111 protein-coding genes (1 of these 111 cut by a window edge) are annotated in these 109,174 nt (G+C 70.0%); 60 read left to right on the top strand and 51 right to left on the bottom strand.

The genetic code is table 11. The features are described 5' to 3' along the window. Positions 1–878 carry the 3' portion of an L-serine ammonia-lyase gene (locus AC1DYN_RS05740; protein WP_477958152.1) on the top strand. The gene continues 514 nt to the left of window position 1, outside the view, so 878 of the gene's 1,392 nt are visible here — the last part of the coding sequence; the start codon falls outside the window, past its left edge; the stop codon is at positions 876–878. A 34-nt stretch (positions 879–912) separates the two neighbouring features. On the opposite strand, the gene AC1DYN_RS05735 is transcribed toward AC1DYN_RS05740, so the two are convergent. The 7 genes from AC1DYN_RS05735 to AC1DYN_RS05705 form a co-directional block, all read right to left on the bottom strand. Then, complete coding sequence (locus AC1DYN_RS05735; RefSeq protein WP_477958151.1) at positions 913–1,689, bottom strand: glycosyltransferase family 2 protein; 777 nt, start codon at positions 1,687–1,689, stop codon at positions 913–915. Continuing rightward, on the bottom strand, positions 1,686–2,414 hold the full coding sequence (locus AC1DYN_RS05730; RefSeq protein WP_477958150.1) for a lysophospholipid acyltransferase family protein: 729 nt from the start codon (positions 2,412–2,414) through the stop codon (positions 1,686–1,688). Before AC1DYN_RS05730 ends, AC1DYN_RS05735 begins: the two co-directional genes overlap by 4 nt. Continuing rightward, positions 2,411–3,442: a chorismate transformation FkbO/Hyg5 family protein gene (locus tag AC1DYN_RS05725; RefSeq protein ID WP_477958149.1), complete on the bottom strand. Its 1,032-nt coding sequence runs from the start codon at positions 3,440–3,442 to the stop codon at positions 2,411–2,413. The genes AC1DYN_RS05730 and AC1DYN_RS05725 overlap by 4 nt, the downstream gene beginning before the upstream one ends. A 108-nt stretch (positions 3,443–3,550) precedes the next feature. Continuing rightward, a complete protein-coding gene (locus tag AC1DYN_RS05720; protein ID WP_477958148.1) occupies positions 3,551–4,612 on the bottom strand; it encodes a patatin-like phospholipase family protein in 1,062 nt (353 codons plus the stop codon). Continuing rightward, on the bottom strand, positions 4,609–4,752 hold the full coding sequence (locus AC1DYN_RS05715; RefSeq protein ID WP_477958147.1) for a hypothetical protein: 144 nt from the start codon (positions 4,750–4,752) through the stop codon (positions 4,609–4,611). The genes AC1DYN_RS05720 and AC1DYN_RS05715 overlap by 4 nt, the downstream gene beginning before the upstream one ends. Next, the gene (locus AC1DYN_RS05710) at positions 4,752–5,294 is read right to left on the bottom strand and encodes a superoxide dismutase family protein (RefSeq protein ID WP_477958146.1); all 543 of its coding nucleotides are present in this window, start codon (positions 5,292–5,294) and stop codon (positions 4,752–4,754) included. The genes AC1DYN_RS05715 and AC1DYN_RS05710 overlap by 1 nt, the downstream gene beginning before the upstream one ends. A gap of 58 nt (positions 5,295–5,352) precedes the next feature. Continuing rightward, positions 5,353–7,701, bottom strand: coding sequence for a Tex family protein (locus AC1DYN_RS05705; protein WP_477958145.1), 2,349 nt, complete (start codon positions 7,699–7,701; stop codon positions 5,353–5,355). Between the two features lie 122 nt (positions 7,702–7,823). Between AC1DYN_RS05705 and AC1DYN_RS05700 the strand changes: the two genes are divergently transcribed. From AC1DYN_RS05700 to AC1DYN_RS05675, 6 genes are all read left to right on the top strand, one after another. Then, on the top strand, positions 7,824–8,213 hold the full coding sequence (locus AC1DYN_RS05700) for a hypothetical protein (RefSeq protein WP_477958144.1): 390 nt from the start codon (positions 7,824–7,826) through the stop codon (positions 8,211–8,213). 78 nt (positions 8,214–8,291) lie between these two features. Next, on the top strand, positions 8,292–10,367 hold the full coding sequence (locus AC1DYN_RS05695) for a TonB-dependent receptor (RefSeq protein WP_477958143.1): 2,076 nt from the start codon (positions 8,292–8,294) through the stop codon (positions 10,365–10,367). A 210-nt stretch (positions 10,368–10,577) separates the two neighbouring features. Beyond that, positions 10,578–11,708: an ABC transporter substrate-binding protein gene (locus tag AC1DYN_RS05690; RefSeq protein ID WP_477958142.1), complete on the top strand. Its 1,131-nt coding sequence runs from the start codon at positions 10,578–10,580 to the stop codon at positions 11,706–11,708. Positions 11,709–11,718: 10 nt separating this feature from the next. After that, positions 11,719–12,837 (top strand): ABC transporter substrate-binding protein, encoded by a 1,119-nt coding sequence (locus AC1DYN_RS05685; RefSeq protein WP_477958141.1) that lies wholly within the window; start codon positions 11,719–11,721, stop codon positions 12,835–12,837. Positions 12,838–12,860: 23 nt separating this feature from the next. Beyond that, positions 12,861–13,910 carry a hypothetical protein gene (locus AC1DYN_RS05680; RefSeq protein WP_477958140.1) on the top strand — a complete coding sequence of 350 codons (1,050 nt, stop codon included), beginning with the start codon at positions 12,861–12,863 and terminating at the stop codon, positions 13,908–13,910. Between the two features lie 141 nt (positions 13,911–14,051). Beyond that, the gene (locus tag AC1DYN_RS05675; protein WP_477958139.1) at positions 14,052–14,336 is read left to right on the top strand and encodes a DUF4148 domain-containing protein; all 285 of its coding nucleotides are present in this window, start codon (positions 14,052–14,054) and stop codon (positions 14,334–14,336) included. 6 nt (positions 14,337–14,342) lie between these two features. Here the strand turns inward: AC1DYN_RS05675 and AC1DYN_RS05670 are convergent, their stop codons facing one another. Together AC1DYN_RS05670 and AC1DYN_RS05665 are read right to left on the bottom strand one after the other, a co-directional pair. Continuing rightward, on the bottom strand, positions 14,343–15,602 hold the full coding sequence (locus AC1DYN_RS05670; protein WP_477958138.1) for a TIGR03862 family flavoprotein: 1,260 nt from the start codon (positions 15,600–15,602) through the stop codon (positions 14,343–14,345). A gap of 52 nt (positions 15,603–15,654) precedes the next feature. Next, positions 15,655–16,407: a glucose 1-dehydrogenase gene (locus AC1DYN_RS05665; protein WP_477958137.1), complete on the bottom strand. Its 753-nt coding sequence runs from the start codon at positions 16,405–16,407 to the stop codon at positions 15,655–15,657. A 109-nt stretch (positions 16,408–16,516) separates the two neighbouring features. Here AC1DYN_RS05665 and AC1DYN_RS05660 point away from each other — a divergent pair, with 109 nt between their 5' ends. Both AC1DYN_RS05660 and AC1DYN_RS05655 read left to right on the top strand, forming a co-directional pair. Beyond that, positions 16,517–17,407 carry a LysR family transcriptional regulator gene (locus AC1DYN_RS05660; protein ID WP_477958136.1) on the top strand — a complete coding sequence of 297 codons (891 nt, stop codon included), beginning with the start codon at positions 16,517–16,519 and terminating at the stop codon, positions 17,405–17,407. Between the two features lie 51 nt (positions 17,408–17,458). Continuing rightward, on the top strand, positions 17,459–18,925 hold the full coding sequence (locus tag AC1DYN_RS05655) for a C13 family peptidase (RefSeq protein WP_477958135.1): 1,467 nt from the start codon (positions 17,459–17,461) through the stop codon (positions 18,923–18,925). On the opposite strand, the gene uraD is transcribed toward AC1DYN_RS05655, so the two are convergent. Then, complete coding sequence (gene uraD / locus AC1DYN_RS05650; protein ID WP_477958134.1) at positions 18,890–19,408, bottom strand: 2-oxo-4-hydroxy-4-carboxy-5-ureidoimidazoline decarboxylase; 519 nt, start codon at positions 19,406–19,408, stop codon at positions 18,890–18,892. The two genes, AC1DYN_RS05655 and uraD, sit on opposite strands and share 36 nt — an antisense overlap. Continuing rightward, the gene (locus AC1DYN_RS05645; protein WP_477958133.1) at positions 19,405–20,367 is read right to left on the bottom strand and encodes a Bug family tripartite tricarboxylate transporter substrate binding protein; all 963 of its coding nucleotides are present in this window, start codon (positions 20,365–20,367) and stop codon (positions 19,405–19,407) included. Before AC1DYN_RS05645 ends, uraD begins: the two co-directional genes overlap by 4 nt. Positions 20,368–20,482: 115 nt before the next feature. On the opposite strand from AC1DYN_RS05645, the gene AC1DYN_RS05640 reads away from it, so the two are divergent. Next, entirely contained in the window at positions 20,483–21,433 is a 951-nt protein-coding gene (locus tag AC1DYN_RS05640) for a LysR family transcriptional regulator (protein WP_477958132.1), read from the top strand. Between the two features lie 33 nt (positions 21,434–21,466). Here the strand turns inward: AC1DYN_RS05640 and AC1DYN_RS05635 are convergent, their stop codons facing one another. Next, a complete protein-coding gene (locus tag AC1DYN_RS05635; protein ID WP_477958131.1) occupies positions 21,467–22,822 on the bottom strand; it encodes an MFS transporter in 1,356 nt (451 codons plus the stop codon). A 171-nt stretch (positions 22,823–22,993) separates the two neighbouring features. Here AC1DYN_RS05635 and cyoA point away from each other — a divergent pair, with 171 nt between their 5' ends. From cyoA to AC1DYN_RS05565, 14 genes are all read left to right on the top strand, one after another. Further along, positions 22,994–24,052, top strand: a complete 1,059-nt coding sequence (gene cyoA, locus AC1DYN_RS05630; protein WP_477958130.1) for a ubiquinol oxidase subunit II — start codon at positions 22,994–22,996, stop codon at positions 24,050–24,052. Between the two features lie 10 nt (positions 24,053–24,062). Continuing rightward, positions 24,063–26,066 (top strand): cytochrome o ubiquinol oxidase subunit I, encoded by a 2,004-nt coding sequence (gene cyoB, locus AC1DYN_RS05625; RefSeq protein WP_477958129.1) that lies wholly within the window; start codon positions 24,063–24,065, stop codon positions 26,064–26,066. Next, positions 26,059–26,688, top strand: coding sequence for a cytochrome o ubiquinol oxidase subunit III (gene cyoC / locus AC1DYN_RS05620; RefSeq protein ID WP_477958128.1), 630 nt, complete (start codon positions 26,059–26,061; stop codon positions 26,686–26,688). Before cyoB ends, cyoC begins: the two co-directional genes overlap by 8 nt. After that, positions 26,685–27,077, top strand: coding sequence for a cytochrome o ubiquinol oxidase subunit IV (cyoD, locus tag AC1DYN_RS05615; protein ID WP_477958127.1), 393 nt, complete (start codon positions 26,685–26,687; stop codon positions 27,075–27,077). The genes cyoC and cyoD overlap by 4 nt, the downstream gene beginning before the upstream one ends. Next, positions 27,074–27,793, top strand: a complete 720-nt coding sequence (locus AC1DYN_RS05610) for an SURF1 family protein (RefSeq protein WP_477958126.1) — start codon at positions 27,074–27,076, stop codon at positions 27,791–27,793. The genes cyoD and AC1DYN_RS05610 overlap by 4 nt, the downstream gene beginning before the upstream one ends. Further along, on the top strand, positions 27,777–29,180 hold the full coding sequence (locus tag AC1DYN_RS05605; protein ID WP_477958125.1) for an ATP-binding protein: 1,404 nt from the start codon (positions 27,777–27,779) through the stop codon (positions 29,178–29,180). The genes AC1DYN_RS05610 and AC1DYN_RS05605 overlap by 17 nt, the downstream gene beginning before the upstream one ends. Further along, positions 29,164–29,706 carry a response regulator transcription factor gene (locus AC1DYN_RS05600; RefSeq protein WP_477958124.1) on the top strand — a complete coding sequence of 181 codons (543 nt, stop codon included), beginning with the start codon at positions 29,164–29,166 and terminating at the stop codon, positions 29,704–29,706. The genes AC1DYN_RS05605 and AC1DYN_RS05600 overlap by 17 nt, the downstream gene beginning before the upstream one ends. A 267-nt stretch (positions 29,707–29,973) precedes the next feature. Then, the gene (locus AC1DYN_RS05595; RefSeq protein ID WP_477958123.1) at positions 29,974–31,197 is read left to right on the top strand and encodes an MFS transporter; all 1,224 of its coding nucleotides are present in this window, start codon (positions 29,974–29,976) and stop codon (positions 31,195–31,197) included. Then, positions 31,194–31,316, top strand: coding sequence for a hypothetical protein (locus tag AC1DYN_RS05590; protein ID WP_477958122.1), 123 nt, complete (start codon positions 31,194–31,196; stop codon positions 31,314–31,316). Before AC1DYN_RS05595 ends, AC1DYN_RS05590 begins: the two co-directional genes overlap by 4 nt. Positions 31,317–31,329: 13 nt before the next feature. After that, positions 31,330–32,136: an SDR family oxidoreductase gene (locus AC1DYN_RS05585; protein WP_477958121.1), complete on the top strand. Its 807-nt coding sequence runs from the start codon at positions 31,330–31,332 to the stop codon at positions 32,134–32,136. Continuing rightward, positions 32,133–32,723 carry a class I SAM-dependent methyltransferase gene (locus tag AC1DYN_RS05580; protein WP_477958120.1) on the top strand — a complete coding sequence of 197 codons (591 nt, stop codon included), beginning with the start codon at positions 32,133–32,135 and terminating at the stop codon, positions 32,721–32,723. The genes AC1DYN_RS05585 and AC1DYN_RS05580 overlap by 4 nt, the downstream gene beginning before the upstream one ends. Before the next feature lie 25 nt (positions 32,724–32,748). Further along, entirely contained in the window at positions 32,749–33,630 is an 882-nt protein-coding gene (gene dapA, locus AC1DYN_RS05575) for a 4-hydroxy-tetrahydrodipicolinate synthase (RefSeq protein WP_477958119.1), read from the top strand. 85 nt (positions 33,631–33,715) lie between these two features. Then, positions 33,716–34,885, top strand: coding sequence for an NlpB/DapX family lipoprotein (gene bamC / locus AC1DYN_RS05570; RefSeq protein ID WP_477958118.1), 1,170 nt, complete (start codon positions 33,716–33,718; stop codon positions 34,883–34,885). A gap of 25 nt (positions 34,886–34,910) precedes the next feature. Then, the gene (locus tag AC1DYN_RS05565) at positions 34,911–35,687 is read left to right on the top strand and encodes an MBL fold metallo-hydrolase (protein WP_477958163.1); all 777 of its coding nucleotides are present in this window, start codon (positions 34,911–34,913) and stop codon (positions 35,685–35,687) included. A 460-nt stretch (positions 35,688–36,147) separates the two neighbouring features. Here AC1DYN_RS05565 and AC1DYN_RS05560 read toward each other — a convergent pair whose 3' ends face one another. Both AC1DYN_RS05560 and AC1DYN_RS05555 read right to left on the bottom strand, forming a co-directional pair. Further along, on the bottom strand, positions 36,148–36,660 hold the full coding sequence (locus AC1DYN_RS05560) for a hypothetical protein (protein ID WP_477958117.1): 513 nt from the start codon (positions 36,658–36,660) through the stop codon (positions 36,148–36,150). 21 nt (positions 36,661–36,681) lie between these two features. Then, the gene (locus AC1DYN_RS05555) at positions 36,682–37,848 is read right to left on the bottom strand and encodes a JmjC domain-containing protein (RefSeq protein ID WP_477958116.1); all 1,167 of its coding nucleotides are present in this window, start codon (positions 37,846–37,848) and stop codon (positions 36,682–36,684) included. 25 nt (positions 37,849–37,873) lie between these two features. On the opposite strand from AC1DYN_RS05555, the gene AC1DYN_RS05550 reads away from it, so the two are divergent. Continuing rightward, positions 37,874–38,395: an FKBP-type peptidyl-prolyl cis-trans isomerase gene (locus AC1DYN_RS05550; RefSeq protein ID WP_477958115.1), complete on the top strand. Its 522-nt coding sequence runs from the start codon at positions 37,874–37,876 to the stop codon at positions 38,393–38,395. Here the strand turns inward: AC1DYN_RS05550 and AC1DYN_RS05545 are convergent. From AC1DYN_RS05545 to lepB, 7 genes are all read right to left on the bottom strand, one after another. Beyond that, complete coding sequence (locus tag AC1DYN_RS05545; RefSeq protein ID WP_477958114.1) at positions 38,381–41,473, bottom strand: efflux RND transporter permease subunit; 3,093 nt, start codon at positions 41,471–41,473, stop codon at positions 38,381–38,383. The two genes, AC1DYN_RS05550 and AC1DYN_RS05545, sit on opposite strands and share 15 nt — an antisense overlap. After that, complete coding sequence (locus tag AC1DYN_RS05540) at positions 41,470–42,696, bottom strand: efflux RND transporter periplasmic adaptor subunit (RefSeq protein ID WP_477958113.1); 1,227 nt, start codon at positions 42,694–42,696, stop codon at positions 41,470–41,472. The genes AC1DYN_RS05545 and AC1DYN_RS05540 overlap by 4 nt, the downstream gene beginning before the upstream one ends. A 16-nt stretch (positions 42,697–42,712) precedes the next feature. After that, positions 42,713–44,200, bottom strand: coding sequence for an MFS transporter (locus AC1DYN_RS05535; protein WP_477958112.1), 1,488 nt, complete (start codon positions 44,198–44,200; stop codon positions 42,713–42,715). Beyond that, positions 44,193–44,663 (bottom strand): MarR family winged helix-turn-helix transcriptional regulator, encoded by a 471-nt coding sequence (locus AC1DYN_RS05530; protein ID WP_477958111.1) that lies wholly within the window; start codon positions 44,661–44,663, stop codon positions 44,193–44,195. The genes AC1DYN_RS05535 and AC1DYN_RS05530 overlap by 8 nt, the downstream gene beginning before the upstream one ends. A 171-nt stretch (positions 44,664–44,834) precedes the next feature. Beyond that, positions 44,835–45,284 (bottom strand): dUTP diphosphatase, encoded by a 450-nt coding sequence (dut, locus tag AC1DYN_RS05525; protein WP_477958110.1) that lies wholly within the window; start codon positions 45,282–45,284, stop codon positions 44,835–44,837. Further along, on the bottom strand, positions 45,281–46,510 hold the full coding sequence (coaBC, locus tag AC1DYN_RS05520; protein ID WP_477958109.1) for a bifunctional phosphopantothenoylcysteine decarboxylase/phosphopantothenate--cysteine ligase CoaBC: 1,230 nt from the start codon (positions 46,508–46,510) through the stop codon (positions 45,281–45,283). Before coaBC ends, dut begins: the two co-directional genes overlap by 4 nt. Next, on the bottom strand, positions 46,510–47,319 hold the full coding sequence (gene lepB / locus AC1DYN_RS05515; protein ID WP_477958108.1) for a signal peptidase I: 810 nt from the start codon (positions 47,317–47,319) through the stop codon (positions 46,510–46,512). The genes coaBC and lepB overlap by 1 nt, the downstream gene beginning before the upstream one ends. A 175-nt stretch (positions 47,320–47,494) precedes the next feature. Here lepB and egtD point away from each other — a divergent pair, with 175 nt between their 5' ends. Further along, positions 47,495–48,505 (top strand): L-histidine N(alpha)-methyltransferase, encoded by a 1,011-nt coding sequence (gene egtD / locus AC1DYN_RS05510; RefSeq protein ID WP_477958107.1) that lies wholly within the window; start codon positions 47,495–47,497, stop codon positions 48,503–48,505. Positions 48,506–48,515: 10 nt separating this feature from the next. On the opposite strand, the gene AC1DYN_RS05505 is transcribed toward egtD, so the two are convergent. From AC1DYN_RS05505 to AC1DYN_RS05495, 3 genes are read right to left on the bottom strand one after another with little or no spacing between them, the layout of a single operon-like run. Continuing rightward, positions 48,516–48,911, bottom strand: coding sequence for a c-type cytochrome (locus AC1DYN_RS05505; protein WP_477958106.1), 396 nt, complete (start codon positions 48,909–48,911; stop codon positions 48,516–48,518). Continuing rightward, positions 48,908–49,240: a cupredoxin domain-containing protein gene (locus AC1DYN_RS05500; RefSeq protein WP_477958105.1), complete on the bottom strand. Its 333-nt coding sequence runs from the start codon at positions 49,238–49,240 to the stop codon at positions 48,908–48,910. Before AC1DYN_RS05500 ends, AC1DYN_RS05505 begins: the two co-directional genes overlap by 4 nt. A gap of 14 nt (positions 49,241–49,254) precedes the next feature. After that, on the bottom strand, positions 49,255–50,292 hold the full coding sequence (locus AC1DYN_RS05495; RefSeq protein WP_477958104.1) for a cytochrome-c peroxidase: 1,038 nt from the start codon (positions 50,290–50,292) through the stop codon (positions 49,255–49,257). Between the two features lie 253 nt (positions 50,293–50,545). Between AC1DYN_RS05495 and AC1DYN_RS05490 the strand changes: the two genes are divergently transcribed. From AC1DYN_RS05490 to AC1DYN_RS05465, 6 genes are all read left to right on the top strand, one after another. Continuing rightward, on the top strand, positions 50,546–52,585 hold the full coding sequence (locus AC1DYN_RS05490; RefSeq protein ID WP_477958103.1) for a methyl-accepting chemotaxis protein: 2,040 nt from the start codon (positions 50,546–50,548) through the stop codon (positions 52,583–52,585). 3 nt (positions 52,586–52,588) lie between these two features. After that, positions 52,589–53,770 carry a sensor histidine kinase gene (locus AC1DYN_RS05485; RefSeq protein WP_477958102.1) on the top strand — a complete coding sequence of 394 codons (1,182 nt, stop codon included), beginning with the start codon at positions 52,589–52,591 and terminating at the stop codon, positions 53,768–53,770. 232 nt (positions 53,771–54,002) lie between these two features. After that, on the top strand, positions 54,003–54,491 hold the full coding sequence (locus AC1DYN_RS05480; protein ID WP_477958101.1) for a YfiR family protein: 489 nt from the start codon (positions 54,003–54,005) through the stop codon (positions 54,489–54,491). After that, complete coding sequence (locus AC1DYN_RS05475) at positions 54,491–56,671, top strand: ATP-binding protein (protein WP_477958100.1); 2,181 nt, start codon at positions 54,491–54,493, stop codon at positions 56,669–56,671. Before AC1DYN_RS05480 ends, AC1DYN_RS05475 begins: the two co-directional genes overlap by 1 nt. Positions 56,672–56,928: 257 nt before the next feature. Beyond that, complete coding sequence (locus AC1DYN_RS05470; RefSeq protein WP_477958099.1) at positions 56,929–57,438, top strand: hypothetical protein; 510 nt, start codon at positions 56,929–56,931, stop codon at positions 57,436–57,438. A 91-nt stretch (positions 57,439–57,529) separates the two neighbouring features. Then, positions 57,530–58,171 carry a LuxR C-terminal-related transcriptional regulator gene (locus AC1DYN_RS05465; RefSeq protein ID WP_477958098.1) on the top strand — a complete coding sequence of 214 codons (642 nt, stop codon included), beginning with the start codon at positions 57,530–57,532 and terminating at the stop codon, positions 58,169–58,171. Between the two features lie 6 nt (positions 58,172–58,177). Here the strand turns inward: AC1DYN_RS05465 and AC1DYN_RS05460 are convergent, their stop codons facing one another. From AC1DYN_RS05460 to AC1DYN_RS05445, 4 genes are all read right to left on the bottom strand, one after another. Then, positions 58,178–59,902 carry a response regulator gene (locus AC1DYN_RS05460; RefSeq protein ID WP_477958097.1) on the bottom strand — a complete coding sequence of 575 codons (1,725 nt, stop codon included), beginning with the start codon at positions 59,900–59,902 and terminating at the stop codon, positions 58,178–58,180. After that, positions 59,899–60,357 carry a response regulator gene (locus AC1DYN_RS05455; protein ID WP_477958096.1) on the bottom strand — a complete coding sequence of 153 codons (459 nt, stop codon included), beginning with the start codon at positions 60,355–60,357 and terminating at the stop codon, positions 59,899–59,901. Before AC1DYN_RS05455 ends, AC1DYN_RS05460 begins: the two co-directional genes overlap by 4 nt. A 126-nt stretch (positions 60,358–60,483) precedes the next feature. Continuing rightward, positions 60,484–61,767 (bottom strand): DUF4397 domain-containing protein, encoded by a 1,284-nt coding sequence (locus tag AC1DYN_RS05450; protein ID WP_477958095.1) that lies wholly within the window; start codon positions 61,765–61,767, stop codon positions 60,484–60,486. Between the two features lie 28 nt (positions 61,768–61,795). Further along, positions 61,796–62,809 (bottom strand): tRNA dihydrouridine synthase, encoded by a 1,014-nt coding sequence (locus AC1DYN_RS05445; RefSeq protein WP_477958094.1) that lies wholly within the window; start codon positions 62,807–62,809, stop codon positions 61,796–61,798. A 181-nt stretch (positions 62,810–62,990) separates the two neighbouring features. Here AC1DYN_RS05445 and AC1DYN_RS05440 point away from each other — a divergent pair, with 181 nt between their 5' ends. Then, positions 62,991–64,889 (top strand): ATP-binding protein, encoded by a 1,899-nt coding sequence (locus AC1DYN_RS05440; protein ID WP_477958093.1) that lies wholly within the window; start codon positions 62,991–62,993, stop codon positions 64,887–64,889. On the opposite strand, the gene AC1DYN_RS05435 is transcribed toward AC1DYN_RS05440, so the two are convergent. Continuing rightward, positions 64,801–65,472: an N-acyl amino acid synthase FeeM domain-containing protein gene (locus AC1DYN_RS05435; protein WP_477958092.1), complete on the bottom strand. Its 672-nt coding sequence runs from the start codon at positions 65,470–65,472 to the stop codon at positions 64,801–64,803. The two genes, AC1DYN_RS05440 and AC1DYN_RS05435, sit on opposite strands and share 89 nt — an antisense overlap. Before the next feature lie 228 nt (positions 65,473–65,700). Between AC1DYN_RS05435 and AC1DYN_RS05430 the strand changes: the two genes are divergently transcribed. Beyond that, the gene (locus AC1DYN_RS05430) at positions 65,701–66,123 is read left to right on the top strand and encodes an FKBP-type peptidyl-prolyl cis-trans isomerase (protein ID WP_477958091.1); all 423 of its coding nucleotides are present in this window, start codon (positions 65,701–65,703) and stop codon (positions 66,121–66,123) included. Positions 66,124–66,153: 30 nt separating this feature from the next. Here the strand turns inward: AC1DYN_RS05430 and AC1DYN_RS05425 are convergent, their stop codons facing one another. The 5 genes from AC1DYN_RS05425 to AC1DYN_RS05405 form a co-directional block, all read right to left on the bottom strand. Beyond that, a complete protein-coding gene (locus tag AC1DYN_RS05425; protein ID WP_477958090.1) occupies positions 66,154–66,363 on the bottom strand; it encodes a hypothetical protein in 210 nt (69 codons plus the stop codon). A 312-nt stretch (positions 66,364–66,675) separates the two neighbouring features. Further along, positions 66,676–66,942: a hypothetical protein gene (locus AC1DYN_RS05420; protein WP_477958089.1), complete on the bottom strand. Its 267-nt coding sequence runs from the start codon at positions 66,940–66,942 to the stop codon at positions 66,676–66,678. Between the two features lie 67 nt (positions 66,943–67,009). Beyond that, positions 67,010–67,309 (bottom strand): flagellar basal body protein, encoded by a 300-nt coding sequence (locus AC1DYN_RS05415; RefSeq protein ID WP_477958088.1) that lies wholly within the window; start codon positions 67,307–67,309, stop codon positions 67,010–67,012. Positions 67,310–67,372: 63 nt separating this feature from the next. Beyond that, positions 67,373–67,729, bottom strand: coding sequence for a GFA family protein (locus tag AC1DYN_RS05410; RefSeq protein ID WP_477958087.1), 357 nt, complete (start codon positions 67,727–67,729; stop codon positions 67,373–67,375). Then, the gene (locus AC1DYN_RS05405) at positions 67,726–68,703 is read right to left on the bottom strand and encodes a threo-3-hydroxy-L-aspartate ammonia-lyase (protein WP_477958086.1); all 978 of its coding nucleotides are present in this window, start codon (positions 68,701–68,703) and stop codon (positions 67,726–67,728) included. Before AC1DYN_RS05405 ends, AC1DYN_RS05410 begins: the two co-directional genes overlap by 4 nt. A gap of 163 nt (positions 68,704–68,866) precedes the next feature. Between AC1DYN_RS05405 and AC1DYN_RS05400 the strand changes: the two genes are divergently transcribed. From AC1DYN_RS05400 to AC1DYN_RS05365, 8 genes are all read left to right on the top strand, one after another. Then, the gene (locus AC1DYN_RS05400; RefSeq protein ID WP_477958085.1) at positions 68,867–69,454 is read left to right on the top strand and encodes a LysE family translocator; all 588 of its coding nucleotides are present in this window, start codon (positions 68,867–68,869) and stop codon (positions 69,452–69,454) included. A gap of 20 nt (positions 69,455–69,474) precedes the next feature. After that, positions 69,475–70,914, top strand: coding sequence for an aminotransferase-like domain-containing protein (locus AC1DYN_RS05395; RefSeq protein WP_477958084.1), 1,440 nt, complete (start codon positions 69,475–69,477; stop codon positions 70,912–70,914). 324 nt (positions 70,915–71,238) lie between these two features. After that, complete coding sequence (gene dbpA, locus AC1DYN_RS05390) at positions 71,239–72,639, top strand: ATP-dependent RNA helicase DbpA (protein ID WP_477958083.1); 1,401 nt, start codon at positions 71,239–71,241, stop codon at positions 72,637–72,639. After that, positions 72,636–72,944: a 2Fe-2S iron-sulfur cluster-binding protein gene (locus AC1DYN_RS05385; protein WP_477958082.1), complete on the top strand. Its 309-nt coding sequence runs from the start codon at positions 72,636–72,638 to the stop codon at positions 72,942–72,944. Before dbpA ends, AC1DYN_RS05385 begins: the two co-directional genes overlap by 4 nt. Then, positions 72,941–73,426, top strand: coding sequence for a DUF2127 domain-containing protein (locus tag AC1DYN_RS05380; protein WP_477958081.1), 486 nt, complete (start codon positions 72,941–72,943; stop codon positions 73,424–73,426). Before AC1DYN_RS05385 ends, AC1DYN_RS05380 begins: the two co-directional genes overlap by 4 nt. Before the next feature lie 119 nt (positions 73,427–73,545). Then, positions 73,546–73,746, top strand: coding sequence for a hypothetical protein (locus tag AC1DYN_RS05375; RefSeq protein ID WP_477958080.1), 201 nt, complete (start codon positions 73,546–73,548; stop codon positions 73,744–73,746). Positions 73,747–73,794: 48 nt separating this feature from the next. Then, positions 73,795–75,021: an MFS transporter gene (locus AC1DYN_RS05370; RefSeq protein ID WP_477958079.1), complete on the top strand. Its 1,227-nt coding sequence runs from the start codon at positions 73,795–73,797 to the stop codon at positions 75,019–75,021. 53 nt (positions 75,022–75,074) lie between these two features. Continuing rightward, positions 75,075–75,989, top strand: coding sequence for a peptidylprolyl isomerase (locus AC1DYN_RS05365; protein WP_477958078.1), 915 nt, complete (start codon positions 75,075–75,077; stop codon positions 75,987–75,989). A gap of 11 nt (positions 75,990–76,000) precedes the next feature. On the opposite strand, the gene AC1DYN_RS05360 is transcribed toward AC1DYN_RS05365, so the two are convergent. Together AC1DYN_RS05360 and AC1DYN_RS05355 are read right to left on the bottom strand one after the other, a co-directional pair. Beyond that, positions 76,001–77,881, bottom strand: coding sequence for an ABC transporter ATP-binding protein (locus tag AC1DYN_RS05360; RefSeq protein WP_477958077.1), 1,881 nt, complete (start codon positions 77,879–77,881; stop codon positions 76,001–76,003). Positions 77,882–79,017: 1,136 nt separating this feature from the next. Then, positions 79,018–79,488 (bottom strand): BON domain-containing protein, encoded by a 471-nt coding sequence (locus AC1DYN_RS05355; protein WP_477958076.1) that lies wholly within the window; start codon positions 79,486–79,488, stop codon positions 79,018–79,020. 243 nt (positions 79,489–79,731) lie between these two features. On the opposite strand from AC1DYN_RS05355, the gene AC1DYN_RS05350 reads away from it, so the two are divergent. Then, a complete protein-coding gene (locus AC1DYN_RS05350) occupies positions 79,732–81,030 on the top strand; it encodes a PQQ-dependent sugar dehydrogenase (RefSeq protein WP_477958075.1) in 1,299 nt (432 codons plus the stop codon). Positions 81,031–81,123: 93 nt separating this feature from the next. Here the strand turns inward: AC1DYN_RS05350 and AC1DYN_RS05345 are convergent, their stop codons facing one another. Further along, positions 81,124–81,339: a helix-turn-helix domain-containing protein gene (locus AC1DYN_RS05345; protein WP_477958074.1), complete on the bottom strand. Its 216-nt coding sequence runs from the start codon at positions 81,337–81,339 to the stop codon at positions 81,124–81,126. Position 81,340: 1 nt separating this feature from the next. Then, complete coding sequence (locus tag AC1DYN_RS05340; protein ID WP_477958073.1) at positions 81,341–81,868, bottom strand: DUF2975 domain-containing protein; 528 nt, start codon at positions 81,866–81,868, stop codon at positions 81,341–81,343. Positions 81,869–81,977: 109 nt separating this feature from the next. Here AC1DYN_RS05340 and AC1DYN_RS05335 point away from each other — a divergent pair, with 109 nt between their 5' ends. From AC1DYN_RS05335 to AC1DYN_RS05325, 3 genes are all read left to right on the top strand, one after another. Continuing rightward, positions 81,978–83,159: a toxin-antitoxin system YwqK family antitoxin gene (locus AC1DYN_RS05335; RefSeq protein ID WP_477958072.1), complete on the top strand. Its 1,182-nt coding sequence runs from the start codon at positions 81,978–81,980 to the stop codon at positions 83,157–83,159. Continuing rightward, positions 83,156–83,740, top strand: coding sequence for a YqhG/Tai3 family protein (locus AC1DYN_RS05330; RefSeq protein ID WP_477958071.1), 585 nt, complete (start codon positions 83,156–83,158; stop codon positions 83,738–83,740). The genes AC1DYN_RS05335 and AC1DYN_RS05330 overlap by 4 nt, the downstream gene beginning before the upstream one ends. Positions 83,741–83,801: 61 nt before the next feature. Further along, entirely contained in the window at positions 83,802–84,026 is a 225-nt protein-coding gene (locus AC1DYN_RS05325) for a DUF1161 domain-containing protein (protein WP_477958070.1), read from the top strand. A gap of 4 nt (positions 84,027–84,030) precedes the next feature. Here the strand turns inward: AC1DYN_RS05325 and AC1DYN_RS05320 are convergent, their stop codons facing one another. The 3 genes from AC1DYN_RS05320 to AC1DYN_RS05310 are packed head-to-tail and all read right to left on the bottom strand — an operon-like array spanning position 84,031 to position 88,597. Beyond that, a complete protein-coding gene (locus tag AC1DYN_RS05320) occupies positions 84,031–84,645 on the bottom strand; it encodes a nucleoside/nucleotide kinase family protein (protein ID WP_477958069.1) in 615 nt (204 codons plus the stop codon). 20 nt (positions 84,646–84,665) lie between these two features. Continuing rightward, on the bottom strand, positions 84,666–85,658 hold the full coding sequence (locus AC1DYN_RS05315; RefSeq protein ID WP_477958068.1) for a Bug family tripartite tricarboxylate transporter substrate binding protein: 993 nt from the start codon (positions 85,656–85,658) through the stop codon (positions 84,666–84,668). After that, positions 85,655–88,597, bottom strand: a complete 2,943-nt coding sequence (locus tag AC1DYN_RS05310) for an ATP-binding protein (protein ID WP_477958067.1) — start codon at positions 88,595–88,597, stop codon at positions 85,655–85,657. Before AC1DYN_RS05310 ends, AC1DYN_RS05315 begins: the two co-directional genes overlap by 4 nt. An 89-nt stretch (positions 88,598–88,686) precedes the next feature. Here AC1DYN_RS05310 and AC1DYN_RS05305 point away from each other — a divergent pair, with 89 nt between their 5' ends. Together AC1DYN_RS05305 and AC1DYN_RS05300 are read left to right on the top strand one after the other, a co-directional pair. Further along, complete coding sequence (locus tag AC1DYN_RS05305) at positions 88,687–89,325, top strand: pseudouridine synthase (RefSeq protein ID WP_477958066.1); 639 nt, start codon at positions 88,687–88,689, stop codon at positions 89,323–89,325. Positions 89,326–89,333: 8 nt separating this feature from the next. After that, the gene (locus tag AC1DYN_RS05300) at positions 89,334–89,918 is read left to right on the top strand and encodes a flavin reductase family protein (RefSeq protein ID WP_477958065.1); all 585 of its coding nucleotides are present in this window, start codon (positions 89,334–89,336) and stop codon (positions 89,916–89,918) included. Here AC1DYN_RS05300 and AC1DYN_RS05295 read toward each other — a convergent pair. After that, positions 89,909–90,439: a 2'-5' RNA ligase family protein gene (locus tag AC1DYN_RS05295; protein WP_477958064.1), complete on the bottom strand. Its 531-nt coding sequence runs from the start codon at positions 90,437–90,439 to the stop codon at positions 89,909–89,911. The genes AC1DYN_RS05300 and AC1DYN_RS05295 overlap by 10 nt on opposite strands. A gap of 73 nt (positions 90,440–90,512) precedes the next feature. Here AC1DYN_RS05295 and AC1DYN_RS05290 point away from each other — a divergent pair, with 73 nt between their 5' ends. The 5 genes from AC1DYN_RS05290 to AC1DYN_RS05270 all read left to right on the top strand — a co-directional run bounded on the left by AC1DYN_RS05290 (position 90,513) and on the right by AC1DYN_RS05270 (position 97,533). Further along, on the top strand, positions 90,513–90,956 hold the full coding sequence (locus tag AC1DYN_RS05290) for a YybH family protein (protein WP_477958063.1): 444 nt from the start codon (positions 90,513–90,515) through the stop codon (positions 90,954–90,956). Between the two features lie 34 nt (positions 90,957–90,990). After that, on the top strand, positions 90,991–92,217 hold the full coding sequence (locus AC1DYN_RS05285; RefSeq protein WP_477958062.1) for an MFS transporter: 1,227 nt from the start codon (positions 90,991–90,993) through the stop codon (positions 92,215–92,217). A gap of 42 nt (positions 92,218–92,259) precedes the next feature. Beyond that, positions 92,260–92,481, top strand: coding sequence for a hypothetical protein (locus AC1DYN_RS05280; protein ID WP_477958061.1), 222 nt, complete (start codon positions 92,260–92,262; stop codon positions 92,479–92,481). 132 nt (positions 92,482–92,613) lie between these two features. Next, positions 92,614–95,769, top strand: coding sequence for an NAD(P)-binding protein (locus AC1DYN_RS05275; protein ID WP_477958060.1), 3,156 nt, complete (start codon positions 92,614–92,616; stop codon positions 95,767–95,769). Positions 95,770–95,832: 63 nt separating this feature from the next. Further along, the gene (locus AC1DYN_RS05270; protein ID WP_477958059.1) at positions 95,833–97,533 is read left to right on the top strand and encodes a GGDEF domain-containing protein; all 1,701 of its coding nucleotides are present in this window, start codon (positions 95,833–95,835) and stop codon (positions 97,531–97,533) included. Here AC1DYN_RS05270 and rsgA read toward each other — a convergent pair. After that, positions 97,514–98,596, bottom strand: a complete 1,083-nt coding sequence (gene rsgA / locus AC1DYN_RS05265; protein WP_477958058.1) for a ribosome small subunit-dependent GTPase A — start codon at positions 98,594–98,596, stop codon at positions 97,514–97,516. The genes AC1DYN_RS05270 and rsgA overlap by 20 nt on opposite strands. A gap of 356 nt (positions 98,597–98,952) precedes the next feature. Between rsgA and AC1DYN_RS05260 the strand changes: the two genes are divergently transcribed. Beyond that, entirely contained in the window at positions 98,953–99,708 is a 756-nt protein-coding gene (locus AC1DYN_RS05260; protein WP_477958057.1) for an SDR family NAD(P)-dependent oxidoreductase, read from the top strand. Between the two features lie 88 nt (positions 99,709–99,796). Here the strand turns inward: AC1DYN_RS05260 and AC1DYN_RS05255 are convergent, their stop codons facing one another. The 3 genes from AC1DYN_RS05255 to AC1DYN_RS05245 form a co-directional block, all read right to left on the bottom strand. Then, the gene (locus tag AC1DYN_RS05255; RefSeq protein ID WP_477958056.1) at positions 99,797–100,078 is read right to left on the bottom strand and encodes a hypothetical protein; all 282 of its coding nucleotides are present in this window, start codon (positions 100,076–100,078) and stop codon (positions 99,797–99,799) included. A gap of 65 nt (positions 100,079–100,143) precedes the next feature. After that, the gene (locus AC1DYN_RS05250; protein ID WP_477958055.1) at positions 100,144–100,392 is read right to left on the bottom strand and encodes a hypothetical protein; all 249 of its coding nucleotides are present in this window, start codon (positions 100,390–100,392) and stop codon (positions 100,144–100,146) included. A gap of 154 nt (positions 100,393–100,546) precedes the next feature. After that, positions 100,547–101,296, bottom strand: a complete 750-nt coding sequence (locus AC1DYN_RS05245) for a 2OG-Fe dioxygenase family protein (RefSeq protein WP_477958054.1) — start codon at positions 101,294–101,296, stop codon at positions 100,547–100,549. 75 nt (positions 101,297–101,371) lie between these two features. On the opposite strand from AC1DYN_RS05245, the gene trhA reads away from it, so the two are divergent. The 4 genes from trhA (at position 101,372) to AC1DYN_RS05225 (ending at position 103,476) form a co-directional block, all read left to right on the top strand. After that, a complete protein-coding gene (gene trhA, locus AC1DYN_RS05240) occupies positions 101,372–101,986 on the top strand; it encodes a PAQR family membrane homeostasis protein TrhA (RefSeq protein ID WP_477958053.1) in 615 nt (204 codons plus the stop codon). Further along, on the top strand, positions 101,983–102,477 hold the full coding sequence (locus AC1DYN_RS05235; protein ID WP_477958052.1) for a cupin domain-containing protein: 495 nt from the start codon (positions 101,983–101,985) through the stop codon (positions 102,475–102,477). The genes trhA and AC1DYN_RS05235 overlap by 4 nt, the downstream gene beginning before the upstream one ends. Beyond that, a complete protein-coding gene (locus AC1DYN_RS05230; RefSeq protein ID WP_477958051.1) occupies positions 102,474–102,731 on the top strand; it encodes a VF530 family protein in 258 nt (85 codons plus the stop codon). Before AC1DYN_RS05235 ends, AC1DYN_RS05230 begins: the two co-directional genes overlap by 4 nt. A 187-nt stretch (positions 102,732–102,918) precedes the next feature. Further along, positions 102,919–103,476 carry a porin family protein gene (locus AC1DYN_RS05225; RefSeq protein ID WP_477958050.1) on the top strand — a complete coding sequence of 186 codons (558 nt, stop codon included), beginning with the start codon at positions 102,919–102,921 and terminating at the stop codon, positions 103,474–103,476. Positions 103,477–103,506: 30 nt separating this feature from the next. Here the strand turns inward: AC1DYN_RS05225 and AC1DYN_RS05220 are convergent, their stop codons facing one another. The 4 genes from AC1DYN_RS05220 to AC1DYN_RS05205 all read right to left on the bottom strand — a co-directional run bounded on the left by AC1DYN_RS05220 (position 103,507) and on the right by AC1DYN_RS05205 (position 106,739). Then, positions 103,507–103,740 carry an RNA-binding S4 domain-containing protein gene (locus AC1DYN_RS05220; RefSeq protein WP_477958049.1) on the bottom strand — a complete coding sequence of 78 codons (234 nt, stop codon included), beginning with the start codon at positions 103,738–103,740 and terminating at the stop codon, positions 103,507–103,509. Beyond that, positions 103,737–104,720 carry an LLM class flavin-dependent oxidoreductase gene (locus tag AC1DYN_RS05215; RefSeq protein WP_477958048.1) on the bottom strand — a complete coding sequence of 328 codons (984 nt, stop codon included), beginning with the start codon at positions 104,718–104,720 and terminating at the stop codon, positions 103,737–103,739. Before AC1DYN_RS05215 ends, AC1DYN_RS05220 begins: the two co-directional genes overlap by 4 nt. Positions 104,721–104,788: 68 nt before the next feature. Continuing rightward, the gene (gene fghA, locus AC1DYN_RS05210) at positions 104,789–105,637 is read right to left on the bottom strand and encodes an S-formylglutathione hydrolase (RefSeq protein WP_477958047.1); all 849 of its coding nucleotides are present in this window, start codon (positions 105,635–105,637) and stop codon (positions 104,789–104,791) included. After that, entirely contained in the window at positions 105,630–106,739 is a 1,110-nt protein-coding gene (locus AC1DYN_RS05205; RefSeq protein ID WP_477958046.1) for an S-(hydroxymethyl)glutathione dehydrogenase/class III alcohol dehydrogenase, read from the bottom strand. The genes fghA and AC1DYN_RS05205 overlap by 8 nt, the downstream gene beginning before the upstream one ends. Positions 106,740–107,045: 306 nt before the next feature. Here AC1DYN_RS05205 and AC1DYN_RS05200 point away from each other — a divergent pair, with 306 nt between their 5' ends. Then, entirely contained in the window at positions 107,046–107,255 is a 210-nt protein-coding gene (locus AC1DYN_RS05200; protein ID WP_047511365.1) for a cold-shock protein, read from the top strand. Between the two features lie 80 nt (positions 107,256–107,335). Here AC1DYN_RS05200 and AC1DYN_RS05195 read toward each other — a convergent pair whose 3' ends face one another. Further along, positions 107,336–107,797, bottom strand: a complete 462-nt coding sequence (locus AC1DYN_RS05195; protein ID WP_477958045.1) for a BON domain-containing protein — start codon at positions 107,795–107,797, stop codon at positions 107,336–107,338. A 158-nt stretch (positions 107,798–107,955) separates the two neighbouring features. Here AC1DYN_RS05195 and AC1DYN_RS05190 point away from each other — a divergent pair, with 158 nt between their 5' ends. Further along, a complete protein-coding gene (locus AC1DYN_RS05190; RefSeq protein ID WP_477958044.1) occupies positions 107,956–108,987 on the top strand; it encodes an NADP-dependent oxidoreductase in 1,032 nt (343 codons plus the stop codon). The last annotated feature ends 187 nt before the right edge of the window (positions 108,988–109,174 follow it).

Below are 109,174 nucleotides of genomic sequence, written 5' to 3'. Positions count from 1 at the left end.
CGACGGTGCTGCCGCTGCCCTTCCATTCGGGGGCCGACCTGCTGGTGATCGCCGCGCGCGAGCGCTGCAGCATCGCGCAGATCATGCGGCGCAACGAACGGCACTGGCGCAGCGACGCCGAGATCGACGCCGGCCTGCTGCACATCTGGCAGGTGATGCAGGACTGCGTGCTGCGCGGCTCGCGCACCGACGGCGTGCTGCCCGGCGGCTTCAAGGTGCGGCGGCGCGCGGCCGACCTGCACCGCCAGCTGTCGTCCAACCCGGAAGCGGCGCTGCGCGACCCGCTGCAGGTGCTGGACTGGGTCAACCTGTATGCGCTGGCGGTGAACGAGGAGAACGCGGCCGGCGGCCGGGTCGTCACGGCACCGACGAACGGCGCGGCCGGCATCGTGCCGGCGGTGCTGCACTACTACGCGCGCTTCGTCGCCGGCGCCACCGAGGCGGGCGTGATCGACTTCCTGCTCACCGCCGCGGCGATCGGCATCCTCTACAAGGAGAACGCGTCGATCTCCGGCGCCGAGGTCGGCTGCCAGGGCGAGGTCGGCGTGGCCTGCTCGATGGCCGCGGGCGCGCTGTGCGCGGTGCTGGGCGGCACGCCCGAGCAGGTCGAGAACGCGGCCGAGATCGGCATGGAACACCACCTCGGGCTCACCTGCGACCCGGTGGGCGGGCTGGTGCAGATCCCGTGCATCGAACGCAACGCGATCGCGTCGGTGAAGGCGATCAACGCGGCGCGCATGGCGATGCGCGGCGACGGCACGCACCACGTGAGCCTGGACAAGGTCATCAAGACGATGCGCGACACGGGGGCGGACATGATGACGAAGTACAAGGAAACCGCGCGCGGCGGCTTGGCGGTGAACATCGTCGAATGTTGAGACGATCCCGGGTTGTCACCCGGGAGCTCGTCCATCACGTCCGGTACTGGAACGGCGGCCTGCGCATCACCCGCCGCCACGCCAGCACCGGCAACCGGCAGAGAAACTCCACCATCAGCCGCGTGTGCATCCACGTCAGCAGCACGTTGTCGCGCCCATAGCGGAAGTGCGACACCCCGCCCTCTTCCGCCGTCAGGTACTTCACCGGCGCCGGCAGGTTGATCGGCGCCACGCCGCGCCAGGCGAGCCGCACCACCGCCTCGGTGTCGAAGTCGAAGCGCCGCATCCAGGGCTGGCGCTTCATCACCGCCATCAGCGGCTCGATCGGGTAGACCCGGAAGCCGTACAGCGAATCGCCGATGCCGGCCCCCAGCGTCTCCAGGTCGGTCCAGCCGTTCGAGATGCGCCGCCCGCGCACGCGCAGCAAGGGCGCCGAGGCATCGAACACCGGCTTGCCCAGCACCATCGCATCCGGATGCTCCGCCGAGCGCGCCATGAACTGCGGGATCAGCCCGGCCGGGTGCTGCCCGTCCGAATCCATCGTCAGCGCATGCGTGAAACCCGCCGCCCGTGCCGCCTGCAGTCCGGCCAGCACGGCCGCCCCCTTGCCCTGGTTGGCCGGCAGCACGATCACGTGCAGCTGCGCATCGGCCTCGGCCAGCCGCTGCAGGCCCTCGGCCGTGCCGTCGGTGCTGCCATCGACCACCACCCACACCGGCGACCACTGCGCGCGCGCCGCACGCACCGTGTCGTACACCGTCGCGCCGGTGTTGTAGCTCGGGATCAGCACCGCATGGGTGGTCGAGTTCACGCCAGCTCCTTGCGGAAATACGCTTCCAGCGCGTCCAGCGTCATCGCCTTGTCATCGGTCTGCACCTCGAAGCGCGCCCCCAGCCGCAAGCGGAACGCCATCGGGAACGGCGGCACGCGCCAGATCGGCCAGCCCTTGCGCAGGTACGGCGAATCGGTCTCGATGAATACCGTCTGGATCGGCACGCCGGCCTTGTGGGCGATCACCGTGACGCCGGGTCGGAACGTGTTCAGCACGCTGCCTTCGGTGCGCGTGCCCTCGGGGAACATCACCAGCTGCGCCCCTTCCTGCAGGCTGGCGATCGCATGCCGCAGCATCGTGCGCGGCGAATCGTTCGGGATGTAGCGCGCGAGCCGCGCCCCGGCGCCGAGGAACACGTTGCGCATCAGGTCGCCCTTCATGATGCACACCGCACGCCGCAGCCGCGCGACGATCAGCAGCGCATCGACCATGCTCGGGTGGTTGGCGACGATCACGAGGCCGGTGGCTTCATCGTTCAGCCGGTCCAGCGCCTGCGCGTCGACCTCCATCAGCCCGAACACCGCGGCCAGGTTCCAGAACGTGCGGTACGAGGTGGCGATCACATGCCGCCCCAGCGCCTGTGCGCGCCGGCGCGGCAGCAGCGGGCGCAGCAGCGCGGCGACCAGGTTCCACACCAGCGAGGCCAGCCCCAGCCCCGACAGCAGCAGGTAGAAGCACGCGAGCTGCCAGCCGCGGCGGATCATGTCGCCGCGCCCGCGGCGGACGCGATGCTGTGCGCCTCGACCTCGACCAGCAGGTCGGCGCGACACACGTCGGCGCGCAGGAAGATCGCGTCGCGCAGCGCCGGCGCATCGGCACCGAGCCGCTGCGCCAGCACCTCGCGCACGCGCGGCAGGTCGTGCGGGTGGCGCACGTAGACCGTGCAGGCCAGGTTCTCGACCCGGTGCGCCCGCGGCCCGACCATGCTCAGCGCGTTGGCCGCATCGACCACCGCGCCGACGTTGGCCAGCGTCTCCTCGGTCTGCCGCGCGACGTCGCCGGCGTGCAGCGTCTGGTGGCCGACGATGCTCGCCGTGCCCGACACGAACAGCGCCTCGCGCCCGCCACCCACCGGGGCCAGCGCGCCGCGCGAGAAGGTCGGCGCACGCGGGCCGTACTGCGACGGGTAGCGGTAGGCACTGACCTGGCGCGGGTTCTCGACCGCCCGCGGCGCCTCGCGCCCGGCCAGGAAGTGCACCGTCAGCGGGCCGCGCGTGGTGCCCAGCGCACAGGCGGCCGGCGAGCCGTCGAAGGCGCTGCGCTGCGCGGCCAGGAAGGCATCCTGGCGGCCGACGTTGAACTGCCGGTAGCGTTCCATGCCGTCGGCCGGATCGGTGCCGTTGATGTCGGCGATGTAGTTCCACAGCCGCAGCAGGTGCATGCAGCCTTCGGCGCGCAGCAGCTCGAAGAGTTCGTCGTACACCTGCCGCGCCGCGGCGCCCAGGCCGCCGGGCAGCGCGGTCTCGTCGACGCACAGCGTGCCCATCAGCCAGTCGCCGTTGGCGCTGAAGCGCGCGCTGCCGCGCCGTTGCTCGCGCAGCGTGCCGGCGGCGCTCCAGGTCTCGGTGACCGGGTCGGCCGGATGCAGCAGCGCGGGCGATGCGATGTCGGATGGCTCCTGCGCGGTGTGGACGCGGCGGTCGAGCGCGGCCGGCGCCAGCACACCGGCGAGGCGGCGGAACTGCAGGAGCGAGGGGGCCTGGTGGGCCTGGTGGACAGCGGCGGCGGTCACGGGCGGGCCGGCGCCATCGGGAGGGGGCGCTGCGGAGGGTACGGCAGGGAGTGGCGCATCCGCCGAATTTTAGGGGAGGCCGGCGACGTTTCCGACCGGCAGCACCCCCTACAAGTCGGCGGCCTCCGGGCGATCCAGCCATGTCGCGAAATCGTCACGCAGCCGTTCGCTTTCCTGCAACGCCCGCGTCCAGGCGGTCCGGCGTCCGGCGACGTCGTCGCCCCAGGCCTTGAAGTCGGCGCGGTCGGGCAGCTTGCCGTTCGGCAGCGTCGCGATCCATTCGGGGTTGGGGTACAGCACGACCAGGTTGTCGAGCATCGCGCTGGCCCGGTGGCGGCGCTTGAAGCCCTTGTCGAGCCAGCCCGGCACCACCGTCTTCTGGAAGTGCGGGTACAGCGCCAGGCCGTCGTGCATCGACGCATAGTCGAGGTGCAGGTGGTAGTCGGTGATGCCGCCATCCCAGTAGGCGCCGGTCGGTGCGCCGGGGATGTCGTGCACCGCATCGAGCCAGAACGGGATCGAGCAGCTCGCGAGGATGCTGGCACGCAGGTTGGATGCATCCAGCACCGCGCCGTGCGTGCGGTAGTCGGCCAGCGACAGCGGCAGCGCATCGCGCGGGTCGGAGAACACCACGCGCTCGAGCCAGCCGCCCATCGCGCGGCGGCTCACGGCATTGGCGGCGAACGCGCCCAGGTAGCCGATCGGCGTGCGCAGCCGGCCCTGGCGGCCCAGCACGTGGCGGCCGCGGCTCGTGAAGACGTGCAGCCGGTAGCGCGGATGCTGCAGCACCTGGGCCTCGCGCGGCCCGAACTGGCGCTGCAGGTTGTCGGCGAAGACCTGGCTGACGTGGGTGGCGGTCGGCTGCTTGCCGGGCCGGTGCTCGTACTCCTGCCCGATGTAGTCGGCGGCCATCTGCGCCAGTTCGCGCACCGGGTCGTCGAGGCAGCCGGTGGCCATGCGCCAGGCACCGATCGACGCGCCCAGCAGGTGCACGACGTGGTCGCTGCGCGGCAGCCAGTCGCCGAACAGGAAGCGGTCGAGGTGGTTGAGCGCCAGGCCTTTCGGGCCGCCGGCCGCGGCCGGGATGGCGCGCACGTCCTGCGGGCGCAGGCCGTGCTGCTGCAGGTGCCGGCGGGCGCGCGGGCCTGCTGCGACCAGCAGGGCCTTCATGCCGACGCACCCGGCAAGCCGTTCGCCCTGAGCTTGTCGAAGGGCCTGCGCGCATCGAACCAGGGCTTCGACAGGCTCAGCCCGAACGGATCGCTCAGCCCGAACGGATCCCCCAGCCCGAACCGATCCGTGTCAACCATCAATCTTTCTTGATCACGCCGCAGGCGATGCGGGCGCCGGAGTTGCCCGTCGGCTGGGTCGTGTAGTCGTCCTGGTTCGCGTGCACGATCAGGCCGCGGCCGACCAGGTCGGTCGGGCCGGAGCCGATGCTCACGCCGCTCAGCAGGAACTCGAAATCGGCCACGCCGTTCGCATCGGCCGTGATGGCCGGGATGTCGCCCGCATGGTGATCGCCCAGCGGCGTGCCGTGCGGCTTGCCGGTCGGGTTGAAGTGGCCGCCGGTGCTCATGCCGTCGCCGCTCGAGCAATCGCCCTTCTCGTGCGCATGGAAGCCGTGTTCCTGGTTCGGCTTCAGGCCACGCACCTTGCCCTTGACCAGCACGTGGTCGTCGATCTGCTGGAAGGTGACGACGCCGGTCGCGGCATTGCCGGTGGTCGGCAGCAGGATCGCGCTGGCGCTCGGGCCCGGCGCATGCGCGCAGGCGCCCAGCAGGCCGGCCGCGCCGAGCACGACGGCCAGGGCAAGGGGTCGAAGAGCAGGGGGTCGAAGACGTTGGTTCATCGCTGTGTTCCTCGTTGCAGTGTCATGCCCGATGTTGCCCTGAAACCGGCAGTCCGGCTCAGCGCTTGCCTTGCAGCTTCGCAAAAGCAGCCGCCATCGCGGATTGCCCCGCCGGCTGCTGCTGCTGCGGTGCCCGCGCGCCACCGCCGCCGCTGCGCTCGCCGCGCCCGGCCGGCCGGTAGCTGTTGTCGCCGTTGCGCTCGCCGCGCGGCGCCACCGCCGCGTCGAGCTTCATCGTCAGCGAGATGCGCTTGCGTGCCAGGTCGACCTCGAGCACCTTGACCTTGACGATGTCGCCGGTCTTCACCACCTCGCGCGCATCGTTGACGAACTTGTTGCTCAGCTGGCTCACGTGGACCAGGCCGTCCTGGTGCACGCCCAGGTCGACGAAGGCGCCGAACTGCGCGACGTTGCTGACCGTGCCTTCCAGCGTCATGCCGGGCTGCAGGTCCTTGATGTCCTCGACGCCGTCGTTGAAGCGCGCCACCTTGAAGTCCGGCCGCGGATCACGCCCCGGCTTCTCCAGCTCGGCGAAGATGTCCTTCACCGTGATCGCGCCGAATTTCTCGTCGGCGAACGATTCGGGCTTCAGCGCGCGGATCACGTCACTGCGGCCCATCACCTCGGCGGCCGGCTTGTCGACCGCGCGCATGATCTTCTCGACCACCGGGTAGGTCTCGGGGTGCACGCCCGACTGGTCGAGCGGGTTGTCGCCGCCGCGGATGCGCAGGAAGCCGGCACTCTGCTCGAAGGTCTTCGCGCCGAGTCCGCTCACGTCCAGCAGCTGCTGGCGGTTGCGGAACGAGCCGTTGGCATCGCGCCAGCGCACGATGCTCGCGGCCACCGCGCCGCTCAGCCCCGACACGCGCGACAGCAGCGGCGCCGACGCGGTGTTCAGGTCGACGCCGACCGAGTTGACGCAGTCCTCGATCACCGTGTCCAGGCTGCGCGCGAGCTCGCTCTGGTTGACGTCGTGCTGGTACTGGCCGACGCCGATGCTCTTCGGCTCGATCTTCACCAGCTCGGCCAGCGGGTCCTGCAGGCGCCGCGCGATGCTGACCGCGCCGCGCAGGCTCACGTCGAGATCGGGCAGTTCCTTGCTCGCGTATTCGCTGGCCGAATAGACCGACGCGCCGGCCTCGCTGACCACCACCTTCTCGATGTGCGTGCCCGGCGCCAGCTGCTGGATGCGCTTGATCAGGTCGGACGCCAGCTTGTCGGTCTCGCGGCTCGCGGTGCCGTTGCCGATCGCGATCAGGTTGACACCGTGCGTCGCGCACAGCCGGCGCAGCGTGTGGATCGAGCCTTCCCAGTCGTTGCGCGGCTCGTGCGGGTAGACGGTGTGGGTGTCCAGCACCTTGCCGTTGACGTCGACCACCGCCACCTTGACGCCGGTGCGGATGCCCGGGTCCAGCCCCATCACGACGCGCGGGCCGGCCGGCGCGGCCAGCAGCAGGTCGCGCAGGTTCTCGGCGAACACCTTGATCGCCACCTTCTCGGCGTCCTCGCGCAGCCGGCTGAACAGGTCGCGCTCCAGGCTCAGGCTGAGCTTGACCTTCCAGGTCCAGCCGATGGTCTTGCGGATCAGGTCGTCGGCCGGGCGCTTCTTGTGGCTCCAGCCCAGGTGCACCGCGATGCGGCCCTCGGCCAGCGTCGGCTGGCCGGGCACCACCTCTTCGTCGAGCACCAGCTTCGCGTCCAGGAACTCCAGCGTGCGGCCGCGGAACACCGCCAGCGCACGGTGCGAGGGCACGCGGGCGATCGGTTCGTCGTACTCGAAGTAGTCGCGGAACTTGGCGACGTCGGGGTGGTTGACGTCCTTGCCGTCCATCAGCTTCGAGCGCAGCAGGCCTTCGTCCCACAGCCAGCCGCGCAGCTTGCCGACCAGCGCGGCGTCTTCAGCCCAGCGCTCGCTCAGCAGGTCGCGCACGCCGTCCAGCACCGCATGCGCGTCGGCGAAGCCGCCGTCGGCATTGATGAAGGCCACCGCCTCGGCGGCCGGGTCGAGCGACGGGTCGGCGAACAGCTTGTCGGCCAGCGGCTCCAGGCCGGCCTCGCGGGCGATCATGCCCTTGGTGCGGCGGCGCGGCTTGTACGGCAGGTACAGGTCTTCCAGCTCCTGCTTGGTTGGCGCGGCCTCGATCGCGGCACGCAGCTCGGGCGTCAGCTTGCCCTGCTCGTCGATGCTCTTGAGCACCGCCTCGCGCCGGTCTTCGAGTTCGCGCAGGTACGACAGGCGCGCTTCCAGCTCGCGCAGCTGGATGTCGTCGAGGCCGTCGGTGGCCTCCTTGCGGTAGCGTGCGATGAAGGGCACGGTGGCGCCTCCGTCCAGCAGTTGCACCGCGGCATTCACTTGCACCGGCCGAACCTTCAGCTCGGCGGCGATCTGCAGAAGAATCTTGTCCAAAACGAAGGGGCCCGTGGCGGGCTGCAGAGCAGGAAAGCGGCGGAGTTTGCCACACGCAAACCGGGGCCTGACCCGGGGGATTTGTCACCGTTTGCTATGCTCGCGGCCTCACGCCGTCGCCCATGTCCCATTCCCGCACCGCCCCCGCAGCCCGCCGCATCGCCCTCGTCGCGCTGCTGCTCGCGTCGCTCGTGCTGGTGCAGGCACTGGGGCTGATGCACCGCATCGCGCACATGCCGCATGCGCCGGGCTCGGCGGCCGCCTGGTCGCAGCTGTCGGCCAAGGTGGATCCGGCGTCAGCCGGGTGGCTGCAAAAGCTCTTCGCCGGCCACCAGCATGACGGCGATTGCGACGTCTACGACCAGCTGGGCCACGGCGATGCGCTCGCCAGCATCGCGCCGGCGCTGGTCCCCCTCGAATTCGTGCAGGCCCCCGTGGCCCTGCACCGCGGCTGGCACATCGCCACCCAGTCCTCGGGCTTCCTCGCCCGCGGGCCCCCTTCCCTGAGCTGATCCCCGTCTTTCCGCCCGGTCCCGGTGGCGCTCGCGCGCAGCCGGGGCCGGCGTCATCAGCTTTCCGGAAGTCTCCCCATGAATTCGTTCGTCTCGAAGCGCCACGCCGTGTCCGTGGCCATCTCGCTCGCCTTCTCTTCGGCTGCCTTTGCACAATCCACCCCGGCTGCGGCCGTCGCACCCGCCGCCGCGGCCAGTGCGCCCACCACGCTGGAGAAGGTCGTCGTCACCGGCAACCCGCTCGGCCGCAGCGAGGTCGCCGCGCCGGTCTCGGTGCTGACCGGCGACGAGCTGACGCTGCGCCGCGGCAGCTCGATCGGCGAAACGCTGAACGGCGTGCCCGGCGTGTCGTCCACCTACTTCGGCCCGAACGCCAACCGCCCGGTGATCCGCGGCCTGGACGGCGACCGCGTGCGCATGCTCAGCAATGCCGGGGGCTCGCTCGACGCGTCGAGCCTGAGCTTCGACCACGCGGTGCCGATCGACCCGCTGATCGCCGACCGCATCGAGGTGCTGCGCGGCCCGGGCGCGCTGCTGTATGGCGGCAGCGCCGTCGGCGGCGTCGTCAACACGCTGGACAACCGCATCCCGTCGAGCCCGCTGACCGGCCTGGGCGGCTCGGCCGAGCTGCGCCTGGGCGGCGCCGATGCCGAACGCGGCGGCGCGGCGCTGCTGGAGACCGGCAACGGCCAGTTCGGCCTGCACGTCGATGCCTTCGGCCGCAAGACCTCGGACCTGCACGTGCCCAGCTTCACGCCGCGCGCCGACGGCGCCGACCTGCCGGAGACGAAGCGCGTGCGCGCCTCGGCCAGCGACACGCACGGCGGCGCGGTGGGCGGCTCGCTGTTCTTCGACCACGGCCACGTCGGCCTGTCGGTCGACACCTACCGCAGCACCTACGGCGCGGTGGCCGAGCCCGACGTCGACATCGACATGAAGCGCGACCACGTCGGCGTGGCCGGCGAGCTGAAGGACCTGGACGGCCCGTTCACCGGCGTGCGTGCGACCTTCAACCACACGCGCTACCAGCACCAGGAGGTCGACACCGGCACCGGCGCGATCGGCACCACCTTCAAGACCAGCGGCAACGAGGCCCGCATCGAGGCCACGCACGCCGCGATCGGCCCGGTGCAGGGCGTGGTCGGGCTGCAGGCGGAGGACTTCGATTTCTCGGCGCTCGGCGACGAGGCCTTCGTGCCGAGCACGCGCACGAAACGGCAGGCGCTGTTCGCGCTCGAGGAGCTGCCATGGGCGGCCGGTACGCTGAGCGCCGGGTTGCGCGTCGAGCATGCGCGCATCACGTCCGACGGCGATGCCGATGCGGCCGAGCCGAAGTTCGGCGCCGCCGATGCGCGCAGCTTCTCGCTGCGCAGCGCATCGCTGTCGAACGTCTACAAGCTGACGCCGCAATGGGCGCTGACCGGCGCGCTGAGCTACACCGAGCGCGCGCCGACCTCGTTCGAGCTGTATGCCAACGGCGTGCACGCGGCGACCGGCGCCTACGAGCGCGGCGATGCGACGCTGGGCGTCGAGCGCGGCAACAACATCGACGTCGCGCTCGAATGGAAGGACGACGGCAACCACGTGCGCTTCGGCGCGTTCAGCACGCGCTTCTCGCGCTTCATCTCGCTGGAGTCCACTGGCCAGACGGTGCAGGCCGATGGCGACAACGGCCCCGAGTCGTTCCCGGAGTACGCCTTCCGCGCGGTGCGCGCACGCCTGAACGGCATCGAGATCGACGGCAAGCAGCGCCTGCTGCGCCGCGACGGCTGGACGCTGGGCGTCGACGGCAAGCTCGACTACACGCGCGCCACCAACCTCGATACCGGCGAGGCGCTGCCGCGCGTGGCGCCGCTGCGTGCGCTGGTCGGGCTGGACCTGGGCGCCGGGCCCTGGGATGCCCGCCTCGAGGTCGACAGCGCGGCCAGCCAGCAGCGCGTGCCGAGCACCGACGTCGCGACCAGCGGCTACGCGATCGTCAACGCGTCGCTGTCGCGGCACTTCGAGATCGGCAGCAGCCAGGCGCTGTGGTTCCTGAAGCTGGGCAACCTGGGCGACAAGCTGGCCTACAGCGCCTCCACCGTGCAGACGGTGCGCGACCTGTCGCCGCTGCCCGGCCGCTCGGTGAAGACGGGCGTGCGCGTCAGTTTCTGATCGCGCCGGGGGCCGGTGGCGCCGGGAAGCTGACCGCCGGCCCGCATCGGCGGGCGCGTCAGCTCTCGCCGCAATTTCAAGCTCGCTTACACCTAGCGCCGCGAAACAGGGTGCTACGGACGTAAGGGCGGGCTACGCCAGCTTCAGTGCGCTCGTGCGCTGTCGAAACCCGATCACGTCGCCATGACGTGGTCTCAGGGAGAGATGAACATGAAGCGCAGAAACCTGTTGCTGGCCGCCTCCGCGAGCGCCGGCGTTTCACTGTGGCCGCTGGCGACGTCGCGCGCCGCCGGCGCCCGCGTCGTCAGCTTCGGCCAGTCGGCCTCGCTGAGCGGCGGCCAGGCCAGCTACGGCCGCGACGTGCAGAACGGCATCGCCGCCGCCTTCGCCGCGGCGAACGCCAACGAAGCCGGCACCGGCCTGCACTTCGACCTGCAGACGCTGGACGACGGCGGCGTGCGCAGCCGCTGCATGAAGAACGTGATGCAGCTGGTCGAATCGGGCTCGGCCGCCTTGATCGGATTGACCAGCGGTGCGGGCGCAGAAGCCTGCATGCCGGTGATCGAGGATGCGCAGATCGCGATGCTCGGCACCGCGAGCGGCAACATGGGCATCCGCAGCGGCAACCTCGGCGGCGCCTTCCACGTGCGCGCCGGCTACGACGCCGAGTACAAGCGCATGGTCGGCTACGTGAAGGACTTCGGCATGCAGCGCGTCGGGGTCGTCTACCTGGGCGACACCTCGAAGGCCAACCTGGAGGCGATGAACGCCGCGCTGGCGGCGATGTCCATCCAGCCCAAGGTGGCCATCGCCATCGACCGCAATGCCACCTCGTTCGACGGCGTCGCCAACGAACTGCTGGCCGCACGCCTGGACTGCGTGCTGTTCACCGCCAATGCAGGCCCGGTCGGCAAGATCATCGACCACCTGGTGCGCGGCAAGTACGCCGGCCTGTTCTACGCCTCGTCCTTCGCCGGCCAGGACCTGATCGACACGCTGACCGCGCGCAAGCAGAGCTGCGTGATGAGCATGGTGGTGCCGCGGCCGTCGCAGATGGGCGTCAACGTGGTCGCGCAATGCCAGCGCGACCTGGCGCTGCTGAACAACGGCGCGCGGCTGGGCATCACGACGCTGGAGGGCTACATCAGCGGGCGCATCGCCGTCGAGGCGACCCATGCCGCGGCCAAGACCGGCACACCGAACCGCACGCGGATGAGGGAATCGCTGGCCGGCCTGCGCAGCGACCTGGGCGGCTACAAGGTCGACTTCGCCGGCACGACGCACGGCTCGCGCTATGTGGACCTGATCGCGATCGACCGCTATGGCCGCCTCGTCGGCTGAAGGGCACACCATGAAACGCCGTGACCTTCTCCTGGGCGGCGCTGCCGCCTGCGCGGGTTTCCCGCGCCTCGCCTTCGCCGCCAACACCGTCGTGACGCTGGGCCAGAGCGCATCGCTCAGCGGCGCCCAGGCGCGCTACGGCGCCGACGTGCGCGACGGCATCCTGGCCGCGTTCGCCGCCGCCAACCGCGCCGACCCCAAGGGCCCGCGCTTCGAGCTGCAGGTGCTCGACGACGGCGGCACCAAGGACCGCTGCATCGCCAACGTGCAGAAGCTGATCGGCGACGGCGCCGCGGCCCTGGTCGGCCTGACCAGCGGCGCGGCCGCCGAGGCCTGCATGCCGCAGGTCGAGAAGAACCAGATCGCGCTGATCGGCACCGCCAGCGGCAACATGGGCATCCGCAGCTCGGCGACGTCCGGCGCGGTGCACGTGCGCGCCGGCTACGACGTCGAGTACCGGCGCATGGTGGGCTACGCGAAGGAGTTCGGCTTCAAGCGCATCGGCTACGTGCACCTGAAGGACACCTCGAAGGCCAACCTGCTGGCGATGGAGGACGCGCTGGCCCGGCTCGGCGTGCAACCGACCGTCATCGTGCCGATCGACCGCAATGGCGGTTCGCTGCAGGCGGTGGCGCAACAGCTGCTCGAGCAGCGGCTCGATTGCGTGATGTTCACGACCAATGCCACGCCGGTGCTGTCGATCATCGAGCACATGCACACCGGTGCCTACCCGGGCATGCACTTCTCGTCGTCGTTCGCCGGCCAGGACCTGATCGACGGCGTGGTCGCGACGCGGCGCAGCGTGGTGATGAGCCTGGTGGTGCCGCGGCCGTCGGCGCTGGGGGTCGGCGTGGTCGGGCAGTGCAAGAGCGACCTGGCCGCGCTGGGTGGCAGCGCGACGCTGGGCCTGACGACGCTGGAGGGCTACATCGCCGGCCGCGTCGCGGTCGAGGCGGCGCGCGCCGCGGCCAAGGCCGGCGGCGTGACGCGTGCCCGCGTGCGCGACGCGCTGACGACGCTGCGCACCGACCTGGGCGGCTACCGCGTCGCCTATGCGCCCGACAACCCGCACGGTTCGCAGTACGTCGAGACGGTCGTCGTCGACCGCTACGGCCGCATCGTCGGCTGAAACCCAACCAAGCAGGAGACACCATGGCAGCATGCTGGAAACGCGGGCTCACGGTGCTCGCCTGGGGGTTCGCCGGCCTGCCGGCGTGGGCGGCCGGCAGCGCGCCGAGCGACGAGCAGTGGGTGCAGGCGCGCGCCGCGGCCGCCGAGATCGCCACCGCCTTCACGCGCCACTGCCCGGTGGCCGACACCGCCGATCAGCCGGCCTTCGAGCAGTGCAAGCGCGGGCTGTTCGGCGATGCCGTGCTGCGCGACGCGCTCGATGCGATCGTGCTGTGGGGCCGCCAGCGCGACCCGGCGCTGTCGCTGCAGGCCAGCTCGCTGACGCAGTTCGCGCCCGACGTGCTGACGGGAATGTACATGCCGCTGTTCATGTTCGACGGCCGGCACAGCGTGCGCTACGTCGCCTCCGAAGGGCTGTTCCAGCTGCGCTTCGCGACCGGCTTCCGCAACCGGCTCGCGCCGGGGCAGTTCCCGTACCCGTTCTGGCACGACGCCGAGAAGTGGGCCATGTACCAGGGCGCGAACGAGGTCCTGCTGTGGTGGGAGCCGATGCGCGGGCGCGTCAAGGTGGCGCAGTTCACGGTGCACGGCACGCAGCCGCCGCTCACCGCGGTGGTGCCCGTGCCGGCTCCGGCAGGCTTCAGCGGGCAATGGATGTGGACCGATGCGCAGGGCCGCACGCAACCGAAGGCCACGCTGTTCGACGGCCTGTACCGCACCGACAACCCCTACCTGGGCCCGCTCGAAGGCGCGTACAAGCGCCTGGCGCTGCGGCTGCGCCAGGGCGAATGCGATTCGTGCCACGTGCCCAGCAACCCGGGCAAGAGCAAGCGCCTCGTGCTGCTGCAGACGCCGGCGCATGCCGCCGGCGAGATCGAGCGCCTGCTGAAGGCGGTGCGCGAGGACCGCATGCCGCGCGACGAGACCGGCATCGAGAACCCGCTGGACGCGAAGACCAAGCGGGCGCTGCTGGAGGATGGCGAGGCCTTCGCCGCGGTGCTGGATGCAGCCCGGCGCTGGGAGGCGCAGGCCCGCCTGGCGGGTGCCGGCGGGGCGGCAGCGCTGCGCTGACCTCCGTTCACGCCGCGCCGGCGGCGTTTCGCGCCGCGGCCGGGCGCTTCGTCGCACCGCCGTGTCGCGAAGCGGCCCGCGTCGCCACAGTCCACTCCATCGACGACAGGTCGCCGTCGAACCCACCCGATGGAGTGAACCATGAACCAGCTGTCCGCCTCCCGCCCCGTCCTGACTTTCGTCGCCACCGTCGCGCTCGCCCTCGGCAGCGCTGCCGCGATGGCCCAGGATGCCGCCCCGAAGACCCGCGCCCAGGTGCGTGCCGAACTGGTCGAAGCCCGCGCCAAGGGCACGCTGCCGATGGGCGGCGAGTTCGCCGGCGTGATGGCCTACGGCCCCGCGAAGTCCGCCGAACCGGCCGCGTCGACGGCCCTGGCCCAGTCGCACACCGAGTCGGCCGGCAGCAGCGCCGCGAAGAAGCAGTAAGTACGGTCAGCGCGGCCCGGTGTCCGAAGCCGGCGCCGCGGCCAGCCAGTGCAACAGGCCGCGCGCCGCCACCTGCGCGCTGGCCATGGTCGCCGTCAGCAGGTAGCCGCCGGTCGGCGCTTCCCAGTCGAGCATCTCGCCGGCCACGAAGACACCGGGCAGCGTGCGCAGCATCAGCGACGCGTCGAGCGCCGCGGCACGGACTCCGCCGGCGCTGCTGATCGCCTCGTCGACCGGGCGCGCAGCGCGAAGCGGGATGCGCAGGCCCTTGATGTGCGCCGCGAGCCGCGCCGGGTCCGCCATCTCCGCCTTCGGCACCAGTTCGTGCAGCAGGGCGGCCTTGACGCCGTGCAGGCCGAGGCGCGTCTTCAGGTGCGTGGCCAGCGAACGCGGCCCGCGCGGGTGCGCCAGTTCGGCGGCAACCCACTCGTGCGAACGCGCCGGCAGCAGGTCGAGCAGGAAACTCGCCTGGCCACTCGCATCGATCTGCTCGCGCAGCCGCGACGACGCGGCGTACACCAGGCTGCCCTCGACGCCGGTCTGCGTGACGACGAACTCGCCGGCCTGCTGCCAGCCGTCGTCGAGCGCGATCGCGACCGACTTCAGCGGCTCGCCGGCGAAGCGGCTGCGCAAATGCTCGCTCCAGGCCGGCGCGACGTCGAAGCCGCAGTTCGACGGGCGCAACGCGGCGACGTCGACGCCGCGCGCCTGCAGCCACGGCACCCACGCGCCGTCGGAGCCCAGCCGCGACCAGCTCGCGCCGCCCAGCGCCAGCAGCACGGCATCGGCCTGCACCGCGTGCTCGCCGTCGGGCGATGCGAAGCGCAGCGCGCCGCCTTCGGTCCAGCCCAGCCAGCGCCGGCGCATGTGGAAGCGCACGCCGGCCGCGCGCAGCCGCTGCAGCCAGGCACGCAGCAGCGGCGCGGCCTTCATGTCGGTCGGGAAGACACGCCCCGAGCTGCCGACGAACGTGGCGATGCCCAGCCCTTGCACCCAGTCGCGCAGCGCCTGCGGGCCGAACACGTCGAGCCAGCGGGCCACCTGCTCGCGCYGTGCGCCGTAGCGCTCGATGAAGCCCGGCAGCGGCTCGCTGTGCGTCAGGTTCAACCCGCCCTTGCCGGCGAGCAGGAACTTGCGGCCCACCGAGGGCATCGCGTCGTACAGGTCGACCTGCACGCCGCCGGCCGCGAGGCATTCGGCCGCCATCAGGCCGGCCGGGCCTCCACCGACGATGACGACGCTTGCAGCAGGGCGGGAAGACGGCATGGGCGGGAAGACGCAGCGGGAAGGGCCCGCATTGTCCCCTGCCCCGCAGGCCTCAGCGCTGGCCGCCCGACGCGCTGATGCGCTCGCCGGTGATCCACGCCGCGTCGTCGCTGGCCAGGAAGGCGACCAGCGGCGCGATGTCTTCCGGGCGCCCCAGGCGGCCGGCCGGGATCGCCGCGACCTTCGCCTTCTGCAGGTCGCTGCCGTCGACCACGCCCATCGCCGCCAGCCCCTCGGTCGCCGTCGCGCCCGGCGCGATCGTGTTGACGCGGATCTTCTTCGCCGCCAGCTCGATCGCCAGCACGCGCGTGATCGCGTCGACCGCGCTCTTGGTCGCCGAGTAGACGGCCGAGTTCGGCATCTGCCCGACGCTCGCGATCGAGCCGATGTTGATCACGCTGCCGCCGGCCGGACCGAAGTGCTTCACCGCCTCGCGCGTGGCCAGCAGCACGCCCAGCACGTTGGTGTCGAACTGGCGGCGGTAGTCGTCCTCGCTCAGGTCTTCGATCGGGCCGAAGGCATACACGCCGGCGTTGTTCACCAGCACGTTCGGCGTGCCGAAGGCCTCGCGGGCGGCGGCGAAGACGCGCTCGACGTCGGCCGCCTTCGCCATGTCGCCCTGCACCGCGATCGCCCGGCCGCCCTGCTTCGCGATCTTCGCCACCACCGCGTCGGCGCCGGCGCGGCTGCTGGCGTAGTTGACGACCACCGCGGCACCGGCCGCGGCCAGCGCCGCCGCGATCGCGGCCCCGATGCCCTTCGAGCCACCGGTCACGATGGCCACCTTGTTGTTCAGCTTGCTCATGGTTCTGTCCTTGGATGCCTGTCGCCACGTCGGCGTCGGAACGAATGGTGTTTGATTCGCAGGCAAGCCGGTAGCCGTCTTCGGTGGCTAAGATATATTCACAGACAACATGAATGACCGGCTCTTTGCATTGCGGCTCTTCGTCCGCGTGGCACGCGGCGGCAGCTTCTCGCGCGCGGCGCGCGAACTGGGGCTGTCGCAACCCTCGGCGTCGCGCATCGTCAGTGCGCTGGAGCGCGAGGTCGGCACCGCGCTGCTGACGCGCACCACGCGTGCCGTCACGCTGACCGACTGCGGCGCCGACTACCTGGTGCGCGTGGAGGCGATCCTCGACGCGCTCGACGAGGCCGACCACGTCGCACGCGGCAGCGGCGAGCTGCGCGGCGTGCTGCGCGTGGGCATCGCCTCCAGCTTCGCGGTGCGCGAACTGATCCCCCACCTGCCCGCCTTCGCCGAACGGCATCCGGCCCTGCGCATCGAGCTGCTGATGAAGGACCAGCGACACGACCTGGTGCAGGATGGCGTGGATGTGGCCTTCCGCTTCGGCGAGCTGCCCGATTCCAGCGCGGTGGCGCGGCGCCTGGGTGCCACCTGTCGCGTGCTGGTGGCGTCGCCGGCCTACCTGGCGCACGCCGGGGTCCCCGCGACGCCGGACGCGTTGGCGGCGCACCGCTTCATCGCCGGTCCGGTCGGCCCGGGCCCGAAGGGCCTGTCGATGACGCAGGCCGGCAAGGCGGTGACGGTGCGGGTGCAGAGCCGCCTGTCGGCCACCGTCAACGAGGGCGCGACGGCCGCCGCGATGGCGGGCATGGGCATCGCCGTGACGGGGCATTGGGGCTGCCGCGCCGAGCTTGCCAACGGCCGGCTGGTGCGCGTGCTGCCGGACTGGAACCTCGGCACGACCGAACTGAACGCGGTGTTCCCGGCCGGGCGCGCCGCCAAGCCGTCGGCGCGGGCCCTCACCGAGTACATGTCGAGCGTGCTGGCCGAGGCGGGCTGACATCGGCGTTTGGTAGATTCCCCCGGCGAGGGAGAGAACCACGAGAACACGATGACCGACACCCACTTCACCGAGCCGCTCGACACGCCGCCGGCGCCTTCGACACCCCCGCCCCCTCCCGCACCGGCCTTGCCGCGCGGCGCCCTGGGCGCCTGGTGGCACCAGGGCGTGCGCAGCGCGCTGCTGATGCGTCCCGACTGGACCGGCCTGCAGGCCACGCCGGCGATCGTCGCCTGCCTGGTACTGGTGCCGCTGGCGCTCGGCGTGCTGCTGGAACGGCTGTACATCGTCGGTCCGGCGAGCTTCTACTGGCAGGCACTGTTCGGCAGCGGCTGGGCGACGCAGGTGCTGCTGCTGTGGACCTGCTGGCTGGTGTCGCGCGAGCGGCCCGTCGCACTGTTCGCGATGCTCGGCGCGCAAAGCCTGCCGATGCTGCTGGTGCCGACGCTGGTGATGCTGCCGATGGCGCGCAGCGGCATGTACACCGAGGGCGGCGAGGCGCAGTGGCTGGCGCTGGGCTGCTGGTACCTGGCCATCGCGTGGATGTTTCTCGCACGCGTGCTGCTGCTGTGGCGCGCCGGCACCCGCCTCGCACCGCGCCTGGCGATGGTGGCGCTGGTGGCAGCCGTCAGCGCGAGCGCCATCTGGCTCGACCGCGGCATGCACTGGTACCCGGCGCGCGCCGAATCCGCCGAGGACGCCCTGCCGCGCTTCAAGCTGACGCAGGAGCTTGTCGAGCAGCAGTCGCAGCTGCTGCAGGCCCAGCTGCAGGCGCTGGCACCGCAGCGCAAGGGCGTGGTCGACGTCTACGCGCTGACCTTCGCGCCGAACGCCGAAGAGGCGGTGTTCCGCCGCGAAAGCGCGATGGTGTCGGACGTGATGGCGCAGCGCTTCGGCAGCGCCGGCCGCAGCCTGCAGCTGGTGAGCCAGCACGCGGACCCGGCGCCGCTGCCGTGGGCCACGCCGGTCAACCTGCAACGCGCGATCGCGAAGATGGCCACGCTGATGGACCGCGACGAGGACGTGCTGTTCATCCACCTGACCTCGCACGGCGCGCGCGACGGGCAGCTCGCGGCCTCGTTCTGGCCGCTCGACGTCGACTCGGTCACGCCGCAGATGCTGAAGGGCTGGCTCGACGCGGCGGGCATCCGGCACCGCGTGCTGTCGATCTCGGCCTGCTACTCCGGCAGCTGGATCGCACCGCTGTCCGGCCCGGACACGCTGGTGATGACGGCGGCCGACAGCGACCACACCTCGTACGGCTGCGGGCGGCGCTCGGAGCTGACCTTCTTCGGCCGCGCGATGTACGACGAAGGCCTGCGCGGCACCCGCGACTTCGAGGCGGCGCACGCGGCGGCGCGCAAGGTGATCGCGCAGCGCGAGAAGGAGGCCGGCAAGACCGACGGTTACTCGAACCCGCAGATCGCGATGGGGGCGGCGATGCGCGAGCGGCTGGCCTTGCTGCAAGCGCAGCAGGCGGCCTCAGCCGCCGATGCGCGCCGCAAGCCGCCGCCGTGAGATGCGGCCGATCTCGGCCAGCGCCTGCTGCAGTTCCTCGGCGCGCGTGCGCTGCAGCCGCTGCGCGAAGGCCTGCAGCGCCGACGCCAGCGAATGCTCGCGGATGCACAGGATGAACGGGAAGCCGAAGCGCTCGCGGTAGGTGGCGTTCATCGCGTCCCAGCGCGCCGCCTCGGCGGCGGGCAGCGCCTGCAGCGACAGACTGCCCTGCTCGGCCACCGAATCCGCCGTCATGCGGCCGCCGCGCGCCTGGTCGCCGGCCAGTTCGGGGTGGCCGCGCAGCAGCGCCAGCAGTTCATCCTCGGGCAGGGCGCGCAGCCGGGCCATCATCGCCCCGTGCAATGCATCGGGGCTCGCGAACGGCCGCTGGCCCAGCACCGCCACCGGCACCCACGGCGCATGCTCGAAGACTCCCGCCAGGTGCTCGACGAAGGCCTCGTCGCTGCAATGCACGAGCGAATGCCAGTCCATCGCGCCGCTCACGGCTTCAGGTCCGCCGCCTTGATCGCCGGCGCCCAGTCGCGGATCTGCTTCTCGACGAAACCGCCGAACTCGGCCGGGCTCATCTTCAGCGTCGTGATGCCCAGCTCCTCGAATCGCTTGACGACGGCCGGCTGCGCGATGATCTCGGCCAGCGCCTGCGCGAGCCTGTCGCTGACCTCCTTGGGCAGCCCGGCCGGACCGGAGACGCCGAAGTAGTTGTCGCTGACCAGGTCGGGCCGGCCCTGCTCCACCACCGTCGGCACGTCGGGCGCGAGCGGCGAGCGCTTGCGCGAGGTCACCGCGATGCCCTTGATCTGGCCGCTCCTCATCATCGGCACGTAGGCCGTGATCACGTCGATGCCCAGCGGCACCACGCCGGCGACCAGGTCGGTCGTCATCGGTGCACCGCCGCGGTAGGGCACGTGGGTCATGTTCAGCTTCAGGTCGGCCTTCAGCATCTCGCCGACGATCTGGCCGATCGAGCCCGGCCCGCCGCTGCCGAAGCTCAGGTTGCCGTTGGCCGCCGCCACCGCCTTCGGCAGGTCGGCCAGCGAGCCGATGCCGGCCTGCGGGTTGGCCATGATGGCCACCGGCGCGACGCCCAGCATCGCGATGTGGGTGAACTGCTTCACCGGGTCGTAGGGCGGCTTGGCGAGCGTGAACGGCCCGATCGACAGCGGCGTCGAGTTCGACAGCATCAGCGTGTAGCCATCCGGCGCCGAGCGTGCCACCTCGGCCCCGCCCAGCGTGCCGCCGGCGCCCGGCTTGTTGTCGACGATCACCGGCTGGCCCAGCGCCTTGGCCAGCGGGGCCGAGATCTCGCGCGCGACGATGTCGCTCGCGCCGCCCGGCGCGAAGGTGACGACGATGCGGATCGGCTTCTCGGGCCAGCCGGCGTGGGCCGCGGCGGCCGAAAAGGCCATCAGGCCGGCCAGCAGGCACAGGGGGAGGGAACGCATCGCGGGGCTCCGGAAAGGGATGAGGTGAAGCCATCGTAGGCAGCGCCTGCATTGCCGTCCATCATCGATTGAGCAACACTGCATGCTCATTTTGAGCATGCAGAAGGACCCCACGATGCGCGACAGCCTGCTTCCCCTGGTACTGCGCTATGTGGACCAGGTGGCCCGCTCGGGCTCGATCCAGGGCGCGGCGAAGGAGCTGCACGTGGCCGCATCGGCGATCAACCGCCAGGTGCTGCAGCTGGAAGAGGCGCTCGGCGTGCCGCTGTTCGAACGCCTGCCGCGGGGCATGCGGCTGACGCCGCCGGGCGACGCGATCGTCACGCTGGCGCGGCGCTGGCGGGCGGACGAGCGGCGCGTGGCGGCCGAGATCCGGCAGCTGCAGGGCATCCACCAGGGGCATGTGCGGATCGCGGCGATGGACAGCCACGCCACCAGCGTGCTGCCGCCGCTGGTGGCGCGGCTGGCGGCCGAGCACCCGCGCATCTCGCTCGGGATCGAGATCGGCAGCAGCGACGATGCGGTGGCGGCGCTGCTGGCCGGCAAGGCCGAGCTGGCGGCGGTGTTCAACCTGCCGCCGCGGCGCGAGCTGCTGTCGTTGTGGAGCCGCGCGCTGCCGCTGGGTTGCGTGGTCGCGCCCGGGCATGCGCTGGCGCAGGAAGAGACGGTGAGCCTGCAGCAGGTGTGCGCGTTCCCGATCGCGCTGCAGAGCAAGGCCTTGCTGATCCGCCGCTACCTGGAGGCGCACTACCACTGGCTGTTCAACGATGCGCGGCTGCGCGTGGAGACGAACTCGCTGCAGTTGGTGAAGATGCTGGCGCGCCAGGGCAGCCACGTGGCGCTGACCTCGCAGCTGGATGCGGCGCCGGAGCTGCAGGAAGGTTCGCTGCGTTTCATTCCGGTGCGCGACAAGGGCGTCGAGGCGCAGACCATCAGCCTCGCGGTGGACGCCGGGCGCCCGCCGGGGCCGGTGGTGAAGCTGGTGGCCGGTTTGCTGGCCGAGTGCATCCAGCAGCGCCTCGATGAGGTCGCCCGGATGGCGATCCGGGACCCACGATCCGGATGAAGCGCTGCCCGGATGGGCCTCCGGGCTATGGCGTCACGAGGCTGCCGAGTCCTTGATTTCCATGGCGCGGTTGACGCTCAGAGCGATCAGCGTGGCCGCGGCCCCGGACAGCAGGTAGACGCTGACATACGCCAACCCGAAGTGCGCCGACAGCCCCAGCGCCACCAGCGGCGCGAAGGCCGCGCCGATCAGCCAGGCCAGGTCGGACGTCAGCGCCGCGCCGGTGTAGCGGTGCTGCGTCTCGAAGTTCGAGGTCACCGCGCCCGACGCCTGGCCGTACGACAGCCCGAGCAGCGCGAAGCCGACCAGGATGAACACGTCCTGCCCGAGCGGCCCGCCGCCCAGCAGCGTCGGCGCGAAGCCGCTGAACACCGCGATCATGGCGGCCAGCGTGCCCAGCGTGCGGCGCCGCCCGAAGGTGTCGGCGATGCGGCCCGACGCGATGATGCCCAGCGCCGCGATGCCGGCACCCACCATCTGCACCGCGAGGAACTCGCTGATCGACTGCGTCGAGTACAGCTTGATCCACGACAGCGGGAACACCGTGACGATGTGGAACAGCGCGTAGCTCGCGAGCGCCGCGAACGCACCGATCACCACCGTCGAGCCCTGCGAGCGCGCCAGCTCGCCGACGTCGGTGGGCTCCAGCTCGTGCGCGTCGAGCAGCTTCGCGTACTCGTTGGTGGCCACCAGGCGCAGCCGCGCGAACAGCGCCACCACGTTGATCGCGAACGCCACGTAGAACGGGTAGCGCCAGCCCCAGGTCAGGAAATCCTCGGAATTCAGGCTCGCGTACAGGAACGCGAACAGCCCGCTCGCGATCGTGAAGCCGATCGGCGCGCCCAGCTGGCCGAGCATCGCGTACCAGCCGCGGCGGTTCTTCGGCGCGTTCAGCGCCAGCAGCGACGGCAGGCCGTCCCAGGCCCCGCCCAGCGCCAGCCCCTGGCCGACGCGGAAGATCGACAGCAGCACGATGGACGTGAAACCGAGGCTCTCGTAGCCCGGCAGGAAGGCCATGCCGGCGGTGGACGAGCCGAGCAGGAACAGCGCGATGGTCAGCTTGGCCTCGCGGCCGTAGCGGCGCTGGATGGCCATGAAGATGATGCTGCCGATCGGCCGCGCGATGAACGCGAACGAGAAGATCGTGAAGGCCCACAGCGTGCCTTCCAGCCCCTTCTCGAACGGGAAGAACACCGCGGGGAAGACCAGCACGGCCGCGATGCCGAACACGAAGAAGTCGAAATACTCGGACGAGCGGCCGATGATCACGCCGATGGCGATCTCGCCCGGCGCGACCTTCGGGTCGTGGGCATGCAGGCGGCGGGCATCGCGACCGATGTCTTCGGTCGTCGGATGGGGGTGTTTCGGTTCCAGGCTGGAGGTCGTCATGAAGCGTCAATCGACTGTCGTGCGCACATCCTGAAGGTTCGCATTGCCCGGCATTTGTTGCGATAGGACAAAACGTCCAATCCCCGAGCCGGGCCGTTGAACGTAGATTCTCGGGCCATCGGGCGCCGGTTGGAAGCACTTTGCGCGCGCCCCTCCTTCGATGACCCCGTCATGCCACCCCTCAAGCACCTGAGCCGATTGCTCCTGCTGGCCCCCGCCCTGCTGCTGGCCGGCTGCAACACCGTCCTGCTGAACCCGTCCGGCGACATCGCCGCCCAGCAGGGCAAGCTGATCCTCGTCAGCACCTGGCTGATGCTGCTCATCATCGTGCCGGTGATCGTGCTGATCGGCCTCTTCGCGTGGCGCTACCGCGCCTCCAACCGCGCCGCCCGCTACGAACCCGACTGGGACCACTCGACCCAGCTCGAGCTGATCATCTGGGCCGCGCCGCTGCTGATCATCATCGCGCTCGGCGCCGTCACCTGGATCAGCACGCACACGCTGGACCCCTACCGCCCGCTCGGCCGCATCGATGCCACCCGCCAGGTGACGCCCGACGTGAAGCCGCTGGTGGTCGAGGTGGTGGCGCTGGACTGGAAGTGGCTGTTCCTGTACCCCGAGCAGGGCATCGCGGTGGTCAACGACCTGGCCGCGCCGGTCGACCGGCCGATCCAGTTCAAGATCACCGCGTCGTCGGTGATGAACGCGTTCTACATCCCCGAGCTGGCCGGCATGATCTACGCGATGCCCGGCATGCAGACCCAGCTGCACGCGGTGATCAACAAGCCCGGCGAGTTCGAGGGTTTCTCGTCCAACTACAGCGGCGCCGGCTTCTCGGGCATGCGCTTTCGCTTCCACGGCCTCGGCAACGCCGACTTCGACAAGTGGGTGCAGGCCGCCAAGGCCGACGGCAAGGAACTGACCCGCGCCGACTACCTGAAGCTCGAGCAGCCGAGCGAACGCGAGCCGGTGCGCCGCTACGCGACGGTCGCGCCGGGCCTGTACGACGCGATCCTGAACCGCTGCGTCGATGCCTCGAAGATGTGCATGTCGGAAATGATGGCCATCGACGCCGGCGGCGGCCTGGGCCGCCAGGGCATCGAGGGCGTGAAGGCCCGCGAAGCCGCGGCCGACGGCGGCACGCCGCGCACCTACTACGTCGCGGCCGCCCTGTGCACCGTCGCCGACCCCACCGGCACGCAGCCCGTGCTCCGCACCTCCAAGAACTGAGTCGCACCCGATGCTCGACCACCTCGACCTGACGAAGCTCGTCTTCGGCCGCCTCTCCTGGAACGCGATCCCGTTCCACGAGCCCATCCTCCTCGTCACCTTCATCGCCGTCTGCCTGGGCGGCGTGGGCGTGGTGGCGCTGGTCACGCGCTACCGCCTGTGGGGCTACCTGTGGCGCGACTGGATCACCAGCATCGACCACAAGAAGATCGGGATCATGTACGTGATCCTCGGCCTGGTGATGCTGCTGCGCGGCTTCGCCGACGCGGTGATGATGCGCGCCCAGCAGGCGGTGTCGTTCGGCGAGAACGTCGGCTACCTGCCGCCGCACCACTACGACCAGATCTTCACCGCGCACGGCGTGATCATGATCTTCTTCGTCGCGATGCCGCTGGTCACCGGGCTGATGAACTTCGTCGTGCCGCTGCAGATCGGCGCGCGCGACGTGGCCTTCCCGTTCCTGAACAACTTCAGCTTCTGGATGACGGCCTTCGGCGCCGGCCTCACGATGGCCTCGCTGTTCGTCGGCGAATTCGCGCGCACCGGCTGGCTCGCCTATCCGCCGCTGTCGGGCATCGCGTTCAGCCCCGACGTGGGGGTCGACTACTACATCTGGTCCCTGCAGATCGCGGGGGTGGGAACGCTGCTGTCGGGCGTCAACCTGGTCGCCACCATCGTCAAGATGCGCGCGCCCGGCATGACGATGATGAAGATGCCGGTCTTCACCTGGACCGCGCTGTGCACCAACGTGCTGATCGTCGCCGCCTTCCCGGTGCTGACCGCGGTGCTCGCGCTGCTGTCGCTCGACCGCACCGTCGGCACCAACTTCTTCACGAACGACCTCGGCGGCAACGCGATGATGTACGTGAACCTGATCTGGATCTGGGGCCACCCCGAGGTCTACATCCTGGTGCTGCCGGCCTTCGGCATCTTCTCGGAGGTGGTCTCCACCTTCAGCGGCAAGCGCCTGTTCGGCTATGCGTCGATGGTGTACGCCACGGTCGTGATCACCATCCTGTCGTACCTGGTGTGGCTGCACCACTTCTTCACGATGGGCTCGGGGGCGAGCGTCAACTCGTTCTTCGGCATCACGACGATGATCATCTCGATCCCCACCGGCGCGAAGATCTTCAACTGGCTCTTCACGATGTACCGCGGCCGCATCCGCTTCGAGGTGCCGATGCTGTGGACGGTGGGCTTCATGGTCACCTTCGTGATCGGCGGCATGACGGGCGTGCTGCTGGCGGTGCCGCCGGCCGACTTCGTGCTGCACAACAGCCTGTTCCTGATCGCGCACTTCCACAACGTGATCATCGGCGGCGTGCTGTTCGGCATGCTGGCCGGCATCACCTACTGGTTCCCGAAGGCCTTCGGCTACAAGCTCGACCCGTTCTGGGGCAAGTGCTCGTTCTGGTTCTGGCAGATCGGCTTCTTCTTCGCCTTCATGCCGCTGTACGTGCTGGGCCTGATGGGCGTGACGCGCCGGCTCAGCCACTTCGACGACCCGTCGCTGCAGGTGTGGTTCGTCATCGCGGCCTTCGGCGCCTTCCTGATCGCGCTGGGCATCGCGAGCTTCCTGGTCCAGCTGGTGGTCAGCTTCATCCGCCGCGAACAGCTGCGCGACACCACCGGCGACCCGTGGAACGGCCGCACGCTCGAATGGTCGACCGCGTCGCCCCCGCCGTCGTACAACTTCGCGTTCACGCCGGTGGTGCACGACAACGACGCCTGGTACGACATGAAGGCCAACAAGTTCGAGCGCCCGACCAGCGGCTTCATCCCGATCCACATGCCGAAGAACACCGGCGCCGGCTTCATCATCGCCGGCCTGGCGGCCGCGGTCGGCTTCGCGCTGATCTGGCAGATGTGGCTGCCGGCCGTGCTCGGCTTCGCCGCGATGATGGCCGCCATCATCGTCCACACCTTCAACTACAAGCGCGACTTCCACATCGGCGCGGACGAGGTCGTCCGCACCGAGAACGCACGCACCCAGCTGCTGGCCGCCCATGTCTGAACTTGCATTGAACCCCGCGGCGGACGCCGCCAAGCCGCGCTACTACCTGCGCGAGGAACACCATCCGGAGAACGGCACCCTGCTCGGGTTCTGGCTCTACCTGATGAGCGACTGCCTGGTCTTCGCCTGCCTGTTCGCGGTGTACGGCGTGCTGGGCCGCAGCTACGCGGCCGGCCCGTCGGGCGCCGACCTGTTCGACCTGCCGCTGGTGGCCGTCAACACCTCGCTGCTGCTGCTGTCGTCGATCACCTACGGCTTCGCGGTGCTCGAGATGCAGCGCAAGCGGCTGCGCGCGACGCTGCTGTGGCTGGGCATCACCGGCCTCTTCGGCCTGGGCTTCCTGGGCCTGGAGCTGTACGAGTTCGCGCACCTGATCCACGAGGGCGCCGGGCCGCAGCGCAGCGCCTTCCTGTCGTCGTTCTTCACGCTGGTCGGCACGCACGGGCTGCACGTCACCTTCGGCATCGTCTGGCTGGTGACGCTCATGTTCCAGCTCGGCCGGCACGGGCTGACCGGCGCGAACCGTCGCCGCGTGATGTGCCTGTCGATGTTCTGGCACTTCCTGGACGTCGTCTGGATCGGCGTCTTCACCTTCGTCTACCTGATGGGAGTGCTGCCGTGAGCGCCGCGCATGACAACCACGATCATGGTCACGACGACCACCACGACCACGACGGCGGCCACCCGCCGAGCACGCTGAAGGGCTACGCCACCGGCTTCATCCTGTCGGTGATCCTGACGGCGATCCCGTTCTGGCTGGTGATGGGCAAGGCCTTCGGCAGCTCCAGCACCACCGCGTTCGTGATCCTCGGCTTCGCCGCGGTGCAGATCGTCGTGCACATGGTGTACTTCCTGCACATGAACGCGCGTGCCGAGGGCGGCTGGTCGATGCTGGCGCTGATCTTCACGCTGGTGCTGGTGGTGATCACGCTCAGCGGCTCGATGTGGGTGATGTTCCACATGAACGCCAACATGATGCCGAGCATGCACGACATGCGAGTCAGGCCGTGAGGCCGCGCAGGGCAGCGCTGATCGCAGCGGCCGCCCTGCTGTTCGCGGGCTTCGCCGCGCTCGGCACCTGGCAGGTGCAGCGGCTGTTCTGGAAGCTCGACCTGATCGAGCGGGTCGAGCAGCGCATCCACGCGGCGCCGGTGGGAGCCCCCGCCGGGCCCGTCACCGCGGCAGCCGACGAGTACCGCCCTGTCGCGCTGCGCGGCAGCTTCCTGCACGAGCGCGAGACGCTGGTGCAGGCCGTCACCGAGCAAGGCCCGGGCTGGTGGCTCGTCACCCCGCTGCAGATGGCCGATGGCCGCAGCGTGCTGGTGAACCGCGGTTTCGTGACGACGCAGGCCCGGGCGTCGGCGGTGCGGCCGGCCGGCGAGGTCGAACTCACCGGCCTGCTGCGCCTGAGCGAGCCCGGCGGCGGCTTCCTGCGCCGCAACGATCCGGCCGCGCAGCGCTGGTTCTCGCGCGACGTGCAGGCGATCGCCGCGGCGCAGGGCCTCGCGAACGCGGCGCCCTGGTTCGTCGATGCCGATGCCGGGCCGCAAGCCTGGCCGGTCGGCGGGCTGACCGTGGTCCGTTTCCACAACAACCACCTCGTCTACGCCCTCACGTGGTACGGCCTGGCGCTGATGGTGGCCGGCGCGGCCTGGATGCTGCGGCCCGGCGGCCGCTGGTCGGCGCACGGGCCGAGGGACAATCCGGCCGATGTCTCCCCCGGCTGAACCCTCCGCCCTGCAGCAAGCCCGCATCGGCCCGCCCGCGCCCTGGGTGGCGGCCGCCCCCGTGGCCGACGCCGGGCTGAAGAACATGCAGCAGCTGATCCAGCTGCGCTGGATCGCGGTGGTGGGCCAGATCGCGACGATCGCGACGGTGCATTTCGGCTTCGGCATCCGGCTGCCGGTGGAGCACATGCTGGCGGTGCTGTACTGCCTGGTGGCGTTCAACCTGGTCAGCGTGTTGCGGGTGCGCAGCCGGCGGCCGGTGCTGCACGTCGAGCTGCTGGTGGCCTTGCTGGTCGATGTCGGCATGCTGACCGCCCAGCTGTACCTGAGCGGCGGGGCGACCAACCCGTTCGCCTTCCTGTTCCTGCTGCAGGTGATCCTGGGCGCGGTGCTGCTGAAGCCGCGCTTCACCTGGATCCTGGTCGCGGTGACCTGCCTGTGCTTCGCCGGGCTCGGGCTGGCCTACCGGCCGCTGGACATCCCGCTGGACCATGCGCGCGGCCTGTCCAGCCCGTTCGTGCTGGGGCTGCTGCTGTGCTTCGCGCTGAACGCGGCGCTGCTGGTCACCTTCATCGTGCGCATCAACCACAACCTGCGCGCGCGCGATGCGCGGCTGGCCGACCTGCGCCAGCGCGCCGCCGAAGAGGAGCACATCGTGCGCATGGGCCTGCTGGCCTCGGGTGCTGCGCACGAGCTGGGCACGCCGCTGGCCACGCTGGCGGTGATCCTGGGCGACTGGCGGCGGTTGCCGCACTTCAGCTCCGACCCCGAGCTGCTGCAGGAGGTGGAGGAGATGCAGACCCAGCTGGAGCGCTGCAAGGCCATCGTCAGCGGCATCCTGCTGACGGCCGGCGAGGCGCGCGGCGAATCTTCCGAGGCGACGACGCTGGCCACCTTCCTCGACGCGCTGGTGCGCGACTGGCGCCGCACGCGGCCGGTCAAGGCCTTCGCCTACGACAACCGGTTCGGCGAGGACGTGACGATGGTGTCCGACTCGGCGATCCAGCAGATGATCTGCAACGTGCTGGACAACGCGCTCGAGGCCTCGCCGCAGTGGCTGCGGCTGGACGTCGAGCGCGAGGGCGATGCGCTGAGCCTGGCGGTGACGGACGCCGGCAAGGGCTTCGCGCCGGGCATGCTGGCGCAGTTCGGCCAGCCGTACCAGTCGACCAAGGGACGGCCGGGCGGCGGGCTGGGGCTGTTCCTGGTGGTCAACGTGGCGCGCACGATCGGCGGCACGGTGACGGCCGCGAACCGGCCGGAGGGCGGCGCGACGGTGAAGATCACGCTGCCGCTGTCGGCCATCGTGCTGGAGGCCGCCGACGAAGACGAGGACGAGGACGAGGACATCGAGGAACAGGACGAAGCCGATGGACACCACCGCTGAACGGCGCCTGCTGATCGTCGAGGACGATGCCTCGTTCGCGCGCACGCTCGGGCGCTCGTTCGAGCGCCGCGACTACCGCGTGACGCTGGCGGCGAGCCTGAGCGACGTCACCACGGTGCTGCAGACCGAATCGCCCGGCTTCGCGATCGTCGACCTGAAGCTGAACGGCGACGCGTCGGGGCTGGCCTGCGTGCAGGCGCTGCATGCGCACGACCCGAAGATGCTGATCGTCGTGCTGACCGGTTTCGCGAGCATCGCGACCGCGGTCGAGGCGATCAAGCTGGGTGCCTGCCACTACCTGGCCAAGCCGTCGAACACCGACGACATCGAGGCCGCGTTCGGCCGCGCGGCCGGCACCACCGAGGTCGAGCTGACGAACCGCGCCAGCTCGATCAAGACGCTGGAATGGGAGCGCATCCACGAGACGCTGGCGGAGACGGGGTTCAACATTTCCGAGACGGCCAGGCGGTTGGGGATGCACCGGCGCACGCTCGCACGCAAGCTCGGCAAGCAACAAGTGAAGTGACGGACAAACCCCGGATTGGCATCCGGGCTACGAGCGCCGGGCGAGGGGTCGTCATGTAGCCCGGATGSCAATCCGGGTTCTCCGCACCAAGACGCCGGCTCCGCAAAGGCGCGGGCGGGCAGGCTGGGGCGCGCCAATCAGGAGGCAGCGCAGGGCAGTCGACGCGCCTCCAGGCGCGGCGACCGCTCCATCCGGCGCGCCCCAGCCTGCCCGCCCGCGCCTTTGCCGCCCCGAAGAACGAATCGAGAATCGAGTTACATTGATCCGATGTCCGTGCAGTCGCCCCCCCACACCCCTGCCCCGCTGTCGATGACCCAGGTGCTGCTGTGCGGCGCCATGATCGTCACGCTGTCGATGGGCATCCGCCACGGCTTCGGCCTGTGGTTGCAGCCGATCACGATGGACCGCGGCTGGACCCGCGAAACCTTCGCCTTCGCGCTCGCCGTGCAGAACCTCGCCTGGGGCATCGCCGGCCCGTTCACCGGCGCCATCGCCGACCGCTTCGGCGCCTTCAAGGTGCTGATCGCCGGCAGCCTGCTCTACGCCGGCGGCCTGGTGCTGATGGCCGTGTCGACCTCCGGCCTCGCCTTCACCGGCAGCGCCGGCCTGCTGCTCGGCATGGCGCAATCGGGCACCACCTACGCCGTCGTCTACGGCGTGATCGGCCGCAACGTGGCCCCCGAGAAGCGCAGCTGGGCCATGGGCGTGGCCGCGGCCGCCGGCTCGTTCGGCCAGTTCCTGATGGTGCCCACCGAGAACTGGCTGATCGGCCACTTCGGCTGGCAGAACGCGCTGTTCGTGCTCGGCTGCGTCGCGCTCGCCATCGTCCCGCTGGCCGCCGGGCTGAAGGAGCCGAAGTTCGTTGCCGGCGCCTCGCAGCAAAGCCTGCCGGCCGCACTGCGCGAAGCCTTCGCCTACCCGAGCTTCCTGCTGCTGATGGCCGGCTACTTCGTCTGCGGCTTCCAGGTCGTGTTCATCGGCGTGCACATGCCCAGCTACCTGAAGGACCATGGCCTGACGCAGGACGTCGCCACCGTCGCGCTCGCCCTCATCGGCCTGTTCAACGTCATCGGCACCTACACCGCCGGCACGCTCGGCCAGCACCTGCCCAAGCGCTACATCCTCTCGACGATCTACGCGCTGCGCTCGGTCGCCATCGTCGTCTTCCTGAACGTGCCGCTCACGCCGATGAGCGTCTACGTCTTCTCCGCCGTGATGGGCGTGCTGTGGCTGTCGACCGTGCCGCCGACCAATGCGGTCGTGGCCCAGATCTTCGGCGTTCGCTACCTGTCGATGCTCGGCGGCTTCGTGTTCCTCAGCCACCAGGTCGGCTCCTTCCTCGGCGTGTGGCTGGGCGGCAAGCTCTACGACACCACCGGCAGCTACGACGTGGTGTGGTGGATCGCGGTCGGGCTGGGCGTGTTCGCCGCGCTCGTGAACCTGCCGGTTCGCGAGACGGCGATCCTGCGCCCGGCGCCGCAGGCGGCATGAAGCTGCGCCGCGGCCTCGCCTTCGCCGCCGCGGCGGTCGCGCTGCTGCTGGTGTTTGCCGCCTGGCTGAAACCCGACATGGCCTTCACACTGGCCAACCAGCTGTGGAGCTGCTTTTGAAGGACGGGTCGAGATGTACGTGGTCGTGATCACCGGGGCCTCCGACGGCATCGGTGCCGAGATGGCGCGCCAATGGGCCGCGCGCGGCAAGACCAACATCGCGCTGGTGCTGGCCGCGCGCCAGCAGGACAAGCTCGAGGCCGTCGCCGCCCAATGCCGCGCCAGCGGCGCGCAGGTGCTGGTGCAGCGCTGCGACGTCGGCGTGCAGGCCGATTGCAGGGCCTTGGTCGACGCGACGATGAACGCCTTCGGCCGCCTCGACACGCTGGTCAACAACGCCGGCATGTCGGCCCAGGCGCTGCTGCGCGACGTCACCGACCTCGGCTGGTACGAAGACCTGATGCGCGTCAACCACTGGGGCAGCGTCTGGTGCACCCACGCCGCGCTGCCGCACCTGAAGGCGAGCTACGGCCGCATCGTCGCGGTGTCCAGCCTCGCCGGGCTGGTCGGCGTGCCGGGCCGCACCGCCTACGCCGCCACCAAGTTCGCGATGACCGGCTTCTTCGAATCGCTGCGGCCCGAGATCGGCCGCCAGGGCATCAGCGTCACCATCGCCTACCCCGGCGTCGTCGCCACCGCGATCCGCCACCGCGGCTACAACGCCGCCGGCCAGGCCGCCGGCCGCAGCGGGCTGGACGAATCGAACGCGATGCCGGTCGAGACCTGCGCCCGCCTGATCATCGAGGGCACCGAGGCGCGCCGGCGCGACATCGTGATGACGGCGCAGGGCAAGCTCGGCCGCTGGCTGAAGCTGCTCGCGCCGCGCCTGGTCGACCGGCTGGCGCTGAAGGCGCTGGCCCGGCACGCGCGCCCGCAATGAGCAACCCGATGACGCACCACGGGCTCGCGCCGTCGGCATGGGTGCAGCGCTGGTCGCACCTGATCCCGCCCGGGGCGCGCGTGCTCGACGTCGCCTGCGGCAGCGGGCGCCACGTGCGCTGGTTCTGCGGCCGCGGCTGCCAGGTGACGGCGGTCGACCGCGACGGCGCCGCGATCGCCCCGCTGCAGGCGATTGCCGAGGTGGTGCTGGCCGACCTCGAGGCCGACCCATGGCCGCTGCCGGGCCAGCGCTTCGACGCGGTGATCGTCACGAACTACCTGTGGCGCCCGCTGCTGCCGCTGCTGCGCGACGCGCTGGACGCCGGCGGCGTGCTGATCCACGAAACCTTCGCGCACGGCAACCAGAGCGTGGGCAAGCCGTCGAACCCCGATTTCCTGCTGCGCCCGGGCGAACTGCTGGAGGCCGCGCGCGGCCTGCGCATCGTCGCCTACGAGGATGGCTTCCTGGGCTCGCCGGCCCGTTTCGTGCAGCGCATCGCCGCCGTCAACGCCCCGCCGGCCGCCCCCGGACCCGGGGAAATCCCGCGTTACCTGCTGGACGCCGGGCACCCCCCGCCGGGTGAGTAAAATCGATGGATTCCGAGGATCCTGCATGAAACCCATTGTTGGCAGCATCGTGGCGCTCGTCACCCCGATGCACGAGGACGGCAGCGTCGACTATGACGCGCTGCGCCGCCTGATCGACTGGCACGTCGCCGAAGGCACCGACTGCATCGGCGTGGTCGGCACCACCGGCGAGAGCCCCACGGTCTCGGTCGAAGAGCACTGGGAGATCATCCGCGTCGCCGTCGAACACGCGCGCGGCCGGGTGCCCATCATGGCCGGCACCGGCGCCAATTCCACCCGCGAAGCCATCGAGCATTCGCGCTACGCCCGCAAGGCCGGTGCCGACTGCACGCTGTCGGTCGTGCCGTACTACAACAAGCCCTCGCAGGAAGGCATCTACCAGCACTTCAAGGCCATCGCCGAAGCGGTGGACATCCCGATGGTGCTGTACAACGTCCCCGGCCGCACCGTCGCGGACATGCTGCCCGAGACCACGCTGCGGCTGGCGCAGATCCCCGGCATCGTCGGCATCAAGGAAGCCACCGGCAACATCGAGCGCGCCGGCTGGCTGATCCGCAATGCGCCGGAGGGCTTCTCGATCTATTCCGGCGACGACCCGACCGCCGTCGCGCTGATGCTGCTGGGCGGCCACGGCAACGTGAGCGTCACCGCCAACGTCGCACCGCGCGCCATGCACGAGCTGTGCAAGGCGGCGCTGGCCGGCCAGGCGCGCGAAGCGAGCGAGATCCACCTGAAGCTGCTGCCGCTGCACAAGAACCTGTTCGTCGAGCCCAGCCCGGCCCCCACCAAGTGGGCGCTGTCGCGCCTGGGGCACTGCGGTGCGACGCTGCGCCTGCCGATCGTGCCGCTGACGGCCGCCGGCCAGGCGACGGTGGAACAAGCGATGCGCGAATCGGGTCTGCTGTGACCCGCTGTCTTCGCTGACCCGCCCTGCCCCGTCCTCCTTCTTTCACCCGGCCCGGCCGGCGCCCACTGCGGCACTGCCCTCGGAGATGCACAACGTGATTCGTTTTCCCCTGACTCCTCTCGCCCACGCGATCACTGCGGCCCTCGCACTGAGCCTGGCCGCCACCGGCTGTTCGACGATCGAGACGGCCGTGACCGGCGAGAAGGTCGACTACAAGAGCGCGACCGCGAAGCCCACGCCGCTCGAGGTGCCGCCCGACCTGACCCAGTTGCAGAACGACTCGCGCTATGCGCAGACCGGCGGCACCGTCAGCGCCACGACCTTCCAGACGCCGCAGGCCAACCCCGGCAGCGGCCAGCCCGCCACCGCCACGACGCAGACCGTGGCACCCAACGCGCTCGGCCAGGTGCGCCTGGAACGCCAGGGCGACCAGCGCTGGATCGTCACGACGCAGACGCCCGAGCAGGTGTGGCCGCAGCTGCAGGCCTTCTGGAAGGAGCGCGGCCTGACGATCTCGGTCGACCAGCCCGAGGCCGGCGTGATGGAAACCGAATGGGCCGAGAACCGCGCCAAGTTGCCGGACGACATCATCCGCCGCACGCTGGGCCGCGTCATCGACGGCCTGTATTCCACTGGCGAGCGCGACAAGTACCGCACCCGCGTCGAGCGCAGCGCCAACGGCACCGAGATCCACATCGCGCACCGCGGGCTGCGCGAGGTCTACATCGGCCAGCAGAAGGAACAGACCGGCTGGGAACCGCGCCCGACCGAACCTGAACTGGAAAGCGAGATGCTGTCGCGCCTGCTGGTCAAGCTGGGCGCGAAGGACGAGCAGGCCAAGCTCGCGTCGCAGCAGGCCGCGTCGGCACCGGCCGCCGCCGTGCCGCACGCCCGCGCCATCGAGGGCCAGCCGGCCGCGACGCTGCAGGTGGACGACGCGTTCGACCGCGCCTGGCGCCGTGTCGGCCTCGCGCTCGACCGCAGCGGCTTCACGGTCGAGGACCGCGATCGCACGCAGGGCGTCTACTTCGTGCGCTATGTCGATCCGGCGATGGCCGGCAAGGAAGAGCCGGGCTTCTTCAGCCGCCTGTTCGGCACCGGCGACAAGGGCAACTTCGCACCGGTGCGCTACCGCGTCAAGGTGGCCGGCCAGGGCGACACCAGCATGGTCTCGGTGCTCAACAGCAAGGGCGAGCCGGAGAACGGCGACGCCGGCAAGCGCATCGTCGGCCTGCTGGTGGACGAGCTGAAGTAGAGCCCGCACCGGCCTCGACCCCATGCTGCGCTTTTGCAGCCTCGGCAGCGGCAGCACCGGCAATGCGACGCTGGTCGAGGCGAGCAGCGGGGTCGGCACGACGCGGCTGCTGATCGACGCCGGCTTCTCGCTGCGCGAGCTGGGCTCGCGCCTCGCGCGCACCGGCCTCACGATCGACGACATCGACGCGGTGTTCGTGACCCATGAACACGGCGACCACGTCGGCTGCGCGCTGACGCTGGCGCGCCGCCGGCGCATCCCGCTGTGGACCAGCCTCGGCACCTGGCGCGCGGTGGGCGACCCGGCCGCGCAGGAGTGGCTGCACGTCGCGCGCGATGGCGAGGCGATTGCCGTCGGCGAGCTGCAGATCCTGCCCTACACCGTGCCGCACGATGCCAACGAACCGCTGCAGCTGCGCGTCACCGATGGCGACGCCTGCCTGGGCGTACTCACCGACGCCGGGTCGTCGACGGCCCACCTGCTGGCCCACCTGCAACGCTGCGATGCGCTGCTGCTGGAATGCAACCACGACCTGGAGATGCTCGCGAACTCGAGTTATCCGGCGTCATTGAAGCGGCGCGTCGGCGGGCGGCTCGGACACTTGTCGAACGAGACCGCGGCGCAGATCCTCTCGGCCTGCCTGCACGGCGGCCTGCGCCACCTGGTGGCCGCGCACCTGAGCCGGCAGAACAACCGCCCCGAACTGGCGGTGCAGGCGCTGGCCGGCGTGACCGGCGGCAGCCCCGGCGACATCATCGTCGCCGACCCGGTCTCGGGTTTCGACTGGCTGTCGCTGCGTTGAGCGCAACGCGTTGAAACATGGGGACATGAAAAAAGCCGCCCGAGGGCGGCTTCTTCGTCATCGCCGGAAGGCGATTACTTCGCTGCCGAAGCGGCGGCCGAAGCGGCGCCGGCAGCAGCCGAAGCGGCATCCGTGGCAGCCGAAGCGGCCATTGCAGCACCCGAAGCAGCGGCGTCAACCACCGGAGCGGGAGCCGGAGCCGGCGTGGCGGCCGGAGCGGCAGGAGCTGCCTCTTCCGGCTTCTTGCCGCAAGCGGCCAGAGCAACAGCAGCAACCAGGGAAGCCAACAGAAGCGACTTTTTCATACTTATCCTCAATGAAAGGTTCAGACAATTACCGGTAATTGTGGGAACCCTCCGATCTATCGATATCCGGGCAGATCCCCAACGCATTCAGACCGAGAAAAGCTCGAGCATTTCCTCGGTCCAGCCCATGATTATACGCAGACGTATGGCTTACCCTATAAGCCCAGCGTTGTCGCAGGAAAGCCCTCGACAGAGCGTTGCAAAAGTGCATCAAGCTGTTCGCGCGCGCGCACCGCGTCGGCCTCGTCGGTGGACCAGCTTGCGCGGTATTGCACCGGGTTCAGCAGGCGCAGCGTGAACAGCCCCGGCGCGAGCAGCATCGTCGGAACCTCGTGCTCGTCGTCTTCTTCCGGCGAGCGGCAATCGATCAGGTGCGACCACTGCCGGCGCCATTGCGCGAAGCGCACGTGACGCCGCGGCACGTCGTCGAAATGCCCGCCCAGCAGCGTCAGGCGCCGGTGTGCGAAGGCCCAGCGCGTCAGGTGGTCGAGCACCGCCGTTTCGCCCAGCGGCCAGTCGCTGAAGTCGGGATCGCTCAGAAACAACTCGCGGCAACCTTGTTGCGCGGCGAGCGCGAAGCCGTCGCGCAAGGCCTGCCGGAAGTCGCTGCGCGAGGTGATGATGCGATGCGTGGCACTCTCGTCGCCCGCCGGCTTGTTCTCGTCCATCGTCCGTTCTCCTGCCGATGTTCAACCCTGCAGGCGCACCCACCCCGCCTGCGCCCATTGCCCGAGCAACCCGAACGCATCGTCGCTCAGCCGCGCGACATCCGCCAGCCCCAACGCACGCGAGTCGGCCAGTTGGTGCATCAGCCGCGCGTCGCGGCCGGCCGCGCGGAACGACTCGCCGTTGATGAAGACGTGGCGGTCGTCGTACAGCATGCGGGTGCGGCGGTCGAGCTGCACGGCCTGCGGATCCTGCAGCGCCTCGCCGCCGTCGAACCACACCTGAGGCTTGGGCTCGCTCAACAGTTCGCCGAGCGCGCAGGCCAGCGCCTGCGGGTCGCGCAGCAGCCGCTGCACCGCAGCGCCGGCGAAGGCCTGCAGGCGCTTCGGCACGCGGCCGGGCGCGTCGGTGGCCGGCTGCGACGGATCGCGGTACAGCGGGTCGTCGTCCGCGCGTTCGGAAGTCTCGACGATGCGCTGCAGCACCTCGGTGGCCAGCTCGTCGCGCCCGGCCGCGCGAAAGCCGATCGAGCAGGTCATGCACTCGCCTTCGGCCACGCCGTCGTGCCCCCAGCCGGGCGGCAGGTACAGCATGTCGCCCGCTTCGAGCAGCCATTCCTCGTCGGGTTCGAAACGGCTCAGGATCTTCAGCGGCACGCCGGGTTCGAGCGATGCGTCGGCCACCGGCCCGATGCGCCAGCGCCGCCGGCCCTGCACCTGCAGCAGGAACACGTCGTACGAATCGACGTGGGGGCCGACCCCGCCGCCGTCGCTGGCCCACGAGACCATCAGGTCGTCGAGCCGCGCCTCGGGCACGAAGCGAAAGCGCGACAGCAGCTCGCGCGCCGCATCGAGGTGCAGGTCCAGCCCCTGCACCAGCAGCGTCCAGCCGGGCCGCGCGACCGGCGGCAGGGAGCGCCGCGGCAGCGGCCCGCGCTTCATGGCCCAGCCCTTCGCACCGTGCACGATGAGCCGCGACTCGACATCCTCGCGCGAGGCCAGCTCGAACAACTGCGAACGCGGCGCGACCGGCTGGATGCCGGGCACCGCCTGGCGGATCAGCAGCGGCCGCTTCTGCCAGTGGCGGCGCATGAAGGCGGCAGGCGACAGGCCGCCGAGCAAGGGGATCGGCCGGCGGATCGCATCGGCGCGATCACCGGGCGTGGAGGGGGCTGGGGTCGTCTCGGGCATCGGGTGATTGTGCGATCATTCCTCGATGCTCATCACCAACCCCTGCGTCGTCGCCCTCACGTGGCGGCTCGAAGACGCCCAAGGCCAGCTGATCGACGAACTGGAAGCGCCGGTCGAATTCTTCGTCGGTGGCGACGACCTGCTCGCCAAGGTCGAAGATGCGCTGATCGGCCAGGAGACCGGCTTCGAAGCCAAGCTTCACCTCGAGCCCGAACACGCCTTCGGCGACTACAACCCCGACCTGGTGTTCTTCGAGGAACGCTCGATCTTCCCCGAGCAGGTCGACGTCGGCATGCAGTTCGACGGCCCGCCCGAAGGCGCGGCCACCGAAGGCCTGCAGCGCGATGCGGTCTACACCGTGACCGAGGTCTACCCGACCCACGTGGTGCTGGACGGCAACCACCCCTTGGCCGGCATCGCGTTGCGCCTGGACCTGACGGTGCGCGACGTGCGCGAGGCCACCGAGGAAGAGATCGAGGCCGGCAGCGTCGGCACGCCGGCCCTCAGCATCCTGACCACCGCGCCATCGGGTTCACACCTTCACTGAGACGGCACCTTCCGCAGAGGTGACCGGGCCCTTGCCGCTGAAGCGATCGAGGTAGAGGTAGATCACCGGCGTGATGTACAGCGTGATCGCCTGCGAGAACACCAGCCCGCCGACCACCGCCAGGCCCAACGGCTGGCGCAGCTCGGCGCCGGCACCCAGCCCCAGCGCGATCGGCAAGGCGCCCATCAGCGCCGCCAGCGTCGTCATCATGATCGGCCGGAAGCGCAGCACGCAGGCCTCGCGGATCGCCTGCGCCGGCGCCATGTCGTGCGTGCGCTGCTGGTCGAGCGCGAAGTCGATCATCATGATCGCGTTCTTCTTGACGATGCCGATCAGCAGCAGGATGCCGATGGTCGCGATCAGCGTCAGGTCCTGGTTGAACAGCTTCAGCGTCAGCAGCGCCCCGACCGCCGCCGACGGCAGCCCGGCCAGGATGGTCAGCGGGTGGATGTAGCTCTCGTACAGCACGCCCAGCAGCACGTAGATCACCAGCAGCGCCCCGATGATCAGGATCGCCTGGCTGCCCTGCGAGCTCTTGAACACCGCCGCATCGCCGCCGTAGGTGGTGATGATCGACGACGGCAGCTCGATCTGCTCGCGGTACTGCTCGATCTTGCCGGTCGCATCGCCCAGCGCCGCGCCGGGCGCGAGGTTGAACGACACCGTCACCGCCTGCAGCTGCCCGACGTGGTTGATCGAGGTCGGCCCGACCGTGCGCGTCACCGTCGCGAAGCTCGAGATCGGCACCAGCGCGCCGTTGGAGGAGCGCACGTAGATGTTGTTGAACGCGCTCTCGTCCTGCTTCGCGCCCGGCGCCACCTCCATGATCACCTGGTAGCTGTCGACGCTGGTGTAGATGGTCGACACCTGGCGCTCGCCGAAGGCGCTGAACAGCGCCGAGCGCACCGCGTCGATCGACACGCCGAGCACGTTGGCGCGGTCGCGGTCGATCTTCAGCGAGGCCTGCAGGCCGCGCAGCTGCGAGTCGCTGGTGACGTCGCGGAACAGCGGGTCGGCACGCAGCTTGTCCTGCAGCTTCAGCGCCCAGTCGTTCAGCTCGTCGGCGCGCACGCTCTGCAGGATGTACTGGTACTGCGCCTTGCTCTGCCGGCCACCGAGCTGAAGGTTCTGGATCGGTCGCATGAACACCGAGATGCCGGCCACGTCGCGCAGCTTGCGGCGCAGCCCTTCGACCACCTTGGTCATGTCCTGGCGGTCCGCATGCGGCTTCAGCGCGACGAACATGCGGCCGGTGTTCTGCGCGCCGCCGCCGCCGTTGAACGAGCTGACGGCGAGCACGTTCGGGTCGTCGCGGATGATGCTCGCGACGCGATCCTGCAGCCGCACCATCTCGGGAAACGAAGTGTCTTCCGAGGCCTCGGTCTGCACGCTGAGCTGGCCGATGTCCTCCTGCGGGAAGAAGCCCTTCGGGATGGTCGCGAACAGCCAGCCGGTCGCGATGAAGGTGACCAGCGCGACCGCGACGACGGCGACGCGGTGCCGCAGCGCGACGTCGAGCGAGCGCGAGTACGCATCGAGCAGCAGGTCGAAGCCGCGCTCGAACGAGCGCACCAGCAGCCCCGGCCGCTTCTTGTGCTCGTCGTCGGTCAGGAAGCGGCTGGCCAGCATCGGCACCAGCGTCAGCGAGACGAAGGCCGACGCGATGATGGCCAGCGAGACGATCACCGCGAACTCGTGGAACAGCAGCCCGATCACGCCCGGCATGAAGAAGATCGGGATGAACACCGCGATCAGCGAGGTCGAGATGGAGATGATGGTGAAGCCGACCTCGCGCGAGCCGCGCAGCGCAGCGCCGAACGGCGCCTCGCCGTGCTCGACGTGGCGCATGATGTTCTCGAGCATCACGATCGCGTCGTCGACCACCAGGCCGACCGCGAGCGTGAGGCCGAGCAGCGAGATGTTGTCGAGCGTGTAGCCGAAGCCCCACAGCAGCGCGATCGCGCCGACCAGCGACACCGGCAGCGACAGCGTCGGGATCACGGTCGCGACGAAGCGGCGCAGGAACAGGAAGATCACCAGCACCACCAGCGCGATCGTGCCCAGCATGGTCAGCGTGACGTCGTGCAGCGACTCGCGCACCGACACCGAGCGGTCGTTGACCAGGTTCATGCGCACCGACTGCGGCAGCTGGGCCTGGAAGCCCGGCAGCGCGGCGCGCACCGCGTCGACCACCTTGACGGTGTTGGCGTCGGGCTGGCGCAGGATGGCCAGCGTGATGGACGGCTCGCCGTTGTAGCTCGCGAAGGTCTTCACCGTCTCGTAGCTGTCCTCGACGTTCGCGACTTCCTTCAGCCGCACCGGGTTGCCGTTGCGGCTGCTGACGATCAGCTCGCCGAACTCGGCCGCGTTGCGCAGCTGGCGGTTGGCCTGCAGCGTCAGCGTCTGCTTCGGGCCCTCGAGCGTGCCGACCGGGGTGTTGGCGTTGGCCGCCCCGAGCGCGGCGTTCAGCTCGTCGAGGCTGATGTTGCGCGCGGCCAGCGCATCGGGCAGCACGCGCACGCGCACCGCATAGCGCTTCTGGCCGAAGATGTTGACCTGCGCGACGCCGGACAGCGTCGACAGCGACGGCGAGATCAGGTGCTCGGCGAAGTCGTTCAGGTCGGACAGGTTCAGCGACGGCGAGGTCAGCGCGATCAGCAGCACCGGCGCATCGGCCGGGTTGACCTTGCGGTACGACGGCGGGCTGGTCATGTCCTGCGGCAGCTGGCGCTGCGCGCGCAGCAACGCGGCCTGCACGTCGACGGCGGCGGCGTCGATGTCGCGGCCCTCGTCGAACTCCAGCGTCACCGAGGTGCTGCCCAGCGTGTTGGCCGAGCTGATGACGGAGAGGCCGGGGATGGTCTGGAACTGCTTCTCCAGCTGCAGCGCGACCGAGGTCGCCATCGTCTCGGGGCTCGCGCCGGGCAGCGCCGCCGACACGTTGATGACCGGCGTGTTGTAGCTGGGCAGCGCCGCCACCGGGATGCGGGTGTAGGCGATCACGCCGGCGACGACGATGGCCGCGTTCAGCAGCACCGTCATCACCGGGCGGCGGATGAACAGTTCGGACAGGTTCATGGCGTCACCGCGGAAGCAGACGTGGATGATGCGCCGGCCGGTGCGCTCGCGCCAGCGCGGTCGCCCTTGCCCTTGCCCGTGCCCGTGCCGCCGGCACCGCTGGCGGCGCGCTCGGCCACCGGCGCGCCGGGACGCAGGTTCTGCCGGCCGTCGACGACCACGCGTTCACCCGCGCGCACGCCCTTCACCACGGCATCGCTGCCGGCCGCCTGCACCACCTGGATCGGGCGCGCCGCGGCCTTGCCGGCCTCGTCGACGACGTAGACGATGTTGCCGCGCGGGCCCTGGATCACCGAGGCCTGCGGCACCACGGTCGCGTCCTTCAGCGTCTCGACCACCAGCCGCACGGTGACGAAGGCGCCCGGCCACAGCGTCTGCTGGCGGTTGTCGAACACCGCCTTCACCTTGACGGTGCCGGACGAGGCGTCGATGTTGTTGTCGACGAATTGCAGCTTGCCGGTCAGCGTGCCGCGGCCCTCGGGCAGCACGGCCGTCACGGTGCCGCGGCCGGCGCCCAGGTTCTGCAGCGCCTCGCCGAGGTTGCGCTGCGGCAGGTTGAAGCCGACGGCGATCGGGTCGATCTGGGTCAGAGTGACCAGCGTGGTGGCGGCCGCCTGCACCGAGCTGCCGGGGAACACGTTGATCGCGCCGGCGCGCCCTGCCCCCGGCGCGACGATGCGGTTGTAGCCCAGCGCCACCTTCGCGGCGGCCAGCGCGGCGCGGTCGGACGACACCCCCGCCTGCTGGCCCTCGACCAGGGTCTGGCTGCTGTCGACCGCGCTCTGCGAGACGAAGTTCTGCGCCAGCAGGTCCTTGCTGCGCGCGAGCTGGCGCTGCGCGTCGGCCAGCGAGGCCAGGTCCTTCTCGAGCTGGGCCTGGGCCTTGGCGACGTTGACCTCGTCGGTGCGCGCGTCGAGCGTGAACAGCAGCTCGCCGGCCTTCACGAACTGGCCTTCCTTGATGTGCACCTGGGTGATGGTGCTGCTGACCTGCGGGCGCACGTCGACGCTGTTCAGCGCCGTGACGCTGCCGGTGGCCTCGAGCGTGACCTCGTAGTCGCGCTGCTGCGCGCGCACCGTCGTCACGCTGATGACGCCGGACGCGGCACCCGCGGGCGCGCCGGCGGCCGATGCACCATCGCCCTTGTTGCGCATCACGCCATAGCCGACGCTCAGCACCACGACCGCCGCAGCGGCCACCCATCCCATCAAGCTCTTGTTCATGAACTGCTCGCCAAGGTCATTCTGAAAAATCGGCCCGACCGCCCATTTCGGGATTGAAACGCAAGCCCGGCACGCGGCTGGCGGCCCAGGCGGCCAGCATGCACACGAGCGCGGCGCAGACGAACGCCACCTCGAACGCCAGGCGCAGCGCGTCCTGCGCATGCGGGTCCTGCGCGGCATGCAGCGCGTCGCTGCTGCCGATCAGGCCGAAGATCAATGCGCCGAACGCACTGGCCCCGATCGACGAGCCGAGCGTGCGCGCCAGCGCCATCGTCGCGGCGGCCGCGCCCAGCCGGGCCGGGCCCGAGGCCGTCTGCGTGACGATCTGCATCACCGACATCACGCTGCCCAGGCCCAGGCCGACCGCGAAGCCGAGGCAGGTCAGCGTGCGCTTGTCCGGTGGCAGCCAGGCCAGCCCGAGCAGGCCGAGCGCCGCGAGCAGCAACCCGCCGACGGGAATGGCCGTGGGCCGCCCGGTCCAGATGATGAGGCGTGCCGTGAGCGCCGCGCCGCAGACGATGCCGGCCGTCAGCGGCAACAGCAGCAGGCCGGATTCGGCAGCATCGGCATGCAGCGACAGCTGCAGGTAGACCGGCAGGTAGAACACCATCGCGAACATCGCCGACGCGAAGCCCACCACCGTGAGGGTCGCGAAGCGCACCGGCCGCAGGCGCAGCAGGTCGACCGGCAGGAAGGGCCGCGCCGCGCCGCGCTCGACCTTCAGCAGCACGGCCCACAAGCCGATCGCCGCGGCCAGCATCGCGGCGCTGGTGGCCGATGYCCATTCGAAGCGGTGTCCGGCCGACGACAGCCAGAACAGGCTCAGGCCCATGGCGGCGGCGAACAGCAGCAGGCCGCGCACGTCGGCCGGGCCCTGGCGCGGGTGCTGCACGTCGTCGCCGCGCAGCGTGTGCAGGCGCCACAGCGCCAGCGCGCACAGCGGCAGGTTGACGAGGAACAGCCAGCGCCAGCTGGCGTGGTGCACCACCAGGCCGCCGATCACCGGCCCGCCGACGCTGGCCAGCGTGAAGACGATCGCAAAGTAGCCCTGGCTGCGCGCGCGCTGGTGCGGCGGCACGACCTCGCCGATCAGCGCCTGCGACAGCGTCATCAGCCCGCCGCCCCCCAGGCCTTGCAGCGTGCGGGCCGCCACCAGCCACCCCAGCCCGCCGGCCAGGCCGCAGGCAAGCGAGCCGAGCGAGAACACGGCGATCGCGATCGACAGCAGCCGGCGCCGGCCGAACTGGTCACCGAGCTGGCCGTACAGCGGCACCATCACCACCGAGGCCAGCAGGTAGGAGACGGCGAGCCACGAGGTGTCGCTGAGCCCGCCGAACTCGCGGCCGATGACGGGGGTGGCGGTCGCGAGCAGGGTCTGGTCGACGGCGGCCAGGAACATCGGCAGCATGACCGCGCCGAACAGCCGCAGGAAGCGCCGCCGCAGCAAGGCCGCGGCCTGGGCTGCCGGGTCCGTGCCGCAGGGCGTGGCGGTGGCATCAGTCATGGACGAACCGCGTCTTCAGGATCGCCAGCCCTTGCATCAGCGCGGCGAGTTCAGCCGCGGTGGCGCCGGCCAGGGTCTGTGCCAGGTCGGCGCGCGCGCCGCGGCGGATCTGCTCGAGCAGCGCCTTGCCGGCGGCGCTCAGGCGCAGCTCGGTGCGGCGGCGGTCGGCCTGGGCGGTGGCGGGCGAGACGTAGTCGGCCTTCACCAGCCGGTCGACCATCGCCGACGCGGTGGCCAGCGTGACACCCATGAAGCCGGCGACGTCGCTGATCGAGCAATCGGCGTTGCGGCCGATGAAACCCAGGCAGCGGAACTGCGGCACCGACAGCCCGGTGTCGAGGTTGCCGCGCATGCCCATGCGGATGGCGTTCATCACGTCGGGCACGACGCTCAGGATCTCGGCGGCGCAGCGGCTCGCATCCGGGGCGGAGCCGCTTGATTCGAGCTTGAAGGATGAGGCCACGGCGCGCGATGCCTTCGAACAACTTGACGGAGATGCTTAGCCTATCAAAGCATTTCGACAAGAATGTTGCGGCAGGGTAAACGAGCCCCCCAGTCGCCTCCCTGCGCTTGCTCCGGTCCTGGATTGGCATCCGGGATGCACGCACCAAGCCGCAGGTTCGGCAAAGCCGTTTCAGTGCTTGCCGGTGGACCCGAACCCGCCCGCGCCGCGGTCCGAGGCGCCGAACTCGCCCACCACCCGGAAGCTCGCCTGCACCACCGGCACGATCACCAGCTGCGCGATGCGCTCCATCGGCGCGATCGTGAACGCCGCCTGCCCGCGGTTCCAGCAGCTGACCATCAGCTGGCCCTGGTAGTCGGAATCGATCAGCCCGACCAGGTTGCCGAGCACGATGCCGTGCTTGTGGCCCAGCCCCGAGCGCGGCAGGATGATCGCTGCCAGGCCCGGGTCAGCAACGTGGATCGCGAGGCCGGTCGGGATCAGCCGGGTCTGCCCCGGCTCCAGCACCAGCGGGTCATCCAGGCAGGCGCGCAGGTCGAGGCCGGCGCTGCCGGGCGTGGCGTACGAGGGCAGCTGCTCGGCCATGCGCGGGTCGAGCACCTTCAGGTCGATGGGGGTCATGGTTTCGCGGAGGAAGAAGAAGACAGCCGCGCCGCGATGTCCTGCACCAGCGCGCGCGCCAGCGTCAGCTTGTCGGCATGCGGCAGCTGGCGTTCGCCCTGCGCATCGACCAGCAGCAAGGCGTTGTCGTCGCGGCCGAAGGTCGCCGGCCCGAGGTTGCCGACGATCAGCGGCACATTCTTGCGCTCCAGTTTCTCGCGCGCGTGTTTTGCGAGGTCGTGGCTCTCGGCCGCGAAGCCGACGCAGAACGGCCGGTCGGGCAGTCGGGCCACCGCGGCCAGGATGTCGGCGTTCTCGGTCAGCTCGAAGGTCGGCGCCACCTTGCTGCCGTTCTTCTTGATCTTGTGGTCGGACAGCGTCGCCGGCCGCCAGTCGGCCACCGCGGCGGTGGCGACGAACACGCTGTGCCGCGGCGCAAGCGGCAGCACCGCGTCGTGCATCTGCTGCGCGGTCTGCACGTCGATGCGGCGCACGCCGCGCGGCGTCGGCAGGTGCACCGGGCCGGCCACGAGCGTCACCTCGGCGCCGGCCTCGTGCGCCGCACGCGCGATCGCGAAGCCCATCTTGCCGCTGGACAGGTTGGTGATGCCGCGCACCGGGTCGATCGGCTCGAAGGTCGGCCCGGCCGTCACCAGCACGCGCTGGCCGCGCAGGCGCTTGGGCGCGAAGAACGCGATCACGTCCTCGAGCAGCTCCAGCGGCTCGAGCATGCGGCCGTCGCCGATCTCGCCACAGGCCTGGTCGCCGTTGCCCGGCCCGAGCACCGCGGCACCGTCGGCGCGCAACTGCGCGATGTTGCGCTGCGTGGCCGGGTGTGCCCACATCTCGCGGTTCATCGCCGGCGCCACCAGCAGCGGGCACTGCGCGATCGGACGCGCCAGGCACAGCAGGCTCAGCAGGTCGTCGGCCCGCCCCTGCACCAGCCGGGCGATGAAATCGGCGCTGGCCGGCGCGACCAGCACCGCATCGGCCTCGCGCGTCAGGTTGATGTGGGCCATGTTGTTGGCCTCGCGCGCATCCCACTGGCTGGTGAAGACCGGCCGCGTCGACAGCGCCTGCATCGTGACCGGCGTGATGAACTGTTCGGCGGCCTCGGTCATCACCACCTGCACCGAGGCACCTGCCTTCACCAATGCACGCGTCAGCTCGGCCGACTTGTAGCAGGCGATGCCGCCGGACAGGCCGAGCACGATGCGCTTGCCTTGCAGATCGAGGGAAGAGGCCATCACAGCGCGGTCCAGAAGCGGGACATGTCGGAGAAGTTGAACAGCACGCGCACCGCCTTGCCGTAGACCTGCGCATGCGGCAGGAAGCCCCAGCGGCGCGAGTCTTCGGAGTTGTCGCGGTTGTCGCCCAGCATCATGTACTGGCCGGGCGGCACGGTGCATTGCCAGGCGCCGCTGCGCTCGTTGCTGCAGTGCGCGGCCAGGTCGGGCTGCTGCAGGTCGACCGCCATCCGGCCCTGCACGAACGGGTTGATCTTGATCAGGTGCTCGCGCCCGGGCAGCGTCTCCTTCTGCAGCCACTGCCCGCGGTCTTCCTCCCGCACGCCCGGTTCGCTGCCGTCGCTCACCTGCTCGGCCTGGAACGGCGTGCCGTTGACGCTGACGACGCCATCCTGGAAGCGCACCACGTCGCCCGGCATGCCGATCAGCCGCTTGACGTAGAACTCGGAGACGTTGCGCGGGAAGCGGAACACCACCACGTCGCCGCGCTGCGGCTGGCCGAACTCGATCGCGGTGTTGGTGAACGGCAGCCGCGGACCGTAGGCCAGGTGGTTGACCAGCAGGTAGTCGCCGACGCGCAGCGTGGGCTCCATCGAGCCGGACGGCACCTTGGGCCAGTCGGCCACCGCGACGCGGCAGGTGAACATCAGCGCCACCACGAAGAACAGCTCGGCCCCGAAGCTCACCCACAGCGGCTTGCGCACCGGGGCCGGCAGGCGCGCCAGGCGGCGGCGCCACGCGAACCAGCAGGCGCCGGTGACGAGGCTCAGCAGGCACAGTATTTCGTTGATGGAGAAACCGATCTGCATCGATGGCGCTTTCCGTCGCCCTTCGCGGCGAGGGCCAGGGCGGGATTATGGCTGTCCGACGCCGCCCTCGATCCGAGGGCGAGTCCTACACCTCGACGGCTGTAAGTCCTACGCCGCCGGATCGACAACCGTTGGCGGCATCCGGCAAGATGCGCCCCACCCCAAGGAGACCTGCATGGACCCGTTGTTGGCATCGAGAGAACCCGCGCAGGCCGCCCGGCCCCAGCGCCCGCCGGCGCTGCAGCCGAAGTTCATGCAGAACACGCTGCCCACCGAGACCGCGACACTGGCCGAAGTGAGCGCCGGGCTGATGAAGGCGCGCGCCGAGGTGGCGCCGAAATACTTCTACGACAGCCTCGGTTCGCACCTGTTCGAGGCCATCACCGAGCTGCCCGAGTACTACCCGACGCGCACCGAGGCATCGATCTTCGACCTGCACGGCCGCGAGATGGCCGCGGCGATCGGCCCCGGCATGACGCTGATCGACCTGGGCGCCGGCAACTGCGCCAAGGCGGTGCGGCTGTTCCCGGAATTCCGGCCGTCGCGCTACGTGGCGATCGACATCTCGGTCGATTTCCTGCGCGAGGCGCTGGCCGGCGTGCAGCGCGAGCACCCGGCGCTGCCCGTCACCGGGCTGGGGATGGACTTCGCGAATGCGCTGACCCTGCCGACCGAGCTGCTGCGCGAGCGGCCGGTGTTCTTCTACCCCGGCTCCAGCATCGGCAACTTCACGCCCGAGCAGGCGTCGCGGCTGCTGTCGAGCGCGCGCGAGCAGGCGCGCGGCGGCGGCTTGCTGATCGGCGTCGACCTGGTGAAGCCGGCCGCGCTGCTGGAAGCCGCCTACGACGATGCGCTGGGCGTCACCGCGGCCTTCAACCGCAACCTGCTGCCGCACCTGAACCGGCGCATCGGCAGCGATTTCCAGCTGCCCGACTGGCAGCATGTGGCGCGCTTCGATGCCGGGCTGTCGCGCATCGAGATGCACCTGCAGGCCCGGCGCGACCTGAGCGTGCGCTGGCCGGGACACGAGCGCCGCTTCGCGATCGGCGAACGCATCCACACGGAAAGCTCGTACAAGTACACCCTCGCGAGCTTCGAGGCGCTGCTGCGCGAATCGGGCTTCCGCCAGCTGCGGCACTGGACCGACCCGCAGGGCTGGTTCGCGGTGTTCTGGGCCCAGGGCTGAGCGCCCGGGTTCAGCGCGCCGGGTCGGCGCGCTCGTTCAGCGACCGCACGTAGACGACCAGGTCGCGCATCTGCTCGTCGGTCAGCTCGGCGCCCCATGGCGGCATGAAGGGCGAACGCCCGAGCGCCTCGCCGCCCAGCCTGACGATCAACGCGACGTAGGCATCGTTCTTGTCGATCAGCCGCAGGTTGGCCGGCTTCGGCTTGTACAAGCGTGCCGCGCGGCCGTTGCCGTCCGCATGGATGCCGTGGCAGGTGACGCAGTAGTTGCCGAACACCAGCGCGCCGCGGAACACCGCGGCATCGCGGCTGTCGCGCGGCAACTCGGTGCCGCGCGCCGCGCAGCTCCACAGGCAGGCCGCGACCAGCCCGCCGATCCACAGCGCGCGCCGGTCCCACGGCTTCACTTGCCGACCTCGATGACCATGCGCATGTCCGGGTGGACGGCGCATTCGACCTCGACGGTGCCGGGCTTGTCCAGCGTGACCGACTTGGAGCCGCCCTGGCCGAACGAGCCGAGGTCGAAACTCTTCGCATCGGACAGCGAGAACACGTTGTGGGCGAACGGGTCTTCGTTGACGAACTTCACCGAGTCGCCGACCTTCGCCTGCAGCTTCTTCATCGAGAACGCCTTGCCCTTCTGCGCCAGCACGTGCTCGGCGGCCAAGGCAGGGGATGCCGCCAGCAGCAGCGATGCGGCCAGCGCGAAACCGTTCCGGTGGGGGATGGAGAACATGCGGCTTCTCCTCGTCAGTTCGCCGGCAGCCGGGGCAGCGTGAACGGCCGGACCGGCCCGGTCAGCGCTTCCATGAAGGCGACGATGTCGCGCATCTCGCCGTTCGACAGGTTCAAGGGCTTGATGACCGTCGACAGGTCGGTGCGCACGTCGCCGCCGCGGTTGTAGTGCGCGACGGTGTCGAGCAGCGTCGCGGCCGAGCCGTCGTGGAAGTACGGCGCCGTCAGCGCCACGCCGCGCAGCGTCGGCGTCTTGAACGCCCCCTTCAGCGACGGCAGCGGCTTGATCGCGAAACGGCCCGGATCCGGCTGCTCCCGGCCGTGCGACGCAAGGCCGATGTTGTGGAAGCCGTTGTCGGTGAAGTTCGGCGCCTGGTGGCAGGCCGCGCAGTTGCCCTTGCCCACGTCGGTGAACAGCCGGAAGCCGCGCACCTGCTGCGGCGTCATCGCGCCCTGCTCGCCGCGCAGCCAGCGGTCGAACGGCGCGTCGTTGCTGACCACCGTGCGCTCGAATGCCGCGATGGCCTTCGAGGTGGTGGCCTTGTCGATCGCCTCGCCCGGGTAGGCCGCGTCGAACGCCGCCTTGTAGCCCGGGTTGCCCGAGAGCCAGCCGAACAAGGTGTCCAGCCGGCTGGCCATCTCGTCGGCCGACTCCATCGGCCCCATCGCCTGGTGCTCCAGGCTCGAACGGCGGCCGTCCCACATCTGCACCGTGTTGTAGCCGGCGTTGACGATCGTCGGCGAGGCCCGCCCCAGCACCTTGCCGCGCCAGCCCTTGGCGGTCGGCAGCCCGTCCGACCAGCCGTACAGCGGGTTGTGGCAGCCGGCGCACGAGAGAGTGCCCTCGGACGACAGCCGCGCGTCGAAGAACAGCATCTTGCCCAGCTCGATGCGCGCGGCCGACGGCGTGTTGTCCGCCGGGTGCGGTGGCTGGTCGGGCAGCAGCCACTGGCGGTCCTGGGGCGTCGCAGCGTCATCGGCAGCCCATGCCGCGCCGACCCCGCCGGCCAGTGCCAGCAACAGGGCAAGCGCCCCCGGGAATGTGATCTTCACGTTCTGGTCCTTTCTTGATGGCATCCACGTGAACCGCGAATGTGATTCGGGTTTCGACACAGTGGACGCCGTTTGAACCGGGGCTTTGTCAACAACTGCCAACCGGCGCCCGTGCTCACGCGCCGGTTCCCGCCAGTTGTCATTCGTTGACAAATCAGTCATTCACTGGAGGGGCCGGCGCGGCGATATTTGTCAACAGCAAGGAACGCGAACGTCTCTTTCCGTGACTCCTTGGAACAGGAAGAAGTACCCCATGGACACATCGACCTCCGCCGGAACCACCGTCGGCCTGCGACCGCCGACCGAAGCGCCGAAGCCCCGGTTGCCGGACTTCTTCAGGTACCACGGCGTGTGGGCGCCCGGCGTGCGGCTGTTCCGCCGGCTGTCGTTCCATGCCAAGGCCTGCATCATCTCGGCGGTGTTCCTGGTGCCGATCACGATGCTGGGCACGGTGTACCTGCGCGGTGTGTCCGATGCCCTGGCCGCCACCGCACGCGAGTTGCAAGGCCTGCAGTACCTGGCCGATGCGCTGCCGCTGGTGCGGCTGACCCAGGCCCAGCGCCCGCGGGCGATGCAGGCCACCGCGGTGAACGAGGCCGTCGCCTGGGCCGCCGACGCGGCCGCCTACCGGGCGCAGTTCATGCGGCTGGAGGCCGCGCAGCGCGCGCTCGGCGGCGTGTTCGACACCGCTGCGGCCTTCAAGGCCATCGCGGCCGATCTGCCGCCGGCACCTCCCCAGGGCTCCGACGCCACCGAGGTCTACGAACGCTACACGCAGCTGGCGTCGGACCAGCTGGCGCTGGTCCGCGTGGTGCTGGAGCAGTCTGGCCTGTCGCAGGATTCCGACCTGGCCACCGGGCGCTTGATCGCCGGGGCCATCGTGCGCATTCCCGAGCTCGGCGACCGCATCGGCCAGGTGGCCTCGCTCGGCACCCAGGCCCTGGCCAGCGGGGAGATCACGAGCCCCCAGCAGCGCCTGCTGTCCGACGCACTGCCGGTCATGGAGTACCTGGAGGCGCAGACCGCCGACGACCTCGACAAGGCGCTGGCGCTGCGCGAGTCGCTGCGCCCGGCACTCGGCCTCGACAAGGGCAGCCCGGGGGCCGCCGAGCTGCGCGGCCTGGCGCGCCGCTACGTGCTGGGCGGCAGCGTCAAGGGTGATCCCGTGCGCTTCAAGGCGGCCGGCAGCCGGGCCTTCGACGGCTACTGGGCACTGCACCAGCAGGCGCTCGTCACTGCCCGCGAGCTGCTGGAGCAGCGCAGCCGCGCCGGCAGCCTGCGCCGCAACACGGTGATCTCGATGCTGCTGTGCAGCCTGCTGCTCGCCGCCTACCTGTTCTGGTCGTTCCGCAAGGCGACCCAGGGCGGGCTCGACGTGGTGGCCGCCCACATGGCCCGCATGCAGCGCGGCGACCTGACCGGCACGCCGGTGGCCTGGGGCTCCGACGAGGCGGCCCGGCTGATCCAGGCGGCCAAGGCGCTGCAGCATTCGTTCGCCGCGATCATCGGTGACGTGCGCCAGGTGTCCGGCGACGTGCTGGATGCCAGCGCCGAGCTCGACGGCCATGCGCAGGCCCTGGTGACCGGCAGCGAAGATGCGCGCCGCAGCATGCAGAACTGTGCCGAGGCGGCCCGGCGCATCTCGCAGGCCGCCGACCAGACGCAGGGCGAGGTGGATGCCGCTGCGCGCCTGTGCGAGGCCAACGCGCAGGCGGCGCAGGCGGGCCAGCACGCGATGGCCAGCCAGGCCCGCACGCTGGCCGAACTGCGCCAGCTGTCCACCACCATCGCCGACGTCACCGGCGTGGTCGACAGCATCGCGTTCCAGACCAACCTGCTGGCGCTGAACGCCGCGGTCGAGGCGGCGCGTGCCGGCACGGCCGGCAGGGGTTTTGCCKTCGTCGCCGCCGAGGTGCGGATGCTGGCCGACCGATCGGCCGCCGCGGCGCGCGAGATCCGCGGCYTGATCCACACCAACGTGCAGCGGGTCGAAGGCAGCACGCGCATCAGCGCCGACGCCAGCCAGCGGATGAGCGAGCTGGTGGAAAACGCCGGCCGGATGACCGGCCTGCTGGGGTCGATCTCGACCGCCGCAGCCGACCAGAACCGCTACATTGCCAGCGTCAACGAAGCGCTGGCGCTGCTCGCGCAGGGCACGCAGCAAGGCGCCGCGCAAGCCGGTCGCACCGCCGAGGCCGTGCACTCGCTGCGGGCATCGTCGCAGGCGCTGCGCAGCCACACCGGCATGTTCCTGATCGGCACGGACCGCCCCATCGCCAACCACCCGAGCTGAGCCATGCAAACCGACGCCTCACCCATCGCCGCCCACGAAACGGCTCCTGCAGCAACGGAAACCATCCTCGTCGTCGACGACCTGCCGGCCAACCTCGAAGCCGCCGCGCGCTTCCTCGCCCACCACGGCTACCGCGTGGTGGTGGCGCAGGACGGCGAGGACGCCATCGAGCGGGCCACGCTGGTGCGGCCCGACCTGATCCTGCTGGACGTCATGATGCCGGGGCTCGACGGCTTCGAGACCTGCCGGCGGCTCAAGACCGTCGAGGCGGCGCGCCAGATCCCGGTGATCTTCATGACGGCACTGGCCGAAACCACCGACAAGCTCACCGGCTTCTCGGTCGGCGCGGTCGACTACGTGACGAAGCCGCTGGACGTGGCCGAGGTGCTGGCCCGCATCCGGCTGCACCTGACGCTGCATTCGCTGCAGCGCCGCGTCGAGGCCCAGAACGCCAGCCTGCGCGACGAGATCAGCGCCCACGAACGCACGCAGGCCGCGCTGCAGCGTTCGAACACCGACCTGGAGCAACTCGCCTACGTCGCCTCGCACGACCTGCAGGAACCGCTGCGCATGATCGCGAGCTACCTGCAGCTGGTGGACGACCGCTACCGCGACCGGCTGGACGACGAAGGCCGCGAGTTCATCGGCTACGCGGTCGACGGCGCCAAGCGCCTGCAGAAGCTCATCAACGACCTGCTGCACTACTCGCGGGTCGTCAGCAAGGCCCGCCCGCTGCAGCAGACCGACTGCGCCGCCGCGCTGCGGCTGGCGCTGCGCAACCTGCAGGTCGCGGTGCAAGAGAGCGGGGCCGAGGTGACCCACAGCGGCCTGCCGACGCTGGCAGCCGACGACACCCAGCTGGTGCAGCTGTTCCAGAACCTGATCGGCAACGCGATCAAGTTCCGGCGCGGGCCGCGGCCGCGCGTGCACGTCGAGGCCCAGCCCGACGACGACGCGTGGCAGTTCTCGGTCAGCGACGACGGCATCGGCATCGCACCGGCCCACTTCGAACGCATCTTCATCCTCTTCCAGCGCCTGCACAGCCGCTCGCAGTACGACGGCACCGGGATCGGGCTCGCGCTTTGCAAGAAGATCGTCGAACGCCACGGCGGCCGGATCTGGGTGGCGTCCACGCCGGGCGAAGGCACCGTGTTCCGTTTCACCTTGCCGCGAGCCGCCACATGAGCCCACGGGTCGCCCCACGGCCGACAGGCCGGTGGTGGCAGACAGCGCTGTCCGGGTGCCAGGCTGCTCGCCACGAAGCGCATGCCCGAAGCGCCCGGACGGCATGGCACCATGTGCGAACCGGCAACGTGGCGCTTCCAACCCACGGGGACGACGACTGAACTCCGCCCTGCACCCCCCAGCACCCCGGCGCAGGCTGCGCCGATGGCTGGTTGCCGCCCTGGCGGCAGCGGTGCTGGACGCCGTCCCGGCGCAGGTCGACACCGTCCAGGTCGAGCACCTGCGCGTTGCCTTCACGCTGAACTTCGCGCGCTACACGGCGTGGCCGGACGGCGCTGCGGCCGATTCGTTCCGGCTGTGCGTGCAGGGGGGCGAATCGCTGTTCGCGGCGTTCTCGCAAGCCGACGGGACCCTCATCCGCGGCCGTCCGGTGCGCCTGCGCCGCATCCTGAGGGCCGCGGAAGCGGTGCAGTGCGACCTGTTGTACTCCGGCGGCTCAGAGGTCGACCGGGCATGGCTGCAACCGCTCTCCGCGCTGCCGGTGTTGACCATCGGCGACCATCCGGCGTTCATCGCCAACGGCGGGACGATACGGCTGTCCACCACGGGCCAGCGCGTGCAGTTCGACATCAACCTGCCGCAGGCCGAGCGTGCGCGCCTCGTGTTGTCGCCGCAGTTGCTGCGGCTGGCGCGCAGCATCGTGACCGACAAGGGGTCGTGATGCCCGGATACGGCATTCGCCGCCACGGCGGCATCTTTGCAGCGGCACGCTGGTTCGGACGGCGCCGCCTGCCGCTGCGCCGCAAGACGGTGCTGCTGCTCGCCATCAGCCTGGCCTGCGGACTGCTCTCGCTGGGCAGCTGGCAGGTGGGACGCGAGATCTCGAAGCAGCAGGCGGCGGCCCGGCAGCACCTGGCGGCACTGGCCGCCGTGATGGCCGAAGGCACGGCCGCGGCGCTGGCCTTCGGCAATGGCGCTGCGGCCACCGAGACGCTGACGGCGCTGCGCGGCCAGGACTCGGCCACCCGTGCCGAGCTGTATGACGCGCAAGGGCGGCTGTTCGCGACCTACACGGTGCCGCATCCGGGAGCCGATGCGGAAGGCGAGCCGCTGATGGCGACGCTGAACGTCACCCTCGACGGCGTGCGCATCGGCGAACTCCGCCTGTTCGGCGTCGCTCCGTCGGAACTGGCGCAGTGGCAGCAGCATTCGCTGCCGCTGCTGAGCGCACTCGGCATCTCGCTGACCATCGGGCTGATGCTCGCGGCGGTGCTGTTGCACGCCAGCCTGTCCCAGATCGAGGACCTGGCCCGCGTCGCACGCGACATCCACCAGGGCCGAGCGCCGCAGCGCGTGACGCGCCGCAGCAACGACGAACTGGGCGACCTGGTCGAGCAGTTCAACGCCATGTTCGACCAGGTCCAGGTCAACCAGACCAGCCTGGAGGTCACGGTGCGCGAGCGAACCGCGCAGCTGCGCGCCGCCAAGGAATCGGCCGAGGTCGCAAGCCGGGCCAAGAGCAGCTTCCTGGCCAACATGAGCCACGAGCTGCGCACGCCGCTGAACGCGATCATGAGCTACGCGCAGCTGTTCCAGCTCGATGACCGTTTCGACAAGGAGCAGATGCAGGGCGTGCGCACGATCCAGCAAAGCGCGGAACACCTGCTGCTGCTCATCAATGACCTGCTCGACCTCTCGCGCATCGAAGCCGGCCGCCTGGAGCTGTTCCCCGAAGCCCTGGCACTCAAGCCTTTCCTCAACGCGATCACCGACATCATCCGCATCCGCGCCGCGGAGAAGCACCTGGCGTTCAGCGTGGACGACGACAGCGACGACGCGATCGTGGTGATGGTCGACAACACGCGGCTGCGGCAGGTCCTGCTCAACCTGCTGAGCAATGCCGTCAAGTTCACCGAGTCGGGCGACGTCCGCCTGGTCGTGCACCAGTCCCGGCGCGGCGCGGCGAACGCCAGGCTGCGCTTCGAAGTGCACGACAGCGGCATCGGGATCGAGCCGTGCAAGCTCGACGCCATCTTCCAGCCGTTCGAGCAGGCGGACAACGTGCAGCGCCGTTTCGGCGGCACCGGCCTGGGCCTGGCCATCAGCCGCCAGCTCGTGGCGCTGATGGGCGGCGACATCCGGGTGGAGAGCCGCATCGGACGGGGCAGCCATTTCTCGTTCGAGCTCGAACTGGCGCTCGTCGCCGGCCACCAGGGCGCGCAACCCGTTGCGCCACGCGCGGCACGGAGCGTCATCGGCTACGCCGGCACGCGCCGCAAGCTGCTCGTGATCGACGACACCGAGGCGAACCGCCGGCCGATGGTGATGTTCCTGAAGTCGCTCGGCTTCGAGCTGTTCGAGGCCTCCGACGGGGCCGCCGGCCTGGAGCGTGCACTGGACATCCGACCCGACCTGATCCTGATGGACAGCGTGATGCCGGTGATGGACGGCTTCGAGACCACGCGGCGCATCCGCGAGCTGCCGACGCTGCGCGACGTGCGCGTCATCGCGATCTCGGCCAGTGCATCGGCGGCCGACCACCAGCACACGCTGGATGTCGGCGCCGACGCCTTCCTGTCGAAGCCGTTCACGCTGTCGGCCCTGGTCGACGAGATCGGCAAGCTGCTGCACCTGCAGTGGGACATCGCGGCCCTGCCGGTCGATGGCCACAAGGCCGCGCTGGCGGAGGCTGCGTCGCTGCCGGCGCGTGCCGATCTCGAGGACCTGCTGCGCCTCGCCCAGGTCGGCAACATGCAGGATCTCGCGACCCGCGCCGGGCAGGTGGCCGCCGCGTGCGAGCCATGCCGCCCCTTTGCACTGCGGCTGCAGGCCCTTGCGGAGCAGTTCCAGTCGAAGGCGGCGCTCCAGATGGTGCGCAGCGCGCTCGACAAGGCCGCCTGAACGCTGCCTGCAGGCACGTTCCGACGGTGGGCGGGATATCTGTCACTTGTCAATTGTTGACAAAACACAGGTCGTATCGGACCCCGAAACGATCGATAGTTCAACCTGACTCTTGTGCTTCTCGGCGACCCGTTGCAGTTGGCATTTGTTGACCTTGGACGGCCCCCCACGCGGCATTCGTACATAGCCAGACCGCCGTGCCGACGGGATCATCGAACCACACCAGCCGCATCGGCTTCGCCCTACCGGGAACGACCATGGACACGACATCGAACGCTCTCATGAACCCACTGGCCCTGCTCGTCAGCACCTCGCTGCTGGTACCGTCGCTTCTTGCCCTGTGGTGGCAGGCCCGGCGGCGCTTCGAGCGCCACGTCGTCACGCTGAGGCAGCAACTGGCCCGGCAACGCGCCGCCACCGGAGAATTCCTCGACGATGCGCGCAGCCAGATCGATCTGCTGCAATGCGAACTGGCAGAAGCCCGGCGGCGCGAAGACAGGCTGCGCGCCCGGCACGCAGCCCGCGCCCGCAGCACCGTCGCGGCCTCCCGCGCCGCAGCGCCCGCGAGCACCCTGCTGATGATCCGCCGCGGCGCGATCGGCGAAACACCGTGCGTCGACACCCAACGCACCACGACCCCAAGCTCCCTGCCCGCTCGGCGGATGTGCAGACAAGATGCACGAAACGCCCATGCTGCCTGCACACAGCAGCTTGATCATCGGATGCAGGGACACGCGGTACCCCATCCAGAAGAGGACGCTGCCTGACAGCAGCGCCACGCCAATATCACAGGGACACGGCTCTCATCTCTTCAACTTCGAGGCGGTTATGACAAGCAGTAGTGGAATAGCAAGGATTTTGATCGTCGACGATCACGAGATCGTCAGGGATGCCATCAGCCTGATGCTGACCAAGCTGGAGCGGCCGGTGATCGCGCTGGCGGCCGGCGATGTCCAGACGGCACGCAGCATCCTGTCGAACGAAGCGGTCGACCTGGTGCTGCTCGGCATCTCGTCGCCGATCGGCCCGAACCTGAACGGTGTCGTCTACCTGCGCAAGCTGCCGGCCTGCCCACCGATCGCGGTGTTCTCTGCACACACGACGCGGCGTTTCGTCTCCAGCGCCGTCGCGGTCGGCGTCTCCGGCTTCATTCCGAAATCGCGCTCGGCGGCCGACATCCTGCATGCGGTGACGCTGCTGCTGGCCGGCCACAAGTACATGCCCACCGAAGACGAGATGTCGCGCACGGCAGGCACGCCCGAGATCGAGGCCAGCGAGCAGAACTATGCGGAAGAAAACCTCGCCGCCGCCTACGACCTGGCACCGCGGGAAGCCGCCGTTCTGAAGTGCGTTTGCCAGGGCATGCCGAACAAGCGCATCTCCACCGAACTGAACATCTCGCCGAACACGGTGCGCAACTACCTGTCGCGCATCTTCAAGGTGATGAACGTGCGCAACCGGACGGAAGCCGTCGCGCGCACGCAAAGCATCCTGCGCTGACCGCCCCTATGCCTCGGCCCACTCGATGCGCAGCAGCGCAGCGAGTTGGTCCAGCAGGGCCTGCAGGCTGATCGGTTTGCTCAGGAACGCACTGGCGCCGGCGGCAAGGCTGCGGTCCTTGTCGTCGAGCGTGGCACTGGCCGATACCGCGATCACCGGCAGCAGCGGGTTGCGTTGGCGCAGGCGCATGACCGTCTCGATGCCACCCAGCCGCGGCATCACGATGTCCAGCAGCACCAGGTCGGGCGGCAGCCGGTCGATCATGTCGAGCGCTTCCTCCCCGTCGCCGGCTTCGCCGAGTTCGAATCCCAGGCTGCCCAGCGCATCGACCAGCAGCGCGCGGTTGGTCGGCACGTCGTCCACGATCAGGATCCGGCGCCGCTGCCCGGCATAGCCCGTCACGGTGCGCCGTTCGCCCGGCACCTGCGGCACATCGCCGGAAGCGGGCTCGCAAGCGAGCTCGAACCAGAAACGGGTTCCGCTGCCCTGGGTGCTGCGGACCTGGATGTCACTGCCCATCAAGCGCACGAACTGGCGGCTGATCGCCAAGCCGAGCCCGGTGCCGCGGTTGCGGTCCTCGAGGTTGCCCACCTGCTCGAAGGGCTGGAACAGCCGGGCCAGTTGGTCCTGCGCCATGCCGGCGCCACTGTCCTGCACCTCGAAGCGGACGCACCGGCCATCCAGCGGCTCGACACGCAACACCACGTCGCCGCGCTCGGTGAACTTGACCGCGTTGTCGAGCAGGTTCAACAGCACCTGCCGCAGGCGCTTCTCGTCCGCCTTGAACGTCGCTGGCAGCTTCGGCGCRAAATCTCCCGCCAGGCGCAGCTGTGGCTTCAGCGCCGACTTCACGCCGACCACTTCGACCAGGCCTTGCAGGTAGGGGCGCAGTTCGAACACGGTCGGGCAGAGCTCGAACTTTCCGGCCTCGATCTTCGCCAGGTCGAGGATGTCGTTGATCAGCGTCAGCAGGTGCTCGCCGCTTTGGCGGATGGCCCCGACGGCGGACCGCTGCCGTTCGCTGAGGCCTTTGTCCCATTGCAGCAGCTGGGCAAAGCCCAGCACGCCGTTCAGCGGCGTGCGCAGGTCGTGACTCATCGCGGCCAGGAACGCGCTCTTGGCCCGGTTCGCCACTTCGGCCCGGTCGCGGGCGACCACCAATTCCCCGGTGCGCGCCTGCACCAGGTCCTCGAGATGATCGCGGTGCTGGCGCAGCGCCTCCTGGGCGCGCGCGCGTTCCTCGATCTCGACATGCAGCGCCTGGACGGCCGTCGCCAGTTCGGCGGCGCGCTCCTGCACCCTGACTTCCAGCTTGTCATGTGCCTGGCGCAGTGCGTCTTCGGCCTGGCGGCGCCCGATCGCATAGCGAATCGTGCGCGACAGCAGGTCGGCCGTGACCTGTCCCTTGACCAGGTAATCCTGCGCGCCCGACTGGATCGCCTGCAGCGCCACCGCCTCGTCGGACAGCCCGCTCATCACCACCAGCGCCGGCACCCGCACGCCTTGCGCCATCAGCTGCTGCAGGGTTTCCATGCCCCAGCTGCCCGGCAGGCCGAGGTCCAGCAGCAGCACGTCGAACTCCTGGCTGCGCAAGGCCTGCACGCCGTCGTCGAGGTGCTCGAACCAGCTCAGCACGAAGTCGTCGATGTGGGTGCGGCGCAGCATCTCCTCGATCAACCGGGCATCGGCCCGGCTGTCCTCGATCAGCAACAGCTTCAGCGTGCCGCTCATGCCGCCTGCTCCCGCGTGCGCAGACGAACCGTCTTGAACCAGAAGTGCTCGATGCTCTGCACCACCCGGTTGAACTCGTGCAGGTCGGCGGGCTTGATGACGAAGCAGCTCGCCTGCAGGTCGTAGGCGCGCTCCACGTCGACCTCGGCATGCGAGGTCGTCAGCACGATCACCGGGATGGAGCGCAACACGGGGTCCGACTTCATGGCCGCCAGCACGGCGCGCCCGTCCATCAGCGGCAGGTTCAGGTCGAGCAGCACGACGTCCGGTCGCGGCGCCGCTTCATGGGGTGCCCGCCGATGCAGGAAATGCATCGCGGCGACGCCGTCCTCGACGTGGTGGAGGCGAAGATCGAGATCGCTTTGTCGCAGCGCTTCGCGCGTCAGGCGAACGTCGCCCGGGTTGTCCTCGACCATCAGGATTTCGACGGTCCTGAACGCGCGTACTGCATACATCAACGCACCCTCCGGATGCGTTTCACTATAGCTGCAACGATGTCGGAAAGCTCCCCCGGGACGGGGTGTCCCGGGGGAGCAGAAACCCGCGCCGGGGCGCGAGCCCGGCACCAGGCCGGCGTGGCCTCAGCGGTCCGAGCGGAACTTGCTGGACGTGGTGACCGTGCTGGTGTCGCCCAGCAGGAACACCGTGTACACCTTGTTGGCCGACAGGGTCTGCTGGGTCGTGAACAGCACCGTCGATCCGTTGGTGACCGCGATGTCGACGTTCTCGGTGGTGGCACCCACGGTGACGGGGGCCGAGGCGGTTCCGAAGGCGACGTCATCGCCGATCACGTCGCTCTCCAGCGTCATGGTCACGCTCGAGGTCAATCCGTTCACGCCGTTGACCAGCCGCAGCTTGACCGGCTGCGAGGTGCTGGTCGACAGCGTGTTGTCGTCCGGGATCACCGACAAGGTTGGCGACGCCACGTTGCCGGTGACCAGCAAGGTCATGTCGGTGCCGGCCGTCACCGTGGCACCACCGGCATCGACCGCAGCGCCATTGACCGTCACGGTCAGCGCGCCGGCGGTCACCAGCTTGTAGCCGCCGATCGAGGCGGCAGGGGCGAGGCTGCTGAGCGTCGTGCCGTTGGCCACGGTGGTCGTCGTGGCGCCGGCCAGCGGGTTGGCCACCACGCGCACGCGGCCCGACAGGTTGGCATGCGCGTCCAGCGAACCCTGCTGGTTGAGGAGCAGGCCGTGCACCAGCACGCCGCTGGTGCTGCGCGTCAGCACCAGGGTGCCGATCTGCTGGTTGCCCAGCGGCAGCGCCGGGATGTCGAGCCGCACGTCGGTCTTGCTGCCAGCGGCCGTCACGCAGACGCTGTAGGTCCCTGCCGTGAACGCGGTGAAGCCGGTCACGGCCGCGGTCGACACCGCGGACGCCGCCGCGATGTCGGTCGACGTGAGTGCGCTGCAGGCGGTGTGGCCGACGTAGATGTCGACGCTGCCGGCCTCGACGCTGGCGGTGTTCATGAAGCGCAGCTTGGCCTGGCCCGAACTCGGCGCGGTCTCGTCTTCGCCCAGGTAGCTGACCTGCAGCGAGCTGCCGGTGGCATAGGCCACCAGCGCGTAGTGGTTGCTGTCGGACACATCCCCCGTCACCGAAGCAGCCGTGGTGCCCAGTCCGCTCTTGGCGATCTTGAAGGTGTAGGAATCCTTGTCGAGGTTCGCATAGCCGCTCGCGGTGCCGGAGGCGATGGTGTTGACCATGCCGGTGTCGTCGCGGTAGGCATCGAGCGCGCCGAAATTCGTGGTCGCGTTGACCAGCCGCACGGAGCCCTGGTCTTCCTCGCTGTTGCCGCCGCAGGCATGCAGCATTGGAATCATCAAGACGGTCAACAGCAGGTTCAGGGTCGAGCGTTTCACGGGCGGTGTCCTTTCTGTGGGCTGCCGATTATGCGGTGGCCTGCGCGAGCTCGGCGTGTCGTGCGTGTTCGGGTGTGTGACCCGCCGCCCGCCCGGGCGGCGAACCGGTTTCGCACCAGGCCCGCAGGTGCTGCTCGATGACATGTGCGTCGTTGACGGTACGCACCTGGTCGTACGCTGCCTGCGCCTCGGGGTGGCGGCGCCTCAGGTAGTTCAGCCACTGCTTCAACCGTCCCGCGCGATGACGCGCATCGACATGACCGGCGACGAGGTCCCAGAAGCGCAGCAGCAGCGGCTGCAGCTGCACCCACCCGATGGCTGCATCGCTACCGCGGATCGCCAGCGCCAGGCCTGGATCGGCTACCAGCCCACGCCCGATCATCAACGCGCTGCATCCGGACACTTCGCGGCAGCGGATCGCGTCGGCCACGCTCCAGATCTCGCCGTTGGCGATGACCGGGATGCCGACGGCCATGCGCACGTCGTGGATGCGCTCCCAGTAGGCCGGCGGCCGGTAGCCGTGGGCCTTGGTGCGCGCATGCACGACCAGTTCGGCGGCCCCGCCCCCGGCGATCGCCTGCGCGCATTCGACCGCGCGCGCATCGTCGTTGAAGCCGAGCCGCATCTTCGCCGTCACCGGCAGCTGCGCCGGCACGGCACGCCGTACCGCCTCGACGATGCGCGCCAGCAGCGCAGGATCGTCCAGCAGGGCCGCACCGCCGCCGTGCCGGTTCACGACCTTCGCCGGACAGCCGAAGTTGAGATCGATCCCGGCAGGCCCGAGCGATGCCAGGCGCGCGGCGTTCTCGGCCAGGCACACCGGATCCGATCCCAGCAGCTGCGCGCTGACCGGCACCCCGGACGGCGTGCGCCCGCCGTGCCGCAGCTCCGGCACGATGCGCGTGAACACGCGCTCCGGAAGCAGTGTCCCGGTGACCCGGATGAACTCGGAGACGCAGCGGTCGATGCCGCCGGCCCGCGTCAGCACGTCGCGCAGCGTGAAGTCGAGCAGCCCTTCCATGGGCGCCAGCAGGATGGTCATCGGGGAAGCAATCGGAGCAGGCCCCCAGTGTACGAAGCGCCATGCCGGCCGCCCGCTCCGGGTTTCGGCAATCCCGCATGTTTCAATGCGTTCCGACGGGGATGGCGGGCGTCATACTGCGCTCAGGGAGACACATGTGGCCAGGCATCGCACTTCCAGCCGCAGTACCACCCATGCCGGGATGGATCCGATGGTGCCGGCGCAGCCGCCGGACGCGGCACGCGCCGAACACATCGAGGCCGAGTTGCTGCGCATGGTGCTGCTGCACACCCGGRCCGGCACGCTCGTGGCCACCGCGTTCGCGATGCTGCTGGCGGTCTACTGGTCGGGATCGACCCCCGAGGCCTGGCTGGACGCCTGGATCGTCGCCAAGCTGGCGGTCGCCACGCTGCGGATCCTGTTCGCGCAACTGCATGCCCGCGCCGGGCAGCCCGCAACGCGCGGCTGGCGCCGGCTGACCTATGGCCTGCTCGCACTCGACGGCTCGGTGTGGGGCGTGGCCGGCTTCTGGATGATGTCGCAGCCGGTCCAGGTGGCATCTTTCGTCGCCGCGGCGCTCGCCAGCGTCACCTGCGTCGCCACCTTCGGACTGCAGGCCCGCTTGCTCGCCACCGCCGCCTACGTGGCGCCGATCATCGTGCCCACCGCCACCGGCCTGGCGCTGCGCGGCGACGAGGTCGGCATCGTGGGCAGCCTGGGCGTGCTGATGCTGCTCGGCCTGCAGCTGCTCACGTCGAAAGGAGGCCAGCAGCGGCTCACGGCCAGCATCCTGCTGCGCATGCAGGCCCAGGAACTCGCCCACGAGAAGGCCGCCGCGGTGCGGATGATGGAGCAGCAGATGGAGGTGAAGACGCAGTTCCTCGCGAACATCAGCCACGAACTGCGCACTCCCCTGCACGGCATCCTGGGCGTCGCACGCCTGCTGCATCTCGATGCGGGCGATCCGGCCGTGCAGCATCGCGTCGAACTGATCGAGTCGTCCGGCATGCACCTGCTCGGGCTGATCAACGACCTGCTCGACATCTCGCGCATCGAGACCGGCCACCTGGCGATCCGCCACGAGGTCTTCGACCTGGTCACGCAGGCAGGCCTGGTCGCCGACGTGTTCGCGGTGCGGGCCGCCGACAAGGGCCTGGATTTCTCGCTCAGCCACAGCTTCCCGCGCCCGAGCTGGGTGATGGGCGATGCGGCCCGGCTGCGGCAGGTGCTGCACAACCTGCTCGGCAACGCGATCAAGTTCACCCGCAGCGGCTACATCGAGTTGCGCCTGGCGCGCGGTACATCGCCCGACATGGTCGAGATCGAGGTCATCGACACCGGCCCCGGCATCGCCCCGGCCGACCAGATCCACGTGTTCGATGCCTTCCACCAGCTGCGGCCGAGCGATCGCGACGCACCGCTGAACGATGGCGCCGGGCTGGGCCTGACGATCGCGCGCGAGCTGGCGACGGCCATGGGCGGTGAGCTGGTGCTGTACAGCAAGCCCGGCGTCGGTTCGCGCTTCGTGTTCACCGCGCGCCTGCCCGCCGCGTCGCCCCCGCACGACCCGGCCGAGACCGTTGCGGCGGACAGCGACACCGGCATCGGCCTGCGACGCGTGCTGGTGGCCGAGGACGACGAGGTCAACACGATGATCATCGCGGCGTACCTGCAGCAACTGGGGATAGCGCACGAGCGCGTCGACAACGGACGCGACGCCGTCGGACGTGCACTGCGCGAGACCGAGCGGCCGGACCTGGTGCTGATGGACTGCCGCATGCCGGTGATGGACGGCCAGGCCGCGGCGCGTGAGATCCGCGCGCAGGAGCGCACGCTCGGTCTGCAGCACGTGCCCATCGTCGCGATGACGGCCACGTCGGCCGACGAGGACCGGCGGACCTGCGTCGATGCCGGCATGGACGATTTCATCGCCAAGCCGTTCACGCGCGAGGAGCTGACGCGGGTGCTGGCGCTGTGGGGCGGTGGTTCGTCGACCCAGGCCGGGCTGCAGGTCAGGCGGCCTGCCGGACCTCGCCGACCCGGCATGGAACGCGATCTTCCGGAAACAGCTGGAGATCGCGATGGTAGGTCTCGAACATGAACGAGTACAGGCCATGGCCCGACGCCAGCCAGGTGCGCTCGGCGGTGGCGATGTCGAAGGCCAGGATCCGCAAGGGAACGTTGTCGGCCTGCCCCCGCAGGACGCTGCCATCCGGGCCCGGCACGTCGCGGAAGCCCAGGCCCTGGTAGATGCGCACGAGCGCGTCGCTGCGCGCGCCGATGACCATCCAGCGGACCTGGCTCGCCAGGCAGTACAGGTAGCCTGCCTTCATCAGCGCGAGCCGCGTCAATGGCGCGGCGCCCGGCAGGACGGCCAAGCGCGAGACTTCCGCGCGCGGTTGCTCGGCGAGCCACGGCGGCAACACCGCCGTGCTTTCGAGGCGCAGCGGCGCCGAGGCGTTGCGCTGGATGCGGGCGGTGCCGATGGCCCGGCCGGTGTCCTTGTCGCGGCACAGCACGATCGCGGTACCGCGCTGCCCATCCTGGACATCGGGACGAGTCAGGGCGTCGTGCAGGCACGGCACGTGGTGGGCGTAGGCGTCGGCACGTACCGCACACGCATCGCGCACGTCATCGGCAGTAACGGCCAGTGAAACGGTGAAGCTCAGGGAGACGGTTGTCATGGCGAAGGCAGACAGTGGGGATACCGCCTGTGTGGCGCAGCACATCGCTGCGTACCCACCGTAACCAGAGGGTCATGTGTCAGGAGACCGAAAACAGCGGTTTGCAGTGAGACACGTAAGGCCGTGTTCCGACTGCGTCACATTGCACCAAACGCCGCAGGCGCCCGTGCTTTTCGGCGATGATGGCGGCCCCATTCAACCCTCGGGAGTTGCGGCTTGAAGACAGTCTTGTGTGCCCTTGCAGCCGGTGTGGTGAGCTTCTCGGCGCTGGCGCAGGCCGACCTGGCGGCCAGCGCCGCCAAGCAGCCCGGCGCGGTCGTCACGGCCAGCGGCCTGGTGTATCGCTCGTTGAAGGAAGGCACCGGTGCGAGCCCGGCGGCCACCGACCGTGTCCGGGTCCACTACCGCGGCACGCTGGCCGACGGCAAGGAGTTCGACAGCTCGTACGCGCGCAAGGAGCCGGCGGAGTTTCCGTTGAACCGGGTGATCAAGTGCTGGACCGAGGGCGTGCAGCGCATGAAGGTCGGCGGCAAGGCCCATCTGGTGTGCCCGCCTGACATCGCCTACGGAGCGGCGGGGGCCGGTGGCGTGATCCCGCCGAATGCCACCTTGCAGTTCGAGGTGGAGTTGCTGGGGATTGCCGGCAAGTGAACGGGCCGCGAAGTGCGCGGCCGGGCGGGATCAGTGCAGATCGCTGCGCATCACGGCCGGCGTCGCGTATTCGCGGCCGACGACAGCGCGGGCATACAGGTAGTTGGTGCGGGCACGATCGCTGAGAGCATCCATCTGCACGTGCCCGTCGGCATCGCACGGGAAGGCCAGCGCACGGCCTTCGTTGAACAGCGACTGGAACCGGATCTCGTAGCGGGCGGTTTGCGAAGTAGAGCTCATGTCAGCCTCCGAGGAGCAACCTGGCCTGGGATCGGTCGTCGACCTGATGAAACCCAGACTCGATGAATGAAGATTAGGCCGTGTCCGTCAATCTCGCTGTCGGTGCCACTCGCTCCGGGGGGTCGGATAAATTCCAATCCCTGCGTCAGTGCGAGCGGTACGTCCGACAGGCTTGACAGGCATTGCCTGACAACCCGATGCGCACAGCGTGCGCGAAATGCGGCCGGCGCATGCACAAGGACACGAAATCCGCGCCGGCCGGGCGAAAAAAAGCCGGGCAAGCCCGGCTTCTTCGTGTCAGGTCGGGCCTGATTACTTGGCGGCGGAAGCAGCCGGCGCAGCGGCAGCGGCCTTCTTCTCGGCCTTGTGCTTCTTGTGGGTGCCCTTCTTGGCCGGCGCGGAAGCGCTGGTGTCAGCGGCGGCAGCGGCGGTGCCTTGAGCGAACGAGCCCACGGCGAAAGCGGACAGGACGGCGGCGACGATCAGAGACTTGGTCATGGTGTATCCCGAAATGGAGTGGAAGTCGTTCGGCCCGACTTCCTGAAGCTGGCCCGGCTGTCGCCCGGCTTGCGTCCACAACGGGACTTGTTGACTGTTGGTTGACGTTAAGAAACGAAAAGAGAACGTGTTGGAAGATGTCGTGACGTCACACGCGGATGTCCAGCAGCGACCCCAACACCTCGTCCTGCACCTGCAAGGTGCGCACATTGGCCTTGAAACTGTAGGCCGCGGACATCTGCTCGACGGCGTCCGCCTCGAGCGAGCCGCCCGGCAGGCGCTGCGCGGAGACCTCGGCCTGAACGCCGCCGTCCGCAACCGCCTGCTGCACCACCTGCTGGCGCTGGAAGCCCGGCGTCTGGGCATTGGCGACGTTGTGGGCGGCCGTGTCGAGCCGCAGCTGGGCGGCGTTCAGGCCGGACAGGCCGATGGAAAAGGGGGTGGACATGGGCAGGGCCTCGCTCTTCCGGTGATCCGTGCTTATCGGCCGGCGCGGCGCGGACTTGAGGCCTCAGGCCATCRCCGCCCCCGCCGTCGCCCGCACCGGGATGCCGGCCGGATCGAAGCCTTCCAGGCAGAACACGTTGACACCGACGAAATCGGGCGTCACGCGCTTGCGGTGGAACGGGTAGATGCCGCAGGTCCGGCAGAAGAAGTGGCGGGCCGTGCGGGTGTGGAACCGGTACTCCGTCAGYGCATCCGCACCGGCCAGCAATGTGAACCGGCTCTCGTGCACCTTCACCATCAGCGCGTTCTTGCGCCGGCAGATCGAGCAATCGCAGGTGGTCAGCTCCGGAAAATCGGTCTCGATCGCGAACCTGACCGCGCCGCAATGGCAGCTTCCCTGCAGCGTGCGCACCGGCCTCATGCCTGGGCCACCAGTTCGCCATAGCGCGACAGGTCGATGTTGCCGCCACTGACGATCACGCCGACGCGCTTTCCGGCCAGCGGCAGCAGGTTCTCCAGCACCGCCGCCGCGCCCAGGCAGCCGGTGGGTTCGACGACCAGCTTCAGCCGCTCGCCGAAGAAGCGCATCGTGCGCGCCAGCTGGGCATCGCTGACGGTCAGGATGTCGCGCACCCGCTGGCGGATCACCGGAAAGGTCAGCGCGCCGACCTGCTGGGTCTGCGCCGCATCCGCAATCGTCTGCGGCACGGGGATGTGCACGCGTTCGCCGGTGCGGAACGCCTGCTGCACGTCGTTGCCGGCTTCGGGCTCGACGCCGTACACGGCACACTGCGGCGACAGGTGGTTGGCCGCCGTCGCGCTGCCGCTGATCAGCCCGCCGCCGCCGACGCAGACGAACAGCGCGTCCAGCGGGCCCACTTCGTCGATCAATTCCAGCGTCGCCGTGCCCTGCCCGGCCATCACGAGGCGATGGTCGTAGGGCGGCACCAGCGCCAGGCCGCGCTCCTCGCTCAGCCGCTTGCCGATCGCCTCGCGGTCGTCGCGGTAGCGGTCGTACAGCACCACCTCGGCACCGTAGCCGCGCGTCGCGGCGATCTTCAGCGCGGGGGCGTCCTGCGGCATCACGACCACGGCCGGCATGCCCAGCAGGCTGGCGCACAGCGCGATCGCCTGGCCGTGGTTGCCGGACGACCACGCGATGACGCCGCGGCGGCGCTGTTCGGCATCCAGCTGCACCAGCGCGTTGTAGGCGCCGCGGAACTTGAACGCGCCCATGCGCTGCAGGTTCTCGCACTTGAAGAAGACCTGCGCGCCGGTGCGCTGGTCGGCGGTGCGCGAGGTGACGACGGGCGTGCGGTGCGCAACGCCCTGCAGATGGCCGGCGGCGATCTCGACGTCGCGGTAGGAAATGGGCAGGGACAGGGGCAAGTCCATGGTCTGGTCTCCGGTTCGGGTGCGCACAGCCTAACGCGGCGCGCCCTGCTTGAAACTGTGCGGCCCCGCGGGTTGATACAGTGACCGGCCGCAGCCGCACGCCTGTAGCTTCACGCCGCCAGGGCCTGTTCCTAAGCTCGTCTTCACGCTGAAGGAGCTTCCGATGAACGACCTCTTGCCCCTGTTGACCTACTCGCTGCTGATGTCGATCACGCCGGGCCCGAACAACATCCTGCTGACCACCTCGGGCGCGAACTTCGGCTACCGCCGCACGCTGCCGCACCTGCTGGGCGTCAACGTCGGCAACGGCATCCAGACCTGGGTGACCTGCATGGGCCTGGGCGCGGTGCTGGCCCAGCACCCGGTGATCCACGACACACTGCGCGTGGCCGGATCGCTCTACCTGCTGTGGATGGCCTGGAAGCTGACGACGCCGATCGTCTTCGGCGCGGAACTCGCCAGCCCGCTGTCGTTCACCGAGGCGGTCGCCTTCCAGTTCGTCAACCCGAAAACCTGGCTCAAGTCGGTGACCCTCGCCACCGTCTTCATGCCGAGCGACATGAGCACCGCGGCCGGCGCGCTGCTCGTGATGGCGGTGACGCTGGGCATCAACTTCCCGTGCATCTCGCTGTGGGCGCTGTTCGGCGCCGGCCTGCGCCGCGTGCTGACGCGGCCGGGCCGCCGCGAGGCGTTCAATGCCATCATGGCAGGCTCGCTCGCGGTGCTGGCCGTGTTGCTGCTGACGCGCTGAGCGATCCGGAGACCTGCACCGTGTTCACCCTCGACCGCGATTCGACCGTGCCGCTGGCCGACCAGATCGAGAGCCGGCTGCGTGCGCTGATCGAAGGCGGCCAGCTGTCCGCCGGCGCCAAGCTGCTGTCGATCCGCACGCTCGCAAAGCAATTGAGTGTCAGCCCCAACACCGTCGTCACCGCCTACGACCGGCTGGTCGCGGCAGCGCTGATCGACTCGCGCGGCACCGCCGGCTTCTTCGTCTGCGAGACCGCGGCGCAGCAGCCGTTCCAGGCCCTGCTCGAAGCCGGTGAAGAGCAGGAACCGGTGTGGCTGGTGCAGCAGGCGCACGACCAGCGGGCCGGCGTGCTGCCGGCCAGCAGCGGTGCGCTGCCGGTGTCGTGGCTCGAAGACGCGATCCCCGCGACCGCCGTGCAGCGCGGGCTGGCACGCGCCCACGGCGGCATGGCGGCGCGCTGTCCGCCACAGGGCCTGCCCGAGCTGCGCGAGCGCATCGCGACACTGATGCGCAGCCAGGGCATCGCGGTCGACGCGAGCCGCGTGCTCACCACCTTCGGCGGCACGCATGCGATCGACCTGATCTGCCGCAGCTTCCTGCAGCCGGGCGACGCGGTGATGGTCGAGAACCCCGGCTACTTCCTGCTGTTCGGCCGGCTGCGCGAGATGGGCGTGCGCATCGTGCCCATCACGCGGCGGCCCGACGGCCCCGACCTGGCGCAGATCGAGGCCGCCTGCATCGAGCACCGGCCGCGCCTGATGTTCGTGCAGAGCGTGCTGCACAACCCGACCGGCTGGGGCAGCAGCGCGGCCAACCTGCACCGCGTGCTCGGGCTGGCCGAGCGGCACGGCTTCCTGGTCGCCGAGGACGACGTGCAAGGCCACTTCCACCCGGGCCATGCGACGCGGCTGGCGCAGCTGTCCGAGCTGCGCAACGTCATCTACTACTCCAGCTTCTGCAAGGCGCTGAGCCCGGCACTGCGCCTGGGCTACATCGCCGCCGAGCCGAAGTGGCTGAAGCCGCTGCTGCGCGAGAAGATCCTGTCGGTGCTGACGACGGCCGCGCTCAACGAGCACGTGCTGCTCGAACTGTTGTCGACCGGCCGCTTCCGCAAGCACCTCGATCGGCTGCAGCAGAAGCTGGCCACCGCGCGCGGGCTGGCGACGCGGCAGCTGCGCCAGGCCGGCGTGCTGCTCGACCACCCCGGCGAAGGCGGCCTCTTCCTGTGGGGCACGGTGCCACACGGTGTCGACATCGACGAACTGGTGAAGGACGCCTACCGCAACGGCATCCTGCTGGCGCGCGGCGCGACCTTCATGGCCGACGGCGCCGGCGACCCGCACCTGCGCTTCAACGTGGTGTTCAGCCAGCATGTGCGGCTGGCCGAGTACCTGTCGCAGCGGTTGTCGGCGGAGTCGAACGTCAAGACGCTGCTGACCAGAATGGCGGCACACCGTTAACCAGGAACGAACTGCCTGGCGTGGGCACTCAGTGCAGACCTTTGTCCGCAACTGTGCCCGCTCCATGGAATTCACACGAACCTCAGACCTGAGAAGAAAATCAGCCCCTGCACGCCTTGCGCCCCGCTCCGAGGAGCCGCACGCTCAACGCAGGAAGGAGCAGTGCGAGGCCGTCAGCGCCGCTGCGCGCCACGTTGCGACCATCAGGACAGCAATAGGCCCGTACATGGCCATGCAGCTCCCACCTGGGCACCCAGATCCAGGACAAGGCAATCAATAGCAGGCCTGGATCAGCGCTCTTGTCTCGCCACCGATAATCGGGCCATGACCCAGAGCCTTCCGTTCAGCCAGCTGCCGCTGTCGCCCGCGACCCTCGAGAACCTGTCGCGCCTCGGATACGAGACCATGACGCCGATCCAGGCGGCCAGCCTGCCGATCGCGCTGGCCGGCCACGACCTGATCGCGCAGGCCAAGACCGGCAGCGGCAAGACCGCCGCCTTCGCGCTGGCATTGCTGGCGCGGCTGGACGCGAAGCGCTTCGAGGTGCAGGCCCTGGTGCTGTGCCCGACGCGCGAGCTGGCCGACCAGGTCACGCAGGAGATCCGCCGCCTCGCGCGCGCCGAAGACAACGTCAAGACGCTGACGCTGTGCGGCGGCGCGACGATGCGCCCGCAGATCGCGAGCCTGGAGCACGGCGCCCACATCGTCGTCGGCACGCCGGGGCGCATCCTCGACCACCTCGAGCGCGAGACGCTGTCGCTGGCCGCGCTGAACACGCTGGTGCTCGACGAAGCCGACCGCATGCTCGACATGGGCTTCTTCGACGACATCGTCGCGGTGGCCAAGCGCTGCCCGAAGCAGCGCCAGACGCTGCTGTTCTCGGCCACCTACCCCGACGGCATCGCCAAGCTGAGCCAGCAGTTCCTGCGCGAGCCGCGCGAGGTCAAGCTGGCCGAGCAGCACGCCGCGGCCAAGATCCGCCAGCGCTTCTACGAGGTGAAGGACGACGAGCGCCTGCATGCGGTCGGCCTGCTGCTGCACCACTTCCGCCCGGCCAGCACGATCGCCTTCTGCAACACCAAGCAGCAGTGCCGCGACCTGGTCGACGTGCTGAACGCGCAAGGCGTGCAGGCCCTCGCGCTGCACGGCGACCTGGAGCAGCGCGACCGCGACCAGGTGCTGGTGCAGTTCGCCAACCGCAGCTGCCCGGTGCTGGTGGCCACCGACGTGGCCGCGCGCGGCCTGGACATCGCGCAGCTCGAAGCGGTGATCAACGTCGACATCACGCCCGACCCCGAGGTGCACACGCACCGCATCGGCCGCACCGGCCGCGGCGACGAGGACGGCTGGGCCTTCAGTCTCGCGAGCATGGACGAGATGGGCCGCGTCGGCCAGATCGAGCAGGTGCAGGGGCGCGAATCCGAATGGCACCCGTTGTCGGAGTTGACGCCGACCGGCTCCGGCCCGCTGACCGCGCCGATGCTGACGCTGCAGATCCTCGGCGGGCGCAAGGAGAAGATCCGCCCGGGCGACGTGCTGGGTGCGCTGACCGGCGAGGCCGGCTTCACGGCCGCGCAGGTCGGCAAGATCCAGGTTGGCGAATTCTCGACCTACGTCGCCGTGGACCGCGCGATCGCCAGGCAGGCGCTGCAACGCCTCAACCAGGGCAAGCTGAAGGGGCGCAAGGTGAAGGTGAGGTTCCTGCACGAAGGCGGCGACGCATGAGCGTGGAGGACGCGCCGCCATTCCAGGCCTGGGTCGAGCCCGGCGGCTACCGTTTCGAGGCACCGCCGCTGCAGGGGCTCGTCAAGTCGGCGCAGCGGGCCGGCGTGCGGCTGCCCAGTTCATGCCGCAACGGCACCTGCCGCGCCTGCATCTGCAAGCTCGTCAGCGGGCGCATCCAGTACCCGATCGAGTGGCCCGGCCTCAGCGCCGAAGAGAAGCAGCAGGGCTTCATCCTGCCCTGCGTCGCGCAGCCGCTGAGCGACCTGGTGATCGACGCGCCGGCCGCGCGTCCCCTGACGTCATGAGCAGCACGAACCACCCGCCGCGCACGATGCAGGCCGTCGCGGTGTTCGAGGCCGTCAAGGGCGTGGCGGTGCTGGCCGGCGGCTTCGGCCTGCTGTCGCTGCTGCATCGCGACGTGCGGCACCTGGCCGAGGCGCTGATCGCCGGGCTGCACCTCGACCCGGACCGGCACTTTCCGCACATCTTCCTGGAAGCCAGCACGCAGCTGACCGATGCGCGGCTGTGGCTGTTCGCAGGCCTGGCCGCGCTGTATGCGAGCGTGCGGCTGGCCGAGGCTTACGGCCTGTGGCACGGCTACCGCTGGGCCGCCTGGCTGGGCGCGGCCGGTGGCGCCATCTACGTGCCGGTGGAACTTTACGAGCTGCTGCAGCGCGTGAGCGCGCTGCGTGTCGCGACGCTGCTGCTGAACGTCGCGATCGTGGCCTACCTGCTGTGGATGCTGGAACGGCAACGGCGCGCCCAGCCGGTGCGGAGCGTCGGATAGCGGCGCCGGGAACACGCGGATACGCGGCCTTTACCTCGCAGCAACGTGCGGGCGTCAACATCGTCGCGACGGCACCCGTTGTCGTTGCAGGGCCGCTGTCCGGCCCACAGGAGACCACGATGAAACGCATTCTGAACCGCCGCATGCTGGGCCTGGTCGGCATCGTCGCCGTGACGCAGCTGCTCAGCGCCTGCATCGTCGTGCCGCCCCGCGGGTACCGCCAACGCACGGTGGTGGTCGAACCGGCTCCGTACTATGGCCCGGGCCGCGACTGGCGCGATCGCGATCACGACCGCCGCGACTGGGACGGGCATCGCTGACCCGCATCGGATTTCCTCGCGACACTGGGCGGCGACAATGCGCCGCCCATGCGCGTCTCCCCTTTCCATCGCGTCCTCGCCGCCGAGTTCGTCTCCAACTTCGGATCGATGCTCAGCCGCCTGGCCATTCCATGGCTGGCGGCCTTGGGCCTGCACGCGACTCCCCTGCAGATGGGCTGGCTGTTGATGGCCGACGTGGCCGCCGGCGCCGCCGGCGCGATGCTGCTGGGCACGCTGGTCGACCGATGGCGCAAGCGAACCGTGATGCTGTGCACCGACGTCGCGCGCGCAGCGCTGTTGATGCTGCTGGCCGGGCTGGCGCATGCCGGGCAGGTGACGTTCTGGATGCTGGCCGTTGCGGCGGCCGCCGGCGGGCTGCTGACGGTGGCCTTCGAGCTGGCGCGCTCGGCGTGGATGGCGCAACGCATCGCCGCCGACCAGCTGTCGACCGGCAATGCGCAGCTGTCGATCGGCACCACCTTGTCGGAGACCGTCGCCTTCGCCCTGGGTGGCTGGCTCTACCAGGGCGCCGGTGCGGTGCTGGCACTGGCCGTCGATGCGGCGAGCTACCTGGCATCGGCGCTCTGCCTGCGCGGCATCGACCACGCGCCCGCGGTGCGCAGCGAGCCGGCTGCACAGGCCGTCGCGGGCTGGCGACAGATCGCCGCCGAAGCGCATGACGGCCTGCGCACCATCGCCCACGATGGATCGCTGCGCGCCCTGGCCGTCACCCAGCTGCTGTCCAGCGTGGGCATGGGCATCGCGGGCACCAGCTACATGATCTTCGTCTCGCGCGACCTGGCCTTCGGCACCGGCACCCTGGGCCTGATCTTCGCGACCGGCGCGCTGGGGGCGGTGGCCGCTGGGGCGCTGTCGCCTGCGCTCGGGCGCCGCTTCGGCAGCGGGCGCGCGATGGCCATCGGGCTCGCCTTGCTTGCACTCGGGAACGGCCTGCTGCCGCTGGCAGAGATCGCGGGGCTGCTGGCCGCCGCGCTGCTGATCGGCCAGCAGGTCATCGGGGACGGCGGGCACACGGTGCACGACATCCACGACCGCACGCTGCGGCAGACGCTGGTGTCCGCGGACCGGCTGGCCCGCGTGGATGCCGGCATCCGCACCGTCGGCCACGTCGGCATCGTGGCGGGTGCGCTCGGTGGAGGCTGGTTTGCCGGCACGTTCGGTGCCCGGTGGGCGCTGGCCGCCAGCGCGGTGGCCTACGCGATGGCGGCGCTGCTGGCGGCGAGGCGGTGGTGGTGGCATCGGCCACGGCCCTGACGCGCAGCCCGGGCTGCTATCGTGGCTGCCACCCACTCGCCGAAACCCCGACCATGCCTTCAAGCCGTCTCTTCGCTTCAGTGGCTTGCCTTGTCGTTGTCCTCGCTGCAATCGATGCGGGTGCCGCGCCGGCGCTGACCGCCGCCCAGGTCATCGAGCGATCGGCGCCCGGCGACTGGCGCCCGCTGGATCCTGCCAACACGCTGGTGCTCGAACTGGCCGATCCGCGCAGCGGCCCGGTCATCATCGAGCTGGCCCCGCGCTTCGCGCCGCAGCACGCGGCCAACATCCGCACGCTGGCGCACGAGGGCTTCTACGACGGACTCGCCGTGCTGCGGGTGCAGGACAACTACGTCGCGCAGTGGGGCGACCCGGATGCCGAGGCCCCCGAGCGGGCAAAATCGCTGGGCAGCGCGACGAAGAAGCTGCCGGCGGAGTTCTCGGTCCCGTTGAAGGGACTGCCGCTCACCCGCTTGCCGGACGTCGATGGCTGGGCGCCGGTCACCGGTTTCGTCGACGGCATGCCGGTGGCGGCCGACCCGCGCAGCGGCCGGGCATGGCTGGCGCACTGCTACGGCACGCTCGGTGCCGGACGCGACATGGCGGTCGACAGCAGCAACGGCAGCGAGCTGTATGCGGTGATCGGGCAGGCACCGCGCGGGCTGGACCTGAACATCACGGTGGTGGGGCGGGTGCTGCAGGGCATGCAGTGGCTGTCGGCGCTGCCACGCGGCACGGCAGACATGGGCTTCTACGCCGAAGCCGCGCAGCGCAGTGCCATCCGGCGCGTGCGGCTGGTCGCCGACATTCCCGTGGGCGAACGCCCCGCACTGGAGATCATGCGGACGGACACGCCAACCTGGCAGGCCCTGCTGCAGGCGCGGCGCGTGCGGCGCGAGAAATGGTTCGTGCACAGCCCGCGGCACATCAACGTCTGCAACGCGACGCCGCCGGTCCGGGCCCGGTGAGAGGGTCGCCTTCAGGCGAGCGACTCGGCGGCCTGCTCCGCCTTGACCGGCACCTCCTCGTCGCCGGCCTCCTCCCCCAGGAACCCACCGCTCTGGTGCGCCCACAGGCGCGCATACAGCCCGCCCTGGGCCAGCAGGCTGCGGTGGTCGCCTTCCTCGACGATGCGCCCCTTGTCGAGCACGATCAGCCGGTCCATCGCCGCGATGGTCGACAGGCGGTGCGCGATCGCCACCACCGTCTTGCCTTCCATCAGCCGGTACAGGCTGGCCTGGATCGCCGCCTCGACCTCGGAGTCGAGCGCGCTGGTGGCCTCGTCGAGCAGCAGGATCGGCGCGTCCTTCAGCATCACGCGCGCGATCGCGATGCGCTGGCGCTGGCCCCCCGACAGCTTGACGCCGCGCTCGCCGACGTGTGCGTCGTAGGCCTGCCGCCCCTTCGGGTCGGTCAGGCCCTGGATGAACTCGTGCGCCTCGGCGCGTTTCGCCGCCGCGATCATCTGTGCGTCGTCCGCATCCGGCCGGCCGTAGAGCACGTTGTCGCGCACCGAGCGGTGCAGCAGCGACGTGTCCTGCGTCACCATGCCGACCTGCGCGCGCAGGCTGTCCTGCGTCACGCCGGCGATGTCCTGCCCGTCGACCAGCACGCGGCCGGACTCGACGTCGTAGAAGCGCAGCAGCAGGTTCACGATGGTCGACTTGCCGGCGCCCGAGCGCCCGACCAGCCCGATCTTCTCGCCCGGGCGGATGTGCAGCGACAGGTTGTCGATCACCGGCCTGCTGCCGCCGTACGCGAAGCTCACCTGCTCGAAGCGGACCTCGCCGCGCGTCACCGCCAGCGGGCGCGCATCCGGCCGGTCGACCACCGCCTGCGGGCGCGACAGGGTGTTGATGCCGTCATGCACCGTGCCGATGTGCTCGAACAGCGAGGCCATCTCCCACATGATCCAGTGCGAGATGCCGTTCAGGCGCAGCGCCATCGCGGTGCCCGCAGCGACTGCGCCGATGCCCAGCTCGCCCTGGGCCCACAGCCACAGCGTGGCGCCGGTGGTCGACATGATCAGCCCGATGCTCAGGCTGTGGTTGACGATCTCGAAGCCGCTGACGAGGCGCATCTGCGCATACGCCGTCTGCATGAATTCCTGCATCGCCGAGCGGGCGAAGCCGGCCTCGCGCTGCGCGTGCGAGAACAGCTTGACGGTGGCGATGTTGGTGTAGGCGTCGGTGATGCGGCCGGTCATCAGCGAGCGCGCGTCGGCCTGTGCCTGGCCGACCTTGCCCAGGCGCGGCACGAAGTAGCGCAGGGCCGAGACGTAGAGTGCCAGCCACGCCAGGAACGGCACCAGCAGCCGCGCGTCGAAGGCGCCGACCACCACCACCATCGTCGTGAAGTAGATGACGACGAAGACCAGGATGTCGGTCAGGATCATCACCGTGTCGCGCACGGCCAGCGAAGTCTGCATCACCTTGGCCGCGACGCGGCCGGCGAACTCGTCCTGGTAGAAGTTCATGCTCTGCGCGAGCATCAGCCGGTGGAAGTTCCAGCGCAGCCGCATCGGGAAGTTGCCGGCCAGCGCCTGGTGCTTGAAGAGCGTCTGCAGCGCCACCGCGACCGGGCTGGCCAGCAGGATCGCGGCCAGCAACAGCAACGTGCCGCGGTGCTGCGTCCACAGCTCGGCAGCCGGGGTCGCACCCAGCCAGTCGACCACGCGGCCCATCATGCTGAACAGCAGCGCCTCGAACACGCCCAGCAGGGCCGTGAGCGACATCATGCCGAGCACGAAGCGGCGCGAACCCAGCGTGCAGGCCCACACGAAGGAGAAGAAACCGCGCGGCGGCGGAACGGGCACCGTGTCGGGGTACGGGTGCAGCAGGCTCTCGAACAAACGAAACACGCAGGATCTCCACGGTGGTACTTCGGCGCCCGCCGGAGGGTGGCTCCGCGCGCGCAAGGGCGGGAGCTTAGCCCCTCCCTCCTGACATCGCATGACAAGCGTTGCTTTTAGAGCGCTTTTTGAAAGATCGCTGTCACATCGCTGCGGCACAATCCTTCTCCATCAAGGCGACAAACCGACCGCACCACTGGGCGGAACCCGGAACCCGTACCCGGCGCCAGATCCCGTCGATGCTCTTCGCGAGCGTTGTTCGGTAGCGATAAGGGCCACCCTGGGGTGGCCCTTTGCTTTTGCGCGCTGCAGATGGAACTGAGTTCCTTGTGACTCTCACTCAGGCATGGCTTGGACACACGTCCATCGAACAGGAGCTGCGCTTGGCCAACTCAACCCCACTTCGGACCTCAACCACTTCGACCGGCAAGCCTGTGCAGGCAATGCCACCTCGATCGCCGCTGATCTCGCCAAAGGTGAACCGTCAGCGACACAGTGCTTCGCTCACTCTCACTACCACACAGGTGAAACGAGGAATCACGCCGAAGTCGGGGGACAAAGTCAACGGCAAGGTGGCACGAACTCGGTCGAGTCCACAGCTGAGCCCGGAAACCAAGCGTGAGAAGTTTGGGCCCAGTGCGATCGCTTCGCGACTCTTCAGCCCGCGCAAACGCACGACCGAAAGAGCACCGGTGGCCGAACCCCCACAGACCCAGGACAACCCATGGGAAGCCTTGGACCAGTTGTTGACCACGATCGAGCAGGGCGCTATAGAAGCAAGGCGTTCCCGCGAAGAACGTGCGCGCTCCGTGGCCGCGAGCCCGCTAACTTCGCCACGCCCGGATGACCGACGTGCCAGGACGAAATCAAGAGGCGATCATGCCGGCGAAGGTCGCACGGTGTGCTCTACCTCTCCGTTGAAATTCCGAAACATCGAGGCTGCAAACAGACTTCGCGACAGGGCCCGTATCGCGAAATCCCCTGAAGGGATACTCCAAGCGGAGTCACGGAGATTGACGCAGACCCGCCGAGAGAAGACGCTGCTAAGGCAGGGTCATCGTCGGGAACTCAGTACCGGGCCAGTCAGATCAACGAGCGCCACGCGCGAAAGCGCAGCGCCCCCCGACGAGACCCAATGAGTCGCGTCAGCCCTTCGCCGGCTCCACCGTCAACTGGTTGTCGACACTGACCACGCCCTTCACGTTCGACGCCAGCTGAGTCGCACGCTCGCGGGCGGCTTCGCTCGGCGCCGTGCCGCGCAGCGCCACGCGCCCGTCGGCCGTGTCGACGTTGATCTTCAACGCGCTGAGGCTCGAGTCCTTGGCCAGTTCTGCGTTCACGGTCGTCGTGATCACCGCATCGGCCACCTTGTCGCCGGCCTTCGTGGTCGCGGCCTTGGCGTCGTCGGCCATGTCGCGGCCAGCCTGCTTGGCCTGGTCCATGCCGCGCGAGGCATCGGCCTGCAGGTCGCGGCCCTTCTGCTCGGCCTGGGCGATCACGCCATCATTCGTCTTGGCGGCCGTGGATTCCGCTGCATCGCGCTTGCCGCAGCCCACCAGGGCCACCGATACCAGCAATGCCGCAGCGGCCGTCGTCGTCAAAGTGTGCTTGTTCATGGTCATTCTCCTGTCGTACGCCCGGGGGCGATCTGGTTGAGCCTGTTGCAGCAGCGCACGCGCCACCTGCAGCCTTGTCCTGAGACGCCTCAACCTTAGAAGCCCCTCCCGGCCCCTGCCGTCAGCCTGCGTCGCCAATCCCTGTCAGACGATGCCCACAAACCGGCTGCCCCTGCGCTGTCCGACACGGTATCGAGCCATCGGCCTACACCTCTCTCGCGCGCGCGGCCGGACAGTGCCGCCATGAACCTCCGCCCTCTTCCCCTGGCCGCATTGCTCGTCGTGGCCGCCTGCGGCGGCACCGCCAACCTGCAGGTCGCCGACGGCACCGGCCCGAACCCGCAACTGCCGCCACCGAACAAGAGCCTGATCCCGCTGGTCAACATCGCCCCCGCCACCGGTTGGCCAAGCGGCGTCAAGCCCACGTCGGCCCCCGGCACCCGGGTGCAGGCCTTCGCCACCGGCCTCGAGCACCCGCGCTGGATCAGCGTGCTGCCCAACGGCGACGTGCTGGTCGCCGAGACCAACGCCCCGCCGAAACCCGACGACGGCAAGGGCATCCGCGGCTGGTTCATGAAGATGACGATGAAGAAGGCCGGCGCCGGCGTGCCCAGCGCCAACCGCATCACGCTGCTGCGCGATGCCGATGGCGACGGCGTGGCCGAAACCCGCAGCGTCTTCATCGCGAACCTGCAGTCGCCCTTCGGCATGGCCCTGGTCGGCAACGCGTTCTACGTCGCCAATACCGATGCAGTCGTGCGCTTCGACTACACGCCGGGCGCAACGCAGCTGCAAGGCAGCGGCAGCAAGCTGGTCGACCTGCCTGCCGGCACCATCAACCACCACTGGACCAAGAACCTGATCGCCAACGCCGACGGCAGCAAGCTCTACGTCACCACCGGTTCCAACAGCAACGTCGGCGAGAACGGCCTGGCCGCCGAAGAAGGCCGCGCGGCGATCTGGGAGGTGGACACGAAGACCGGCGCGCACCGCGTGTTCGCCTCCGGCCTGCGCAACCCGAACGGCCTGGCCTTCGAGCCGCAGACCGGCGCGCTGTGGACCGTCGTCAACGAACGAGACGAGATCGGCAGCGACCTCGTGCCCGACTACATGACGTCGGTGAAGGACGGTGCCTTCTACGGCTGGCCCTTCAGCTACTACGGCGCCCACGTCGACGAGCGCGTCAAGCCGGCGCGGCCCGAGATGGTCGCCAAGGCGATCGCGCCCGACTACGCGCTCGGGCCGCACACCGCGTCGCTCGGCCTCGCGTCGGCCCGCGGCAACTCGCTGCCGGCCGCGTTCGCCGACGGCATGTTCGTCGGCCAGCACGGCTCGTGGAACCGCAAGCCCCACAGCGGCTACAAGGTGATCTTCGTGCCGTTCGCGCAGGGCAAGCCGGCCGGTCCGCCGGTCGACGTGCTGGGCGGCTTCCTGTCGTCCGAGGGCAATGCGATGGGCCGGCCAGTGGGCGTCGCGCTCGACAAGCAAGGGGCCTTGTTGGTCGCAGATGACGTCGGCAACGTGATCTGGCGAGTGAAGTGACGCCCCCTCGGTCGATGGGTACATCGACCGATCCCCCGAGGGCCCGGATGCCAATCCGGGGTTTGTCCGACATGTCCCGGATTGGCATCCGGGCTACGGGGGCTCATCGGGCTCCCAGGCCAGCAGGTCGCCGGGCTGGCACTGCAGGTACTCGCAGATGCGCTGCAAGGTGTCGAAGCGCACGCCCTTGACCTTGCCCTGCTTCAGCAGCGACAGGTTGGCCTCGGTGATGCCGATGTATTCGGCCAGCGCCTTCGACTTCACCTTGCGGTCGGCCAGCACGACGTCGAGCGTGACGACGATGGGCATCTCAAACGAAGGCCTCGTTCTCGCGGGCGATGGCCACCGCGCGCCGCATCACCGCCGCGATCTGCCACACCACCGCCGCGAACAGCAGCAACAGCAGGTCGTTCGATCCGAAACCGACCGCCAGCGACCGGTGCCCGGGGCCGAGGTTCCAGCTCAGCGCCACCGACACCAGGCTCGGCGCCACCAGCCCGGCCACCGCCGCCGCCAGCATGCCGATGCTGAGGCCGCGCAGGCTGCCGACCGCCGTCTCGTTGAAGTAGTCCCCCCGCGCAAAGCTCTGGAAGCAGCGCCGCGCATGCCACAGGCCACAGGCCGCACACGACACCGGCAGCATGCCGGCCAGCCACGCGACGTCGACCTGCCAGGGTTCCAGCTGGGCGGCCGGGCCGCCGAAGCCGGCGACGCCGAAACGCGCCGGCCACGCCGGCAGCGGCAGCAGCCACAGCGCGATCGCCGTGGCCAGCGGCAACAGGACGGCCAGCAGCACGCAGGCGGCAGCGAGCGCGCGGCTCAGGGCGGGTTCTTTCATGGCCGCGAGTGTCGCAGAAGAGTTTCTGCCAAACAATAATCTCCCGAAGTCTTGCCGAGCGTGACTTGCTGCCGCGACCGCCCGCCGCGGCGCCGGGGACAATCCGCCGATGCACCGATCCGCCGCCCTCCTGCTCTCGCTCGCGCTGGCGCCGCTGGCGGCCCACGCCCTCCTCGTCTGCGACCTCGACGGCCAGCCGGTCGACCCGGCCAACGGCCACACGACGAAGGGCAGGAGCGGCACGATGCATTGCCGCGACGGTGCCGGCGGTCCGCTGCAGCGCGACCAGGAGCTGCGCGACGGCGTCTTCATGGGCGTGATGCGCTACTACCGCAAGGGTGTGCTGCAAAGCGAGTTCAACACCAACGAGCGCGGCAACCGCGACGGCCTCGCGCGCGAATTCGCCGCCACCGAAGGCAACAACCCGGTGCTGCGCGAAGAGAGCTTCCGCAACGGCACGCGCATCGGGCTGTCGCGCAGCTGGCATGCCAACGGCCCGCTGGGCCGGCTGAGCTTCAACGACGACGACGGTCGCGAGCTGGCGGTGGCCGAGTTCACCGCGCGCGGCCAGCTGTCGGCGCTGCGTTGCGGCCCGCGCCCGCTGTTCGCGCCGCATGCCGACGATGCCGCCTGGTGCGGCTTCAAGGGCAGCCCGGGCCAGGTCACGCTGTTCGGCCACGACGGCCGCGAGCGCAGCCGCCTGGTGCTGCTGCGCGGCGAGCGCGTGCGCAGCGAATCGCTGTGGGACAACGGCAAGCCCGCCGAGACCAGCGAGCGCACCGAGACCGGCGGCATCGACCGCAACTTCGCCGAGGACGGCGTCAAGCGCCGCGAAGTGCAATGGGTGCGCGCCGGAACGGCCGAGCGCCCGCGCCGCATCACCACGCTCGACCAGGAGTTCCACGAGAACGGCACGCTGGTGCGCGAACGCCGCTGGACCCCCACCGAGCGCGGCAGCGAGCTGCTGCTGGAGCAGCGCTGGTACCTGAACGGCCAGCCGCGCGAGAAGCAGGAGTTCGTCGCCGTCGACGGCAAGCCGGTGCGCCGCGACACGCGCTACCACGACAACGGCCGCGTCGCCTTCGAAGGCAGCTGGCTCGTCGCCGACCGCTACGACAGCACGCCGCTGGCCGCGCACAAGCAGTACGACGACCAGGGCCGGCTGCGCAGCGAACGCAGCTACGACGCCCGCGGCAAGCTGTCGCGCGAGCGCGAATGGGATGAAGCCGGCCAGTTGCTGCGCGACGACGAGCTGTTCGAGGACGGCTCGCGCAAGGCGGTGGCCCGATGAGCCTGTGCCGGTGGATGGCCTGGCTGCTCGCCGGCCCGGCGCTGGCCGCAGCCGCGGCCGAGCCCGCGCCCGGGCCGCAGGCCGCCGTGCAGGCGTTCTATGAACTGCGCATCGCCCAGCTGCCGAACGGCGGAGCGCCCGACGGCCCGGCGCTGCAGCTGATCGGCGCGATGATCACGCCGCGCCTGCACTGCCTGCTGAAGACCGCGCACCGCTACGACGAGGCCTTCCTCGCCACCGTGCCGGGCGACAAGCCGCCCTTCGTCGAAGGCGACCTCTACTCCAGCCTGTTCGAAGGCCCGACCCGCGTGAAGGCCCAGCCGGCGCGGCTCGGCCGCGACATCGCGTGGGTGCCGGTGCGCATGTTCTTCGACGACGGCGGCAAGACCGACGCCACCGGCTGGACCGACACCGTGCTGCTGAACCGCATCGACGGCCGCTGGCTGATCGCCGACATCGACTACGGCGGCAACTTCGCGTTCGGCAACAGCGGCCGGCTGAGCGGCGTGCTGTCGGACCAGCTGCAGCGGCCCGACCCGGCGCTCAAATGGACCGGCCGCGAAGTGCGCAGCTGTCCCTGACCCCGCGCGGCATGGCACCATGCGCGCCCGAACAATCCAAACCACCCCACGGAGAACCTCGATGAAAGCCACCCTCGCCCTGTCCGCACTGCTGCTCGCCGCCGCCCCGGCCTTCGCCGCCGGCAAGTCGTGCGACGAACTGAAGACCGAGATCGCCACCAAGCTCGACGGCAAGCAGGTCACCGGCTACGTGCTGGAGATCGTCGACACCGACAAAGTCGGCGATGCCAAGGTGGTCGGCAGCTGCGAAGGCGGCGCCAGGAAGATCACCTACAGCCGCAAGTAAGCGGTCAGCCGACGGCGCAGCGCCAGTCGGCGCGCGCGGCGGTGCCGGCGATCAGCACCGCATTCGGCTGGTCGGTGCCGGCCTCCCAGGCCCGTGCGTCCGCCTCGCTGCGGCCGAAGCGCATGTGGCGCTCGACCAGGCGCCGCCGGCGCACGGCCTCGTCGACCTCGACGAACCAGGCCTCGTCGAGCAGCGGCCGCACGCCGCCCCAGCCGTGCTGGTCGAGCAGCAGGTAGTTGCCTTCGGTGACCACCAGCGGCACCTCGGCGGCGATCGGGATGGCCGAAGCGATCGGTTCCTCGATCTCGCGGCGGAACTCCGGCGCGTAGACGATGCCCTCGCGCTGCGCACGCACGCGCTGCAGCAGCGCGACGTAGCCGGCCGCGTCGAAGGTGTCCGGCGCGCCCTTGCGGCCGGCCCGGCCGAGGCGGGCCAGCTCGACGTTCGCGAGATGGAAGCCGTCCATCGGCAACAGCACCGCCGCACCGCCCAGCGCCTCGACCAGCTGCTGCGCGACGGTCGACTTGCCGGCGCCGGGCGGCCCCACCAGGCCCAGGATGCGGCGACCGCCGCGCGAGATCAGGGCCCGTGCGCGGGCCAGCGCTTGCTGTTCATGCATGCGGCCAGTGTCGACGATGATCAGATCGCCGTGAAGCCGACCGCCTTGACGACCCCCGCCCAGCGTTCGGAGTCGCGCCGCTGCAGGCCCGCCAGTTCGGCCGGGCTGGAACCGCTCACCTCCAGGCCCATCTGCGCGAACTCGTCGACCATCGACGGCTTCGCCAGCGCGGCCCGCAGTGCGGCGTTGGCGCGCTGCGCAGTCTCCGGGCTCGCCGCGCCGGGCAGGTAGAAGCCGAACCAGCCGTCGGCGACGATGTCCTTCAGGCCCTGCTCCACGAAGGTGGGCACCTGCGGCGCGAAGCGGCTGCGCCGGGTGCCGCACACCGCGAGCAGCCGGATGCGCCCGGCCGGCAGGTGCGGCAGCAGGTCGCCCAGCGGCGCCGACACGGCGGCCACCTGCCCGCTGCTCAGGTCCAGCACCGCAAGCTGGCTGCCGCGGTACGGCACGTGGCGCAGGTTGGCGCTGCCGGCGCGGCTGAGCATCTCGCCGACGAAATGCGGCGACGAGCCGGCCGCCGGCGAGCCGTAGCCGGCGGATTCGGGATGGGCGCGGGCCCATGCGAGGAACTCCTGCAGGGTGCCGACCGATGCGTCCACCAGCGGCCCGACCGCGAAGGCCAGATCGAAGACGCTGGCCAGCGACACCGGCACCACGTCCTTCACCGGGTCGTACTGCAGCTGCTTGTAGGTGTGCGGAAAGATCGTCAGCATCGACGACGGCGTGAGCAGCAGCGTGCTGCCGTCGGCCGGCGCGCCCCTCACGGCCAGGATGGCCAACTGCCCGCCGGCACCCGGCTTGTTGTCGACGAGGGTGGTGCGGGCATGGCTGCCGCGCAAGGCCTCGGCCACGCTGCGCGCGAGCAGGTCGGCGGTGCCGCCGGCCGCGAAGCCGACGACGATGCGCAGCGTGTCGATCGGCACCTGGGCGCGCGCGATGCGCGGCCCGACGAGGCCGGCACACGCCAGCGCGGCGGCACTGTGACGCAGGAATCGGCGACGCATCGTGTTCATGAGGTTTCTCCGGAAGTGAGGGCCAGGCTTTTCAGCACGGCGTGGATGCGCTTGAACTCGAACCGCGCCGCCATCCCCGCCAGGGCTGCGAACGTGTCGGGATCGCAGGGCCGCAGGTCCTGCAGCGCCAGCTCGATCGCCTGCACGTCGCCGTGTTCCAGCGCGCTGCGCAGGCGGGCCAGCGACGCTTGCGGCACCTGCGCCAGGCGCCGCAGGTCGAGCGCCGGCCCGTTCTCGGCCGGCAGCGGGTGTTCGTATTCGTAGCGCAGGCCCAGTTGCTGCCCGATGGCCTGCAGCAAGGCCTCCTCCTTGAAAGGCTTGGCCAGGAATTCATCGCAGCCCAGCGCCAGGAACTCGTCGCGCTGCTCGTCGAAGCTGCTCGCCGTCAGCGCGATCACGACGGTGGCGCGGCGCGGCTCGGCGGCCCGCAGGCGCCGCGTGGCCTCGCGCCCATCCATCACCGGCATGCGCATGTCCATCAGGATCAGGTGCGGCTGCCATTGCCGCCACGCGTCCAGCGCCTCCTGGCCATTGGCGGCTTCGCGCACCGCGAAACCCAGCGGCTGCAGCAGCCGCGCCAGCAGCGCCCGGCTCTCGGCCAGGTCATCGACCACCAGGATGCGCTGCTCCGGCGTGCCCGCGGCCAGCGAGATCGCGCGCCGGGGTGCGGCCGCTTCGACCGCCGCCGCGTCGGCTTCGGGCAACTGCACCGGGATCTCGAACTGCGCCGTCGTGCCCGTGCCGGGCGTGCTCGACAAGCGCAGCTCGCCGCCCATCAGCTGCACGAAGGCCCGGCTCAGCGCCAGCCCGAGGCCCGTGCCCTCGGCGGCCTGCCGCCCGGCCTGCGCCTGCATGAACGCGACGCCCAGCTGCCCCAGCTCGTGGGCCGCGATGCCCACGCCGGTGTCGGCGACGCGCCAGCGCAGGCGGCCTGCGCCGGCCGCCTGCACCGTCAGGCTCACGCGGCCGTGCGGCGTGAACTTGATTGCGTTGCTCAACAGGTTGACCAGCACCTGGCGCAGTTTCACGACATCGGCCTGCACGCGCACCGGCAGCGGCTGCACGGCCTGCACGACGAGCTGCAGGCCCTTCTGCCGAGCGCCCAGCACGAACACCTCTTCCAGCTCGTGCAGCACGGTGTGCAGGTTGAAGGTCACCAGTTGCACGCTCATGCGCCCGGCCTCGATCTTCGACAGGTCCAGCACCTGGTTCACCACCTGGTACAGGTGCTCGCCGCTGGACAGCACGGTGGCCACGTCGCGGCGCGCCCGCTCGCCCAGGGTCTCGTCGCGCAGCAGCAGGCGCGAGAAACCCAGCATCGCGTTCAGCGGCGAGCGCAGCTCGTGGCTCATGTTGGCCAGGAAGGCACTCTTGGCCCGGTTGGCCGCGGCCTCCGCGTCGGCGCGGCGCGCCTCCGATTCGGCCAGCACGCGCAGGTGCTCGGATTCGGCCTTGGCGCGCTCGGTCTCGAAGCGCACCTGCATCGCCGTGCCCAGGTCGGTCGCCTTCTTCGACTGGATGCGCATGCGCGTCGCGGCGGCGCGCCGCTCGAAGCCGAGGGCACGCGCCAGGTCGCCCACCGCTTCGTACTCGCGCGACAGGTCGCTGCACAGCTCGTCGGACACGGTCTTGCCGAGCGTGCCTTCGTCGATGGCGAGCGCCTGTTCGAGGTAGTGGATCGCCCCGCTGGCCGCCGCCGAGCCGACCGGCGGTGGCAGCCGGTGTTCGCTGGCGATCGTCGCCAGCGCCTGCAGGCAGGCGGCCTGCCGCCACCGGACGCCCGCCTTGACGTGGATCGCCAGCGCCTCCTCGGCGGCGGCGATGGCCTCATCGCGGCGTCGAAAGCGCGACAGCACGAGCGACTTGCCGCGCAGCGCGTCGGCCAGGTACCAGGTGGCGCGCCCGGCCCGGCGCTCGTTGTCCTCGGTGACCGCATACGCGTCGGCCGCGGCGGCGTATTCGCCGAGGCTGAAGCACACGTCGCCGAGCAGCGTCGACGCGATCGAATGGAAGCTGCCGGCGCGGCGCCCCAGCCCGGCCAGGCCTTCGCTCAGCAGGTCGCGCGCCGCCGCCGAGCGGCCCATCTGGTGCAGCGCCATGCTCACCCAGCTGAGGCTGAAGGCCAGCGTGGCCGGCCATTCCGTTCGCCGGGCCAGCGCGATCGCGCGCTCCGCCCAGGCCAGCGCCTGGGCCGGATCGTTCAGGCTGGCGAACGCCCGCGAGACATTGCCGGCCGCGATGATCGCCGTGCGCAGCTGGCCCGCGGCCAGCGCCAGCGAGAACGCGCGCTGGTGGCAGGCGATCTCCTGCACCAGGTCGCCGCGGAACTGGGCGAACCAGCCGTTCAGCAGCGCGATGCGCGCATCGACGCCGCCGTGGCCGGACGCGGTGGCGCCGTCGAAGACGTCGCCCCAGCGCGCGACGGCCGCCGCAGGCTCCTGCATGAACAGGCCCAGCGCGAGGCTGGCCTCGGCACAGCGTTGCCGCAGCCCGTCGCCGGCCCGGCGGTAGGCGGACTGGGCCGCGGCAAAGCACTCGCGTGCCTGCAGCGGCTCGTCGCCGTGGTACTGCAGCAGCGTCGCCAGCGCCAGCGCGACGTCGCCCACGCCGCCGAAATCGCCGACCGCCTCGAAGCGCCGTTGCGCCTGCGACAGCCAGTGCCGGGCCGCTTCCAGCTCGGCGAACAGCCATTTCGCCTCGCCCTGCACCAGGGCCAGGCGCGCCGCGCAGCGGCTCGCCTGCCGCTCAGCGGTGGTCTCACCGGCGATCAGCAGCACCTGGGCCTCGTCGGCCAGCGCCACCGCGCGCCGCGTGTCGCGCTGGCGCAGGTACCACGCCAGCGCCGTCAGCAACGGCAATCGCGCCGCTCCCTCCGCGGCCACCAGCTGCCGTTCGAGCGTTTGAACGTCCTGCTCCGACCCGAAGTAATCAAGGTCCATCGCCAAACACCGGGAAACAACGCACGAGGTATAGGCTCTTGCGCGTGCGCCCACAACGGTAAATTCGCTGCCCACCCCCCGACTCGACGATGCCCGACCCGAACCCCGACTTCCTGTACCTCGACGACACGCTGCTGGTCGTCGACAAGCCGAGCGGCCTGCTGGCCGTGCCGGGCCGCGGCGAGCAGGGCCTGGACAACCAGGCCGCCCGCGTGCAGGCCGGCTGGCCCGATGCGCTGGTGGTGCACCGGCTCGACATGTCGACCTCGGGCCTGATGCTGTTCGCCCGCGGCAAGGCGGCGCAGCGGCGGCTCAGCCACGCGTTCGCGCAGCGCGAGGTGCACAAGCAGTACGTCGCGGTGGTCGACGGGCTGGTCGCGGCCGACGCCGGAGAGATCGACCTGCCGCTGCTCGCCGACTGGCCGAACCGGCCGAAGCAGAAAATCGATTTCAGCGACGGCAAGCCGGCGTTGACGCGCTGGCGCGTGCTCGAGCGCGACGCGGCAGCGCGCACCACGCGGCTTGCGCTGGAGCCGGTCACCGGCCGCTCGCACCAGCTGCGCGTGCACCTGCTGGCCATCGGCCATGCCATCGTCGGCGATGCGCTGTATGCGCCGGCCGAAGCCCTTGCGAAGGCGCCGCGATTGCTGCTGCACGCACAATCGCTGCGGCTGCCGCACCCGGTCGACGGCCGCGAGCTGCGCTTCCACTCCCCTGCCCCCTTTTGACATGCGCCATGCGTGAACCCGTCGAACTCGCCAAGTGCTACCGCCTGCTGAACCACGGCCCCACGGTGCTGGTCAGTGCCGCACATGGCGGGCAGCGCAACATCATGGCGGCGGCCTGGTCGATGCCGCTGGATTTCGATCCGCCCAAGGTCGCGGTGGTGATCGACAAGACCACCTTCACGCGCGGCCTGGTCGAAGGCTCGTCCAGCTTCGCGCTGAACGTGCCGACGCGCGCACAGGCCGAGGCGACGCTGGCGGTCGGCGGCATCTCGGCGCGAGAGTTGCCGGCCGGACAGGACAAGTTCGATGCCTTCGGCCTGGACGTCTTCGCGGGCAGCCGCATCGAGGCGCCGCTGCTCGAAGGCTGCGCGGCCTGGCTCGAATGCCGGCTGCTGCCGGAGCCGCACATCCAGGCGACGTACGACCTGTTCCTCGGCGAGGTGGTGGCGGCCTGGGCCGATCCGCGGCTGTTCGCGAACGGGCATTGGCGCGACGATGCGGACGAGCGGACGCTGCATTACATCGCCGGCGGGCGCTTCTTCAGCACGGGCGAACCGTTCGACGCACGAGCAACGCCACGCCGTCAGGGGTAGCGGTAGACCGCGTCGTAGTACGTCGGCCGCACCGGCATCGATTCGATCAACGCATAGCCACCCACCTGCCACGGGATGTCCGCGCGCCAGTGCGGCAGCGTCAACCCGTTCGCCTGGTAGGCCAGCGTCACGTGCGGCGTGAAGGCCTGGCGCAGCAATGGCAGGCCGAGCCCCTGCAGCGCAAGGCCCAGCCGCTCGTGCAGCTCGGCCAGCGCGCGCGGCACGCTCCCCGGCCGCAGCACCGCGATGTGTCCCGACCACAGGTCCGGCTGCTGCAGCCGCAGCTCGAACGGCTCGAACGGCACGTTCAGCCCCTGCACCCAGCTGCCCATCTGCGCGCGCGGCAGCTCGCCCAGGAAATGCAGCGTCACGTGCAGCCGGTCCTGCGGCACCGGCGAGGTACCGGCCGGCCAGTCCCAGGTACCGCGGTAGTCGTCGATGGCCTGCGCGGTGGCCTCGTCGGGCAGCAACCCGAGGAACAGCCGCGCCAGCGTGGGCGGCGTGGGGGAGGTCTCGTCCATGAACCCGAGCATACGCACAGGCACCGCGCCAGCCGTAACATGCCGGTTCCGCCCGACGCCCAGAAGGCCCCCGATGCTGCACCTGCGCACGACGCTGCTGCTGACCCTTGCCCTGTCGCTGGCCGGCTGCGCCTCTGCGCCACCGGTCCGCCGCGCCACCCTCGAACATCAGGTCGCCGACACCGAGCGCGCCTTCGCGCAGACCATGGCCGACCGCGACCACGCCGGCTTCACGCGCTTCCTCGCCGACGACACCGTGTTCTTCTCCGGCCCCACGCCGCTGCGCGGCAAGGCCGCCGTCGCCGCCGGCTGGAAGCGCTTCTACGACGGCGCCACGGCGCCGTTCTCGTGGCGGCCCGACAAGGTCGCGGTGCTCGATTCCGGCCAGCTCGCGCTCAGCACCGGCCCGGTGTTCGACCCCGACGGCAAACCGGTCTCGAGCTTCACGTCGGTGTGGCGCCAGGAATCGCCGGGCGTCTGGCGCATCGTCTTCGACAAGGGCTGCAACTGCCCCTGACCGCCACCCCTCCTCCGTCCCGAGCCCGCCCTTCGTGTCGTCCACCCTCCCCGCCTCCGTCTCCCTGTTCTCCCTGCCCGCCTTCATGCGCTTCTGGTATGCGCGCATCGCCGCGACGATGGCCAACCAGATGCTGATGATCGCCGTCGGCTGGGAGATGTACGCCCTGACCGGCAGCGCCTGGGACCTGGGCCTGGTCGGGCTGCTGCAGTTCCTGCCGGCGCTGCTGCTGACGCTGGTGGCCGGGCACGTGGCCGACCACCACGACCGCAGCCGCATCCTCGCCGGCTGCATGGCGGTGCAGCTGGCGATCGCGGGCCTGCTGGCCGCCGCGACCCACGGCCACTGGGCGAGCCGCGAGCTGTTGCTGCTGCTGTCGATCGCGATCGGCTGCGCCAAGGCCTTCCAGATGCCGGCGCAGCAGTCGATGGTGCCGCTGCTGGTGCCGGCGCACACGCTGCCTCGCGCGATGGCCTTCAGCTCCGGCGGCATGCAGGCCGCGATCATCGGCGGGCCGGCGCTCGGCGGTTTCATCTACGTGGCCGGTGCCGACGTGGTGTACGCGGTGTGCGCGGCGCTGTTCCTGCTCGGCGGCGTGCTGTTCCTGCGCATCGGCCACCCGCACGTGCCGCCGCCCAAGGAGCCGGTGACGATCGCCACCGTGCTGGCCGGCGTGCGCTTCATCTGGAACCGCCCGGTGGTGCTGGGCGCCATCTCGCTCGACCTGTTCGCCGTGCTGCTGGGCGGYGCCACCGCGCTGCTGCCGATCTTCGCGAAGGACGTGCTGCATGTCGGCCCGTGGGGGCTGGGCCTGCTGCGCGGCGCACCGGCGGTCGGCGCGCTCGCGATGTCGGTGGCGCTGACGCGCTGGCCGATCGAGCGGCGCGCCGGCCATGCCATGTTCGCGGCGGTCGCGGTGTTCGGCCTGTCGACGCTGGCGTTCGCGCTGTCGAGCGTGTTCCTCGTCTCGCTGTTCGCGCTGTGGGTCAGCGGCGCGGCCGACATGGTGAGCGTCGTGATCCGCCAGACCCTGGTGCAGCTCGAAACGCCGAACGAGATGCGCGGACGCGTCAGCGCGGTCAACTCGATCTTCATCGGCGCGTCCAACCAGCTCGGCGAGTTCGAGTCCGGCGCCACCGCGGCGCTGTTCGGGCCGATCGGCTCGGTGCTGCTGGGCGGCTTCGGCACGCTGGTGGTGGCGGGCCTGTGGATGAAGATGTTTCCGGCGCTGGCGCAGCGACAACGGCTTACCGGCGACTGACGGCGTCCTGAGACAATCCCGGCCTGCCGTACTGGAACCCCGATGAAGCCCTGGATCTTGATCGCGGCACTCGCCGTCGTCCCACCGCTGGCCCTGCTGGCCCTCTGGTTCGCGCGCCGCCGTGCCGCACAGCGCATGCGCCTGAACGCCCCGGTGTCGCTGCCGGGGCTGCCGCAGCCGGTCGCTCCGGCGCGGCGTTTCCGCGGCGGCGGCGCGCCCGCCACCGGCTGGCCGTCGACGCTGACCGGGCTGCACCACGACTGACCCGCGCCTGGCGATTTTCGAGATACCCCCATCGCGAAAACCGATGGGATGCACGCGTTCGTGAAATCCTGCCGTCCCCTGTTCGGGTGACAAGACGTGACTTATCCGACATCGCGGTAATACTTCGGGCCCATGACCGATGCCCGCAACCGCCCCGACTTCATCTACCCCGGCGGCTCGCCGCTGATGCACCCGCCGCTGCAGCTGAACCGCTCCCGGATGTACGGCTTCTTCGTGCACGGCGACGTCGCGAGGATGCAGGCCACGGTGGACCAGACGCTGACGGCCGTGGCCGGCGGCACGATGAGTTTCAAGGTGCTGTCGCCGTTCGTGATGCTGACCTTCACGCAGGTGCAGCATGCGCAGTCGGCCTGGCCGTCGGACGCCGCCAAGGGCTGGGGCGAGGAGACCGACATCGTCACCTGGGTCATGGTCGGCCAGGTGCCGGCCGGCCAGGCGGGCGTGAGCCGCGTGTTCTTCTACCCGTGCCACATCTGGGTCGACGACTGCATGGCGCTGATCAACGGGCGCGAGCTGTTCGGCTACCCGAAGTACGAGTGCGAGTACACGATGCCGGCCGAAGGCCAGCCGGCCACCCGCTTCACGCTGGCCGCGAAAGGCTTCCAGCCCTTCAGCCCCGACTCGCGGCTGCAGACGCACCCGCTGCTGGAAGTGCAGGCTGCCGGTGGCAACAAGCTCGCCAAGGACCTGGACGACCTGCCCGAGCTGATCGAGCAGGCGATCGAGCTGCTTGCCGCCAACCTGCCCGGCTTCCTGTCGCTCGACAAGGCCGGCTGGGAGCAGGTCGCGCAGATGCTGCGCAGCCCGAACGTCGCGCAGATCTTCTTGAAGCAACTGCCCGATGCCGCCGGCCTCAAGGCCGTCTACCAGGCGCTGGTCGCCGCACCGGCCACGGTGAAGGCGGTGCGCAAGGTGCAACTGCTCGGCGACGAGTACCAGTGCGTGCTGCACCCGTTCGCGAGCTTCCCGCTCGACCGGACGCTGGGCCTCGCGCTCGGTGCGCAGCCGGCCATCATGCCCTTCCACATCGACATGGATTTCGAGGTGCCGGCCGGCGAAGAGCTGTACGACAACTCGCGCATCGCGCCGAAGAAGATCGCGATCCTGGGCGGCGGCGTCGCGGCGATGACCGCGGCCTTCTACCTGACCGACCGTCCGGGCTGGCAGAACCAGTACGAGATCACCGTCTGGCAGATGGGCTGGCGCCTGGGCGGCAAGGGCGCGAGCGGGCGCAATGCGGCGCTCGGCCAGCGCATCGAGGAGCACGGCCTGCACATCTGGTTCGGCTTCTACGACAACGCCTTCAAGACCATGCAACGCGCCTATGCGCTGCTCGACCGGCCCGAGGGCGCGCCGCTGCGCACCTGGCGCGACGCCTTCAAGCCGCAGCAGTTCATCACGCTGACCGAGCAGGTGAAGGGCGAATGGCGGCTGTGGCCGATCCAGACGCCGGCCATGCCGGGCGAGCCGGGCGACGGCACCGAGACCCTCGACCTGTGGCAGATCGTGCAGGTCGGCTACGAATGGATCAAGCAGTGGCTCGGTGAGCTGAAGGATGCCGATGTCCATGGGGCTGCCGCGGCGCACCACGCCCTCGACACCGAGACCCACGCCGGCAGCTGGCTGCACCGCCTGGCCGAGCACGTCGAGAACGACGTGATGGCGCTGTGCAGCGACGTCGGCGTGGCCTTCGCCGCGCTGCAGCGCTTCAGCGCCGAGCTGCCGGCCGCGCTGGCCGACCACGCGCCCGAGCACCACCTGCTGCAGTCGAGCGCGCTCAAATGCGTGCGCACCTGGCTGCACGCCCGCTTCGGCGACCTGCTGCAGGACAACAGCCTCGGCGACGACCTGCGCCGCCTCTACATCTGCGCCGACCTCGGCCTGACCAGCATCATCGGCATGATCGAGGACGGCGTGCTGACGCGCGGCTTCGACGTCATCAACGACGAGGACTTCCAGGCCTGGCTGACACGCCACGGCGCGAACCCGCAGGTCACCGTGCAGTCGGCACCGGTGGTCGGCTTCTACGACCTGGTGTTCGCCTACGAGGACGGCAACTTCGACAAGCCGAACATCGAGGCCGGCACCATGCTGCGCGGCATGCTGCGCGTGGCCTTCGACTACCACGGCGCCATCATGTGGAAGATGCAGGCCGGCATGGGCGACACGGTGTTCACGCCGTTCTACCAGCTGCTGCAACAGCGCGGCGTGAAGTTCGAGTTCTTCCACAAGGTCGACGAGCTGCTGCCCGATGCGTCGGGCCGGCAGGTCGGCGAGATCCGCATGACGCGCCAGGCCGCGCTGGCCGACCCGGCACAGGGCTACGACCCGCTGGTCGACGTGGACGGGCTGGCCTGCTGGCCGAGCGCGCCGCTGTATGGCCAGCTCGATACGGCGCAGGCCGCGCTGCTGCGCCGGCATGGCATCAACCTCGAATCCAACTGGAGCGACTGGCCCGAGGTGTACCAGCAGGCTTTCGGCGCACCGTTGCCGACGCGCACGCTGAAGCTCGGGGCCGACTTCGACCAGGTGATCTTCGGCATCTCGGCCGCGTCGGTCGCGCAGCTGTGCCCGCAGCTGGTGGCACGCAGCCCGGCGCTGGCCGCGTCGTGCCAGCACGTGAAGGCGGTCGCGACCCAGGCCTACCAGGTGTGGCTGAACCAGGACCTGCACCAGATCGGCTGGAAGACCTTTGCGCCGGACGGCCAGGCCCCGGTGCTCAGCGCCTTCAGCGAGCCCTTCGACACCTGGGCCCCGATGGACCAGCTGCTGTGCCGCGAGAGCTGGCCGCCCGGCATCGCGCCGAAGAACGTCTCGTACTTCTGCAGCGCGTTGCCGCTGGCGAGCTACCCGCCATACACCGACCATGCCTTCCCGAAGCGCATGGCCGAGCAGGTGAAGGCGGGCGCGATCGAGCAGCTGCAGCGGCGCATCGGCGCGCTGTGGCCGCAGGCCGCCACCGCCGAGGGCTTCCGCTGGCCGCTGCTGGTCGACCCGACCGACGCCAACGGCGTCAAGCGCTTCGACAGCCAGTACTGGCGCGCCAACGTCGACCCGTCGGAGCGCTACGTGCTGTCGGTGGTGGGCAGCAGCCGCCACCGGCTCGCGACCGACGGCACCGGCTTCGCCAACCTGTTCGTCACCGGCGACTGGATCCGCACCGGGCTGAACGCCGGCTGCGTCGAGGCGGCGACGATGGCGGGCATGCAGACCTCGCGGGCGATCTGCGGACATCCGGAGGTGATCGTCGGTCGCAGTGACGTCTGAAATGGACGTTTAAGAAGTTTTCAAGGCCGGTGTCGGATGCTTGTTGTTACAGTCGACCCGCTCATGAGTCTGCCCTTCCGCTCCGCGACGCGCCGCCGCCTCAGCTGGTGGGCCGTCGCCTGCGTGGCCTGGCTGCTGGCCGCCGGGACGGCCTGCGCGCAGACGCCGCTGTCGCCCACCGAGCCGGTCGAGCTGACCCGTGTCGGCCAGTTCTACCTCGCCGATGCGAACGAGGAGCCGCCCGACGTCGACGGCCTCGCCGCCTGGCTGGCGCGCAAGACGCCGGTGCCGCACGTCGGGCTGCTGGGCGGGCACTACTGGTTCCACGCGACGGTGCGCAACGACGCCAGCACCACGCAGTGGGTGATCGACCCGCATGCCAGCCTGATGGAGCACGTCGGCGGCTGGATCTACGTCGGCAGCCAGCCGCCGCAGACCTTCGTGACCGGCTACGAGGCCGACACGCCGTACATGCTGCACTACGGCAGCGACATCCAGCTGCCGCAGGGCAGCTCGGCCCACGTGCTGCTGCGCATCGACAGCCGCTACTTCGCGCGCCTGCCCGGCATCGACATCCAGGCCAAGGCCGACTACCGGCGCACCGTGATCTCGGAGAACGTGCTGGCGCTGTTCTCGCTCGGCGCGTTGCTGACGCTGGCGCTCTACAACGTGTTCATGTTCCTCGGCACGCGCGACAAGGCGCTGCTGTACTACGCGCTGTACCTGCTGGCCGCGACCGCCGGCTGGGGCCTGACCTTCCACCTGCCGGCGCAGTGGCTGGGCTGGCACGGCCTCGAATGGCACTACCTGCCGTTCTTCCTGATGGTGGTGTTCAACACCCTCTTCTACATCGAGTTCCTGCAGCTGCGCGAGGCCGCGCCGCGGCTCGCCGCGCTCGGCTATGCCAACCTGGTGCTGGCGCTGGTGCTGCTGCCCAGCTGCTTCATCGCGATGTCGTGGGCGCACACGCTGGCCACCATCGTGATCTCGATCTCGCTGACGCTGGCGCTGGTGGCCGGCCTGCTGCGGCTGTGGTCGGGCTACCTGCCGGCGCGCTACTTCCTGGCCGCCTTCCTCGCGCTGCTGCTGCCGGCGCTGATCATCCTGCCGGCCAACCTGGGGCTGAGCCAGGACATGGTGCGCAACCCGGAGCTGATCACGCTGCTGGGCAGCACGGCCGATGCGATCCTGCTGGCCTTCGCGCTGGCCGACAAGATCCGGCTGCTGGCGATCGAGAAAGACGGCTACCTGAGCCAGCTGCACCGCGCGCTCGACCAGGCCAGCACCGATTCGCTGACCGGCATCGGCAACCGCCACGCCTTCGACCGCGCGCTGGCGGCACTCACCGAGGCCGATTCGTCGGCCGGGCTGATGCTGGTGATGATCGACCTCGACGGGCTCAAGCGCATCAACGACGAGCGCGGCCATGCGCACGGCGATGCGCTGCTGTGCGAGTTCTCGCGCCAGCTGAAGACCTTGCGCGAGCGCGGCATGACGGTGTTCCGCCTCGGCGGCGACGAGTTCGCGGTGCTCGGCAACATGCAGCACGAGGACGACACCCGCGCCGACATGCGCCGCTTCGAGGAGCGGCTGCATGCGGCCGGCTTCGACGGCTGCGGCATCAGCTTCGGCATCGCGTTCGGCTCCGAGATCACCTCGAGCAGCCAGTTGCTGATCCATGCCGATGCGCGCATGTACCGCCACAAGTCGACCAAGCGCACCGACGTGGCGGCACCGGCCGGCTTCAATCCTCGCCGCGCTTGAGCTTCATGCGCTGGCGCGCCGAACGTCCGCGCGCCTTCCATTCCGACAGCTGCTGGTGGCGCTCGAACACCGTCAGCGTGTCGCGCCGAACCTCGCGCAACAGCTTGTGGTAGTTGCGCACGCGGTCGGCACCGACGCCTTCGCGCACCGCGCAGCCGGGTTCGTCTTCGTGCCGGCAGTCGCGGAAGCGGCACTGCAGCGCGAGCTGCGCGATGTCGCCGAAGCTGAGCGCGAGGCGTGCCTCGTCGGTATCGGGCCGCAGCGTGCGCAGCCCCGGCGTGTCGATCACGCAGGCGCCGCCGGGCAGCCGGTGCAGCGAGCGCGACGTGGTGGTGTGCTTGCCGCGGCTGTCGTGCTCGCGCACCGCGCCGGTGTCCTGCACCGCGGTACCGGCCAGCGTGTTGGTCAGCGTCGACTTGCCGGCACCGGACGAGCCCATCAGCACCACCGTCTGGCCGGGAGACAACCACGGCTGCAGTGCCTGCGCGGCCGCGGGGCTGCGGCCGTTGACGGCCAGCAGGTCGACGCTGGCCGGCAGGCGGCCGCGCAACTGGGCGCGGGCTGCGTCCAGCACCTGCGGCGTCACCGCATCGGCCTTGGTCAGCACGACCACCGGCAGCACGCCGCTGCCCTGCACCAGGATCAGGTAGCGCTCCAGGCGGCGCGGGTTGAAGTCGTCGTCCAACCCCATCACCAGCAACGCGGTGTCGACGTTGCTGACGACCGGGTGGCGGCGGCCATCGGCGTCGCGCCGGGCGATGTGCGACAGCGGCGGCACGCGCTCGTGCACCCAGCCCTGGCCATGGCCGTCATCGGCGACGAACACCCAGTCGCCGACGGCCAGGCCGGTGCCGTCGTCGTCCAGTGCGCGCACCAGCCGCGGCAGCACGCGGGCGGCGTGCGATCGAAGGCCGTCGTGCAGTTCGACGGTCTCGCGGTGCACCTCGGTCAGGCGCATCAGGCGCCATGAGGTGTCGGGGATTTCAGGGAAGGTGGCGGCCTGCAAGGCCATCGCGGGCGTCAGCCCCATCGAGCGCAAGCGCTCGACATCGATCTCGATCATGGTGGGTTCGGACTTTCATCATCGCGGCCGGCGCACGCGCCGAGCCAGGCGCCCTGGGCGGCTCAAGCCGTCCAGGGCCACGAAGGAAGAAAGCTGTGCCGCGGGCCGCAGAAGTCGTTGCGAGGCCGGTGCGGGCGGTCGGAACCCGAAGAAGGGGTCGATCAGCGCAAGCAGGTCTTGCGGGCCGTGCACAGCGGGAGGGCAATATCGATCTTTCTCATTGCGTGGTCTCCTTGTGCAGTGCCGCAAGCGGCGGGGTGGATCGGGGCGCGAAGTGTGGCACGGCGCGCGATGCGGCGTCAATCAACGCAACAAATCGGCGCGACAATGCGCCCTTCTGGTCTGGAGGCGTTGGGATGATCCGATCGCTCTACATCGTCACCGGCGCATCGCGCGGGATGGGCGCCGCGATGGCCGAACAGCTGCTCGCGCCCGGCACGCAGCTGCTGTGCATTTCGCGGCGCACCAGCGAGGCGCTGGCCTTGAAGGCCGGCACCAGCGGCGCCCGCTGCGAGCAATGGGCGATGGACCTGGCGACGCCGCTGCCGGTGGCGCACCGGTTGTCGGCCTGGCTGGCGCAACTCGACCACACCGGTTTCGACACCGCGACGCTGATCAACAACGCCGGCGTGGTGACGCGCGCCGGGCCGCTCGGCCACGTCGACGGCACCGACGTGTCGAATGCATTGCGGGTGGGGCTGGAGGCGCCCTTGCTGCTGACCGCGGCCTTCCTGCGCGCGACACTGGCCTGGCCGACGCGGCGCCGCGTGCTGCAGATTTCGTCCGGCCTCGGCCGACGCGCGATGGCCGGGCAGTCGATCTACTGCGCCGCGAAGGCGGGGCTGGACCATGCTGCGCGGGCCATCGCGCTCGACGAGGCGGCGCAGCCGAACGGCGCGAAGATCGTCTCGCTGGCGCCCGGCGTGATCGACACCGAGATGCAGGCCCGGCTGCGCGACAACCCGGCCGACGGCTTTCCCGACCGGGAGCATTTCATCAACCTGCAGCGCAACGGCAGCCTCAGCTCGCCGGCCGACGCCGCGGCGCGCGTGCTGGCCTGGCTGGACCGCGCCGACTTCGGCAGCCAACCGGTGGCCGACGTCCGGGAATGACCACCCCTCGCCCGGCGGGTACGCCGGCCGATCCCCCAAGGGGATGCGGGCCGGCTTGGGGCGGCCCGGCGCTCGGCCCGCCCCGGGATCAGGAACGGTCGAGCTGACGCGGGGCGGCGGGCACTTCGCGCGCCTCGACGTCGACCACGTCGGCGTTGTCCGCGCGCCGCGAGAAGCCACCGAACGGCTGGCGCGGATCGACCTTGAAGCGCCGCACCTGCGGGCGCCGGCCGCGCAGCAGGGCCCAGACGATGAAGACGGTGGTGAGCACCAGGCCCAGCAGCAGCAGCCCGAGCGCGAACAGCGCGCCGATCAGCAGGGCGGCCAGGCGAATGATGAAAGCGAAAACTCGGCGGAAGATCGTGGACAAGCGGCACCTCGTTGGCGAGCCGGCATTATCGGGCCGGCTGCCGTTGCAGGGTCTTTGGCTTCGCTTCAGCCGCGGCTGCCGCGGATCGTGCGGACCAGTTGGGCCAGCAGCGTCTCTTGCGGCTGCTGGCGCTTGCCGACCACCACCACTTCGGGCAGCAGCACCACCGGGGCCTTCTTGCCGACCACCGTGACGGCCGGCAGCACGATGACGCGGGTGGCGGCGGCCGGAGCCGCTTCGCCGGCCTGGGCGATGAAGCCAGCGCAGAGGGTGGCGATGATCAGGGTGGCTTGGGTCAGGCGGGTGGCGTTCATGTCGGGCTCCAGTCGGTGATTTGTTCGTCGATGGAGCCAGTATCGGCAGCGTCGCCGGCGCTTCCCAGCGGATTGCGACGAAACGGCCGGTCGCCGGGCTGAAGTGCAGCCACGCGGGACGATCCGCAGCCCGGAAGCCATCCCGGGCAGGGGTTCAGGCCGGCCCCTGGAACCCGCGCGACCGGAAGGTCAGCACCAGCGTATCCCGGTGCGCCGCCGCCTGCGCCTCGACCGACAACGGCTGGATCGGCGTGCTCTCGTGGATCACGCGTTCGTCGTCCAGCATCAGCGTGGTCCAAGGCTCGCTCATCGTGAAGCGGATGCCCTGCGGGCCGTCGGCCTCGAACACCCGCGTCTCGCCGCCCTTCACGCCCTGGCGGCCGACCAGCAGCACCGCGACGAAGTCGACGCCATCGCGGTGCGCGCCCTCCGGCGTCGGCCGGCCGATGCCGTCGGTGGTGTCGATGCGGAACTGGTGCGCCTCGACGTACCAGGGCTGCGCGCCCTTCAGCTCGCTGCAGGCGGCGGCCATCTGCCGCAGCAGCCGGCCCCACACCGCGTGCCCGACGACCTCGGGCGACATCGGCTCGAACCAGCGCTCCAGGCCGCCGTGCAGCGCGTTGTAGGCCACCGGCTGCCAGTGCGCGCGGTGCGGCGCCTGCACCAGCGCGTCGCCCTCGACGACGAAGCAGGAATGGCGGCGCCGCCGGTAGCGCCCACCGTCGCGCAGGTAGCCGTCGGGCGGCAGGTCGTTCCACGACGCTTCCAGCGCCTGCAGCTCGGCCGGGCGGGCCGACAGCCAGTTGCACAGCCCGTGCGGGCTGATCACCGCGTGGCCCTTGACGCGCAGGTCGGGCACGAGTTGCGAGGGTGTGACGTAGGGAGGCTGCATGCGTTCGGTCATGCCGCGATGATGCCAGCGCGGCAACGGGCTTTGCGCGCCGCTATGCTTGCGGCCTGCACCACGAGGGAGAACCTGATGTACCACGGTGAGCGTTTCAACAGCTTCACCCACCTGGCCGGCCTGCTGCTGGCCATCGGCGGAGGCGCCTGGCTGATCACGCAGTCGGCGCTGCACGGCGATGCCTGGCAGGTCGTCGGCGCCAGCATCTTCGCCGCGACGATGATCCTGCTGTATGGCGCGTCGACGCTGTACCACAGCGTGCGCGGCGCCGCCAAGCGCGTGCTGGTCAAGTTCGACCACTGCGCCATCTACCTGCTGATCGCCGGCACCTACACGCCGTTCGCGCTGGTCACGCTGCGCGGGCCCTGGGGCTGGTCGCTGTTCGGCGTCGTGTGGGGGCTGGCGGTGCTGGGCATCGTGAAGGAGCTGAGCCTGGGCCGCGAGCGCGTGCCATCGGTGCCGCTGTACGTGGCCATGGGCTGGCTGGCGCTGATCGCCGCGGTACCGCTGGTGCGCGAGCTGCCGCTGGCAGCGCTCGCCTGGCTGGTGGCCGGCGGGTTGTTCTACACCGGCGGCATCGTGTTCTATGCCAACGACGAGCGCTGGCGCCATGCGCACGGCGTGTGGCACCTGTTCGTGCTGGCCGGCACCGCCTGCCACTTCGTCACCGTGATGCTGTACGTCGCATGAGCATTCATCCGCGTGTGGCCGGGTTGATCGAGCAACTGCAGCTGCAGCCGCATCCCGAGGGCGGTCATTACCGCGAGTTCTTCCGCTCCGCCGCCGGCGTGGCGCCGGGCGACGGCCGGTCCGCACGCAGCGCACTGACGAGCATCGACTTCCTGCTGGCGCGCGGGCAGTTCAGCGCCTGGCACCGCGTGCTGTCGGACGAGGTGTGGCACCTGCTCGAGGGCGGCCCGCTGCGGCTGTGGCTGATGCCGCCGTCGCTGGGCCGCATCGAGTCGGTGGAACTGGCGCCGGTCAGCCGGCGCAGCCAGCCGCGCTTCACGGTGCCGGCGCACTGGTGGCAGGCCGCCGAGCCGCTGGGCGAGTTCGCCTACGTCGGCGCGACCGTCGGGCCGGGCTTCGATTTCGCGGACTTCGCGTTCCTGCGCGACCACCCCGATGCGGTCGCCGCGGTGCAATCGATCCAGCCCGAACTGGCAAGGCTCGCACGATGAGCACGCCCACCCAACCGCGCAACCCGCTGCACGGCCTCACGCTCGAGGCGCTGCTGAACGAACTGGTCGCGCACTACGGCTGGGCAGGCCTGGCCGAACGCATCCAGCTGCGCTGCTTCAGCATCGAGCCCAGCATCTCGTCGAGCCTGAAGGTGCTGCGCAAGACCCCGTGGGCGCGCGAAAAGGTCGAGAGCCTGTACCTCTTCATGTTGCGCGAAAGAGACCGCGCCGCGCGCTCCAACGCGCCGCGCTGAGCAGCGGCCTTCGAGGCCTATTCCGCACTGAAGTTCCCATTCTTGGGGCAACTACTACATCACGTTGCAGCGGGCCAAGAAACTTCACCTTCGAGGGGTGTCGCGTTCACATCCGGGGTCGATCCTGCACCTCTGTCGGAAAGCTTTATCCGGCATTCCCTACTGAAGAGAAAGCAGGAGTAGATCCATGAACCAACTCAGCACGAAACTCATCCTCGCCTCGGCCGCCTCGCTGATGGCGCTCGCAGCGCACGCGCAATCGCAGCCCCTGCAACCCGGCCCGTACATCGGCGGCAGCCTCGGGACGACGCGCTTCCACGGCCCGGACGTCGGCGGCATCGACACCGACAAGACGGACACCGGCGGCAAGCTGTACGGCGGCTACCAGTTCACGCCGAACTTCAGCCTCGAAGGCGGCTACGTGGGCCTGGGCAAGTACAGCAGCAGCGCGAGCGAGCTGAAGCTCAACAACGGCGTATTCCTCGATGCGGTCGGCACCTTCCCGGTGGCCACCGACTTCTCGCTGCTGGGCCGCGTCGGCGTCTACAACGGCAAGGCCGACCGCACCGTCAACGGCGTCAACGACAGCGAGCGCGGCACCGACATCAAGTACGGTGCCGGCGTGCAGTACGACCTGTTCAAGAACACGTCGATCCGCGGCGAATGGGAACGCTACCGCGTGAAGGCGCTGGACATCAAGGAGAACACCGACATGTTCTCCGTCGGCCTGAACTACCGCTTCTGAGCTAAGGCAAACCCCGGATTGGCATCCGGGCTACGTGACATCCGGGGTTGGCGACAACACCCGGATGCGCGTGCCGGTGACGCGGACCACCTGCCCCGCCCTCACCTTGCAGGTCTTGCGCAGCTCGGTCTGCCCGTCGACCTCGACCTTGCCCTCGGCCACGAGGGTCTTGGCGGCGCCGCCGCTGTGGCTCACGCCGGTGGCCTTCAGCAGGGCATCGAGCGGGATGAAGTCGCCGCGCAGTTCGAAATCGATCAGGTTCATCCGCCGAATTCTCGCGCGATCAGCGCATACGAATGACGGCGCACCGCCGGATCGTGCGCCCAGGTGTTGATCACCAGCTCGTCCAGTTCCAGCTCATCGGCCAGCGCCCGCAGCTTGTCGGCCACCTGCCGCGCGCTGCCGACGAAGGCCTTGCGGCGCATCGGCTCGATGGTGGCCATCTCGTCGGGCGTGAAGCCGCGCGCGGCCACCTGGTCGGGCGATTGCAGCGGGCCGAGCATGCCGCGGTTGCGGTCGACGCGCCAGCGTTCGCGGCTCAGTGCGTGGTGCAGTGCCTCGGCCTCGGTGTCGGCCGCCAGCGCCCAGACGCAGACGGTGGCCAGCGGGCGCGGATGGCGCTCGCTCGACTGGTACAGGCGGCGGTAGAGCTCGAGCGCCTGCTCGGCGCCCTGCCCGTCGGTGAAGAAGTACGCGAAGGCATACGGCAGGCCGAACTGCGCCGCCATCTGCGCGCCGTAGTCGGAGCTGCCGAGGATCCACAGTTCGGGTGCCACGTCGCCGCGCGGGTGCGCGGTGATGCCGCGGTGGCGCAGGCCGGCGGTCCAGGCCTGCAGGTCGCGCACCTGCTCGGGGAAATGCTCGGCCGTGCCGTAGGTGTGCGGGTTCAGCGCCTGCGCGGTGCGCATGTCGCCGCCCGGCGCGCGGCCGACGCCCAGGTCGATGCGGCCCGGTGCCAGCGCCTCGAGCACGCGGAACTGCTCGGCCACCTTCAACGCCGCATAGTGCGGCAGCATCACGCCGGCGCTGCCGATGCGGATGCGCGTGGTGCGCGCGGCGATGGCCGCCATCAGGATCTCGGGCGCGCTACCGACGATGGTCGGCAGGCTGTGGTGCTCGCTGACCCAGAAGCGGTGGTAGCCCAGGCCTTCGACGTGCTGGGCGAGCGCGAGGGTGTCGCGGATGGCGGCGTCTTCGCCCAGGCCGCTGAGGGCCACGGATTGATCGAGAACAGACAGCTTCATGTGCTTGGCTCGTAGCCCGGATGCCAATCCGGGTGCATTGGGGCGGCCGCCCCGGATGGGCATCCGGGCTACAGCGCCTTGGCGTGGTGCGCGATGTGATCGGCAACGAAGGTCGCGATGAAGTAGTAGCCGTGGTCGAAACCGACGTGCCGCCGCAAGGTCAATGGCTGCCCGGCGGCCACGCAGGCCGCTTCGAACCGCTCGGGGTGCAACTGCGTCGCAAGGAATTTGTCCGCCAGGCCCTGGTCGATCAACAGCGCAGGCGCGCGTGCGCCGGCCTTCACCAGTTCCGTCGCGTCGTGCGTCGCCCAGGCCGCGCGGTCGTCGCCGAGGTAGCCGCCGAAGGCCTTCTGGCCCCACGGTGCCTGCATCGGCGCCGCGATCGGCGCGAAGGCCGAGACGCTGCGGAACAGCTGCGGGTGCTTCAGTCCCAGCGTCAGCGCGCCATGGCCGCCCATCGAGTGGCCGAACAGGCCGAGGCGGCCGGTGTCCGCGGCGAACTGTTCGGCGATGACGGCCGGCAGCTCTCGCACCAGGTACGAGGCCATGCGCCAGTGCGTGCGCCACGGCGCCTCGGTGGCATCGAGGTAGAAGCTCGCGGCGGTACCGAAATCCCAGTCGGCATCGGCACCGGCAACGCCGGTGTTGCGCGGGCTGGTGTCGGGCGTCACCAGCATCAGCCCGTGCCGCGCCGCATGCTGCTGCGCGCCGGCCTTGATCGCGAAGGTCTGTTCGTTGCACTCCAGCCCGGCCAGGTACACCAGCACCGGCACGCGGCCCGATGCCGCCTGCGGCGGCGTGAACACGCCGAAGCGCATCGGCAGCCCGATCTCGGCCGACGCATGCTCGTGGAAGCTCTGCACACCGCCGAAGCAGGCGTGGGCGGACAAGGTCTTCACGCGCGGCGCGTCAGTCATACACGACCACGGAGCGGATCGACTCGCCCCGCTTCATCAGCTCGAAGCCGTGGTTGATGTCCTGCAGCGCCAGCCTGTGCGTGATCAGCTCGTCGATCTTCAGCTTGCCGTCCATGTACCAGTCGACGATCTTCGGCACGTCGGTGCGGCCGCGCGCGCCGCCGAAGGCCGAGCCTTTCCAGACCCGGCCGGTGACGAGCTGGAACGGCCGCGTCGCGATCTCCTGGCCGGCGCCGGCGACGCCGATGACGATGCTCTGGCCCCAGCCCTTGTGGCAGCACTCSAGCGCCTGGCGCATCGTSKTCRYGTTGCCGATGCACTCGAAGCTGTAGTCGGCGCCGCCRTCGGTCAGCTGCACGATCGCGTCGACCACGTTGTCGACGTCGCGCGGGTTGATGAAGTGCGTCATGCCGAAGCGGCGCGCCATCGCCTCGCGCGCCGGGTTCAGGTCGATGCCGATGATCCTGTCGGCGCCGACCATCTTGGCGCCCTGGATCACGTTCAGGCCRATGCCGCCCAGGCCGAACACGACGACGTTCGCGCCGGCCTCGACCTTGGCGGTGAAGATCACSGCRCCGAYGCCGGTGGTSACGCCGCAGCCGATRTAGCAGAYCTTGTCGAAYGGCGCRTCGGKGCGSAYCTTCGCCAGSGCGATCTCSGGCACCACGATGTGGTTGCTGAAGGTCGAGGTGCCCATGTAGTGCAGGATCGGCCGACCATCGATCGAGAAGCGGCTGGTCGCGTCCGGCATCAGCCCCTTGCCCTGCGTGCCGCGGATCAGCTGGCACAGGTTGGTCTTGCGCGACAGGCAGAACTTGCACTGCCGGCATTCGGGCGTGTACAACGGGATCACATGGTCGTCGCGCCGAAGCGACGTGACGCCCGGGCCGACCTCGAGCACCACGCCCGCGCCCTCGTGGCCGAGGATGGCCGGGAACAGGCCTTCCGGGTCGGCGCCCGACAGCGTGAACTCGTCGGTATGGCAGATGCCGCTCGCCTTCACCTGCACCAGCACCTCGCCGGCGCGCGGCGGCGCCAGGTCCACCGTCTCGATGCTCAAGGGCTGGCCGGCTTGCCACGCCACGGCGGCTCGTGTCTTCATGTGGGCTCCTCGCACCTGGGGTCGTCGGACATCCGGCGGATTGTGCGGCGCCGCGGCTGGGGCCGTGTCGTGTCGTGTGGAAACACCGTCGCCAGCGCCGATTCTCTCCACACTGTGCAGAATGTCCTGACCCGTGGTGTATATTCGACGCACAGGTATACGCAAGGCTGTGGTTGTGAGTGATCTTTTGCGACGCCGTGCTGGTTCCAGCCCGGTTCTGTTGAAATCCCCGAATAACTCTTGAGTGTCTCTGCATGCGTCAGCATGGTGCTGCCGCATTACTTTTGATAGAAATAGGACTCGTCCATGACGACGCAAACCGGTACCGTGAAGTGGTTCAACGAGAGCAAGGGCTACGGCTTCATCGCTCAAGATGCGGGCGGCGCTGACCTGTTCGCCCACTTCCGTGACATCCAGGGCAATGGCTTCAAGACGCTGCTGGAAAACCAGCGCGTGGAATTCGAAGTGAAGCAAGGCCAGAAGGGCCTGCAAGCCGCGAACATTCGCGTGCTGTGATGCGGCGCAGGGCCTGAACGCCCTGCTCCACGAGAAACGCGGCCTCCGGGCCGCGTTTTGCTTTGTCGCGACGGATCGCGTCAGCGCTTGGCCTGCACGGCCTCCACCGCCAGCTTGTTGTCGACGCCGTTCACGCCCTTGACGGCCATCGCGATGCGCTCGGCCCGCTGGCGCGCCTCCTCGCTCGGTGCCGCGCCGTACAGCGACACGTGACCCGCCTTGGTGTCGACGTTGATGCGCAGCGCGCTCAGGTCCGGGTCTTTCGCGATGTCGGCATTGATCGACGCGGTGATCGCGCCGTCGCTGATCGACTGTCCGATCTGCGAGCTGCCGTCCTGGCTCGCCTGCGACGCATCGCGGGCGGCGGCCTTGACCTCGTCGACCGACTGCTTCGCGTTCTGCTTCACCTGCTGCGCCGCCTGCTCGGCCGACGAGACGGCCGAATCGAGCTTCTGCCCGACCGTCCGGTTGTCGTTCGAATCGCAACCCGCCAGGGCCACCAGGGCCGCCGCGGCGCACACCATCCACACGGGCTTGCTCATCATCGTTCTCCTGCAGGTTCTGCTGTTCGAGACGACTGTAGGTTCGCGCCTGTGAGCGCCCTGTCGGCACGCCGCCCGATCGGCTGTCGGACAGGGCCGACATCGGCGCTACCATCGCCGGCACAGACCCGAAACGGCCCTTCACAGGAGACAGCGCGATGCCCAACGACCTGGTCAACCAGCAGATCCGACTCGCCGCCCGCCCGGTCGGCATGCCCACGCGCGACAACTGGCAGTTCACGCGCGAACCGGTCGCCGAGCCCGAGGCCGGCGGCGTGCTCGTCAAGACGACCTACCTGTCGCTCGACCCCGCGATGCGCGGCTGGATGAACGAAGGCAAGAGCTACATCCCGCCGGTCGGCCTCGGCGAGGTGATGCGCGCCGGCGGCATCGGCACCGTGGTCGCGTCGAAGAGCCCGGCCTTCGCGGTGGGCGACACCGTCAGTGCGACGCTCGGCGTGCAGCAGTACTGCCTGATCCCCGAGGCCGGCATCCGCCGCCAGGGGCTGTTCAAGATCGACCCGCGGCTGGGCACGCCGATGCAATGGCTGAACGTGCTGGGCATGCCGGGCATGACGGCCTACTTCGGCCTGCTCGACGTCGGCCAGCCGAAGGCCGGCGAGACGGTGGTGGTCTCGGGCGCCGCCGGCGCGGTCGGCCAGACCGTCGGCCAGCTGGCCAAGGCCAAGGGCCTGCGTGCCGTCGGCATCGCCGGCGGGCCGGCCAAGTGCGAATGGGTGGTCAAGGAACTCGGCTTCGACGCCTGCATCGACTACAAGGCCGGCGCGGTGAAGGACGGCCTGAAGGCGCACTGCCCGCAGGGCGTGGACATCTACTTCGACAACGTCGGCGGCGAGATCCTCGACACCGTGCTGACGCGCATCAACCGGCACGCGCGCATCGTGATCTGCGGCGCGATCAGCCAGTACAACAACACGGCGCCGGTCAAGGGTCCCGCCAACTACCTGTCGCTGCTCGTCAACCGGGCGCGCATGGAAGGCATGGTGGTGTTCGACTACGCCGACCGCTATCCGGTGGCGGTGGCCGAGCTCGCCGGGCTGCTGCAGTCGGGCCGCATCAAGAGCCGCGAAGACCTGGCCACCGGCCTCGACAACTTCCCCGAGGCCTTGCTGAAGCTGTTCAACGGCGAGAACTTCGGCAAGCTGGTGCTGCAGGTCGCCGCAACCTGAGACCTGAGGGGAACAACTGTCTCATCGGGCAACTTCGCTGGACGCCCGATGCAATCGGCTCAACACTTGCCGTCCATGGCAGCGCCCGATGAGCCCGTCCCCAGCCCCATGCCCCCCGCGGCTGCGCAGGCGCTGCTGGCCGCGAGCTCGGACTGGCTGCTGGTCCTCGGCGACGACGGTCGCATCG

It is taken from the genome of Rhizobacter sp. P2_D12, assembly GCF_056404395.1.
This window is presented reverse-complemented; position numbering and strand designations above follow the sequence as displayed.

What these genes read in the sequence shown, in the direction of transcription:
- AC1DYN_RS05730 (WP_477958150.1), bottom strand. Translation starts at nt 2,414, where the DNA reads ATGATCCGCCGCGGCTGGCAGCTCGCGTGCTTCTACCTGCTGCTGTCG.
- AC1DYN_RS05720 (WP_477958148.1), bottom strand. Translation starts at nt 4,612, where the DNA reads ATGAAGGCCCTGCTGGTCGCAGCAGGCCCGCGCGCCCGCCGGCACCTG.
- AC1DYN_RS05715 (WP_477958147.1), bottom strand. Translation starts at nt 4,752, where the DNA reads ATGGTTGACACGGATCGGTTCGGGCTGGGGGATCCGTTCGGGCTGAGC.
- AC1DYN_RS05710 (WP_477958146.1), bottom strand. Translation starts at nt 5,294, where the DNA reads ATGAACCAACGTCTTCGACCCCCTGCTCTTCGACCCCTTGCCCTGGCC.
- AC1DYN_RS05700 (WP_477958144.1), top strand. Translation starts at nt 7,824, where the DNA reads ATGTCCCATTCCCGCACCGCCCCCGCAGCCCGCCGCATCGCCCTCGTC.
- AC1DYN_RS05695 (WP_477958143.1), top strand. Translation starts at nt 8,292, where the DNA reads ATGAATTCGTTCGTCTCGAAGCGCCACGCCGTGTCCGTGGCCATCTCG.
- AC1DYN_RS05690 (WP_477958142.1), top strand. Translation starts at nt 10,578, where the DNA reads ATGAAGCGCAGAAACCTGTTGCTGGCCGCCTCCGCGAGCGCCGGCGTT.
- AC1DYN_RS05685 (WP_477958141.1), top strand. Translation starts at nt 11,719, where the DNA reads ATGAAACGCCGTGACCTTCTCCTGGGCGGCGCTGCCGCCTGCGCGGGT.
- AC1DYN_RS05680 (WP_477958140.1), top strand. Translation starts at nt 12,861, where the DNA reads ATGGCAGCATGCTGGAAACGCGGGCTCACGGTGCTCGCCTGGGGGTTC.
- AC1DYN_RS05675 (WP_477958139.1), top strand. Translation starts at nt 14,052, where the DNA reads ATGAACCAGCTGTCCGCCTCCCGCCCCGTCCTGACTTTCGTCGCCACC.
- AC1DYN_RS05665 (WP_477958137.1), bottom strand. Translation starts at nt 16,407, where the DNA reads ATGAGCAAGCTGAACAACAAGGTGGCCATCGTGACCGGTGGCTCGAAG.
- AC1DYN_RS05660 (WP_477958136.1), top strand. Translation starts at nt 16,517, where the DNA reads ATGAATGACCGGCTCTTTGCATTGCGGCTCTTCGTCCGCGTGGCACGC.
- AC1DYN_RS05655 (WP_477958135.1), top strand. Translation starts at nt 17,459, where the DNA reads ATGACCGACACCCACTTCACCGAGCCGCTCGACACGCCGCCGGCGCCT.
- AC1DYN_RS05645 (WP_477958133.1), bottom strand. Translation starts at nt 20,367, where the DNA reads ATGCGTTCCCTCCCCCTGTGCCTGCTGGCCGGCCTGATGGCCTTTTCG.
- AC1DYN_RS05640 (WP_477958132.1), top strand. Translation starts at nt 20,483, where the DNA reads ATGCGCGACAGCCTGCTTCCCCTGGTACTGCGCTATGTGGACCAGGTG.
- AC1DYN_RS05635 (WP_477958131.1), bottom strand. Translation starts at nt 22,822, where the DNA reads ATGACGACCTCCAGCCTGGAACCGAAACACCCCCATCCGACGACCGAA.
- cyoA (WP_477958130.1), top strand. Translation starts at nt 22,994, where the DNA reads ATGCCACCCCTCAAGCACCTGAGCCGATTGCTCCTGCTGGCCCCCGCC.
- cyoB (WP_477958129.1), top strand. Translation starts at nt 24,063, where the DNA reads ATGCTCGACCACCTCGACCTGACGAAGCTCGTCTTCGGCCGCCTCTCC.
- cyoC (WP_477958128.1), top strand. Translation starts at nt 26,059, where the DNA reads ATGTCTGAACTTGCATTGAACCCCGCGGCGGACGCCGCCAAGCCGCGC.
- AC1DYN_RS05605 (WP_477958125.1), top strand. Translation starts at nt 27,777, where the DNA reads ATGTCTCCCCCGGCTGAACCCTCCGCCCTGCAGCAAGCCCGCATCGGC.
- AC1DYN_RS05600 (WP_477958124.1), top strand. Translation starts at nt 29,164, where the DNA reads ATGGACACCACCGCTGAACGGCGCCTGCTGATCGTCGAGGACGATGCC.
- AC1DYN_RS05595 (WP_477958123.1), top strand. Translation starts at nt 29,974, where the DNA reads ATGTCCGTGCAGTCGCCCCCCCACACCCCTGCCCCGCTGTCGATGACC.
- AC1DYN_RS05590 (WP_477958122.1), top strand. Translation starts at nt 31,194, where the DNA reads ATGAAGCTGCGCCGCGGCCTCGCCTTCGCCGCCGCGGCGGTCGCGCTG.
- AC1DYN_RS05585 (WP_477958121.1), top strand. Translation starts at nt 31,330, where the DNA reads ATGTACGTGGTCGTGATCACCGGGGCCTCCGACGGCATCGGTGCCGAG.
- AC1DYN_RS05580 (WP_477958120.1), top strand. Translation starts at nt 32,133, where the DNA reads ATGAGCAACCCGATGACGCACCACGGGCTCGCGCCGTCGGCATGGGTG.
- dapA (WP_477958119.1), top strand. Translation starts at nt 32,749, where the DNA reads ATGAAACCCATTGTTGGCAGCATCGTGGCGCTCGTCACCCCGATGCAC.
- bamC (WP_477958118.1), top strand. Translation starts at nt 33,716, where the DNA reads ATGCACAACGTGATTCGTTTTCCCCTGACTCCTCTCGCCCACGCGATC.
- AC1DYN_RS05560 (WP_477958117.1), bottom strand. Translation starts at nt 36,660, where the DNA reads ATGGACGAGAACAAGCCGGCGGGCGACGAGAGTGCCACGCATCGCATC.
- AC1DYN_RS05555 (WP_477958116.1), bottom strand. Translation starts at nt 37,848, where the DNA reads ATGCCCGAGACGACCCCAGCCCCCTCCACGCCCGGTGATCGCGCCGAT.
- AC1DYN_RS05550 (WP_477958115.1), top strand. Translation starts at nt 37,874, where the DNA reads ATGCTCATCACCAACCCCTGCGTCGTCGCCCTCACGTGGCGGCTCGAA.
- AC1DYN_RS05545 (WP_477958114.1), bottom strand. Translation starts at nt 41,473, where the DNA reads ATGAACCTGTCCGAACTGTTCATCCGCCGCCCGGTGATGACGGTGCTG.
- AC1DYN_RS05540 (WP_477958113.1), bottom strand. Translation starts at nt 42,696, where the DNA reads ATGAACAAGAGCTTGATGGGATGGGTGGCCGCTGCGGCGGTCGTGGTG.
- dut (WP_477958110.1), bottom strand. Translation starts at nt 45,284, where the DNA reads ATGACCCCCATCGACCTGAAGGTGCTCGACCCGCGCATGGCCGAGCAG.
- coaBC (WP_477958109.1), bottom strand. Translation starts at nt 46,510, where the DNA reads ATGGCCTCTTCCCTCGATCTGCAAGGCAAGCGCATCGTGCTCGGCCTG.
- lepB (WP_477958108.1), bottom strand. Translation starts at nt 47,319, where the DNA reads ATGCAGATCGGTTTCTCCATCAACGAAATACTGTGCCTGCTGAGCCTC.
- egtD (WP_477958107.1), top strand. Translation starts at nt 47,495, where the DNA reads ATGGACCCGTTGTTGGCATCGAGAGAACCCGCGCAGGCCGCCCGGCCC.
- AC1DYN_RS05500 (WP_477958105.1), bottom strand. Translation starts at nt 49,240, where the DNA reads ATGTTCTCCATCCCCCACCGGAACGGTTTCGCGCTGGCCGCATCGCTG.
- AC1DYN_RS05485 (WP_477958102.1), top strand. Translation starts at nt 52,589, where the DNA reads ATGCAAACCGACGCCTCACCCATCGCCGCCCACGAAACGGCTCCTGCA.
- AC1DYN_RS05475 (WP_477958100.1), top strand. Translation starts at nt 54,491, where the DNA reads ATGCCCGGATACGGCATTCGCCGCCACGGCGGCATCTTTGCAGCGGCA.
- AC1DYN_RS05470 (WP_477958099.1), top strand. Translation starts at nt 56,929, where the DNA reads ATGGACACGACATCGAACGCTCTCATGAACCCACTGGCCCTGCTCGTC.
- AC1DYN_RS05455 (WP_477958096.1), bottom strand. Translation starts at nt 60,357, where the DNA reads ATGTATGCAGTACGCGCGTTCAGGACCGTCGAAATCCTGATGGTCGAG.
- AC1DYN_RS05445 (WP_477958094.1), bottom strand. Translation starts at nt 62,809, where the DNA reads ATGACCATCCTGCTGGCGCCCATGGAAGGGCTGCTCGACTTCACGCTG.
- AC1DYN_RS05435 (WP_477958092.1), bottom strand. Translation starts at nt 65,472, where the DNA reads ATGACAACCGTCTCCCTGAGCTTCACCGTTTCACTGGCCGTTACTGCC.
- AC1DYN_RS05425 (WP_477958090.1), bottom strand. Translation starts at nt 66,363, where the DNA reads ATGAGCTCTACTTCGCAAACCGCCCGCTACGAGATCCGGTTCCAGTCG.
- AC1DYN_RS05415 (WP_477958088.1), bottom strand. Translation starts at nt 67,309, where the DNA reads ATGTCCACCCCCTTTTCCATCGGCCTGTCCGGCCTGAACGCCGCCCAG.
- AC1DYN_RS05405 (WP_477958086.1), bottom strand. Translation starts at nt 68,703, where the DNA reads ATGGACTTGCCCCTGTCCCTGCCCATTTCCTACCGCGACGTCGAGATC.
- AC1DYN_RS05400 (WP_477958085.1), top strand. Translation starts at nt 68,867, where the DNA reads ATGAACGACCTCTTGCCCCTGTTGACCTACTCGCTGCTGATGTCGATC.
- dbpA (WP_477958083.1), top strand. Translation starts at nt 71,239, where the DNA reads ATGACCCAGAGCCTTCCGTTCAGCCAGCTGCCGCTGTCGCCCGCGACC.
- AC1DYN_RS05385 (WP_477958082.1), top strand. Translation starts at nt 72,636, where the DNA reads ATGAGCGTGGAGGACGCGCCGCCATTCCAGGCCTGGGTCGAGCCCGGC.
- AC1DYN_RS05380 (WP_477958081.1), top strand. Translation starts at nt 72,941, where the DNA reads ATGAGCAGCACGAACCACCCGCCGCGCACGATGCAGGCCGTCGCGGTG.
- AC1DYN_RS05375 (WP_477958080.1), top strand. Translation starts at nt 73,546, where the DNA reads ATGAAACGCATTCTGAACCGCCGCATGCTGGGCCTGGTCGGCATCGTC.
- AC1DYN_RS05370 (WP_477958079.1), top strand. Translation starts at nt 73,795, where the DNA reads ATGCGCGTCTCCCCTTTCCATCGCGTCCTCGCCGCCGAGTTCGTCTCC.
- AC1DYN_RS05365 (WP_477958078.1), top strand. Translation starts at nt 75,075, where the DNA reads ATGCCTTCAAGCCGTCTCTTCGCTTCAGTGGCTTGCCTTGTCGTTGTC.
- AC1DYN_RS05355 (WP_477958076.1), bottom strand. Translation starts at nt 79,488, where the DNA reads ATGAACAAGCACACTTTGACGACGACGGCCGCTGCGGCATTGCTGGTA.
- AC1DYN_RS05350 (WP_477958075.1), top strand. Translation starts at nt 79,732, where the DNA reads ATGAACCTCCGCCCTCTTCCCCTGGCCGCATTGCTCGTCGTGGCCGCC.
- AC1DYN_RS05345 (WP_477958074.1), bottom strand. Translation starts at nt 81,339, where the DNA reads ATGCCCATCGTCGTCACGCTCGACGTCGTGCTGGCCGACCGCAAGGTG.
- AC1DYN_RS05340 (WP_477958073.1), bottom strand. Translation starts at nt 81,868, where the DNA reads ATGAAAGAACCCGCCCTGAGCCGCGCGCTCGCTGCCGCCTGCGTGCTG.
- AC1DYN_RS05335 (WP_477958072.1), top strand. Translation starts at nt 81,978, where the DNA reads ATGCACCGATCCGCCGCCCTCCTGCTCTCGCTCGCGCTGGCGCCGCTG.
- AC1DYN_RS05330 (WP_477958071.1), top strand. Translation starts at nt 83,156, where the DNA reads ATGAGCCTGTGCCGGTGGATGGCCTGGCTGCTCGCCGGCCCGGCGCTG.
- AC1DYN_RS05325 (WP_477958070.1), top strand. Translation starts at nt 83,802, where the DNA reads ATGAAAGCCACCCTCGCCCTGTCCGCACTGCTGCTCGCCGCCGCCCCG.
- AC1DYN_RS05320 (WP_477958069.1), bottom strand. Translation starts at nt 84,645, where the DNA reads ATGCATGAACAGCAAGCGCTGGCCCGCGCACGGGCCCTGATCTCGCGC.
- AC1DYN_RS05315 (WP_477958068.1), bottom strand. Translation starts at nt 85,658, where the DNA reads ATGAACACGATGCGTCGCCGATTCCTGCGTCACAGTGCCGCCGCGCTG.
- AC1DYN_RS05310 (WP_477958067.1), bottom strand. Translation starts at nt 88,597, where the DNA reads ATGGACCTTGATTACTTCGGGTCGGAGCAGGACGTTCAAACGCTCGAA.
- AC1DYN_RS05305 (WP_477958066.1), top strand. Translation starts at nt 88,687, where the DNA reads ATGCCCGACCCGAACCCCGACTTCCTGTACCTCGACGACACGCTGCTG.
- AC1DYN_RS05300 (WP_477958065.1), top strand. Translation starts at nt 89,334, where the DNA reads ATGCGTGAACCCGTCGAACTCGCCAAGTGCTACCGCCTGCTGAACCAC.
- AC1DYN_RS05295 (WP_477958064.1), bottom strand. Translation starts at nt 90,439, where the DNA reads ATGGACGAGACCTCCCCCACGCCGCCCACGCTGGCGCGGCTGTTCCTC.
- AC1DYN_RS05290 (WP_477958063.1), top strand. Translation starts at nt 90,513, where the DNA reads ATGCTGCACCTGCGCACGACGCTGCTGCTGACCCTTGCCCTGTCGCTG.
- AC1DYN_RS05280 (WP_477958061.1), top strand. Translation starts at nt 92,260, where the DNA reads ATGAAGCCCTGGATCTTGATCGCGGCACTCGCCGTCGTCCCACCGCTG.
- AC1DYN_RS05275 (WP_477958060.1), top strand. Translation starts at nt 92,614, where the DNA reads ATGACCGATGCCCGCAACCGCCCCGACTTCATCTACCCCGGCGGCTCG.
- AC1DYN_RS05270 (WP_477958059.1), top strand. Translation starts at nt 95,833, where the DNA reads ATGAGTCTGCCCTTCCGCTCCGCGACGCGCCGCCGCCTCAGCTGGTGG.
- rsgA (WP_477958058.1), bottom strand. Translation starts at nt 98,596, where the DNA reads ATGATCGAGATCGATGTCGAGCGCTTGCGCTCGATGGGGCTGACGCCC.
- AC1DYN_RS05260 (WP_477958057.1), top strand. Translation starts at nt 98,953, where the DNA reads ATGATCCGATCGCTCTACATCGTCACCGGCGCATCGCGCGGGATGGGC.
- AC1DYN_RS05250 (WP_477958055.1), bottom strand. Translation starts at nt 100,392, where the DNA reads ATGAACGCCACCCGCCTGACCCAAGCCACCCTGATCATCGCCACCCTC.
- AC1DYN_RS05245 (WP_477958054.1), bottom strand. Translation starts at nt 101,296, where the DNA reads ATGACCGAACGCATGCAGCCTCCCTACGTCACACCCTCGCAACTCGTG.
- trhA (WP_477958053.1), top strand. Translation starts at nt 101,372, where the DNA reads ATGTACCACGGTGAGCGTTTCAACAGCTTCACCCACCTGGCCGGCCTG.
- AC1DYN_RS05235 (WP_477958052.1), top strand. Translation starts at nt 101,983, where the DNA reads ATGAGCATTCATCCGCGTGTGGCCGGGTTGATCGAGCAACTGCAGCTG.
- AC1DYN_RS05230 (WP_477958051.1), top strand. Translation starts at nt 102,474, where the DNA reads ATGAGCACGCCCACCCAACCGCGCAACCCGCTGCACGGCCTCACGCTC.
- AC1DYN_RS05225 (WP_477958050.1), top strand. Translation starts at nt 102,919, where the DNA reads ATGAACCAACTCAGCACGAAACTCATCCTCGCCTCGGCCGCCTCGCTG.
- AC1DYN_RS05220 (WP_477958049.1), bottom strand. Translation starts at nt 103,740, where the DNA reads ATGAACCTGATCGATTTCGAACTGCGCGGCGACTTCATCCCGCTCGAT.
- AC1DYN_RS05215 (WP_477958048.1), bottom strand. Translation starts at nt 104,720, where the DNA reads ATGAAGCTGTCTGTTCTCGATCAATCCGTGGCCCTCAGCGGCCTGGGC.
- fghA (WP_477958047.1), bottom strand. Translation starts at nt 105,637, where the DNA reads ATGACTGACGCGCCGCGCGTGAAGACCTTGTCCGCCCACGCCTGCTTC.
- AC1DYN_RS05200 (WP_047511365.1), top strand. Translation starts at nt 107,046, where the DNA reads ATGACGACGCAAACCGGTACCGTGAAGTGGTTCAACGAGAGCAAGGGC.
- AC1DYN_RS05195 (WP_477958045.1), bottom strand. Translation starts at nt 107,797, where the DNA reads ATGAGCAAGCCCGTGTGGATGGTGTGCGCCGCGGCGGCCCTGGTGGCC.
- AC1DYN_RS05190 (WP_477958044.1), top strand. Translation starts at nt 107,956, where the DNA reads ATGCCCAACGACCTGGTCAACCAGCAGATCCGACTCGCCGCCCGCCCG.